A 95,572-nucleotide genomic window follows, 5' to 3' on the forward strand; every position below is an offset into this window, starting at 1 on the left:
GTCCACCTGCCGCCCGGCGCCTGGTACGACGTCGCCCGCCACCGCGCCGTGAAGGGCGGCGACCTGCACGGCTACAAGGCCGACCTCGGCACCCTGCCCCTGTTCATCCGCCTCGGCACCCCCGACACCCCGCGCCTCATGAAGGCGCTCAGGTAGAACGGACGGGCAGCCCGGTCCACGCGGACGCCGCCGAGGCGACCGCGTGGGCCGTGGTGTCGGTGTACCGGTCGGAGAACGAGACCGGCGTGCCGTACGCGCTCAGCGACCGTTGCGCCGCCTTCGCGTACGTCCCGCTCAGGCCGCTGACCAGCTGCTCCGGCGCGTCCACGGTGAGCGCGAGGATGTGCGGGCCGTCGGCGCCGCGCCGCGCGTCCGGCGTGACGACACGGATCCCGGTGACCCGCGCCCACGGCACCGACGTGCCCCAGCCCGCGATCGTCACCCCGTCCTCGGCCAGCCTCACCATCGGGTCGTGCCTCCGCGCACGCACCATGATCCACACCAGCAGCGCCAGGACGACCGCGGCGCCCGTCTCGCACACCACGATCGTGGACGTGCCGGCGCCGATCCCCGCCACCGCCGCGCCCACGAGCGCCAGCACGAGGGCGATCCCGCCGAACCGGACGATGACCCTGTTCAACACGATGCGCACGTCCAGCCGCTGACCGAGCCCCGGCGTCACCGGACCGGCCGCGGGCGCGGTCTCCGGCGCGGCCTCGTTCATCGTGATGATCCGGCTGAACGCGATCACCTGCCCGCGCGCCCAGGCGAACAGCGCCAGCACGACCGGGAGGCTGACCACGGTCGCGATCACCGCCGTCCCCACACCGCCGATCACCCCCGCCGAGCGCAGGAGCCCGAGCGCCACCCCGAGGACGACGACGAAGACGAGGATCACGAGCCACAGCCGCCGCCGGACCCGTCCCAGCTCCATCCGGGCGTAGTGCACCGCGATCCAGTTCGCCTCGGCCTCGCCGCAGCGTCCCGTCCTGATGATCTCTTCGCGGATGAACGGAGCGAGCGAGCGCCAGCGTGTGCGCAGCTCAGAAGCCTGATCGGACACGGGGAACTCCCAAGGGACGGCGGGGGCCGCCACCTGGCCGGACGCGCCGCGCGCCCGCCGCCGGACGGCTGAAACGCGCGGATTACATCACATCCGCCCATCCGAGGCGAGCCCGTCGTGACGCCCGTCACGGGACGTGCCGACCCCAAGTCCCTAAGTGGCCGCCCGACGCAGTAACCTTCCTGCCGTGCCCGACCTGACCATTCCCGAGCCCCAGTTCCCCGACGACGACGGCAGCGCCGACCCGCGCCTGCGGGACGCGCTCGCGTCGTACGCCGCCGGACGGGCCGGCGGGCACGTGGTCCTCGAGGCGCTCGCGGGCAAGCGCCTGCTCGTCCCCATCGTCGCCGTCCTCACCGAAGAAGAGGACGTCGCGCCCGGCGAGCTGCGCCGCGAGAAGAACAGCGAGATGGCCCTGCCCACCCTCATGGGCGAGGACGGCCGCCGCGGCGTCCTCGGGTTCACCTCCACCGAGTCCATGGCCGCGTGGCGCGCCGACGCCCGGCCCGTCGCCGTCAGCGCCCAGCAGGCCGCGTCCGCCGCGCTCGACGAGGGCGCGCACGCCCTGGTCGTGGACGTCGCGGGCCCCGTCCCGTTCGCCATCGACGGCCTCCGCCTGCACCTGCTCGCCGAGGGCCGTCCCGTCCCGCCCCCGCACGAGGACCCCGAGGTCCTCGCCGCGATCGACGCCGCGTTCGGCGCGGAGCCGGGCGTCCAGGGCGTCCGGGTGGGCCGGGGCGAGCAGGCCGAACTGGCCGTCCGGTTCGCGATCGCGCCGGGCCACGACGAGCGCGTCACCGTCCAGCGCGTGTCCGACCGCCTCGCCGAGGCCCTGCGCGGACGCGTCGTCGGCGGCGTCGAGCTGAGCCTCTTCCGCCGCTAGGCTGCGGCGCATGAGCGCCCCCGTGTGGTCGGTCCGAGCCGACTGGACCGAGCCCCTGCGCAACGCGTGGACGCTCCCGGGCTGCGCCGCGCTCGCCGCGCTCCTGGCGTTCCGCGCCTCCGGCGACGCGATCCCGGCGTTCGCTTTCCTGGGCGTCCTGTCCGTGCTGCTCGGCGTCGTGGACGTCGCGCTGAAACGCCTTCCCGACCCGCTGACCCTGCCGTCCATCCCCATCGCCGGGGTGCTGCTGGCCGTCGCCGACCCGTCCCGCTGGTTCGGCATGCTCGTGGGCGCGGGCCTGCTGTTCCTGCTGTTCGCCGTCCAGTGGTTCATCGTCCCGAACGCCATCGGCCTCGGCGACGTGAAACTCGCCCCGGTCCTCGGCCTCTACCTGGGGTGGCTGGGACGTCCCGCCTGGATCACCGGCCTCTTCGGCATGTTCCTCCTGGGCGGCCTCTTCGCCATCACCCTCCTGCTTCTGAGGCGCGCGAACCGCAAGGACCAGATGCCCTACGGCCCGTTCATGCTGGCCGGGACGATCCTGGCCGTCCTCCTCTACGCCTGAAGGGCGCGTCCGTTCACGCCTGAACCGCCGATCCGGCCTTGTGCAGTCCGAGGACGCGGCCGAGCAACCGGTCGCGCGTCCGCAGCGGCAGCGCGGCCAGCACGCCGAGCCCCCGCGTGTCCGCGCCGACCGAGTACCGGGGACGCGGCTTCGAAGCGGTGAGCGCGCGCACCACGGCGTCCGCCGCGAGGGACGGCGGAGCGGGCTTCCCCGACGCGAGCGCCGCGCCGACGGCGTCCAGCCGCGCCCGGTACAGCTCCCGCAACTCGGACGGCACCGCACCCGCCACCTCGGCCTCGGCGGCGTCCGCCTTCGTGAAGACCGGAGTGTCCATCAGCCCGGGTTCGACCACGATCACCGAGACGCCCCAGGGCGCGACCTCCAGGCGCAGCGCGTCCGACATCGACGCGAGCGCCGCCTTGCTCGCCGAGAGCGCGGCCAGGTAGGGCGCGGCGATCCGCGCGGTCGGAGCCGTGATGTTGACGATCCGTCCCCGACTGGCCCGCAGCAGCGGCAGCAACTCCCGGGTGAGAGCGGCCGGGCCGAAGACGTTGACGGCGAACTGCCGCCGCCACTCCTCGTCCGGGACGAGCTCGACCGGCCCCCGGACGATGATCCCCGCGTTGTTGACCACCGCGTACAGGTCGTCGCCCGCATGCTCGCGCACCAGGCCGACGGCGTCCCGGACGCTCGCGGGGTCGGTCACGTCCAGCCGGACGACCCGGACCCCGCGGACCTCGGCGACCCGTCCCGCCTCACCGCGCACACCCGCCAGGACCCGGAAACCCTTCTCGGCCAGCGCCCGCGCGGTGGCCAGCCCCACCCCGCCGTTCGCTCCCGTCAGCAGGACCGTTCGGGAGTCGTTCGCGTGCGCCATGGAATCCCCTCACATGTAAGGAAGAACATGTTCGTCTGTACATGTCATGAAAGGCGTGAGGTTCGCCGTGTGTCAAGATGATTCGGGAAAACCGACCGTGGAGGGGGAGTGGATGTCGCTGCGGCACGGCCTGCTCGGGCTGCTGGCCGAGGGCCCGGCGAGCGGGTACGACCTGGCGCGCCGTTTCACCGAGGCGCTGGGCCTGGTGTGGCCCGCCCGCCATCCGCAGATCTACATCGAGCTGTCCCGCCTGGAGGAGGCCGGCCTCATCGAGGTCGAGAGCCACGGCCCGCGCGGACGCAAGGCGTACCGCATCACCGACGAGGGGCTCGCCGAGGTCCGCCGCTGGCTGGCCGACGTCGACGTCGACCACACCTTCCGCATGGAGACCCTGTTCCGCGCGTACTTCTTCTGGCTGATGGACCCGGACGACCTGAAAGAACACCTCGCCAAGGAGGAGCGGTTCTACCAGGAGACCGCCGAGCGGCTCCGCGTCTACGCCGACGCCAAGGACAGGGGCGAATGGGGCACCGGCCCTCATGCGCGCGCGATGCGCATCGCCCTGGAAGCGGGCGTCCGGATCAACGAGGCCCTCACCGAGTGGGCACGCTGGGCGCAGGAGACCGACCTCATGGCGTCCGAGGAGTTCGGCACCGCCGACGAGCGAAAATAGCTGGACCGGGCGACGCCGCGGGCGGCACGCTGCTGCCGGTGGACATCGATATCGAAGGCTTCATTCAGTACGGTTTCGTCCGCGTGCCCGAGGCGTTCCCGCGCGAGGTCGCCGACGAAGGCCGCGCGCTCCTCTGGGAGGCATCCGGTTGCTCGCCGGACGACCCGTCCACCTGGACACAGCCCGTCGTCCGCCTGTACGACCAGGGCCAGACGCCGTTCCGCGAGGCCGCCCAGAGCGCACGCCTGCACGAGGCGTACGACGCGCTCGTCGGCGAAGGCCGCTGGGTGCCCAGGGCGACGGTCGGTGGCAGCTACGCCGTCCGGTTCCCCTCAGAGGACGACCCCGGAGACGACGGCTGGCACATCGAGTCGAGCTTCACGGACTCCGACCCGAACGACTACATGAGCTACCGCGTGAACCTGAACTCGCGCGGGCGTGCGCTGCTCGTCCTGTTCCTGTTCTCGGACGTGGGGGAGGACGACGCCCCGACGCGCGTGCGCGTGGGCTCGCACCTGGACGTCCCGCCCCTCCTGGAACCCGCAGGCGAAGACGGACTCGCCTTTATGGAAATTGCCAAACCGGCTGCAGCCGCGAGTGAGTACCGGGAAGTAGCTTTCGCCACCGGCCGCGCGGGCGACGTCTACCTGTGCCACCCGTTCCTGGTTCACGCGGCCCAGAAGCACCACGGCGGGAACGTCAAGTTCATGGCGCAGCCGGGCCTCGAACCAGCCGTCCCGCTTTCGCCGGACGGGCCGTCCCCGGTCGAACGCGCCATCCAACTCGGCCTTTCCGCACGCTAGAACGCAGTCGGCGGCGCGACCGGCGGAGGGGGATGTCCGCCGGTCGCGCCGCCTTTTCCAAGCGGGACGCGCCGTCACACGCCGGACGAGGTCACCGGGAGCCCTCCAACTTCCGGGGACCCCACCCGTCCGCGATCAGCGCGGCCCGCAGCTCATCGGCGGTATCGCAGTCGAACGCGTCCTTCTCCTGCAATCGATCCATGGGCAACGGCCCCCGCAACGCCCACCAGCGCTTCTTGCTACTGAGGATGAACCCCCATGCGGGGAAGTCCGCCTCCAGTGCGGCGAGCAGGGATTCTTCCGAGGGAGAGCACGCGTCCATGGCGAGAGGAACCTTCGTTTCGAGGAGCTGTCCGCTTTCGTGTGACCAGCTTCACAGGAGTGGGTTACTCTCAGCTACGGCCCCATCACACCCCAGGCGGCCCCCCACCTCCCCGAGGGGACACCCCGATGGCAGACGACCCGAGCTACACCCGCGACCCGCTGCTCCGCTCGTTCGGACGGGTCATGCGCTCCCACCGCGAGGCCGCGGGCCTGTCCAGGCCGCAGCTCGCCGGTGAACTCGGCTGCGGCACGACCTGGATCGAGAAGCTGGAGACGGGCCGCAAACCGCCCTCCGAAGCCACCGCCGACGACTGCGACTTCCGCTTCGGCACGTCCAGAACCCGCACGTTCTGGACCATGTGGGACGAGATCAAACGCGAGGGCAAACACGTCGCCGTCCCACCCGGCTTCGACAAGTACTTGGGCGTGGAGCGGGAGGCGCTGGTCGTGAGGGAGTTCGACACCATGGTGGTGCCGGGCATTCTCCAGACGCCCGCGTACGCGAGGGCGGTCCTGAGCCTCAGCGAGCAGTCGGACGTGCTGGAGGATCGTGTAGCCGCGCGCCTGGCGCGGCAGGAGATCTTCTCGCGCAAGCCAGCGCCCCACCTGTGGGTCGTTCTCGAAGAAGCCGTGTTCAGGCGACCCGTGGGCGAAGCGGCTGTGATGCGGGAACAGTTCGAATGGCTGGTCAAACTCTCCTCGACGAAGCAGAACATCAACGTCCGAGTCTTGCCGTTCTGCTCGATCAACGCGGGCGCGATCGAGGGCCCCTTCACCATCCTCACGATGCCGAACGGTGACGAGATCGGCTACCACGAGGGGCCGGAGATCAGCCAGGTGATCGAAGACCCTGCCGTCGTTTCGGACTACGCACTACGCTGGGATGAGGTCATGAGCGAGGCCATGTCCAGCAGTCAGTCCCACAAGTTCATCTTGGCAGCGGCGGAGGAGTACAAGTGAGCATTCTTGACCTGTCCACCGTCCAGTGGCGCAAGAGCAGTCGTAGCGGCAGCCAAGGTGGGCAGTGCATCGAGATCGCCGGTCTTTCTGCTGCTGTGTGGCACAAGAGCAGTCACAGCGGTGCCCAGGGCGGCGACTGCGTCGAAGTGGCTGGCCTCTCGCCGGTCGTGGCCGTCCGGGACTCGAAGGATCCCGAGGGGCCGAAGCTGATCCTCGGCGCAGCCGCCTGGCGTTCCCTCACACACCACGTTCGGACGACGTTGGGCTGAAGGTCAGGACGACCTTGCCCACGAGGCCGCCGGCCTCGAAGAGTTCGTGAGCCTCACGAACCTGCTCGACCGGGAAGTCGGCGGCCACCCGCATTTGCAGGACGCCACCGTCGACAAGCGCTGCAAGCTCCGCGAGCTGCTCGCCGCTCTGCTCGACGTACGACTTGGACGCCCCGGGGACGTCCGGAAGCGGAACGTCCGCGATCGACACGTACCGCCCACCAGTAGCGAGCACGTGCGTCACGTGGGGTCCAGCCGTGTGGAGGACGACCTCATAGGCCCCCTCCGCCAGGGTCGCCGGATCGACCGCGACCTCTATGGCCCCCAGCTCGCGCGCGGCGTCCACATGGCCCGGCCGTGACACCAGCCCGCCCACCTGAGCCGCCCCAAGGTGCCGAGCGAGCTGGACGGCCAGCCCACCAACCCCACCCACGGCCCCGACGACCAGAACCCGATCGCCCGCCCCCACCTTGGCCAGTTGCAGGGCCTGGAGCGCGGTAAGCCCGGCCAGCGGAAGCGTCGAGGCCTCCTCAAGACTCACTCCACGGGGTGCTGCCGCCAGCAGATCGCCGGGCAGCGACACCACATCAGCCCAGGTCCCGCGCCCGGTCGCGATCTGCGCCGACATCGCGATGACCTTCTCGCCGGGCTGGAACCGCTCGTCCTTGCTGGCCACGACGACCCCGGCCAGGTCCCAGCCCAGGTTCGCGGGCAGGTTCCCGACCTCCCACTCCCGGGTCTTGGCGTCCACGGGGTTCAGGCTGCTGGCGACCGTCCGCACCAGCACCTCGCCCGCCCCGATCTCCGGCTCGGGCACCCGCCGCACCTGAAGGACATCCGTCCCGCCGTGCTCATCAATCCCAACGGCTCGCATCGAGGTAGCGCTCATGCCGAGGACGATAGACACTCACACCAATGTGAGAGTCAACCTGGGCAAGCGAGGTCACAGAAGCGGAGGACCGCACGTGAGCACCTTCGGCCTGTCCACCGTCCACTGGCGCACGAGCACCCACAGCAGCAGCCAAGGCGGTCAATGCATCGAGATCGCCGACCTCTCTGCCGCGGAGTGGCGTAAGAGCACCCGCAGCACTTCGCAACGCGATGCTCACGCAGTTGCTCAGGCACGTGACGTTGACGCGTCCCAAGCCGGGCGGCCCCCGGGTATCGAAGTCACTCCGGTCTGGGAGGTCTGTCTTCGTCCTTGCTGCGCCGAACGCCGACCTGCGCTTTCTTTGCCTACAAAGATCGTTTGATATAGGCAGGACCCTATTGAGGGTCTTGCCTATATGAAAGATCATCGTGTCGACAAGGGGAACGCCCCGCCGGATCACCGGCGGGGCACTCGATCGTGTGGTGCACGCACTTCCGAAGCTAGCCGCCGAGGAACGACTCAGCCAGCGGATCCCATCGATACAAGCGGCCGACTCTCTCTTGACTGACCAGGCGCACCGACCGCACCGTGAACCGGCGCTCGGCGGGCGGTTCCGCCAGTGCGTCCAGAACCGGGGCCGCTGGCCGGATCGAGTTGCTGTAGGCGACCGAGACGTGCGGCGTCCATGCCGGCTCGTCGGCGAGTTGGTGGAGTGTGACGGTCTCGGCGACCGCCGTGCGTACGGCCTGCCGGACGGGGTCGAGGGCGCGGCCGGGCCGGGCACCGAGCATCACGGCCTCACCGTGGAACCACAACCTCCCGAGGTCGACGCTGATCGGGGCAAGACACTCCAGCCGGGCTCGGGCAGCCGCGGTCATGGCGGCCACCTCAGGGCCAGGGATCTCGTCCGCGAACCCCACGATCTGCGTCGTCATATGAAGCCATGCCTCGGGCACTAGATCGAGCCCGTCGAGGCCCGCCAGAAGGCGCTGGCATTGGGCAACCAGCGCGCGGGCGTCTGGTTGGTCATCGAGGAGGACGTGCCAGACCAGCAGACGGCGGCCGGGGCGCACACCCGGACGCCACCACCAGTGATCGGTCATCCGGTCGGGAAGCGGACTCAAGACTCCTCCGCAGCGCCGATGGCCTTGTGCTCCAGTGATCCGGTCTGGAAGAGGTGGATGCGTTCGCGGAGCGCTTCGGCGCGGCGGTCGCTCTTGTAGCGGCTGTGGGCCAGGCGCTGCCGGACCTCACCCATCCGGCCCACGATCGTCACCACCCGGAAGTGGTCTTCCAGGTCGAACACCGGCTCCAGCTCGGACTCCGCCCGGTCAGGGTCGCCGGTCATCACATAGGCGAGCGCTGCGCCGATGCGTACCTGCGCCCATGTCCCGTAGACCCACTCGTCTCCCTCAGCCCAAGCGTCATCGGCGGCCTCCGCGGAGGCGAGCATCGCGGTGGGCTCGCGGGCACCGAGGCCAACCTGGAGGGCGTAGGTGTGCTGCCGGGCCCGGGTGCAGCTCCAAGCGTCGGCAGTCTGGTCGGCAGCGTCACCGACCTCGCGTGCCCGCTCAGCGAGCACCAGGGCGTCGCGGGCGCCGGCGATATCGCCACGGGACTGAAGCGCGGTTGCCGCGGAGGCGGCCAGTAGGACGCGCCCGCGAGCCGACGTCGGGGCCAGCTCATAACCCCGCCGTGCCAGCTCCGCCGCCTCCCGGTAGCGGCCTTCCCAGCGGGCGGTCTTGGTCTGGGCGCAGAGCACGAGGGCCCGAGCAGCATCGGAGTCGGCCTCGTGGGCGCAGGTCCACGCGGCGTATCCGTAGGCGTCGGCCTCCCGGTAGCGGCCGACGTCCCCCGCGAGGAGGTTGATCAGCGCGAACAGCTCGGCTGAGGTCGCCAGGAGTTCGCGGCGTTGGGCCAGGCGAAGCCGGTGGTCTCGCAGGATGGTGGTGATTCTGTGTTGGAGGCCATGGGCCTCTCCGAGCACGGTCAGCGGCGGCTGGCGTGCGTAGTCGTAGGTGAGGCGGCGCGTAGCCACGTCGAGGTAGTGCAGCTCGCCATCTCCGATGTCTGAGCGCTCCAGTGACGCGGCCATCTCAAGCACTTCGACGATGGCTGAATCGACGACGTCGGGTGGCTGCGGGTGTTGGGCTTCGCCGAACAGGTCAGTGGGGGTGGAGCCGAAGGCGGCGGCGTAGTGCTCGGTCCAGTCCCGGGGGAAGTGCTCGCCCGACTCGTAGCCCCGGATCTGCCGGGCCAGTGAATCGACGTTCCCGTTGGGGATCTTGGCAGTAAGGAAGAGCCGCCTGGCCATCTCGCGCTTGTTCCAGCCGCGCTGCTCGCGCGCGGCCTGGAGGCGTGCAGCCCAAGCAGGGCGTACGTCGGTCATCCGCGTGCACCATTCGCCGGATCATCCGATGCGGACACTCGGGTGTCCGCCTGCCTATCCGCAGTATCCGCCTATCGCACTGCGTGTACATGGCGTTTCACTCGTTGATGCGGGCGCGCACCCACCGCTGAAGATTCCAAGCGTGTTCCGACACGCACCATCCAAGGCCGGGGTGCGCGCCCGCTCAACCCGACCAGGGGGTGATGGACGTGGGTGTGGTGCTCTCGCGCGGGGTCACCACGCCCACCTGGTCGACCGCGTGGACCGTCCACTCCATCCCGAAAAGGCAGGACGGCCCGCGGTCACCGGCACGGCACGACGCGGCTGGGAGACCACTTCGTGCTGAGCCGGCCCCGGGACGTGACTGAGAGTTCAGCTTCCCCACTCTCGGCGTCCCATCGAGTGCGTGTCGGCTGCGGTGACCCACCGTCCCGGGCCTTGTGTCCTGCGGCCGGCACGCCCTCACAACAAAAGAGCGGCCCCGGCCCGCTGCGTGAACAGCGGGGCTCCGGGGCCTTGATCGGACACAGGAGGTCCGACCCGTGGCAGATCTTAGGCGCAACTCCGGCACATCGGGACCGACTGATCAGGAACGCAGAGAACTGGCGCTCCTGGGTGAGGATTTCCCCTCCTGGTGGGTCCGTTTCTCCTCCGGACTTCCCCCGTTGCAGTGGGGCGCACAGCGCAAGACCGACACAGATTGGAACGCGAGCGCGGGAGGAGTCCGGACGCTCAACGCCTCCAGCGCCCGTGACCTTCGGTGGATGCTCACCCGAGCGGCCATCTGGGACGACGAGGTCGCCCAGGCGTGCGCGCCTGGCTGCACTCGCGGATGGCCGGGCGAGCTGACCGCCCGGCAGTACCTCTCAGCGCTGGCGGCGCACCTGCGCGGACTGAAGATGGCGGTCCAGGAGAACGACACCAATGTCCTGGTCGCCGACTCGGAGTGCTCCGGCGTCGAGGTCCGGGTCCTGTGCCGTCCGCGGCCCAGCGACTGGGACCGGCTCTGGTACTGGGACGCGGAGGGCGCGCCGCTGGCTGAGGCCGAACACGCACACGACGCGGTGACCGAGATCCGGCGGCGCCTCGCGCAGCCTCCGGCGAAGGCCGCGTCGTGAGCGACTACCTTCTCCGCCGGACCGAAGTGGGCATGTACGTCGTCCACGCGGGCGACGACCCGAAGGCGTGGCTGTGCCCCGCGGAGAACCCGAACTGGTGGTACGGCCGCCAGATCGACGCGCCCGCCACACGGCAGATCTGCATGCCCCACGACGGGTCGATCGAGGCCGAGGGCGAGGCGGCCAAGCGGGTTGCCGCGATCCTCCTCCGGCCCCTGTGGACACCGTGGCCCCGCGGGCTGACGGCGCACGCCCCGGGGCCACGGCTCCAACTCTGCAAGAGGGGATCCACATGACAGAAATCGCGGTATCCAGCAAGAACACATCCGCAGTCCTATCCCGCGCGCAGGACGCGGCCCCCTACTTTGAGCAGGTGCTGAGAGAACGCCGCATCCGCCTGGGCTCCCGCAAGTCGCCGATGGCCATGGCGCAGGCCCACCACGTCCAGGCGCTCCTCACCGGCCTGGTGGACGGGCTCGAGGTCGAGATCGTCGGAATCCAGACCTCCGGCGACGCCTGGCAGGGCGACCTCGCCGAGCTGGGCGGCAAGGGCGCGTTCCTGAAGGAGATCGACAAGGCCCTGGTGACCGGACAGGTCGACTTCGCGGTCAACTGCCTGAAAGACGTGCCCGGCGACGTCCCGCTGCCGCCCGGCACCACCATCGCCGCCTACCTCGAGCGCGACGACGTCCACGACGTGGTCGTCTTCCCCGCCGGGTCGAAGTACTCCTCCCTCGAGGAACTGCCGCCCGGCGCGCGGGTGGCGACCTCGGCGGTGCGCCGCAAGGCGCAGCTCCTGCGGATGCGCCCGGACCTGCACGTCGACCGGATCCGCGGCAACGTCAACAGCCGCCTCGCCCGCCTGGACTCCGACGGCCGGTTCGAGGCGATGATCCTGGCCTGCGCCGGCCTGGAACGCATCGGCATGTCCGACCGGGTCGGGGAGGTCCTCCCGCTCGAAGACGTGTGCCCGGCCGTCGGCGCAGGCATCCTGTGCCTGCACGCCCGCGAGGCCGACCGCGACCTGATCGAGCTGCTGCGGCTCCTGGACCACCCCGAGACCCACGTCCACGCGACCGCCGAGCGCACGATGCTCCACGGTCTTCAGGGCCACTGCAACAGCCCGATCGCCGGGCACTGCACCACCACCCCGGACGGGCAGCTTTCGCTGATCGGGATGGTGTTCACGCGCGAGGGCGGACAGTTCGCCTACGCCCACGAATGGGACACCCCAACCCGCGCGCCCGAACTCGGCGCGTACGTCGCCGCCGTCCTGGCACGCAAGGGCGCGCGGGGCATCATCTCCGGCATCCCGCACTGATTTGGAGGTGGCCATGTCGACCAAGGTCGCGGCTCCTCAGACCGCTGCGCACGCCGTCCTCCTCGACGTGCACGGCCGTGTCCTGCTCGTACGGCCGTCCTACAAGCGCCACCACCACCTGCCCGGCGGGTACGTCGAGCAGGGTGAGATGCCCTCGCAAGCCGTCGCGCGCGAGATCCTGGAGGAACTCTCCATCCAGCCCACGCTCAATAGCGGGCCCGCCGTCATCGCGTGGGCGCCGCGCGATGCTGAGCGGCTGATCTTCCTGTACGTCGGGCAACTGGAGCCCGAGGAGGCTGCCGCCGTTCGGGTCGACGGTGGCGAGATCATTGACCATCTCTGGGCGCCCGTCGCAGATCTGGACACGTGGTTGCACAGGCGCGTCGCCGACCGGGTCCGCCGGGCGCTGCTCGTCGCCGAATCGGGAGACGGTCCGTTGTTCCTTGAGCAGCCGGATCCCTGAGTGAAGAAAGCGGCGTCCCGCTCGCCGCAGTCGGCGGGCGGGGCGCCCTTTCGCGTCCCTTGAGCACGGTGAGTGGTCAATGTGTGTGGGGCCGACGGATTCTCACCAGGCGAAAGCCTGCTCTCGTCGGCTCACCCCTTTTGTCGAAGTGGAGGGTGGCGGGCCCGCGGTGGGCGATGCGTGGGCGCAGCCGATCCCGGCAGTTGGCTTCTCGTGGGGGCCGACGAGTGGGCGGCAACCGCAGGCTGCGGTCCGAGTGGAGCCCGCCGGGCAGATCCACGTGCAGGACGGCCGGGACGGAGGCCAGGCGGGTGCCACCGTAACCGGTATCCAGGACGCAGCCACGGGCCGACATCGACGCCCGTGACGGATCGCCTACCGCTCGCGTGAGGCAGCGGCAGACCACGCGCGCACCGAACTGGGACCGCGGTGGGACCTCGGCCCCGAAGGTGTTCAGCGGCCTCGGCACGGACTCGGCGCCGCGCCACCTGCACCGGCTCTCACTGAAGGCGGAGGACGCCGAGCGGACGGCGGATGCCGCGCACGCCGCCGAGCCCTCGGTCGACTCCTTCGACCTCGCCGTCATCCTCGGCGCGCTCGCCGACCCCGGCAAGGTCCTTCCGGGCAAGGGTTCTGACGACTCGTCGGTCTTGAAGGTGTTCGATGACTCACGTACACTCCGGGCGAGTGTTCGCGTTTGGTCGAACACTCTGAGCCCTCTTCGGGCGTCCCTACCGGAAAGCGGTAAGAATCCTTGTTCAGTCCTGCGAAACAAGTCGGCGGGTCGGGCGTCGCCGCGCCCGCCGCCGACGCCCCCTACGCCCGGCGCTGGGTGATGCTGCCCGTGCTGCTCGCGGCCATGTTCATGGTGCAGTTCGACCTGTTCGTCGTGAACGTCGCGGCCCCGTCGCTGGCGCAGGACCTCCACGCCGGCCAGGCCGCCCTTGAACTCATCGTCGCCGGGTACGGCTTCACGTACGCCGCCGGCCTCGTCACCGGCGGTCGGCTCGGCGACCTTCTCAGTCCGCGTGTGATGTTCCTCGGCGGAACCGTCGCCTTCACCGCCGCCTCTCTGCTGTGCGGCCTCGCCCAGAACTCCGGCGAACTCGTCGCGGCCCGGCTCCTGCAGGGCCTGACCGGTGCGGCGATGGTGCCGCAGGTGCTCGCGCTGATCACCGCGGTCTTCCCGCCGGCCGAGCGCGCCCGCGCGATGGGCTGGTTCGGGGTCGCCATGGGTCTCGGCGGCGTGGCCGGCCAGGTGCTCGGCGGCGCCCTGCTCGAGGGCAACGTGCTGGACCTGGGCTGGCGGATCATCTTCCTGGTGAACGTGCCGATCGGCCTCGTCGCGATGATCCTCGCCCTGAACCTGCTGCCGAGGACGGCCTCGGGCGCACGGCCCAAGCTGGATCCGATCGGCGCCATCGGCGTCTCCGGTTCGCTGGCGCTGGCACTGATCCCGCTGGTCCTCGGCCGCGCCGAGGGCTGGCCGCTGTGGGGCTGGATCATGCTGATCGCGTCGGTACCCGCGATGGTGCTCAGTCTGCGCTGGGAATCGGTGCTCTCCCGCCGCGGCGGTCAGCCGCTGCTGGACCTCGTCCTGTTCCGCAACGCCGTCTTCAACCGCGGCCTGATCGTGAGCCTCGGCGTCTTCGCCGCGTTCTACAGCTTCATGTTCGCCCTGACGCTGGTCCTGCAGTCCGGACTGGGCCTGACTCCCCTCGAGGCCGGCTACACCTTCGCTCCGCTGGCCATCGCCTTCGCGGGCGCTTCCCTCGTGGCGCCGCGCAAGGTGGCCACCTACGGCAGCCGACTCGTCACCACCGGCATCGTCATCGCCGCCGTCGGCATGCTGGCCGCCATCGTCGTCCTCCAGGCCTCCGGATCCGACACCAGCGCCCGGCTGCTGATCGGACCGATGATCCTGATCGGCTTCGGCAACGGTCTGGCCGTCCCGGTCCTGGCCGGTGTGGTGCTCGCTGGTGCCCGTCCTGCCAACGCGGGCGCTGCGGCGGGTGTGCTCACCACCATCCAGCAGTTCGCCAGCGCGGCGGGCGTGGCCTCGATCGGCGCCGTCTTCTTCACCGTTCTGGGCGACCACCGGGATGTCGCCAAGTTCGCCCAGTCGCTCGAGTGGGTCCTCGGCATCGGCCTCGTCCTCATCCTGGTCGCCGGCGTCACCAGCCTGAAGCTGCCCCGGCCGCCCAAACCCACCGGCTGATGCGCAAGCACCTTCCGGACGATCGATTACACTGTTCGAGAAACGACGAACAGGCGGGTAGCCGCCGACCGGGCTTCGCCGGGATGGGTCCTGGTGCCCGGCGAAATCGAGTCCGGGAGGGCCGCGTGACTCACCCAGGCCGTGTTGCGCCCAATCACACACACCCGCGAGACGTGCCGTTGATCGTGGCGCTGGCCGCTCTGGCGGACCCGATTCGCCTGGCGATGGTCCGCGAGCTGAGCGGCATGGAGGAGTGGCAGCTCACCTGTGGCGCCTTCGACGTGCCGGTCGGCAAGGCTGCGCGCAGCCACCATTTCGCGGTGCTCCGGGAGGCCGGGGTGATCGAGCAGCGTGACGAAGGCCCCTGCCGCGTCAACAGGCTGCGCCGCCCGGAGTTCGACGAGCGCTTCCCCGGCCTGCTCGATCTGGTGCTCCGCCCGGAGTTCGACCAGCCGGGGACTTCACGCGAAGCGTCCTAGACACGATCAGTCGAAGTCGACTGGACAACTGAACAGATAGAAGCGCCGAAGCGAGACAGCGGGCGGCTGAGTAAGGGGTCGCCGACCCTCGAGACACAGCGCCCGATGATCTGTACGCCACCCATGATCTGCCCTTCTTTGACGTGGAGAAAATGATGGCCGCTGACACAACGGGTCTGAAGGCCCGTGCCGAGACGCTCCGCAAGCTGCACGACGGAGAGATGCTCGTCCTGCCCAACGCGTGGGACGTGGCCAGCGCGAAGGTCGTGGTCGAAGCGGGATTTCCCGTAGTCGCCACGACCAGCGCCGCAATCGCGGCGATGCTCGGCCATCCCGACGGCGAGGGCGCTCCGTGGGAGGAGATGTTCGCCGCCGCCGGACGGATCGCCCGGGCCGTGCCGGTCCCGGTCACGGTGGATGCCGAGGCGGGATACGGCATGGAGCCGCGTGAACTGGTGGACCGCCTGCTGGAGATCGGAGCGGTCGGCTGCAACCTGGAGGACACCGATCACCGGGCGGGCGGCCTGCTCGAGGCCGGCGCGCACGCACAGTGGCTGGCGGACGTCCGCGCCGCGGCCGACGACGCCGGAGTCCCGATCGTCATCAACGCCCGCATCGACACCTTCCTCCCCGCGGGCAAGGTCCCGGAAGCTGATCGGATCGCGGAGACGATCCGACGGGGCCGTCTCTACCGGGACGCCGGCTCCGACTGCATCTACCCGATCGGCGTGCGCCAGAAGAGCGACATCGCCACCCTCGTGGCCGAAGTGCCCGGCCCGGTCAACGGCAACGTCGGTGAACAGCTGACCCTGGCCACGCTCAAGGAGCTGGGCGTGGCGCGAGTGTCCTTCGGGCCCCGCTTCCACCGCGCGGCCATGAGCGGCCTGCAGTCCACCGTCCAGGCGCTGTTGGCCTGATCTGCGAAGCCACCGCCACAACCGGGCATCTCGAACGCTTTCCACCGGATGCTGTTGGCGGAGTCAGCCCGGTTCCGGGACGAGTGTGAGCTCGCCCCGGAACCGGGCCGATGCGCTGTGGGGGGCGGCACGGCCCGGAGTGCGGCGATGCCGTCGGGCGCCGAGTCGATGTCCGTCCGCGCCGTGGTGTCGGCTATTCGGCGTGGGGTCGTCCGGGCGGATCCGGGTCGCGAGAGGGTTCGTGACCTGGCGAAAACGCCGCGGGTGAATATGATCACGTCATGCCTTTGATGCTGGATGACGTCGACCGGTTCGAGCTGTCGAGGCCCCGTCTGGAGGCCATCGCCTACCGTCTCCTCGGCTCCGCGGACGAGGCGCAGGACATCGTCCAGGAGACGTTCCTGCGCTGGCAGGCCGCCGACGTCGAACGCGTCGAGGTTCCCGAGGCATGGCTGACGAAGGTGCTCACCAATCTGTGCCTCAACCAGCTCACCTCCGCGCGGGCGCGCCGCGAGACCTATGTGGGCCGGTGGCTCCCCGAACCGTTGCTCGCGGGGGACCCGATGCTCGGTCCGGCCGACACCGCCGAGCAGCGCGATTCGGTCTCATATGCGGTCCTCACCCTGATGGAGCGGCTGCCTCCCAACGAACGGGCCGTGTACGTGCTGCGCGAGGCGTTCGACTACCCGCACCGGGAGATCGCCGAGATCCTCGACATCACCGAGTCGGCCAGCCAGCAGCTCTTCCACCGCGCCAAGAAGCATGTCGCGTACGGGAAGGCCCGCGCCGACATCGACAAGGCCGAGGCCCAGCGGATCGTCGAGGAGTTCCTCGCGGCCGCCACCAGCGGCCAGACCGATGAGCTCGTCCGCCTGCTCACCCAGGACGTCGTCGCCGTCGGGGACGGCGGAGGGAAGGCCCCCGCGCGCACCAAGGCGTTCGAGGGTGCGGCCGCGGTCGCCAAGTTCATGTGGGGCCTGTTCAAGCCCGGCGAGGCCAAGCGCACCGTCGTGGGCGGCACGCCCGAGATCTACGCCTGGGCCGCCAACGGCGAACCCGCCGTGCTGGCCGTCGTGGACGGCCGGGTCGTCGCCATCGTGTGCCTGGAGGTCACCGCCGAGGGCATCGCCGCCTGCCGCACCCAGGCCAACCCCGACAAGCTCGAACGCGCGACCGAGCAGTGGGCGGCGTCCGACCACGGAGAGCCCCTCCTCGTGATGTGACCCAGGTCACGATCGAATCCTGTCAGGGATCGGCGGGCCGTCCGGTTCAGGTAGCGAATCCGAACCGGACGGCAAGGGAGTCGATGATGAGGATCCTGGTGGCAGGAGCGACCGGAGCGATGGGCAACGAGCTGCTTCCGCGTCTGACCAAGGCGGGGCACGAGGTGTTCGCGATGGTCCGCAGTGAATCCAGCAAGGCGCGGGCGGCGGCGCTCGGCGCGGTGCCGGTGATCGCCGACGCGCTCGATCGCGCTCAGGTCGAGGCGGCCGTGCGGGAGGCGGCCCCGGAGGTGATCATCAACCAGCTGACCGCCATCGGGCACATCGACACCCGCAAGTTCGAGCAGAGCTTCGCCGCCACCGACAAGCTGCGGACCGAGGGCAACGACAACCTGCTCGCGGCCGCGCAGGCCGTGGGTGGCGTCCGGCGGTTCATCGCCCAGAGCAACGGCGCGTTCACCTACGCCCGGACGGGCGGACCGGTCAAGACCGAGAAGGACCCCCAGGACCCCTCGCCGATCGCCCCGATGGCCTCGATGATCGGTGCGGTCGGGTACCTGGAGAAGGCCGTCCTGGGGGCCAAGTGGACCGAAGGCATCGTGCTGCGTTACGGCGCGTTCTACGGACCGGGGACGTCCATGGCGCCGGGCTCTGACCAGCTCGAGATGATTCGCAAGCGCAAGTTCCCGGTCGTCGGTGACGGCGGTGGGGTGTGGTCGTTCATCCACGTCGCCGACGCCGCTGAGGCCACCGTCGCAGCGGTGGAGAACGGCGGCCGGGGCGCCTACAACATCGTCGACGACGAGCCCGCCACGGTCGCCGAATGGCTGCCCGCGCTGGCGGAGATGCTGGGTGCCAAGAAGCCGATGCGCGTCCCGCGGTTCGTCGGACGACTGGCCGCCGGAACTGCTGGCGTCGTCCTCATGACCGAACTGCGCGGCGCGTCCAACGCCAAGGCCAAGCGCGAACTGGGCTGGAAGCCGACCCACCCCACCTGGCGCAAGGGCCTCAAGGTTGAGGCGTGAGGCGCCGAGCATCGTCCTCTCCGCCTCGATAGGCGTTCGAGACCCCGCCCCCTCGTCGAAGGGCAGCCCCACAGCAGCGAAGGCTGCCCTTCGACCCACCCCCTACGAGGTTCGGCCCGTTGGGAATCCGCCCCTGCCACGGGGCCTCGTGGGCGAGGCGGGAGCATCCCGAGCGGTGCCATCGCGGCCGGGGAGGAAGCGCGGGTGCACGTGGACATCCCGCTCAAGCTCGCCATCGCCGACGGGGCGACCGCGATCCTGCCGTTCAGCAGCGACGAGCGGGAGATGGTGGACAGCGCGTTCGTCATCCACGCCGGTAACCTGCTGGACGCGCTGGTCCGCCTGTTCGAACTGCTCTGGCCCAGCTCGATTCCCCTCCCCGGCCAGGACGCCCCGGTCGAGACCGACCTCGATCGGCAGCTGCTCACCCTGCTGGCCGCGGGCCTGAAGGACGACGCGGCCGCGCGGCAGCTCGGCATCAGCGTCCGGACCCTCAACCGCCGGGTCAGCGACCTGATGCAGCGCCTCGGCGCCCGGACCCGCTTCCAGGCCGCCCGCGACCTCAACGAAGACTCCTGAACCAGCGCCGCCGACCTCAGCAACCCGAACGTCACCGATCGAGACCGTCTCCAGATATCGGACCATGACCGGCAGCATCGCGACCTGCCGCCGCTCAGGTGTTCGCTCCCGCTTGGGTCGGCCGGTCGCTGGTCGGCCCGATCGGGTGCGTGGCTTGCGGTTTCTGGCTTGGTGGCCGTTTCGCGGAGCATCTCGGCGTGAGCGCCCGCACGCTTGGAAGGAGCGTTCCCGTTCTCAGCCGGTGAGTGGGGTGTTTGCTTTGAACAGCTCGGTTCCGCGGCGGGCGATCTCTTCGGATGTCAGGTCCTCGGTGTGGGTGAGGAAGACCCAGAGGTGTCCGAACGGGTCCCGGAGCATGGCCTGCCGGGCTCCGTAGAACATGTCGGTGGGGGGCTGGAGTACCTCGGCGCCGGCATCGGCGGCCTGGGCGGTGAAGGTGTCCACGTCATCGACGTAGACATGGATCCCCACGGTCGAGCCACCCGAGGCGCTGGGTGCCCGGAACGGGCCATCGGCGTCGCCGACCATGATGACCGAGTCCTGGACGGCGACCTCGGCGTGAATGATCTGGCCTTCCGGGGTGGCGATGCGGAACAGCTCCTCGCCGCCGAACGCCTCGGCGTAGAACCGGATGGCCTCCGCGGCACCGTCCACCATGACATGCGGAACAGCGGCGTACCGGTAGCGATCGGGAACAGACGTCATCACAGTGCCTTTCTGAAAAGTTCTTGCTGTTGAGAACACTAGAAGCTCAACCAAACTTGAGGTCAACTTGCCGGGGTATCGAGGCCTGCTGCGAGGTCGCCCAGGTCGTCGCGAACGCGACCGGGCTTGAGCGGCAACCGAACGGTCGGTCACGATCAGGGGCCCGGCGGGTGGCTCCTACCATCGCCGGCTGTTCCGATGGGGATGGTCTGCGGGGTCTTGCTCAGGTGGTGAGGGGTTGGTCGGTGGGGTTGCCCTCGGGTGTCGTGAGGGTCTTGTGGACGACGCCGACCGAGACGCCCACTCCGGTGGCGATGGTGCGGATGGACCCGCCGCGCCTGCGGCGGTCGAGGATGGCGGCGCGTTTGTCGGCGTCGACCACGGGTCGGCGGCCGCCGAGCCGTTCGACCTCCTGGACGGTGATCGAACGGAATCCGGCGCTGACCACCCCGCCACACCCGGCCGAGTCCGGCTCGCTGGTTTCGGGACGGCCGGGGGACGAACTCAGGCTTGGGGTGAGGTGTTCCAGAGGTCGAGGGCGGCGTAGCTGGGGCGCCATTGGTCCTGGTATGCCTGACGAGCGGGTTCGGGGAGGGGCGCCAGCATCGCGGCGACGGTGGCGTCGCCGGCACCGTCCAGTAGCCAGGGCAACAGCCGGGGGCCGTTGGGGCCGATCCGCTGGGCGTGGGTCTGGCCGAAGGCCGCCCACTGCTGCGGGGTGGCGGTCGCCTGGATCAGCGGCAGGGCCTGGTCCTCTTCATGCTTGAGGTGGCCGGTGAGGCCGGTGACCAGGGAGTCGCTGAGGTCGCCGAGCCGCTCCAGCCCGACCTCGGGGTCGGTGAGAGCCGTGTCGATCGCCTCGATGATCTGGTCGATGGCGGCGTGTTCGGCCTCCATCGCCTCCAGCAGCGCCAGGTCATCGCTCCTGCCCGCCAAGGTCTGACGCAGCACCGGCCACAGCGCGTCGTCTTCTGCGGTGTGGTGGATGTGCAGCGACATCTTGAACAGCTCCCATCCTGCGGCGGTCCGCAGGATGGTGCGGGGGTCGCCGTCGAGGCGGGCGGTTGCTGTGGCCAGGTGCTCGGCCTCGCGCCGTAGCGCGTCGTGCATGGCGTACATCGCGGTCATGTCGAGCAGGTCGCTCATGGAATCCTCCAGATAGGTGTGCAGGACGGTCCGGGTCAGCCCCAGCTGGTGCCGGCGGGTTCCCTGATGGTGGCGTTGATCCGGTTGAACAGGTTGGTGACCGAGATCAGCAGGATCAGCGCCGCCAGCTGGTTCTCGTCGAAGTGGTCGGCGGCGGTGTCCCACAGCTGGTCGCTGACCGCGTCGCCGCAGCGGTCGGCCACTCGGGTGGCGGCCTCGGCCAGCTCCAGCGCGGCGCGTTCGGCGTCGCTGTAGAACGGGGCCTCCCGCCAGGCGGCGACCGAGGCGATCCGCTCGGCGCTCTGTCCGGCCTTGACCAGGTTGGCGCTGTGGGCGTGCACACACGCCGAGCAGCCGTTGATCTGGCTGACCCGCAACCCCACGATCTCCTGCAGTTCGTGGGACAGGCCGCCCTGGTTGACGGCCTTGAAGATGGCGCCGATGCCCTTCATGGCATCCGGCAGAACGAAAGCCGGATTCTTCATCCGAGCCTGCACGATCACACTCCTCTCCGGGGCGGCGAAACTCCCCGGACGGACGTCGGTCTCAGGAACGCCTCCACCTTGCCGAGGCCCGCTTCGTGCATCAACGCCCGATTCCGTATGATCTCGATAACCTGTGCCTTATGGATCGGAACGGAACGCGGTGGAACTGCGGGACATCGAAATCTTCCTGACCCTCGCCGAAGAGCTACATTTCGGCCGGGCCGCCGCCCGGCTCCACGTCTCCCAGGCGCGGGTCAGCCAGGCCATCGCAGCGCAGGAGCGCCGCCTCGGCGGAGCCTTGTTCGACCGTTCCAACCGCCGCCAGATCCGCCTCACCCACCTCGGCCGCCAACTCCGTGACGACCTGCGCCCCGTCTACAAGGGACTGCGGGACAGCCTGGAACGCGCCCACCTGGCCGCCCGCGGCATCACCGCCCAACTCCGCGTCGGCATGTTCCCCCAGAACGTCGCCGACCTGCACCGGTACTGGCAGGCCTTCCGCTCCCGCCACCCGCAGTGGGAACTACGGCTACGCCGGGCCCCCTTCGTCGGACCGTTCGACCGACTCCGCGACGGCGACATCGACGTCCTGGTGGCGTGGCTGCCCGTGGAGGAGCCAGGCCTGACGGTCGGCCCGACCCTGCTCACCGATCACAGGGTCCTCGCCGTCTCCACAGGACATGAACTGGCCGGGCGCTCCTCGGCGCCCGCCGAAGTGCTCGGCGACTTCCCCACCGCCACCGGGCCCAACCTGCCCGACTACTGGGAGGACAGCTACCTCCCCTTCTACACCCCCCAAGGCCGGGTCATCGAGCGGGTCGAGCCGGCCACCAATGTCGACGATCTGATCCACCTGGTCGGCACCGGCGAGATCATCCACAGCTTCCCCGCCCACGTCACCCGCCTCTGGTCGATGGCCCACATCGCCTGGCTCCCCATCCCCGACCTGCCGCGCCTGTCGTTCGCCCTGGTGTGGCGGACCGAATCCGAGAACGACCTCATCCGAGCCCTCGCCCAGACCGTCCGCGACCTCGGCCCCACCACCTGCTGAAGGGCCCACCGCCTACCCCCGAACCCCGGCGGGAGCTGACCGGGAACCTCCACCGCAGCGTCCGCAGGTACCCGTGAGTGAGCCGCGCCGCTGTCCGGCCGCTGTCCAACTTCGCCGCCCCGTCCGCCGACGACTCCATCACCCGCCCTGATCATCAACGTCATCACCGCCGTCGGCCGGTTCCAGCGACCTGCGAAACGAACTCACCACCGAAGGCATCGCCGCCGGCGGGGGCGAAGGTGAGCATGTCGTCGTCGATCACCTTCGGCCTGCCGCTGTGGTTGCCGCGCGGCCGCAGCAGCGCCCGGCACCCCGACGTCCTGGCCGGACAGCGCCGCGAACGGGCCCGTATCCGCAGCGAACGCCACCAGCGTTGGGGACGGCCCCGAACACGAGCCGCGTGACCAAACCCGGCGAACCTTTCGGGGCAGCGCACTAGGTCCGGTAGATCTGGGCAGGGCCAGGTTTCTCCGTCGTACCGGCAGTGGTTCCGGTTGCCCCGGGACAGCTTTGCGCTTGGGCTGAGTGAGTGGCGGTCCAGCGTGCGTCGCCTGGCCGCGACCTCGCGGAGCACCCGCTCAGGATCATGTCGTGCGACGTGCTCGGCGATGGTCGGGTGGAAACCGGAGATGTCGCTCTGGCAGAAATCCACTGTCCGGCCGTTCGCCATCCATTTTCCGCAATCTCTGCTCCGTTGGAGAGGGGACTGGTCGCCGGTGGGACGGCCCACGTTCTCGCGCTGACGTCGGACGGTCGCGCGCTGGTCTGGGGAGGCAACGGCCAAGGGCGTCTGGGAGACGGCACCACCACCAACCACTGCATCCAGATGTCCGGGGTGCCGCCCGAAATACACCGCAGCGACTGCGGTCTCCGGGGCAGCCACTCGCGGGTTCTCGTGATCGACGCTTCGCGTGGCCGTATGCGGTCGGACGTCGAACCGCCGGCGGACGCCGATCCGTGCACAACGGTGAAGGAAGCTCTCAGCAATAGCCCGGGCACATGTGGGAGTACCCGCCACGGTAGGCACGGAGATCCCGTGCGAGAACGGAGGCGTCACATGAGCATGAGAACGCGTGTCACGCGAACGCAGGGCGCGATGCTGCTCCTGGGGCTTGGCGGCGCTTTGCTGGCGGCGGCGCCCGCCGCCGGCGCCACAGATGACCCGGCCGTCCCGGGCCCGCCTCACCTGATCAGCGCAGTCGTCACGGGATGCCACGCGCCATGCCCGCTGGGGACGTCCGGGCAGGTCGCCGTGACCTTCAAGCAGCCGACGGTCCCGGACGGGCAGTGGGCCAGCACCACGGTCTCCTTCAACGGCGAACCCCAGCAGTGGATCGCCGAGACCCTCAGTTCCGTTCCCACCAAGACGTATTGGTTCACCATCTGCGCGGGCCCCCGTGACCCTTCCGTGGAATGTCTCTACCCGACTCGGATCAACGCGATTCGGGGGACCGAGACGATCACCGCGACGTCGGTGGCCGTCATCCCCGGGAAGGATCCGAACATCGACCCTCCGCTCGTCAGTGGTCCGTCGGTGCCCAGCGACCCGATCGTGCCGACGCAGGGCTGAACGAAGCCCGCATGCATGAAGGATGTCGGCGTTCCCGCGGACTGTCCGGCATGGCAACGGTCCGGCACCCGAACCTGGGACCGGACCGTTGCTTGCCTTCGGCGACCGACCGAGGGAGCCGCCGGGGAGTTGCCGAGTCGGAGCGGGAGCCGTGCTCAGCGCAGGTTCTCGTTGGCGCGGGCGCTCCAGACGGCGAGGGTGGCCGCGAGGGCGAAGGCGCCGCCGAGCCACAGGACGGCCTGGAGGGCGAGCGAGTCCACGATGACGCCGCCCGCGAGCGCGCCGAGACCGATCGACAGGTTGAACACCGCCACCCACAGCGAGGACGCCGCCTCCACGGCCTGCGGCGCGGACTTGATCATCCAGGTCTGCAGGCCGACCGACACGCCGCCGAAGGCCAGGCCCCAGACGATGAGCAGCGCGGCCCCGGCGACCGGACCCCGTCCCAGCAGGACGAAGAGGGGCATCGCGATCGCGAGGGTCAGGGAGATGACCAGGACGGACCGGTGCGCGTTGCGCGACAGCGCCGCACCGGCGGCGAAGTTGCCGACCATGCCCGCCAGGCCGAACCCGAACAGCAGCGGGCCGACGAGTCATTCGTCGATCCCCGACAGCTTCTGCAGTGCCGGGCTCACGAACGTGTAGGCCGCGAAGTGCCCGGTCACGATGAGGAACGTCGCGAGGATGCCGACGCGCACACCCGGGTTGCGAAGCTGCGCCGCCAGCAGGCGCAGACGGATGGGCTCAGACGCGGCCAGCGACGGCAGCACGGCCAGCAGTGCGAACAGCGCGACGAGTGCCAGGGCGCTCAGTGTCGCGAACGCGATGCGCCAGCCGGAGAACTCGCCGAGCAGCGTGCCGAGCGGCACACCGAACACGTTCGCGGCCCCGACGCCGCCGAAGATGATCGCGGTTGCCCGTGGCACGTTCGCCGGGGCCACGAGCCGGACGGCCAGGCCGCTGGCGACGGCCCAGAAGCCACCGACCGCCACCCCGACCAGCACCCGGGACGCCACCAGGACGGCGAAGTTCGGCGCCAGGGCCGAGGCCACGTTGGCGAGCGTCATCAGCGCCATCAGGCCGAGCAGCAGCAACCGCCGGTTCATCCCGCCGACGAGCACCGGCACCAGCGGCGCCGCGACCGCGGCGACCAGGCTGGGCACCGTCACCATCAGCCCGGCCGTCCCCTCGGAGACCGACAGCGCCGACCCCACCGAGGTCAACAGCCCGATCGGCAACTGCTCGGCCGTGACCAGCAGGAACGTCCCCAAGGCCACCGCGGAGACCGCCGCCCAGCGGCTCCTCGCCGAGCCCTTCTCCTCGGCCGCCTGAGCGACGCCGACGTGTTCGGTGGTCGTCACCGAAACCTCCTCCAACTTATTTGGGAACGATCGCTCCCGTATGTCTGGTGGACCCTAGTATGGGAACGATCGCTCCACAAGGCGGATAGTGTGACGGCATGGCACGCCCTCGGCAGTTCGACGAGCAGGACGCGGTGGTCACGGCGACCGATCTCTTCTGGCGTCGCGGCTACAACGCCACCTCGGTCCGGGACCTGGGCGCCGAACTCAAACTCACGCCCAGCAGCCTGTACCGGACGTTCACCGACAAGCACACGCTGTTCCTGCGCGCGCTCGACCACTACCGCGCCACCGACTCCGCCGAGGCCGAACGGCGCTTGGACGCCGCGGGCCGTCCGGTCCGCGAAGTGCTGCGGGACTGGATGCTGTGGCTGGTCTCCTGCCCGTCCGACGGCGAGCCCGGACGAGGCTGCTTCGTGGTGAACACCGCGACCGAACTCGGCACCGCTGACGCCGAGATCCGCGAGCGGACCGAGGCCGCCTTCGAGGTCACCCGTCAGGCCGTCCGCTCACTGCTGCTCGAAGGTCGAGGCTCCGGCGAACTGCCCGCCGACCTCGACGTCGACGCGTCCGTGGAACTCCTCTTCACCACGGTCCTCGGCCTCCGGGTCCGCGAACGCGCCGGCCACGCCCCCGAACGCCTGGCCACCACGATCGACGCCGCCATCAAAACCCTGGACCCCGCGTCCGTCCAACCGTCCTGACGGAGATCCAGATCTCGGCCACTTCGTGGCAGGGAGGGGAGCGGGCATGACCACACCGGAGACGGCGCGGTTCATCGTGGTGACCGGAGGGCCGGGCTCAGGGAAGAGCACCCTGATCGACGCCCTGCAACGCGAGGGTTTCGCGCGCTCACACGAGGCCGGACGGGGAGTCATCCAAGACCAGGTGGCCATCGGCGGCCGGGCACTGCCCTGGGACGACGTCGACCTGTTCGCCGAGCTGATGCTCGGCTGGGAACTGCGCTCCTACCGCGACATGTCGGCGCGGACGGAACCGGTGTTCTTCGACCGCGGCATCCCCGACATCGTCGGCTACCTCCGCCTCGAGGGACGACCCGTCCCCGCGCACGTCCACAAGGCAGCCGAAGCGTTCCGCTACCACCCGCGCGTGTTCATAGCCCCGCCCTGGCCCGAGATCTACGAACAGGACGCCGAGCGGAAACAGTCCCACGCCGAAGCCGAACGAACCTACGAGTCAATGGTCGCCACCTACACCAAATACGGCTACGACCTGCTGGAACTCCCACGCGCGCCCGTGGAGGCCCGCGTCCGCTTCGTCACCGCCCACCTCCCCTGAGCCGCCCTGCCGCACCGAAGCCCATCGGCCCGCTGAGCTCGTCATTCCGACGGCCCGAAGAGGGTGGCGCACAAGCTCGGGACGATGGAGACTCACGCCGACGCCAGAGCCGGGCCCGGCGGGCGTTGTCGCAGACACGGAGGATCGGACGTGCTGACGGTCGGTCGATTTCAGCGGATCGGGATGGTCATCTGCGCCTGCGTTCCCTGTCTGTTTCTGCAGGGCTGTGGCCCTGCGCAAGTGGGGTTCACTGGAATATCGAAGTCGAGCAATGGAGAACTGCTCGGAGTCGTCCAGGTTTGCCGGAGCGGCGTGGACAAGGCTGTCCTCAGAGCCGCCGATGCCGGCGTCAAGGTCCAGTGGCGTCGTTCGAGCCCGGTACGGGGGGTCAGCGTGTGGCCCCTCGAAGCCGGTGGCGACTGGTGGGAGCGAAGTGGAGACCCGGGCATTCTTCGCCAAAATCACACGTTCCGCCTCACCGCATATCGCGGGGATTCTTCGATCACGGTCCGCGTCGAGTCCGACCAAAACAAGCTGGCACTGCTCACTGCTGGTCAGGTGCTTTTCCGCTACAGCGCCCCCGGTGCGAGTGGATACGGCAAGGACCGCATCGCCTCTTTGGCGAAATTCCGTCGGCTGGCGTGCAGTAAATAGATGTACGAGTGGTCGATATGCCATCGAGTGCCGTACGGATCAGGTAAATGCGACAACCGTCTCCGGGGCCTTGGGGGGCTGTTGGCCGCTTCCTCAGTGCAGGTGAAGGATGCGGTATTGCGCGAAGTGCGATGCCGGAGTCAAAGGTGAGGCACTTGTTTCAAGTAGCGTTTGGTGTCGGTATCGCGGCGGCGCTTTTCCTGTTCGCGCGCTGGCGGAACCGTGGCGATCGTGTGGCCGGAGCCTTCCTTGTCGTTGCCGCGGCGTTCTGGGGGGTGAACCTGCTCCTTCTGATGGCCCCTCAGCGGTGGGGATACGGCATCGGGCAGCCTCCTTTCTATATGGCGATGGCCGCAATGGTATTTTGTGTTGCGGGAGCTGTTGTTTCGCTACTTCTCGCGTGGCTCGGACGGCGTTAATGGATGTGGCTCATGTGGTGAGGCGTGTGGTAGGGTCCGGTATGTATCGGCGTTGCCGGTATGTGATGTGGACCGAGGATGAAGGGAGGCGAGAGTTGATGACCGCGAAGGTGGCCGCTGTTGCATGCGGCGTTCGGACCAACCTCGTTTCCCGGGTCTCGGCTGCACTGAGCTGAGTCGATCCGCTCAGCGGGATCGTTCATCCTTCGGCGGGATTCTTCTCCTGTCTGCCGAGGCCCCTTATTCAAGGGTCTCCTTCGTTGTTTTCATCGATCTTCCTTTCGGATTCGTCCGACGACGTCCTGCGCGACTACGGGTGGGACGAGGCGTGTGAGCACGCCTTCTCCGCGCATCGCTCCGCAGATCTGACGCCTGGACGCGTCGCCCGTGTCGACCGCGGCCACGCCACCGTCGTCACGGCGGACGGGTGGGTGCGCGCGGCCTGGTCCGCGGCCACCGGAACACCCTGCACGGGAGACTGGGCCGCGGTGCGGCTCGGCGAACGGCCGGAGTTGGCGGCCTTGCTGCCCCGCCGGACCGCCATCGTGCGCTCCTCGGCGTCCCGTACCTCCCATGCCCAGGTCCTGGCCGCGAACGTCGACACCGTCGTGGTCGCCGAGTCGCTCGCCGGTTCCGCACCCGCGGGACGGATCGAGCGCATGGTCGCCCTGGCCTGGGAGAGCGGCGCCGTCCCGGTCATCGTCCTGACCAAGGCCGACCGGGCGGAGCGGCCCGTCCCCGAGGTGCGGGACGAGGTGGCCGCGCTCGCGCCCGGCGTCGAAACCCTGGCGGTCAGCTCCGTCACCGGCGAGGGCATGGACGTCCTGGCGGCCGTCCTCACGGGGACGATCGTGCTGCTGGGGCCGTCCGGCGCGGGCAAGTCCACCCTGGGCAACGCCCTGCTCGGCGACGATCTGCTCGCGACCGGAGAGGTCCGGGCGAACGACGGCAAGGGCCGCCACACGACCGTCCATCGCGAACTGATCCGGCTGCCGGGCGGGGGCGTCCTCATCGACACCCCGGGCCTGCGGGCCGTCGGCGTCCACGACAGTGAGAGCGGCATCCAGCAGGTCTTCGCCGAGATCGAGGAGCTCGCCGCCGACTGCCGGTTCTCCGACTGCGCCCACGAGAGCGAACCCGGCTGCGCGGTGCGCGCCGCGATCGCCGACGGGAGCCTGCAGCAGCGGCGACTGGACAGCTACCGCAAGCTGCTCCGCGAATCCGCCTGGGCCGCGTCCCGCGAGGACGCGCGCCTGCGGGCGGACCGCGACAACCAGCGCAAGAACATCACGCGCCACCTGCGCGCGACCTACAAGTTCCGGGACCAGCGGTCATGAACGCCCAGCGTTCCGACGCGTTCCCCGGATTTCCTGACATTGAGGAATCGAACACCGACATGACCACCACCTGGACCACCCGCCTCGAGACCGACGACGACCGCCGCGTGATCCGAGAGATCAACCTCGCGGCGTTCCCGACCGCGTTGGAGGCCGACCTCGTCGACGCGCTGCGCCAGGACCCGGACGCGTGGCTGCCCTGGGGCTCCTGGATCGCCGAGGGGCCGGACGGCGCCGCCACCGGCTTCGCGCTCCTGACCCGCTGCCACGTCGACGACGTCCCGGCCCTCGCGCTCGGGCCCTGCGCCGTGCCTCCGGAACACCAGGGGACGGGCGCGGGCTCGGCCGCCATCCACGCCGCGCTCGAAGCGGCCCGAAAGGCGGGCGAGAACCTGGTCCTCGTCCTCGGTCACGCCTCGTACTATCCGCGGTTCGGGTTCGTCCCGGCCTCCCGATACGGCATCCGTCCGCCCTTTGAGGTCCCGGACGAGAACATGATGGCGCTGAGCCTCGACCCGGCCCGTCCCGTGCCGTCCGGCACCATCCGCTACGCCGCCGCCTTCGGCGTCTAGCACCGGTTGATGCCTGTGGGCGAGAGATCACCCGCTCGCCCACAGGCGACCGTGCCGGACCCTGAGCCGTGAGGGCTCACCGAAAGTGCTATGCGGTAAGCCCGCAGCCGCACTCCAAGGGCTGAGGGCGCTGACTATCCTGCCCGGATGTCTATGACGAACCAGGGAACGGACGCGGAGTTGGCCGTCGCCGCGGCTTCGGCCGGAGCGGCCGTCGTGCGCGCCAGGTACGGGGCTCCGCTGGAGCGGCTGGAGAAGTCCGCGGGCGACTTCGCCACGGTCGCCGATCTGGAGGCGGAGCAGGCCATCCGGGACATCATCCGGGCGGCGCGGCCGGATGACGCCGTGTTGGGCGAGGAGAACGGACGCACCGGCGCGGACGACGCGTCCCGCACCTGGATGGTCGACCCCCTGTGCGGGACGCTGAACTACGCCGTCCGCAACATGCTGGTCGCGGTCAACGTGGCACTGCGGACAGGGGCGACGACCACCGCGGCGGCGTCGGCGGACCCGTTCAACGACGAGGTCTTCTGGACGGACGGCACCACCGCCCACGTCCGCCACGACGGGACGGACCGACCGCTCGCGCCCTCGGCCGAGTCGTCGCTGGTGGACCTGAACCTCGACCCGCCGTTCCCGAACGCGCCGGGCATCCGGGTCGCCCGCCTGCTGACCGATCCCGAGTTCACCGGCGCCTTCCGGCCGCGCGTCGTCTCCACCACCCTGGCGGTGGCCTGGGTCGCCGCAGGCCGGCGCGCCGCCTACGTCACCGACGGGCACCTGGACGACAGCGTGCACTTCGCCGCCGGGATCGCCCTGTGCCAGGCCGCCGGATGCGTCGTGACCGGCATCCTCGGGCAGCCGCTGCACACCGGCGCGGGCGGACTGATCGTCGCCGCCGACGAGCTGACGCACAAGGCACTGGTGAAGATGATCGCCGACCAGGCGGCCGCGGCCGCCTGACCCGACGGGCGGCCAAGGCGCGTCCGCGCGGTGTTCGGCCGTGGATGGGCTGCTCGGCTATTCATGCACGCATGGCCGACCGGCCGTGGATGAGCTGCCCGGCTATTCACGCACGCGTGGCCGACCGGCCGTGGATGAGCTACTCCGGCCATTCACGGACGCGTGGACGACCGGCCGTGGTCGTGCAGGCCGGTCAGCATCGTGTCCACGAAGTCCCGTCGGTCGGCTTCGTGGTCGCGGAACCACATGCCCAGCTGGTGCTGTGCGTCCGGAAGGTCGAACCGCGTATACCGGGAGCGTGCGGCCAGCGCGTCCTGGACGGATTCGGTCACCGCGGGCGGGATCACCGCGTCGGTGCCCGGCACGGCGAGCACCGCCCGGCCCTCGTACGTCCGCAACACCTGGAGCGCGGGCGCCTCCCGCCAGCTGTCCGGCCGCCGGATGATCCCGCTGAACCGGCCGTTCCCGTTCTCGAACGGCACGTCCCACGCCTCGGCGGCGTACACGGCGGGCGCGCACAGTCCCAGCGTTGCCACCCGATCCCCGTAGTGCCGGACGAGATCGGCCACCGTCTGGCCGCTCATGCTGAAACCCACCAGGGCCAGCGGCCCGTCCGTCCCCGCGTGAGCGTCGATCACCGCGACCGCCTGCTCGAACCGTCGCCGCAGGCTCAGCTCACCGAGCTCTCCGGAGCTCTCGCCGTGCCCGGAGAAGTCGAAGGCGATCCCTCGGCAGCCGCGCGCCACGAACTCCCGCACCAGCGGGAGCAGCCGCTGCCTGCTGCTGGCGCCCGCGCCGTGCAGCACCACGGCGGTGACCCCGGAAGGGTCACCGCCGCACACACCGCTGAGCCGTTCACCGTCATGGTCGTGCGTGAAGTCGATGAGCATGTCCCCATTCACTCACGCCCGCGGCCTTTGTCCTTCGGCTGGCGCCCGGCCCCGGCCGTCACCTGTTCGGGGATGGGACGGGCCGTGGCGACGCCGCTGGGACGGACGCGCTGCCCAGGAGGCGCAGAGCCGCCTCGGACGGGGAGCCGGGCTCGGCCGTGTAGGCGATCAGGTGCTGGCCCGAACTGCCGGGGATGACGAGGTTCTCGAAGCTGAGCTCCATCGCGCCGACCAGTGGGTGACGCAGGTGCTTCACCCCGGACGTGCAGGTGCGCACCGGATGCCGGGCCCAGAGCGACGCGAACTCGTCGCAGTTCATGGTGAGTTGGCCGACGAGCTCGGCCAGGGAGCGGTCGTCGGGGTGGCGGCCCGCGACCAGGCGCAGGGCGGCCACGGCGAGTTCCGCCTGGTCGTCCCAGTTCGCGTACAACGCCCGGTACCGCTCGTCCAGGAAGAGCATGCGGGTCATGTTGGGACGGGTTTCCGGTGTTCCGGGGCCCTCGGGCGACAGGTGCCCGGCGAGCAGCGCGTGGCCCAGCCGGTTCCATGCGAGGACGTCGTTGCGCCGGTCCAGGACGAGGGCCGGGACGTCCGCCATGGCCGCCAGCAGCTGCCGGGCCGAGGCGCTGACCTGCGCCAACGGGGGACGCGTGAGGCGGGACGACGCGGCCCCGGGCGGTCGCGGACGGGCGAGGTCCTTCATGTGGCCGGTCTCGTCGTCCGACAGGCGCAGGGTGCGCGCGATCGACTCGAGCAGGCCGTCGGAGGCGCCGGTCGTGCGGCCCTGCTCGAGCCGGGTGTAGTGCGTGATGCTGACGTTCGCGAGCGCCGCCAGCTCCTCGCGGCGCAGCCCGGCGACACGGCGCCGGGTCGGATGCGGGGTGATGCCGAACTCCTCGGGCCGCACCGCGGCGCGGCGCGACTTGAGGAACTCTCCCAGCTCGGACGACGCGTCCATCCATTCCTCCAGGTCGGCGCGGAAGTGCGGCAGGCACGGCCGCCGACGTCCCATGATGCCCGTCCGTCCCGAGGGCCGGCAGTGGTGAGGGGGGTGCTGCCATGACCACCCTCGCCCCGACCGCTCAAAGCAGGGTTCTGGCTGGGAATCCGGGCGCGGGCGAGCCTTCTCTCCGTGACCGCGGGTGACGCGACCGAGCGCACCGCGCGTCGGGAACCGAGAGGAAGGGACGTCATGTCCACCACTGAAACGGAGGCGGCGGTCGGTACCGCGCCGGGGCCCGGGAGCGCCGTCGGCGCGGCGGCGGCCGTGCTCACGCCCCGGCTCCGGCTGGTGCTGGTGCTGCTGCTCGCGACGCAGTTCATGCTGGCCGTGGACTTCGCCATCCTGAACGTGGCGCTGCCGGTGATCGGCAAGGGCCTGGGCTTCCCGATGGCGCACCTGCAGTGGATCGCCACCTCGTTCGCGCTGTGCGCGGCGGGCTTCACCCTGCTCTTCGGCCGGGTCGCGGACCTGTTCGGACGCCGCCGGATCTTCCTCGGCGGCCTGGTGGTCCTGGGCGCGGCCTCGCTCGTGGGCGGGCTGGCCCGGAACCCGGAGACGCTCATCGCGGCCCGCGTCCTCCAGGGGCTGGCCACCGCCGCCGTGACACCCGCCGGACTGTCGCTGATGACGACCTCGTTCCCGGAGGGCCCGCTGCGGGAGAAGGCGCTCGGCCTGAACGGGGCCTTGATGTCCACCGGCTTCACCACCGGAGCCGTCCTCGGCGGCCTGCTGACCGACCTGCTGTCGTGGCGATGGGCGTTCTTCGTCAACGTGCCCGTCGCCCTGGCCGTCCTGCTCATCGCCCCGAGGGTCATCAAGGAGTCCCGTCCGGACGAGCGCCCGAAGCTGGACGTGCCGGGCGCCGTCAGCGTCACGCTCGGCCTGCTCGCCATCGTCTTCGGGCTCACGCGGGCGGGGGAGAAGGGCTGGGGCTCGGCGGGCGCCCTGACGTCGCTGGCGGCGGGCGTGGTGCTGCTGCTGGTGTTCCACGCCGTCGAACGCAGGGTGCCCGCGCCGCTGGTGCCGCTCGCCGTGCTCGGCAAGCGGTCGGTGGCCTGGGGGAACGTCGCCGGCCTGATCGCGTTCCTCACCGAGACGTCCCTGGTCTTCCCTCTGACCCTCTACCTCCAGAACGTGCTCGGCTTCTCCCCGCTCACCGCCGGCCTGTCCTTCGGCGTCCTCGGCCTGGGGACGGTCCTGGGCGGCACCACGGCCCCGAAGGTCATCGGACGGATCGGCAGCAAGCGGACGCTCATCGTGGGCGGCATCGCGCAGACCGTCTTCACCGCGGCCCTGCTCGGCCTCGGCGACGACCGCTCGTGGATGTGGCTCATGCTGCCCGCCAGCTTCGCCGGCGGCGTCGGCAACATGCTCGTCATCGTCGCCTTCATGGTCACCGCCACCTCGGGACTCGCCGACCGCGAACAGGGCCTGGCCACCGGCCTCGCCACCATGACCCAGCAGGTCGGCATCACGATGGGCACCCCGATCATGAGCGCCGTCGCCACCGCCGCAGGGGCCTCCGCCATCCTCGGCGGCCTGAAGGCCGCGATAGCCGTGAACGCCGCGATCGTCCTCGTCGGCGTCCTGACCAGCGCCCTCTTCCTACGCGGTCCTCGACCGGGCGTCCGCTGACGACAGCGTTCCGCTCGTCCGGTCGGACGGTGGACGACGCCCTCGGAACCGGCGCGACCCGGATCGCGCACCGGCCTTCAAGGGCGTCGTCCGGCGGAAGGTCAGTGGTGGCCCTGGCGGCCGAGGGTCGTCTCGGGGGTCGCGCCCGGGCGGGTCCACTGGGGGACGGGGCGGCTGGTCGGGCCCCAGGTGGGGACCCCGTCGGAGCCCGAGCGCCAGTACCAGCACGGGTGGCTGCCCTTGGGCCAGCCCTCCGGCTTGTCCTCCCAGGCCTCGCCGCGTCCGTACGGCGTCCTGTCGAGCAGGGCGAAGGACCCGTCGACCGGCTCGATGCCGCGTCCCGTCGTCGAGTAGGTGAGGAACGTCCGGTCCCCGTCCCGCAGGTAGGCGGTGAGGTAACCCATGTCGCCGCCGATCGGCTCGTCCAGGTCACGCACCGAGTACCAGGGCTGCGTGTAGCCCATGAACTCGACGAAGGGGGCCACCTCGTCCCACCGGCCCGTGGTCACGATGGCGGTCGAGACCCCGCGGGCGTTGGGGTACGCGGCGTCCCTCATGTGCCACGCCGTGACGGTGCAGCCCTCGCACTGCCCCTGGTGAGGCGCGCCGTCGTGCCACATGTGCTTGTAGACGACGAGCTCGTCCCGGCCCTGGAACAGGTCGAGGAACGGGACCGGGCCGTCGGGCCCGACGACCTCGACCTTCCCGTCGAACTCCACCATCGGCAGCCGCCGCCGGGCCGCGGCGAGCGCGTCCCCCTCACGGGTGTGGGCCTTCTCCCGGACCAGCAGCTCGTCGCGGGCGGCCTGCCAGGCGGCCATGTCGACGACGGGCGGGCGTCCGGGCAGCGCGGTGTTCGTTTCGTCCGTCATGGTTCCTCCGTGGTGTCTCGTACCGAGCCCCGTCCTACGACGGTCACCACTGAGACCCGCCCCCCACCCAAAACTCATCGCGGCGGAGCAAGGACGAACCACGCCGACCGCGCCCCGCCTGATGGGCGTTGATCAGACGGCGTCTGAGTCTTCGTCGGCCAGCTCGTGGGCACGTTCCAGGATGACGACGGGGATTTCTCGGGCGGTCTGCTGCTGGTATCCGCCGTACTCCGGCCTCTGCGACACCATCAGCTCCCAGAGGTGTGGACACTCCTCCGCGGTGGTGGTCCGGGCCCGCGCCGTGAAGGTCTCGCGTCCGACCTGGACGGTGACGAGCGGCTCGGCGAGCAGGTTGAGGTACCAGGCCGGGTGGCGGTCCGCGCCCCGGTTGGACGCCGCCAGGACGTAGCGGTCACCGTCCGGCGCGTAGACGAGCGCGGTGCGCTGCAGCTCGCCGCTCCGGCGCCCGCGGGTCGTCAGGAGCAGGTCGTTCACCCCGGGCCGCGGCGTTCCACCGGTCTCCTCGAAACGCCGGATGTGCTCGGCGATCCACGCGTTGGGACTGTCGTGGACCTCAGCCCCCACGCTCCGACCGCCCGCCGGACACTACCGAGCCCTCCGGTATCCCCACGGATACCAACCACCCGGCACCGGCCTACGAGCAGAACAAGCGCCGTCAGCGCACGCTCCATTCCTCCCCGGACAGGCCATGCCAGGCATCCTCGGCAATCTGCGGAGTCGTCAGGACAGGACGAGTGAGCAGCACATCCTGTCTTTCCCCGGTGTCCGGTGGACGTTTCGGGGGTGTGTTTTCGTGAGGTCATCTTGCGATCACCGGGGGGACTGCTCTTTGTGTCTCTGCAGGTAAATCCGGTGACGGCGATCCGGGGTGCGCCAAGATGGCCGCCGGACGGACTCACGGGGGGATCGCTGATGGACGCACGGACGGCCGCTCTTGACGGAAAGCCGAGGCGCGACGCGGCCCGGAGGCGCCTCTGCGGTCTGACCGCCGTGCTGGTGGTCGCCGCGGGCATGGCCGTCCTTCGCCCGGCGGACGCGGCGGCTCCCAGCGAACTCGCCCTCGGCACGGGCGGCAACGACTCGGGCGTCCTCGGGGACGGCAGCACGACCGAACGCGACGCCCCGGTCAGGACCCGTCTGCCGCGCGGCGTCTCCCTCGTCCAGGAGTCCGGCGGCGACGCCCACACTCTCGGTCTGACCTCGGACGGACGTGTCCTGGCGTGGGGGCGCAACGACGTCGGCCAGCTTGGCGACGCCACGTCCACCCTGCGGACGACGCCCGTGTTCACGCGCATGCCCGAAGGCGTGAGGATCACCCAGGTCGCCGCCGGAGGCGACCACAGCCTCGCGTTGACGTCGGACGGACGCGTCCTGGCGTGGGGGCGCAACACGAGCGGGCAGCTCGGCGACGGATCGTCCACCTCGCGAATCACGCCCGTGTTCGTCCGCCTTCCTCGGGGAGTGACCGTCGCCCACGTCGCGGGCGGGAACTATCACAGCCTCGCGTTGACGTCGGACGGACGTGTCCTGGCCTGGGGCGACAACATGTTCGGGGAACTGGGGGACGGCAGCGGCGTCGGCCACGTGATACCGAGCTTCGTCCCGTTGCCCGCGGGGATCACCGCGTCCGCCATCGACGCGGGCCGGAACTCGCAGAGCTTCGCCGTGACCCCGGACGGTCGCCTTCTGGCGTGGGGACGCAACGACCTCGGCCAGCTCGGCGACGGCACCACCAAGAACCGGACCACCCCCGTGTGGGCGGGCGTGCCGACGGACGAGTCCGTCACCCAGATCGCCGCCGGGGACGACCACACCCTCGGCCTGACCACGGAGGGCCACGTCCTGGTGTGGGGGGCGAACAAGTCCGGCCAGCTGGGGCCGGGACCGGCCGACATCCAGAAGATCCCGATCGAGAACGACATGCCGACCGGCGTCACGTTCACACAGGTCGCCGCGGGCTCGTCCCACAGCCTCGCCCTGACGTCCGATGGGCGCGTCCTGGCCTGGGGAGCGAACCACACCGGACAGATCGGGGACGGCGCGGTCTCCATGCGCTCGTCCCTCACGTTCATGCCGCTGCCCAAGGCGGCGGGACCCGCCACCGGGGTCGCCGCGACCAGCGACTCGTCCCTCGTCCTGGCCAACACGCGAAGCGGCAGCACCACGTCCCTGGCCGCGATCGCCGGCAGGGGCGGACGAACCCGCCTGAAGGCGAAGGTGACCTGCGGCGCCGCCACCACCCTGACCGGACCCGTCACCTTCCTGGAGGGCGCCACGGTCGTCGGGGCCACCGACCTGAACGCCGCCGCCACCGCGACCCTCACCCCGTCCCACCTGGGCAAAGGCCCTCACCGCATCATCGCCCGCTACGAGGGCAACGCCGTTTGCTCGCGATCCGCCTCGCCCGCGCTCACGGTCATTTTGGCGCCTCGGAGGCGCGGCGGGACGAGCTGACGCGTCGACCCTCGCCCGAGCTCGATCGCACCCGCGACTAGCACCGGAAACTACGTTTGGTAGTCACGTGACTGCGAAAAGTAGTGAGGAGGTTGTCGGGCCTGCTTCGCCGGCCCGCCTCACAGATCACAAGGGAGCTCCGCAATGCGTCGACTCGCCGCACTGCTGACCACGACCGCGCTCGCCGGTGCGCTCGCCACCGGCATCGCCGGTCCCGCCGCGCACGCGGCGGCCCCGACGGCGCCGACCGCCCGGTCCGCGCCGTCCAACGGGCGCGTCTGCCCGAAGGCCGAGGCCGCCATGGCCCACCTGCCCGTCCACGCCCCGCGCCACCTCGCCGCGCACCGCGCCTACTTCGAGATGACCGACACCAACGGGCGCAACCGCTTCGTCATCGAGCTCAGGGACAGGGACAAGATCGAGCACGCCCGGCGGCTCGTCAGGGGCGAGACGAGGGAGAGGCCCCACGTCCTCGGCCGGATCATCAAGAGGACCGCCCTCTACAATCCCCGCTGGAACTTCCACCTGGACCCCGACAGCATCGAGTTCTTCGACTCGGCCATCGAGGTCTGCGACGCCAGCATCTCCTACACCGAAGAGCACCTCGACGAGGCCTGCGGCGCCTTCCTGCCCGGCTGCGTGTGGTGCCCCTGGAGCTCCAGGCTCGTCCGCGAGATCCCCTTCTACCGCTTCAATGCCCGCACCCGAACCCACGCCGTGTCCTGACCGTCCAGGGGTGAAGCCGGAACCGTCCCCGCCTTCGGCGCCCGTGCGCTCTCCGGCTGACGTTCATCACGCGAGGACGGTCACGACTGATCTCGGCCGGGCGGAGCGAAAACCCGCCCGGCCTCTCTGTTCCCTCCCGCACCAAGGCGCACTTCTCCGATGTCTCACACCAATCCACTAAACCCTCCGAGAGCGATGATTAGGACACGCTCCAACAGGTAAGGGACGGGTTCTCGGGGAAGCGTTCATATGCCTAAATGGAACGTATGACTCGACCGCCGGAACAACCGCCGCCTGAGGACGGACCGTCCGGAATCGATCCCTACGCAGGGCAGCCGCCGCCCCAGCAGCAGAGTTGGGGCGCCCCGCCGGGGCAAGGTCAAGGCGGGTGGGGGCAGCAGTACGGGGAGGTGTACGGCGGTCCGCCCGGCCAGCCACAGCCACAGCCACAGCCGTACACGTATGGCCAACAAAACCCGTATGGCCAGCAAGCCCCGTACGGTCAGCAGGTGCCGTTCGGCCCCTACGGAGTGCCGCCCGGCGCGGCTCCGGGCAACCCCAACGGGATGGCGATCACCGCATTCATCACCGGTGCCTTCGGACTCTTCTGCCTCCTCGCCTCGCTCGTCCTCGTTTTCGTCGGGCTGTTCGGCATCATCTCCTCGGTTCTGGCGATCGTGTTCGGCCATATCGCGCTCAGCCGCATCAAACGAACCGGCGAGACCGGACGTGGCATGGCCATCGCCGGGCTCGTCACGGGCTACATCGGGGTGAGCCTGTGGATCGTCGCGGTGGTCATCGCCGTGATCGCCTTCGTCGTCCTCAGCAACTGAACTCCACCGGATCCGCCAGGCACGCCCGACGCGACCGAGCGACCACCCTGAGGAGTTCCACTACGCGTCCGCGAGGGCAGATTCGGCCACCCCGACGGCGCCTACCACCAGCTTTGTCGGTGCCGCCGACACGGCGTCCCGGCTATTGGTTCTGCCGGTATGCCGCCCATTGGCCGGTGAGCTTGGCGTGGCGGCTGATCCACCCCTCAGGGCGGGCCTTCCCGGCGCGGCGCCAGTGTGCGGCGAACCCGACGGTGAAGAGGTCGAGGACGTCCGCCGGGGCCTGAGCCCAGGACGGGAACCGGGCGGCCCAGGCGTCGGCGCTCGCGGGTTCGTGTCCGGCTCCGATCAGCCAGGGCATCAGCATCATCAGCTCCAGCCAGGGTGCGCCGCGCGTGACGAACGCCCAGTCCACCACGTAGGCACCACCGTCCTCGGTGATGATCAGGTTGTCCTCGTTCAGGTCGGTGTGCAGCAGCGCGCCACCGCTGAACGCTGTGGGATCGCCGGCGTACTTCTGCCAGCGTCGTTCGGCCGTCGGCATCGGGGCCGCAGGACACGGTGTGTCCTGGACAGCGTGGATGGTCTCCGCCAGGACGTCCAGGTCGGGCGATCCCGGGGTGAAGTCGGCATGGCGGCCCTCCACATGGTCGAAGCCCAGTACGAGCCACCCCTCGGTCTCCGCCTGCCAACGCAACCGGGGGGCGAACTCGCGCACGGCCGGATTGACGGCGGCCTCACGGCGCAGCGACACGACCTCGGGGCCGTCCCGGTCTTCCAGTTTGCGTGCGGCCTTCACGAACACCCGCCCGTTCTCGGTGGTGAGGCTGGACGCGATATCCGCGTGATCGCCCTTGGAGGCCGGAACGATCTCCCGGACCGAGCCGGTCTCGACCTCGATCAGGGCACGCAGATCCTCGGGCAGTTCGGTCCGGTCACTTCGCACGTGAGGCCCTTCCTGGATCACTCGATCAGACGCGGATGGTGTTCGCGTCCGAGGGCAGGAACCCGCGCCAGTCCTCCCCGGACTCCCGGAACCCGCCTTGGTCGTTGCACTCGGGCGGGCAGCAGCTCGACCCGGCTTCTCCCTCCCAGAACTCCGGGTCCACGAAGTAGCCCGTGGCGTGCAGGTGGGGGATGGTCCGTGCCAGCGCCGCTCCCGAGCGGATGTCGTCGTCCATGACCGGATGGTGGTGGATGAACGACCCGGCGAGTGCCAGGCTCATCGGAACGTACACCTCGGTCCGCTGAAGGCTCAGGTGCCATGCCTGATCCACCGGTGGTGTCGGCACGCCCCGGATGTAGTTGCGAGGGTCCTGACGCTCGTCCCGGGCGTCTGGGCAACAAACAGTCAAACCGAAGTCGGCTCCTTAATCTGCGCAGCTGTCATATGCGATGCCAGGCCATGGTTCGGGTCTCGCTGCGGGAGCCCTCGCCGACCGGTTGTGCGGGCCTCTCGGCGTAGGCATCATCAGGCGATGAGTCGTCACTCGGTAAGGGCGCGCACGATCCCACCGCAGCCGCGTTCCGACGAAGGCACGGAGCACGACTTCGCCTGCTCCTACGAAGTCGCCATCGCGACCGGCGACCAGCGGACGTCGGAGCAATGGGCGCGGGAAATCTGGGAAGGCGCAGCGGCCCCGCTGCGATGGTTCATGATCATCGGCTGGCGGTTCGTCCTCGGACTGCGGCTGGGGCCGCTGACCTCGTCGCCGGAACACATCCTGGGATGGCGGATCGTCACGAACGGTGCCGATGAGGTCGTCTGCCGGCTCGGATCGGGATCCCTCGACGCGGACAACGTCTTCCAACGGCTCGACGACACCTTCGTCTGGTCGACGTTCGTCACCTACAAGCGCCGCAGAGCCCGGGTCGTCTGGCCGCCGGTCTCGCTGATCCACCGCCTCCTGGTCCGGATCTCACTCCAGCGCGCCGCTGAGGCCGCATCCCGCCGGTGACCAGGCACCCGGGAAGCCGGTGTCGTCACCGATGGCGACCAGGGGTGGATCCTCCCGACCGCGCCGGATTCGTGGCCACTCCAGGCGCGGCGCGCGATCGTTCGGAGAGGGTCAGCCGTGTTGGGGGGACGGTCGGCAGTTCTGGCCTCTGACCCAGAGGGAGCCGTCGGCTCGTCCTGTATGGCAGAGGAACCTTTGCTGGCGGTCGTCGCGGTAGGTGATGAGGAAGTCGCGGAGTCCGCCCCGTCGACGGGTGTCGCAGTGCTGTCCGAGGATGTTGGGCAGCTGTATGTCCATCTGGTCGCAGATGGTGGCCTCGCCTTTGGGGGCCTGCTCGGCCTGGGCGGGACCGGCGACGGAGACCGCCTGGGCGAGTGCGGCGGCCGCGAGAGCGCCGAACAGGACGGCTGATCGACGTGCCATGAACATCACTCCTTGAGTGTGATCGATGGCTTTAAGTTACTTGCCGAGGTGTGGCGCGGTGCTCTCCGGGGCCCTGGTTGCTGAGGCGGGCGCGGCGCTCCGCCGGGGGAGGGTGGGGAGGCGGGACCTGGGGCGGCGGGGGTTGTGGGGGAGCCGTTACGATCGGGGGCCATTGTTGACGGAGGGAAGGGGGAATTCTCATGTCCGAGAAGTTCGAGGCGGTGTTCGCGCAGTACGACACCGACGGGGACGGTCAGCTCACCGTGGACGAGGTGACCGCGGCGATCGCGGGGATGTTCCCGGCCGCCGAGGTGGCCGACCTGTCCGGGCTGGTCAAGGCGCTGTTCGCCGAGTTCGACACCGACGGGAACGGGTTCCTGTCGGCGGACGAGTTCGTGCCGCTGGCCGAGAACCTTCCGGAGCTCGGCGGCGACGCCTGAACCCGGGACCCGGCCCCGCGGGCCCCGGGCGGACGGTCAGCGGCGGCGGGCGGTCAGCCAGGAGAAGGACTGGGACGCGCCCGCGGGGGTGTGGTGGACCTGGGTGCGGGCGTCCAGGGTCGTGAAGTCGTCGCCGAGTTCGGCGGCGAGCTCGTCGGTGCTGCGGCGGGCCACGGGCAGGCCGGAGCAGTGGGTGGGGCCCTCGGGGCCGAAGCCGCCCAGGACGACCGTGCCGCCGGGGGCGAGCGCGGCGCGCAGGGTGGCCAGGTAGGCGGCGCGGTCGGACGGGTCGGTCAGGAAGTGGAAGACCGCCCGGTCGTGCCAGAGGTCGAAGGTCCGGTCCGGACGCCAGGCCAGCAGGTCGGCGTGGAGCCAGCGGATCGCGTCCGCGCCCGGGGCGTCCTTGACGGCTTCACGGGCGGTCTCGAGGGCCTCGGCGGAGAGGTCCAGCACCGTGACGTGGTCGAACCCGTCCCGGACGAGGTGGGCGGCCAGGGACGAGGCGCCGCCGCCGACGTCGATGGCCGAGCCCCGGACGGACGCCGCGCGGATCAGGTCCAGGGACGGCTGGGGCTCGGCCTGGAACCAGCTGACCTCGTCGGCGGAGCGCGTCTTGTAGACGTCCTGCCAGTGCGACGCGGCGGGGCCGGTGGGGTCCGTGTCGATGATCGCGGACGGGCGGGACTCGGGACGGTCGTTCATGGTGACCTTCTTACCCGGGGTGACGGGCGGACCGTCCACCGGCCTCCCCTCCCGCGGTGGCGCGGAAGGTGGAAAGCCCTGTGACATAAGGGCTTTCGGGGCGTCCGATACCGGCAGAATGGGCCCTTTGTCCCGCCGGTGGCGGCGGGGCCCGAGGCCCTCGTGGAGGAGTGCCGGATGGCGAGCATCACCCAGGTTCTGCGCGACCTGACGCCCGCGGAACGCCAGGAGCGGATCGTCGACGTCCTGGCGGAGGCGTACCGCGACCTGATGCGGAGGAGCCCGGCCGAGTTCCGCCGGCGGTTCCGCCGCATGGCCGCCGACCCGTTCGCCTTCTATCGCGGCAGCGCCCCGCTGTTCTACGCCGACGTCGCGTCCGACGACGACCCGTGGGCGGACGAGCGGACCTCCCGCGTCTGGATCCAGGGCGACCTGCACGCGCAGAACTTCGGCACCTACATGAGCGCCGACGGCCTGTTCGTCTTCGACGTGAACGACTTCGACGAGGCCTACCTCGGGCCGTTCACCTGGGACGTCAAGCGGTTCGTGGCGAGCCTGGCGCTGCTGGCGTGGGGGAAGGCGATCTCCGACGCGTCCATCCGGCGGCTGATCGAGACCTACGTCCGCGCGTACGTGGACCAGGTGCGGCACTTCGCCACGCACGACGGCGACGAGAAGTTCGCGATCACCCTCGACACCGCCACCGGGTACGTGAGGGACGTCCTGATCGACGCGCTCGGCTCGACGCGCGTCGCGCTGCTGGACTCGATGACGCTGGTCGAGCGGCACGAGCGCCGGTTCGCGGACGGTCCCGGCGTCCGGCGGCTGGACGGCGAGGAGCGCGCGAAGGTCGAGAAGGCCTACGCCGCCTACCTGGAGACCATCCCGAAGGACCGCCGCTTCGGCAGCCTCACCTACACCCTGAAGGATGTCGTCGGATCGTCCGGTTTCGGGATCGGCTCGGCCGGGCTGTCGGCGTACACGATCCTGGTCGAGGGGCACACGCAGGCGCTGGAGAACGACGTCATCCTGTCGATGAAGCAGGGCAACATCGCCGCGCCGTCCCGCGTCGTGGACGACCCGCGCATCCGCGACTACTTCCAGCACCACGGCCACCGGACGGCCGTGTCGCGCCGCGCCCTCCAGGCCGCCACCGACCCGTGGCTCGGCCACACCGAGATCGACGGCACCGGTTTCGTCGTCCAGGAGCTCTCCCCGTACGAGGCCGACCTCGACTGGGCCGCCCTCACCGAGCCGGACGAGATGCTGCCCGTCCTGGAGCACCTCGGCCGCGCCACCGCGAAGATCCATTGCGTGTCCGACAGCGACTCCGACCACACCCTGGTCGGCTTCCAGGTCGAGGACGCCGTGACCGCCGCGATCACCGACGAGGACGCCTTCGTCGAGGCCATGGTCGCCTTCGGCACCGGCTACGCCGCGATCGTCCGGGACGACCACCGCCTGTTCGTGGACGCCTTCCGCTCCCGCCAGGGCCCGCTCTCGGTGCTCTGGGAGTCCTGACTCAGCAGGTCACGGGGGCGGGGAGCCGTCCGGCGAAGAACGCCCCGGGCGGCACGCCCAGCAGGCTGCGGAACTCCGCGGACATGTGCGCCTGGTCGTAGTACCCGCTGACCGCCGCCAACTCCGCCAGCCCACCGGCCCCGCGTTCCCCACGCGCGCCGGTGGGCGCCGTGCGCCGCGCATCGTTGCTCGCGCGCCGCGCGCCGATGTCCGTACGCCGCGCGCCGATGTCCGTACGCCGCGCATCGGCGTTCGTGCATGGCCTGTCGGCACTTGTGCATGGCGCGTCGGCGTTCGTGCGTGGCGCACCGGCGGACGCAATGTGCCGCGCCTCGACGCGTGGCGTGCGGCGGTCGCCGCTGGTCACGGCGGTGTGGAGGCGGGCGATACGGGCGAACGCCTTGGGCGGCAGCCCGGCGCCGTCGGTGAACAGGCTGCGGAGGCGGCGCTCGCTCACGGCCAGCCGATGCGCGAGGGCGGGCAGCCGCGCCGGACGCGCGGACGCCAGTTCCCGGGCCGCCGCGTGGACGAGCCGCACGTTGTCGTCCGCGCGGAGCGTCCCGGTCTTCGACCGGAGCGCCGTCTCGAGCCGCACGGCGATCAGGTCCCGATCGCCGTCGAGGTCGGCGAGGCGCTGTTCGAGGCGCGACGCGTCCGCGCCCCAGAACTCGGTGAGCGGGACGACCCGGTCGACCAGCTCGGAGATCGGCACGCCCAGCGCCGACCGCGCCGCGCCCGGACGAAGCCGCGCGCGAACGCAGAGCGGCAGCTCCTTGCCGGTGAAGTACGCGGCGCGCGTGCGCGGCCCGACGACGAGCAGATCGGCGCGTCCGCCGGCCGCGCTCCGGAAGACCAGGGACGTGGCGGTGTCCGGCAGATGCGCGAGCCGGTTCGCGGCCGTGCCGCTCAGGTCCTGAACCGCCTCGATCAGCCTGTCCGCCGCCATGCCTTCACGCTACCGCCGCGCCCGCCCGCCACGACGTGCCGAATTTTCCAAGAGGACCCGGGCGCCCGCTCGCGATGCTGAGGTTCATGATCCTCGTAACGGGTGCGACCGGAACCGTCGGTCGAGAACTGGTCAGAATCCTCGCGGCGCGCGGCGAGCAGGTCCGCGCGATCACCCGCGACCCCGCGAAGGCGGAGAGTCTTTCGGACGGCGTGGAGGTCGTCCGCGCCGACTTCACCGACCCCGCGTCCCTCCTGGACGCGGCGAAGGGCGCCGACGCCGTCTTCATGCTCAGTGCGCCGGGCCCCTGGATCCCTCAACACGACGAGGCGATCCTCGCCGCCGCGCGGTCGGCGGGCGTGTCCAGGGCGGTGAAACTCTCCGCGATCGGCACGGGCGACAAGCAGCACGGCACGGACTGGCACCTGCCGGGGGAAAAGGCGCTGAAGTCCAGCGGCCTCGCCTGGACGGTCCTGCGGCCGTCGAGCTTCGCGTCCAACGCGCTGAGCTGGGCGAACGCGATCAGCGCGGGCCACCCCGTCCCGAATCCGACGGGCGACGGCGCCCAGGGCGTCATCGACCCGGCGGACATCGCCGAAGTTTCCGCGGCCGCCCTCACCACGTCCGACCACGACGCCGCGACGTACACGCTGACCGGCCCTGAGCTGCTCAGTACCCCGAGCATGGCGGAGATCCTGGGCCGCGTCATCGGCCGGAAAATCGAACTCGTCTCCCTCACCCCGGACGACTACCGCGAAGCTCTCACCGCCGCCGGGCTCGACGCCGACTTCGTCACGACGGCCGCCGAGGGCGCGCGCATGGTCGCGTCCGGCGGCAACGCCGTCGTGACCGGCGACGTCGAACGCGCCCTGGGCCGCCCCGCCCGCACCTTCGCCGACTGGGCCACCGCGAACCGCGCCGCCTTCACCGCCTGACCGCCGCCGCGGCCTCCTCTCCGACCGTCGCCGCGCGGGTCCGAAGACCTGCCGCCGCCCGCGCGCCACCCGGCGCGCGGTGGTCCGCGGCCCCGTGGGAGGGCCTGGGACGCACCCGCCGGCGTGCCCCGGCGCCGCGTGCCCGTGCCCGCCGTCCTCCTGCGTGGCCGCATGCCGGCAAGCGAGGGAAACTGCCATGAGGACGACCATCCTGGGATATCCGCGCATCGGCGCGAACCGGGAGCTGAAGTTCGCCACCGAGAAATACTGGGCCGGACGCGCCGACGCCGCCGACGCGCCGAGTTCGCCGCCCAGGCTGCCCACCAGAAGGAAGGGGCGCCCGAGCCGACCCCGGGCCGGAACGTCGTGAGCACTGGCCGATGGAAGTACGCGGGATCAGGCACTCCGCCCCCGAACGTGTCCCCAGCCGCCAAGTAGCTGATCATCGGTGTCGGGATGAGGAGGGGCGGCTGGGGATGTTCCACCCGCAGGTGAGGTGGTTGCGGCCTGCGGGTACCGGATTACATCTCGGCTGCGCCAGCGAACGCCTCGAGTTCGCTGGGGATGTCTGGGCCGGCCGGGACGTACACGATCTCGGTCACTCCGGCGGCGCCTGCCTCGTCGAACCGGGCGGCGATGGAGGCGGCGTCACCCGTCCAGCCGGACTCCAGGATCGCTGGGCCGGCGGCGGTCACGACGCCGTGGTCGCGTTCGGTCAGCTGGGAGAGATGCCCCTGGTGGGCAGCGAGGTGCCGTTGGTCCTCGGGGCGTTCGGCTTCGATCGCGCTACGCCATTCCTTGCCGCCGGGCAGCGCATCGACCGCGTCACCGGCGTTCTGCCACACGGCGTGAACGATGCTGGCGTAACCGGGGCCGGCTGCCTCGATGACCCGCGGGCTGGCGTGATCCTCACCCGCCCTGATGACGGTGCCGAACCTGAGCAGCGCGCACTGTGCCCATCCTCGATCACTTTCGGCCGGGATGCTGGTCATGACGACGCCGGGCGCGTCGAGCTCTCGCGCCGTTGTCAACCCTTTCGGTCCGGCGGCTGCCACCCATAGCGGCACGTTGATCGGACGCGAGGGCCCAAAGCCGGGCAGCTGCATCATCTGGCACGGCCGGCCGTCGATCTCAACGACTTCGCCATCGAGAAGCGCCCGCACCTGCCGGACATAGCGGGCGGTATCGGCCCATGGGATGGGCTTGTGCCCCAGAGCGTGCCGCGACGTGTAGCCGGTCCCGACGGCGACGGTGAGCCGATCGGGCGCCAGTTCATGGATGGAGCCGATGGCTGATGCGGTCACCATCGGGTGACGCAGGCTCGGGACGGCTACCCCGGTGGCGAGCCCGATCCGGTCGGTCCCGGACGCGATGCGAGCCAGCGCCACCCACATGTCGCCGTGAAGCGCTGGTGAGTCGAACAGCCAGACGCGCTGGTAACCGAGCCGCTCGGCGAGTTTGGCCTTGTCGAGCACATCGGCGGTCGGCGCAAGCGCGCAGGAGTAGCTGGGGCGAGCCGTCATGAGGTGCTCGCGGTGGCGGGCTCCCACAGGGCGATCGTTGCGCCTTTCGGGTCCTGGATGACGATCACGGAGCCGGCGGGGAAGTCCACGCGCGGCCGCACGATGGTGGCACCGAGTTCCGTCGCTCGCTTCGCCGCATCCTCCAGGCCGGTCACCGGCGCGTAAGGGATCCACTGCGGCTGGCGGGTGTCGCCTTCGGCGAGCTGCGTGAAGCCGCCCCACGGGCCGTCGCCGTCAACGAACATCGGGACGGTCGCGGGTCCGGCGGGCACGTCGGCGACGGTCCAGCCGAACAGCTCGGTGTAGAAGCGTCGTGAGAGCTCAAGGTCAGCGGTTCGAAGGTCCATGAAGACGAACGGTGGGGTCATGATTGCCTTCTCTTCGTCGAGGTGGTTGCCTGCGCACCCGAGATTAGGACGCGCGTCCCGAACATTAGGACGGATGTCCCGACAGTGCAACCGAACAGGTACGCTCCTCCCTATGGGGTCATCGTCGGAGAGCCGGGCAAGGCAGTGGTCGCCGAATCAGCGTGCCAAGCAGGAGCAGATCATCGAGGCGGCGAAGGAGATCCTCGCCCGTGAGGGCCTGGCCGCGTGCACGGCGCGCGCGGTGGCCGATGCCAGCCCGCTGACCAAGAGTGCGATCCACTACTACTTCGATGACATGGACGAGATCATCGACGGCGCGATGGCACGTCACATGAGCGGGTGTCTGGATCGCATCGCCGACGCGGCGAACCAGCACGAGTGTCCTCTCGATCGCTTCTGGGCCGCCGTCGAGACGTACCTGGAGATCTTCACAGAGCGGCCGAACGCAGCACTGCTGTGGTTCAGCTACTGGGTGGACGTAGGACAAAAGTCCCGTCTAGAGCCGATCGATCGGATGCACCAAGCGATGATCGGTGTCCTGCAGGACCTGCTGGCCGCGATCCCTGTCGACGACCCACCTGCACGAGCCCACGCGTTGTTCTCCTACCTGCTTGGCACCCTCATGCAGCAGGCCGTACGTCCATTGCCCTTCGCGAAGTTGAGGCTGGAGATCGCCACCGTGTGCCACCTGGACTCCACCCTCTCCTAGTACAGCGATACGCCTACCAGTTGAAGGACCTGTACGGAGTGCCAGATCCGGAGTAGCCGTACAGCAGACGAGTACAGCAACAACAGCTCACGGATCCCCACCGGAGCTTCTAGTGGCACATGCCAAGAGGGCGTGGTCCCATGATCGCCGATAGTTCGGGACGAAGGGGTTCATCCGGTCAGGGACTGGCCGCTGATGTGGACCGCACGGCGATCCGGGCCATTGTGATCAGCCCCTCCGCAGCGCGACGGCCGCAGCGGGCTTCGGAAGGCTGTGGACGGCCCCGCCCGTGCCGCACCGCGCAAGCTGAGCCAGGCCCCCGCGCAGAACATCCCGCACGTCGTCGCCGAGACCGTCAGGCCAGGTGATTCGGCTCAGGTGTAGGAGTCGCCGAAGTCGCCCATGGCCTTGCGGAACTCCGGTGAGCGGATCCGGTCGGCCACGTCCAGCAGATCTTGCACCGCGGATGCTTCGATCCAGATCCGGCGTCCGTCCAGGCGGCCCCCGAGTCCGAGTAGAGCGACCCACAGCGAGACGCCCATGTATCCCTCGACGCGGTGAGGGTGGGCGTTGAGGACCCAGCCCGCCGTCACGGGGGATTCGGTCATCGCGTCATGTGCGCGCCGCACGTGGGCTTCCCCGTCTTCGCAGGCGTCAGGTTCCAGCATCCAGCCCAGGTCCGGGCCCGAGGCGCTCCGCCGGGATGTCCTCTTGGTGTACGGCCACCTCATACCGGACCCCTGATCAGAGCTATCGCAGCACACATCGGCCTCACCTTCCGTCCTCCCTGATGCCGTGGGTCTCGTCCTCGGGTGTGGGAATCGGGCCCATGCGGTGGATGGCCTCTCTGACGATCTCCAGGTACTCGGTGTGCGCGAGTGCGGTGATGATCCGGATGCGCGCGGGGAAGTAGCCGAACGCCGCCAAGCGGCCGGTGAACGCCGTCTTGACTTCCTCCCACGCCGCGTCCAGCGCGAGCAGGACCGAGAGCGTTTCCGCGCCCTCCAGGACGTCTGCCGCGTCAGTGCTCGCGAGCACGGAGATCAGTTCGCGCATGCGGGGCGATGACCGTCCGTCCGCCCACGCGACATCCCACACGCGACCCCACGCACCGACGACCACGGGCACCAGGACGGCGGGGTCCGCGAAACGAGTCGTGCGGTTCTTGTACGAGCCCTTCGCGCTCACCGCACGCCGCCCGTGTTCAGCGTCCAGGCGATGAGGCGGAGCACGTCGTGCAGGTCGTCCACGGGACCGAGCCACTCCCGTCCGGTGTTTCGCGTCGTCCACGCGTAGCACCACGCGCCGTGCTCGTAGTCGACACAGACCTTGATGGGCAGGACGCCGACGACCGACAGCACGACGGCGTCAAGCTCGCGGGCCGCACGCATCCCATAGCGCGGGGCCGTGTTCTCCAGGGCATCGAGCGCCTGCGCCCGAGGATGAAGCGGACGCGGAACAGGTGACGTGACTGAGGTTGCGGCTTCGGGCTGGACGGTCCGCGCGATCCCTGCCGCGTGCCGTCCACCGCGCCGCCGTGCGAGGCGCATACGAGACCTCCGGTGACGGAATGTGTGATGCGAGCTACAGAGTGCGCCCCCGAGAGTTACTCTCGCTACGTTCCGCATCACACTTGGAACCCCCCGGAGGCGCGATGCCAGCGCGTGACAACCTGGACCCGATGGGCTCGTTGTGGGACGTCATCGCCCTTGAGGTGAGGGCATGGCGTATCGCCAAGCACATGTCCGAAGTTCAAGTTGCGGCCCTACTCAAGTGCGACCGTTCCACCGTTTCCAGGATCGAAAACGGGCTTCGGAAACTGAACGACGCATACGCCCACTCCCTGGATGAAGCATGGAAAACGGGCGGGCTGTTCGCTGCGCTCGTGTTCCACGCGAGCACGTTCGCCGAGCAGGACTGGCGGACCGGGCTGCGTCAGTACGAGCGCGAAGCATCGCGTATGCGGATGTGGGACGTCTCGCTCGTGCCGGGGTTGCTCCAGCACCCCGAGTACGCGCGAGCCGTGATCGCCAAGGCTTACGAAGCGGGGCTGATCAAGAGCATCGACCAGGCGCTGGAAGACCGGCTGGAGCGTCAGCGGGCCGTGTTCGAGCGCGACGATCCGCCCCAGATCTCAGCTGTGATCAACTGGCCGATTCTTCGCCACACGTACGGCGGCTCCGCCGTCATGCGTGCCCAGATCGAACTGCTCATGGAGCACGCGGGGCGGCCGAACGTCTCTCTTCGCTTCGTCGAATCCGACGCCATGGGCCATGTCGGCCTGGACGGCTCGTTCAAGCTCCTGACGGTCAAGAACCGCGAATACGCGTTCTGCGAGGCCCCACACGAGGGACGCATCTTGTACGTCCCTGCTGACGTTCACAAGATCTCGGTACGGTGGGAGCAGGTAAGCGACCACGCCTCGCCAGTACGGCGTACCGGCGCGGTACTACAGGAAGCGATGGAGTACTACCGATGACTGAGTGGCGCAAGTCGTCCCACAGCAGCTCAACGGGGGGCGACTGCGTAGAAGTCGCCCGCCTCGCCTCTGACGCCGTGGGTCTCCGCGACAGCAAGAACCCGACCGGCCCCGCGTTTGCGCTCCCCAAGTCGGCGGGGCGAGACATGTTGACCCGGATCAAGGCGGGCGAGCACGACTTGGCGTGACCCCCGACGAGCGGGCCCCCGAAGCCGTCTCTCCGGGGGCTCTTCGTGCGTCAAGCGGAGGCCGGATCAGTCTGTGCGCCAGACCGGTTCGAGGAGATCGGGGTTGAAGGCCGCCCGTCCCTTGCCCACCGGGCGCACGATCACTGCGTGGAACGCCCCGCGGACGTAGGTCCGCTTCGTGGACATGGGCAGTCCACCGTTTTCCTCGGGCAGGTACCAGCGAGACGGATGTCCGCGACATCGGTGGCCGCGCGCTCCGCGCCGTTCCGGCTGACCGGCTGTGGGTGAATCCGGACTGCGGCCTGAAGACTCGCGCCTACCCGGAGACCACGGCGGCGCTGGCCAACATGGTGAGCGCCGCGCGCCGTCCGGGCGACGCTCTGACCCTCCGCGGGACGGCCTCAACCGGCCACCTCACAACCCTCTGACCAGGCGATCCGCGACCCCGTGCCCACCGGTGCGGGGTCGCGGGGCCCTGCGCGCCGACCCTTCCGACGAGTAGGGCGTAGCCGCGCACGGCCTCCGGGGTACCTACTGGCTGCCGGAAATGCCGTGCTGGCGCGGCATGGTGAGGATGGAGGGCGATTGGAACGCCGGATGAGGATGTTCAGGCGGGGGTCGCGACGGCCGGACGGCGACGATCCGGGCAACGACAAGCCGGGCGAAGTGCCGGAAGTCGGCGAGGCGGAGCAGGAGCGAAGCGCCGAGAACGGCCGGCCCGAGCACGACGGCCACAGCGAGCAGCGCGGCACACGAACGAAGCGCGACGAGCGAGAAGAGCAAGACGAGCGAGACGGGCAGGACGGGCAGGACGGGCCGATGCTCGGGCCGAAGCTGTCCGAGCCCACGGGCTGGTACGGGCGCGCGGAGGAGATGGCGCGGACGGACATGCTCACCATGACCCGGCGGCTGCCGCGCCTGATCGGGCAGGTCGGACGGCTCGGCTGGCAGGCCAACCGGCGCGACCTGACGATCACGGTCGTGTTCAACGCGGTCGCCGGGGTGTTCACCGCGTTCGGGCTGCTCGCGACGACACGCGTGCTGACCGCGCTGTTCGCGGCCGGGCCGACGCCGGACCGGGTGCGCGCGGCGGTGCCGGCGCTCGTGCTGGTCGGGGCGGCGATCACCGTGCGCGCGTCGTGCACGCTGCTCGCGCAGTGGTCGCAGCAGCGGCTGCGGCCGCAGGTCGAGAGGATCGTGGAGCAGCGGCTCTACGACGCGACGACGGCGATCGACCTGGCCTGGTTCGACGACGCCGACCACCAGGACGCGCTGCACCGGGCGCGGCTGCGCGGGCTGGACTCCGCCTCGTCCATGGTGGACAACGCCGTGGACCTGGGGACGGCCGTGGTCGGGGTCGCGGCGGCGGCCGGGGCGCTCGGCGTCCTGCATCCGGTGCTGCTGCCGCTGCTGGTGCTGACCGCGCTGCCGGAGGCGTGGGCGGCCGTCCGGTCGGCGCGCCTGGGCTACCTGGCGCAGCTGTCGCTGGTCGAGGTGCGGCGGCGCAGCTGGATCATGACGGACCTGATGACCGGCCGCGACCACGCCGCCGAGGTCCGGTCGTTCACCGTCCGGCCGCACCTGCTGCGCCAGTACGGGGCGCTCGCCGACCAGGTCAGGCGGGTGCTCGTCGCGGTGGCGCGGCGGCGGACGGTCACCCAGATGTACGGGGACGTGCTGCGCGGCCTCGCGACGGCCGTCCTGTACGCGGTGCTCGGCGTGCTGCTCTGGCAGGGCATGATGCCGCTGGCCGTCGCAGGGACGGCCGTGCTGGCGATCCGCACCGGCCAGCAGTCGCTGCTCAACCTCGTCCACGCCCTGAACAGGACCTATGAGGACGGCCTGTACTTCGCGGACTACCTCTCCTACATCGAGCTGGCCGAGAAGTCGATCAAGCGGGAGCACCAGGCGGTCGCGCACTCCGTCGACGGCGCGCCGCTGCGCGAGTTCCGGGAGATCACGGTCGACGGCATCACCTTCACCTATCCCGGCGCGGACGAACCGGCCCTCCGGGACGTGTCGGTGCGGCTCGAACGGGGCGAGGTCATCGCGCTGGTGGGGGAGAACGGGTCGGGCAAGACCACGCTCGCGAAGATCCTCGCCGGGCTGTACTCGCCCGAGAACGGCCAGGTCCGCTGGGACGACGTCATCGTCACCCACCTCGACCCCGAGGTGCTGCGCCGCGACATCGCGGTCGTCGCGCAGGACCACACGCACTGGCCGATGACCGCCGCCGACAACATCGCGATGGGCGACGACATCCGCGTCCCGGCGGCGCGCGACGCCGTGCGCGTCGCCGCGTCCGACTCGGGCGCGGACGAGGTGATCGACGCGCTGCCGTTCGGCTACGACACCCTGCTCGACAAGCGCTTCGACCAGGGCCAGGAGCTGTCCGGCGGCCAGTGGCAGCGCCTCGCCGCCGCACGCGGCTTCTACCGGGACGCGCCCCTGCTGATCTGCGACGAGCCGACCGCCGCCCTCGACGCACGCGCGGAGCACCGGCTGTTCGAGCAGATCCGCGCCCACGCCGCCCAGCAGGGCCGGACGGTCCTGCTCATCACCCACCGCCTGGCCAGCGTCCGCCACGCCGACCGGATCTACGTCCTGGAGAACGGCCGCGTCACCGAACACGGCACCCACTCCGACCTGATGACGCTCAACGGCCTCTACGCCGACCTCTACGGCCTCCAGGCGTCCGCCTACAACCTCACCCCCGACCACCCGTCCCCGGAGGCCCGCCCCGCCACGACCTAGTCCGGAAGGGAAAGGGGCCGCGCCCAGAAGGCGCGGCCCCTTTCGGCGGATCAGCGGTCGGTGCCGGACCAGTTCTGGTCCGTGAAGGCGTTGCAGGTCTGGATCTGCGCGCGCAGTCCCCAGTCGAGGTTGAAGCTCTCGATCTGGACGCACTTGTGCGAGTTCGGGTTCACCAGCTTCACCCCGGGGGCCTGCACGAGGAGCGAGCTGACCGGACGTTCCACGTGCCAGAGCTGCCTCGGTGATCCGTCGCAGTCCCAGAGCTGGACCTTGGCGCCGTCGGCGGTTCCGCCGGAGCCGACGTCCAGGCACTTGCCCAGCGCGCGGACGGGCGCGGCCGGGGCGAAGACCTCCCACTTGGCGAACTGGGCGGCGCGGTCGGAGTCGTCCAGCGGCATCTTCTTCTGGACCATCAGGTCGTTGAACATGGCCGCGTAGGAGCCGTAGTCCTTCGCCGGGAGGGTCCAGGTCTGCGGCGGGCTCTGGTTGCAGCCCCACTGCTGGACGGCCGTGCCGTTCGCGGTCCCGCCGTGGTCCACGTCCAGGCAGAGCGGGTCGCCGCCGCCGACGGTGTTCCCCCGGACGAGCTGGGTCGGGGACGCGGCGGGCTGGGCCCGGTCGGTCGCCGGGATCGGCGCGCCGTTGGCGGTGTAGGTGACGTTGAAGGACGCGTTGCCGCCCTCGTCGCACAGCGTCTGCCCGGCGAACTGGTTCGTCGTCCAGAACGCGCCGTCCTTGTACGTCATGCATCCCGGATGGGTGCGGTCGAAGTACTTCGGCGGACGCTCGTCGGTCGGCGGGTCGATCCGCATGTACGACATCGTCGTCAGCGCGGTGAGGTCGACGAGCTGGGCGTCGGTGGTGACGTTGTCGCGCGGGACCCACACGTTCTCGTCCCGGCCCGTCATGATCGCCACATCGTGGTTCGGGCTGGTGTCGGACGTGATGAGGCCGAGGTCCTGCTCGAGGAAGCGGCCGGGGTTGGCCTCGGCCTCGAAGCTGTAGCCGTGCCGTCCGTTCGGGGCCGTGGCCGTCCGCACCAGCCAGCGGGTCGCGGTGCCGGATGTCGTCATGGCGCTGACCTTGTCACCGCCGTTGGCGTGGTCCTTGCCCAGGACGGGCGTGGAGGCGACCTTCTGCCCGGCGTTGCCGCCCCGGGTCACGGTCATCTCGACGCGTGGGACGGGCGGCGGCAGCGGGACGTCGACGGGGTTCCCGGTCGTGGCGTCGAGCACCTTGTAGGCGCGTGACCCGGTGTTGACGCCCTTCTCGTGGTAGTCGCATCCGCCCTGGAGGACGAGCCGCCCGAACTCCGCGCCGGTCTTCTGGGTGAGGCAGACGTCGCCGATCATCAGGTGGTCGCCGTTGTCGGGGCCGTCGAAGGTCCACAGCGTCTTGGTCTTCGTGACCGTCGGGCCGTCCTGGCCCTTGCCGAGGTAGTGGCCGGGCCGGACGACCGACTCCAGCGACACCGACAGCCCGCCCTCGCGGTGGACGAGCCACTGCGTGGCGAACCTGTTCACCGGCTTGAACGCGGTCCCGTTGCCGCTGTCGAGCGGCAGGTACCAGCCGGTGGCGTCGCTGCCGTCCTGTCCGTTTCCGCCGCCTCCGAGCCCGTACGCGGACGTGTCGCCGACATCGGCGATCGCGATCTTCTTGCCGGTGTAGGACGGGTAGATGCCCTGGGTGAAGAGCTGCACCGCGCCCGCCGGGGTCTGCGTGACCACGGGAAGCGGACCCGGGTCGGGAGCGGCCGGAAGCGGGTTGAACACCTGGTCGGGGCCCTGTGCGCACGGACGCGCCCTCAGGAGGCGGTCACCCGTCATGGCGTCGTCGACGGGGGCGAGGCAGGTGCCGGGCTCGGCGGCGAACTCCAGCCCGCCCCACGAGTTCTGGACGAACCAGATCGGCCCGCGTCCGGAGATCCCGCCCGCGGCCGTGCCGGAGTGGCCGAGGTAGGTGCCGGGCGTGAAGTCCGCCTCGAACGACACGTGCCCGCGTCCGTCCGAACGCTCGATCCAGGTCTGCGCGAGGCCGGCGTCCGCGCGGACGGTCAGGGGGAGGTTCCCGGCCCCGCCGAGGTATCCGCCCGCGACCAGGCTCAGCTTGGTCTGGACTCCTTCGTTGGTGCCGTCGGCGATCGGGCCCGGCAGGGGCCCGTCGTCCGACGCCGTCCGCACGAGCGTGCGGACCTTGCCGACCTTGAGGTCGCCGGTCTTCGGCGTGGTGAAGCGCTTGGCCTTCGGATGGGCCGTCGGCAGCGCGTCGTAGCGGCTCGGCGCACCCTTGGCAGAGGGCGTGCTCTTGGCAGAGGGCGAGGCGTCCGCCGCGACGGCGGGGCTCACGGTGAGCCCCGCCGTCAGGACGGCCGCGGCCGCCAGTTTTCTGGTTGATGTCACGGGCCGCATGCTCCGGCCCGCCGATCAACAGTGGATCATCGTGGCGGCAGCGCCGTCTTCAGGTAGGCCATGGCGTCGTCGATCGTCTTGCCGTTCATCGGGGTCAGGTCCACCTTGCCCACCTCCTGCTTCAGCCGTTCGGCGACGCCGGGCTGGTCAGCGGCGATGGCGGCGGTCTCGTAGTCCCGGGCCACCGAGTTGAGCCGGTCGGAGAAGTTCGCGGGCACCTGAACGGCTCCCCAGCCCGTTCGGTGGAAGAGCGTCAGCGTCCGCACCAGGTTGGAGAGTTCGGCCGTCTTCGACGCCAGTGCGGGATCGGCCTCGGTGAGGAAGGACATCGCGGGCGAGACCGCGTAGAAGGCGTCCTCGATCTGCGCGCCCTTGTAGGACGGCGCGAGGAGGTTGTCCCGCAGCCAGGTCATCTCGATCTGGAGGTCGTCGATGTCGTCCTTGTACTTGGGGTCCATCGACATGGCCACGTGGGCGAAGCAGCCGCCCTTCTTGCAGTCCGGGTCCGCCGGGGGCTCCCAGTCCGCGGAGACGTCCACATTCCACCACGCGTTCTGCACCGCGTCGGCACTGTTGTTCCCGTACAGGGTCCGGGCCATCTGGACGGTGGCCACCATGGCGTCCTTGATCTGCGAATTGGCCGTGAGGAGCTCGGTGAACGCGTGGTAGAACACCGCCGTGGCCGTCCAGTCGGACATTTTCTGGGTCGCGTAGTAGTAGGCGTGGTTGATGATGCCGCTGTTGTAGTGGACGCCGCCGTTGTCCATGCACGTCGATCCGTACTGGGCCGACCTCCCCGCGCTGCCCCACTTGGTGGGGTTCCGCATGTCTCGGAGGGGGGTCTCACTGATGGACGTGTGCGCGCCGATCTCCCAGTCGTCCGGGTCACCGCCGGTCAGGTGCCGTTCGGCGACCGCCATGATGTCGGAGAACGCCTCGTTGAGCGCTCCCGACTGGTTCAGGTACTTCAACTTGGACGTGCTGTCGGTGACGGCGTGGGTCCACTCGTGGACCACGATGTCGTCCTTCACCGTGCCGGGCGCGTAGACGGTCTTGACGCCGTCCCAGAAGGCGTTGGGCTTCTCCATACTGTATTTCGCGAGACGGGCCATCATCAGCGCCCCGTGGCCGTCGTAGCCGTCCCGGTCGAAGTAGTGCTGGTAGAAGTCGTAGGCATGGCCGGTGTAGTCGTAGAGGTCGTCCAGCTCCTTTTCCCCGGTCGGGGCCTGCCCCTCCTTGCGCCGCAGGTTGGTGTTGATCGAGTGATCCTCGGAATCCAGCTCCTCGTCCCAGATCTGCCGGTACAGCGCGTCCGAGCTCTTCTGCTCCCGCGTCACGACCGTGCCGGGCCGCCGCGCGTCGACCAGGTAGTCCCAGGCGCCGGCTCCTCCGAGGACGCGCACCGACCACACCAGGGTGCCCGGCACCGAGGCACGGCCCGCGACCGGGTCCGGAGCGTAGATCTGCAGTTCGGGACGTCCGACGGCCTTCCCGCCGCGCACCTGCTTGACCGCGGTCGCCGTCGCCGTGCCCGCCGGGACGGTCGGGGTCGTCGGCGGGACGGCGATGTCGGGACGCATCCCGTTGCCGACCGCGACGACCTTGCTCCTGTCGTTGCTCAGCGCGACGTTCACCTGCGCGTCACGGACCGAAACACCGCCGATGACCTGCTGGAAGTGCTGGAACCGGCCCTTGTCGTTGTCGTCGGTGCGGATCGGCTTCAACTGCGCCGCCGGGTCGGCGACGCCGAAGACGGCCGCGTTCGCCCGCATCCACTTCGGCACGTCGCCGCCGGCGGCCGGGCTGTTCACGGCCAGCATCGATGGCGTGCCGCGCTGCTTGTCCCGGACGACGGTGAACGACTTCCCGCTCTCCGACCGCAGCCGGTCGAGTGCGCCCGGCACCCCGGCCCGCTCGAACGTCCCCTTGCCGGACGGACTCGGCGGGGGCGTCGGCGCGGCGTCCGCGACACCGGCCGAGGCCACCATGACGCCGACGACCCCGGCCGCGCCCAACGCGAGCCCGCGCCGTCCGCCGAACCGCCGTCGCACAACACTCGCCACCCGCGTGGCGGGGGAGCGCAGCATCCGTCCGACCACGAGCGCCAGAGCACCCGCGACGATCGTCCACCCGAACCCCAGCAGGAAGGACGGCCCGACCTCCGGCCGGACCGCGAACATCCCCGAGGGCTCGACGACCGCCGCGGCCGCCGCGCACAGCGCGCCGTAGGTCAGCGCCGCCCACGCCAGCGCGATCGACGTCCGCCACCGTCCGCCCGCCTGACGCGCGGACACGCCCGCGGCGACCGCCGCGACCATCACGGGCAGCAGGCCCACGACCAGCGGCGCGAACCCGTGGGACGACAGCAATGCCAGCGGACGCACCGTCCCGCTGAACCCGATGGCCTCCGTCCGCCAGCGCAGCGGGACCCCCATCGCCCCGGCCTGCGACGCCACCGCCCCGGCCAGGCCCGGCGGCAGCTCCCGCACCGGCGCGCTCATCGCCTTGGGCAGCTCCCGCGCGACGGCCCCGCCGACCCACGAGAGCCCCAGCCCCACGGCGTAGGCGGTGACGCCCGCCCCGGCCCCCCGCGACAGGAGCCGTACCGAAGTCCTTCTCATCCGACCCGTTCCTCTCGTCCCGCCGGAGCCGGAAGAACCGCCCGGCAGGACCACCGGCCTCGCGGCACGCCGAACGCGCGCCGTCACAAGGCGGTGCGAGTCAAGGCCAGGCTGATCAACAACCCCTCATCGCCCGATCAGCACGCCGAGCGAACCGGCCGACACGCGGATGGGCAGGGTGGACGCGGAGCGGCATGCCCGAGCATGATCCGGTCCATGACCGACACGAGCGGGCGGGCGCTGCTGAGCGCGCCCGGCGAGGGCGAAGTGATCGAGGTCGCGGGGGTCGCGCACCTGTTCCGGCTGACCGGAGAGCAGACGGGCGGACGGTTCGCCTTCGAGGAGTTCCGGCTCGCGCCGGGCATCGTCGGAGCGCGCCCGCACGTCCACGAGCGGCACGACGAGTACTTCTACGTCCTGGACGGCGAACTCACCCTGCACGACGGTGACGGCGAGACGAGCGTCGGGCCCGGACACCTGCTCGCCGCGTTGCGCGGCACCCCGCACGGCTACCGGAACGCCGGAACCGCCCCCGTCCACGCCCTCTGCCTCTACACGCCCGCCGGCTACGAGGGCTACTTCCGCGAAGTCCACGCGGCGGTCGCGGCGGGCGCGACCGTCACCGACGAGCTGCTCGCCGAGTTCCGAGCCCGCCACCACACCCGCTCGTCCTGACAAGCAGCCGACCCACGCCGGCTGCTGCCACCACCTTCGGGTAGATGCCATCTACGTAGATGGCATCTACCCAGACCACTTCGGGGGACGGGGGCCGGTGAACGCCGAGCGCCAAGGGCGATCCCGGTCGGATGGGTTTAGCCGGGGTAGGGGCGGAGGCTCTGGAAGATCTTGGTGAGGGTCTCGGGCGGGGCGTCCCGGATGTTCGGGCCCCCGAAGACGACGAACCCGAGGGGGAGGCCGTTCTCGCCGGGCTTCTTCGGCGTGGCGGTGAGGACGCTGACCCGCGCGCCCGGACGGACCGCGTTGCACTTGTCGTGCGCCGTCGGGACCGACAGGATGGTGTAGGTGACGGCCTGGGCCTGGATCCCGCCGTGCAGGGTGATCGTCCACTTCTTGCCGGCGTCCAGGACCGGGGCCTTGGTCTCCGCGCCGAACACCCAGCGCGCCCACGTCCGGGCCTCCGTGTCGGCCTCCTTCGCCAGCGCCGCCGTCTTCGTCGGGTCGGTCGGCGCCAGCCCGCTGCCGCCACGGACGCCTGCGTACGACAGGTCGCAGCCGTTCCCAGTGCCGTTCTCCTGCTTGACGTGGGCGACTGAGAACGCGCCGATGACCGGGTCGCCGTTTTCGCGCGTGTAGGCGATCACCGTGCCGGGAGCCTCGAGCTGCCACCCGTACGGCACGTCGTACATCACCCCGTGCTCCTGCGAGACGACGACCTGCCAGTACGGATCGGCGATCGGCTTCGGTGGGCCGGGAGGGGCGGGGGCCGTGGTGGCGGAGGTCCGGGTGGTCGGTTTCGCGGCCGTCCGGTGGCCACCCTTGTTGGACGTCAGCGCCACCGTCCCGGCGACCGCCGCGGCCGCCACGGCGACCGTCGCGGCGATGGCCACGAGCGCGGGTTTCTTGCGCGAGCGCTTCGGACCTGTCAGACCTGTCGGACCGGTAGGACTGGTCGGGCCGGGCGGGAACGCCGGGGCCGTCATGGCCCGGTCGGTGATGGTCGGCTGGGAGAACGACGGGGTGCCCGGGGCGGTCATGACGCCCTGCTGCGGCCCCGCCGCGTACATGCCGAGCTGGGCGGCGACGTTCGCCGCCGAACCGGGACGCGCCGACGGGTCCTTCGCCAGCAGCTCGTGGACGATGCGTGCCAGCCCGTCCGGGACGTTCGGCGGAAGCGGCGGCGGAGGCTCGTGCAGGTGCTGGTACATGAGCTGCGCGCCCGTCCCGGTGAACGGCGGGTTCCCGGTCAGCAGCTCGTAGAGGACGCAGCCCAGCGCGTACAGGTCGGAGCGCGGCCCGATCTCGCCGCCCATGAACTGCTCCGGCGCCATGTAGCGGGGCGTGCCGATCGACCCGCCCTCGACGGTCAGCCGCGTCGCCGCCGCGTCCGCCAGGTGCGCGATGCCGAAGTCGCAGATCTTCACCCGGTCGCCGGGGAGCAGGAACAGGTTCGCGGGCTTGACGTCCCGGTGGACGACGCCGCGCGCGTGCGCCGCCGCCAGCGCTTCCGCGACCTGGGCGGTCAGGGACGCGGCGCGCGGCGCCGGCATCCCGCCCGGCGAGGCGTCCAGGACGACCCGCAGGTCCTGTCCCTCCAGCAGCTCCATCACCAGGTACAGGACGCGGCCGTCCGCCGCCCGGTGCTCGCCGACGTCGTGCACGACGGTGATGCCGGGATGCTGCAGCGTTCCCGCGGTCTCCGCCTCGCGCAGCAGCCGCGCGCTCGTCCGTTCGTCGTCCCCCGCCTCGGCGCGGATCAGCTTCACCGCGACGGGCCGGCGCAGGCGCTCGTCGGTCGCGCGCCACACCTCGCCCATCCCACCGCGCCCGAGCGGCACGTCCAGCCGGTAGCGGGCCCCCAGTAGCGTCCCCTGTTCCATGAATGGTCATCTCACCAGAAACCGCCCCCGAGATCCACGCGGGCGGATCCCGAGGGCGGCGCTTTCGGGGGACGGCGCGGTGTGCGCCCTGGCGTCCCGGACCACAGGCAGGCCCCCTGACCTGTGGTGTTCGCGTCCGAGGGCGCGAGCGGCCTAGCCCGCGGCGGCCGTCTCGGCCTTCGCGGATTCCGGCGCGTCGTCCTCGGCCCAGACGCGGCCCATGGCGTCCAGCAGCGTCGGACGGTTGCGGACGATCCAGGCGAGGTAGCCGAGACCGACGACCATCCACACCACGATCAGGACGAGCGCGACCCGGTTCGGCCCGGTCGGCAGCGGGACGAGCTGCCCGTACATCGGCAGCAGGAGCAGCAGCGCGGCCAGCACCGGCACCACGCCGTGCCGCACCGCGGAGAACTCCGCGCGGTGCTCGCGCAGGTAGTACCGGACGAGCGCGACGCTGATCGAGATGTAGACCAGCACCATCGCGACGCCGACGATCTGCCCGGCGAACCCGTACATGCCGAGCGGGCCGATCCACAGGCCGCCGACCAGCGACACCGCGAGCGACACGAGCATGTAGCAGGCGAGCGCCGCCTGCGGGACCTGGCCGTGGCCGACGGTGCCGAGCGCGCGGGGCAGCAGGCCCTCGCGGCCCATGGCGAAGATGACCCGGACCTGAGCGGTGACGCCGGAGATCAGGTTGGCGAACTGGCTGTTCAGCACGGTCAGCGCGAGCAGCCAGCCGAGGCCCCAGTAGCGGTGCATCAGGGTCGTCCACGGCTCGGTGTCGGTGCGCAGCGCGCCGTGCTCGCCGAACCCGGTCGAGGCCGCGAATCCGGAGAGGACGTAGAACGTGCCGATCGCGAGGACGGCGGTGAACAGCGCGATCGGGATCGCCCGCCTGGCCGACCGGGCCTCCTCGCCGAGCGTGCCCGCCGACTCGAACCCGATGAACATCAGGATGCCCCACAGCATCCCCTTGCCGAGCCCGCCGAGGCCGTCCGGCGAGGAGGACGGGCTGAACGGAGCGAGGCTCACGCCGTCCGCGCCGCCCTTGCCGAAGATCATGCCGAACAGGGCCAGCAGGACGCCGAGCTCCAGCACCAGGAAGATCAGCGCGGTCTTCGCCGACTGGGACACCCCGAGCGCGCTGATGCCCCACACCACCGCGCCGTACACCAGGGTGAGCAGCCACCACGGAACGTTCCAGCTCAGTTCGGTGCGCAGGAAGTCGTGGGTGTAGGAGCCGATCGCCGACAGCAGCATCGGCGCGACCATCCCGTACGCGAGCAGCAGCAGCCACCCGGACGCGAACCCGCCGCGCTTGCCGAAGCCGTGCGAGTTGAAGGTGTAGGCGAAGCCCGCCGTCGGCAGCTTGCGCGCGAACGAGGCGATGACGGACGCGACGAGCAGGCACACGACCATCGCCAGCAGGATCGCCAGCGGCAGCGCGTACCCCGCCGTCTCCGCGGCGAGGGGCGTGTTGAAGAAGACGCTGGTCGCGGGGCCCATGAAGGCCATCGAGATGACCGCCGCGCCGACCGCGCCGAGCGCGCCCCGGCGCAGGCCGCCGGGTGTTTGCTGGGACATGTTCTCTCCAGGGGGTGGAACGGCCGCCGAGGCGACCGGGTGGGACACGACGCCGGGGGAGACGTCAGGGGACGACGCCGGGGGAGGCGCCAAGGGGACGACGCCGGGGGAGGCGCCAAGGGGACGACGCCGGGGGAGGCGCCAAGGGGACGACGTCAGGGGCGACGTCCGGGGGACGGCGGCGCCAGGGGTCAGGCGACGCCGTCGGTCGGGCGGCCCTCGGCGTCGTGCACGGGACGGAGGTCGAGGACCCCGCCGCGGACGCCCGCGACGGCCTGCGTCCGACCCCGGGTGACGAAGACCTGCGGACGGAAGCAGAACACGACGGTGTCGCCCGCCTGGACGCCTCGTGCGCGCGCGCCGGGGATGCGGCAGTAGTAGTGGATCGCGCTCGGATCGGCCGTCTCGACGTCCAGCTCCTGCAGCCCGTCCTCGGACGAACCGACGAGCGCGGTCAGCCGGTAGTCGCCGAGCACCTTGTCCACGTAGTAGCCGGCCGCGAAGACGTACGCGTCCTCGCCGTCCAGGTGCGAGACCTCCGAGACGTAGACGATCGCGGGCACCTCGGGCTGGGACGCGTCGAACACGTGCAGCGGCGTCGTCCCGTGCAGGCCGTTGCCCGGCTCGACGTGCGTCGCGCCCAGCCGCGCCTGCTCGGCGAACGTCCCGGCGGACGTCGTGCCCGGCGCGTTGACCTGCGTGATCTCGAATCCGGCGGCGCGCAGCCGGGCGGCCGCCTCGAGCGCGGTCGCGAAGTTGCGGGTCGGGACGACCGTCCCGGTGTCCGCGTCGGCGAGCATGCACGGGAAGTTCGTGACGCCCGTGACGCGCAGCCCGCCGATCACGTCGACGCGCTTCGCGGCGGCCTCGACGCCGTCCAGCGGGAACCCTCCGGCGTGCCCGAAGTAGTAGACGTCCTCGGGGCCGCGCACCCGCAGCAGCACCGGCTGGACGCGTCCCGCGCGCACGGCCGCCGCGCCGATCCGCTCCGCGACGTCCAGGTCGAAGACCGTGACGACCTCGGGCTCCGCGGCGATCACCGCGTCCTCGGTGCCCCGGTGCGGCTGGACGAGATGACCGACATGCCCGATCCGGACGCCCGCCCTCCGCACGGCCTCCATGTCCTGGAGGTCGACGCAGACCGCGCTCTCGATGCCCTCGTCCGCGATGGTCCGCAGCGCGTCCGGGTTCCGGCCGAACTGCTTCGACATCACGTACAGGCTCAGGCCCGCCTCCCGCGCCGCGGCGACCTCCGCGGCGGTGTTGGCGCGGACGGCGTCCAGGTCGATGAGGTAGGTGTTGGCGCGCACCCGCCCCTCCCGGTGCAGCCGGACGGCGGTGGCGGCGAGACCCGGGTTGGTCTCACGCAGACGGCGCAGGAACATGGCTTCCCTCCTTGGTGATGTGCTCGAGAACCGACGCGGCGACGTCGCCGAGGTCGGGCTGGTCGACGTCCAGGTCGCGGTAGACGGCGTGCAGCGCGGTCACCCACGAGCCGACCGCGCCGCCCGGGTCGCCGAGCGCGGACGGCCGCAGCTCCGGCGGCGATTCCGTGAACGCCCCGAGTTCGGCGCGCAGGCCGTCCAGCCAGGGCGCGAACGACGGCGCGACGCCGCCGGACAGCACCACGACCTCGGGTTCGTACGCGACGGTCACGGCCGTGAGCAGGACGGCGAGGGCGTCGCGCGCCTCGTCCAGGACGGCCCGGGGCGCCCCGTCGGCGAAGATCCGCGAGGCGTCCGGCACCTGGTGTCCGAGCGCGCGGGCGCGCCGGACCATGCCGCCGCCGGAGATCGCGTCCTCCAGAGTGCCGGGCCCGTGCCGCAGCACCCCGAACTCGCCGACCGTCCCGGTGCGTCCGGTGAGCGGACGGCCGTCCAGCGCGACGGCCGCGCCGAGGCCGGTGCCCGCCGCGACCATCACGACCGCGTCGAAGCCGCGCGCCGCGCCCGCCGTCATCTCGCCGAGCAGCGCCGCGTTCACGTCGTTGCCCAGCAGCGTCGTGCCCGGCAGCGCGGCGGTCAGCTCCCGCCGGAACGCCGTGCCCTCCAGCTGCGGCAGGTTCGGCGCGGTCCGCACCGCTCCCGTCCCCGGGTGGACGGCCCCGGGCAGCCCCACGGCGGTCACGACCAGGTCGTCCCCGGCGAGCTCCCGGACCCGGGACGCCAGCCACTCCGCGATCCCGGACGTGGTGGTCTCGCGCGGCGTGGGCTCGCGCCGCCACACCCGGACGCGTCCGGCGGCGTCGGTGACCAGGAACCGGGTGGTGGTGCCGCCGAGGTCCACGCCGCAGACCGTCCGGTCCTCGCCCGCCAGCCGCAGCGCGAGCGCCTGGCGCCCGCGTCCGCCGCCGGGGAGCGGACCGGCCTCGCGGACGAGCCCGTCCCGCTCCAGCTCCTCCACCACCCGGGTGACCGTGGCCTTGCTCAGCCCGGTCGCCGCCGCGACCGCGGTCCGGGTGACCGCGCCGCCGGCCAGCAGGGCGCCCAGCACCGCCGCCCGGTTCGCCCGGCGCGCGTCGCTGCTCTCCACCCGGCGTCCTCCTTTGATTTCAGAGTGAAACGAATGATTCGGAGGTATATCCGGCGTTTCGCTTCCGCGTCAAGGGTGCGTTAAGGGCGACTTTGGCCGTGACTCGAAAAACAGCAGGTCAACATGGTGGCGCTTCGCTTCGGGATCGCCTGCGTGTGGGGGGATGGAGTACGTACAAGAGCTCTTGCACAAGAGCTCTTGTACATGTCATGATCTTCGGCATGACCGAAGACCGGATCAAGGACTCCGAGCGGCTGTCGGCGCTCGCCCATCCGCTGCGCCGGCGGCTGGCGGACATCCTGCGCGCCTACGGCCCGGCGACCGCCAGCACGCTCGCCGAGCGCACCGGGCAGGGGGTCGGCAACGTCAGCCACCACCTGCGCGTGCTCGGCGCGGCCGGGATCATCGAGGAGGCGCCGGAGCTCGCCCGGGACCGGCGGGAGCGCTGGTGGCGGCGGGCCTCGCCGAACCTGTCCTGGCAGCAGAGCGACCACGCCTCCGACCCGGCGAGCGCGCTGGTCGCCCAGACCGTCCAGTCGATGCTGCTGGACCGGCACACGGCCGCCGCCCGCGAGTGGCTGCGGGGCGAGCAGCCGCCCGAGTGGGTGGACGCGGCGTTCGTCGGCGACCGCTGGCTCCAGCTCACCCCCGAGGAGCTGGAGGAGATGGGGCAGGAGTTGCTGGCCGTCCTGCTGAAGTGGGGGACCCGGGAGGTCCCCGACGACGGTCGCGAGCGCCAGGCCGTCCTGGCGTTCACCTACGGAATGCCGGCCACGCCATGACCGACGTCCTCACCACCACCGGCACTGACACCACGACGCCGCGGCGTTCGGCGCGCGACTTCCGGCTGTTCTGGCTCGGCGAGACCACCAGCAAGATCGGCAGCGGCGTCAGCGGCGTCGCGATCCCGCTCGCCGCGGTCGGCGTGCTGCACGCGAGCACCTTCCAGGTCGGCCTGCTCACCGCCGCCACCTGGCTGCCCTGGCTGCTGGTCGGGCTGCCCGCCGGAGCGTGGGTGGACCGGATGCGCCGCCGCCCCCTGATGATCGTCTGCAACCTGGCGTCGATGGTGCTGCTGCTCAGCGTGCCGGTCTCCGCCTGGATGGGCGTCCTGACCTTCTGGCAGCTGGCGGCGACCGCGCTGCTCATGGGCGTCGCCGGGGTGTTCTTCCAGACCGCCTACCAGGTCTACCTGCCCTCGCTGCTCGACAAGCGGGACCTGGCCGCGGGCAACGCCAAGATGCAGGGCTCGGAGTCCTTCTCGCAGGTCGCGGGACCGGGTCTGGCGGGCGGGATCACCCAGGTGCTGGGCATTCTCGGCGGCCTGGTCGCCGACGCGGCCTCCTTCGGCGTCTCGACGCTGTGCCTGCTCGGGATCCGCGCCAAGGAGGAGCCGGTCGCGCCCCGGGAGCGGACGTCCCTCGGCCGGGACATCCGGACCGGGTTGCGGTTCGTCACCGGCGACCCCTACCTGCGGGTCTTCTCCCTGTTCGGCGCCGTGTTCAACCTCGCCTTCGTCGCCTACCAGGCGGTGCTGGTGGTGTTCCTGGTCCGCGAGCTGGACGTGGCCACCGGCGTGGTCGGCCTGCTGATGATGGGGATCAGCGTCGGCGGCGTGATCGGGGCCGTGTCCGCCACCCGCGTCACGAACCGGTTCGGCACCGCCCGCGGACTGCTCGTCGCGCTGTTCGGAACCGTCCCGTTCGCCCTGGCCATCCCCCTGACCGAGCCCGGCCCGGGGCTCGGCCTGCTCGTCCTCGGCGGCTTGATGATCGGTGTCGGGACGGTGATCAGCAACGTCGTCCGGGGCAGCTTCCGGCAGCTCTACACCCCGCGTGAGCTGCTCGGACGGGTCAGCGTCAGCATGATGTTCCTGAACTTCTGCACCGTCCCGCTGGGCGGCCTGCTCGGCGGCGCGCTGGGCGAGGCGGTCGGCATCCGCCCGACCCTGTGGGTCATGGCCATCGGCATGGCCACCTCGCCTCTGCTCCTGCTCATCGGCCCCCTCAAGCGCCGCCGCGACCTCCCCACCGCGACCGAACAGGCCACCGTCTGACCACACCGCACACCCCCGTCGCAGGCCACCGCGGCGGGGGACGGTCAGTCGGCGGCTTTCGTGAGGGCGCGTTCGGACGCAGGGTCCGCGACGTACCGCGGGCCCGCGTGCGCGCGCAGCGCGGCACGCAGCGGCTCCAGAATCCGCTCCCCGCCGTTCGCGCCCGAACCGAGAACCGGCTGGCACACGACGAACCCACCGGAGTCGTGGTACCCCTCGAGCTCAGGCCCCACCGCCGAGAGCTCGGCGGGCAGCAGCACGCCCTGGAACCACACGACGAGCCGCGACTCGTCGCCCTCCCTCGTCAGGCCGATCCGCGCGATGGCCGCCCACGGGATCGAGAACGACTGGGACGTCAGGTCGTCGCGGCGCCTGATGCCGACCGCCTCCCGGTCAAGGGCGACCGAATGCCAGGGGGAGAAGACCTGCAGTCCCACGCAGATCGCGAGCGCGACGCCCAGGACTAAGTAGTCCGGACCGGAGAAGCCCCACCCCTCCCGCGGATTGATCAGGTGCGCGAAGATCGCGAGTGCCGCGAGGAAGGCCGCCGCCCACAGCAGTTTCACCCCGAACCCGCGCAACCACCAGTCCACCGGCTTCCGCCGCGGAGACCGGAACACGGCCGCGGCCGTCGCCTCCACGCCCGCTCGCCCGCCGGCCGACGCCGGGACGGTGCGGACGGACGCGGGGACCGGTGTGGTCGCGGCCGATGCCCCGTCCACGGACGACGATCCGGCCGCGTCCGGATGGGAGCCAGGCGTGCTCGGACGACTCTCGGAGACGTCCCGCTCCGGAGCCGCCGCAGGCGGAACGGGAGCCACAGGAGCGGGCGCGGAGGGAACCGGAGCCACAGCGGCGGGCGTGGACGGAACCGGAGCGACCGCGGTGGGCGCGGGCCCCGCGACCCGGTCGAGGACGTGGGCGAGGTCCGGACGGTCACCGGGATCCTTGGCGAGGCAGGCGGTGACCAGCGGGACGAGGTGGGACGCCAGCCCGGACAGTTCCGGCTCGGCATGGACGATCCGGTACACCAGGGCGTCCGGATGGCCGGTGCCGAACGGGGCGCGGCCGGTTCCGGCGAACGCCAGGACCGCGCCGAGGGCGAAGACGTCCGACTCCGGGCCGACGCGCAGGCCGCGCGCCTGCTCGGGGGACATGTAGGCCGGGGTGCCGAGGACGGCGTGCGTGCGGGTCGCCGACGTGGCGTCCAGGGCGCGGGCGATGCCGAAGTCGATCAGCCGCGGCCCGTCCTCGGCGAGGATCACGTTGCCCGGCTTGAGGTCGCGGTGGACCAGGTCGCAGGCGTGGACGGCGAGCAGCCCCTCGGCGAGCCCGGCGGCGAGCTCGCCGAGCGCCGGGGCGGGCAGCGGGCCGCCGTCCCGGATCGCCTGGTGCAGGGACGGCCCGGGGATGTACGCGGTCGCCATCCACGGCGGGTCGGCGTCCGGCGCGGCGTCCACGACCTGGGCGGTGTGGAAGCCGCCGACCCGGCGCGCGGCGGTGATCTCGGCGGCGAAGCGGCGGCGGAACTCCGGGTCGTCGGCCAGGTCGGGACGGACCACCTTGACCGCGACCCGGCGTCCGCCGCGCGACCGGCCGAGGAACACCTGCCCCATCCCGCCGCCGCCGAGCCGCGCCTCCAGCGTGTAGGGCCCCACCTGGCGCGGGTCCGCCGCGCGCAGCGCCTCCATCCGCCCACCCCCCGATCAAAGGAACGCCGACGTTCGACTAGGCGTCGATCCTCCCAGCGAACCCTCGACCGGGGAAGCCCATCAGCCGGAAAGCCCCTTCGTCACCGCAGCCGGGTCAGGGGCCCGCGATGCCGCTGGCGATGTCCTCGGCGATGCCCAGGACGGCGGTCGTGTCGTTCGCGCTCATGCCGGGTGGCGTGTACTGGTCGGTCCCCCCGAGGTCGGACGTGCTCGACTTCTCCCAGTGGACGATCACGACCAGGTTGGACATGTGGAAGAACGCCTCGGTGCCCGCGGAGTTCGCGTAGATCCGCGTGCTCCCTTGGACGACGTTCGTGTGCCCGTCCCTCGTCTTGAGAGCGCCGGCCGCACGGGTCGAGGCGCCGACGAACAGGAGCCGCCGGTATCTGTGCTGCTCGACCCGGATCGTCCCCTTCCCTGCCTCGCCCGAGGCGTTCCAGGAGCAGTCCCCGGGCTTCGAGCCCCACACGGAATCCGTTGCGGACGACGGCTCGACAACGGAGCAGGGGAGCGTCCCGCTGAACCGCCCCTTGTCGATGTGGCCGCCCGGATTGACCGACGAGAGGACGAGGGCCCCGCCCAGCAGCCAGAGGACGACGTACCGCTTGCGCACGCGCGGCCGCGAGAGCTTCGGACGCGGGATCCTCGAACGCCGCAGCCTCGGACGGCGCTTCTGCGGCGGCGCCGGGGGAGCCGCCGCGCCCGCCGCCTCCGTCGGCTCGTCGGCGATGAGGGTCGGGCGGAGGACCACGGCGCCCGGCGCGTCCGCGACGAACCGCTTGAGATCGGACGCGACCGCCGACGCCGGGCCCGGACGCTTCCCCGGCGACTTGGCCATCAGTGCCTTGACCAGCGCGGACAGCTCCTCCGGGACGTTCGGCCGCCGCGACCGGACGGCCGGCGCCCCGGACATGACCACCGCCCGTTTCAGCGCGGCCGTGGACGACCCCGAGAACGGCAGCGCGCCCGTGAGCAGCGTGTACATCAGGCAGCCGAGCGCGTACAGGTCCGTCCGGGCGTCGGCCTCACCGTCCAGGTCGATCTGCTCGGGGGCCAGGTAGGCGAGCGTGTTGGTGCGGACGCCCGCGGACGCGATGGCGGACGCGACGCCCGCCGGGTCCGCGGACCGCGCGGCGCCGAAGCCGATCACCTTCACCTTCACCGCAAGGCCCGGCGGCCCGTCCGCCACGAACACCGTGGAGGGACGGAGGTCACCGTGGACGAGCTTCAGCCAGTGCGCCGCGTTCAGCGCCTCCGCGACCTGCGCTCCGATCTCGGCGGCGCGTCCGGGCCGGAGGCCGTCCGGGTGCTCGGCGATCAGCGTCGCCAGGTCCCGGCCGGGCGGCAGCTCCGTGACCAGGTACGGACGGCCCGCGTCGACCCCGCAGTCGTACGGCTCCGCGACGTTCGGATGTCGCAGCGCCGTGATCGCCCGGTAGGCATCGAGGAGCCTTCCGGCCTGCGCCTGCGCCTCCGCGTCGGCCTCGTCCGATCCGTCCGAGGCCGGAGGTATTCGCAGGACCACATGGCGGTCTCGGCGCATATCCAGCGCGCGCCACAGCCATCCCCGTGCACCTCGTCCGAGCGCTTCCTCCAGGCGGTACCGGCCCGCGAGTACATCCCCGTTGTCATCCATGAGCTTGATCATCGGGGAGAGCGATCTCGCGCCGGTCACAACGAATCCGGCACAACCCGGTCGCAGCCGGTCAGCGCCAGTGGATCGGGACGCCGTGGTGAGGAGTGTCCGCCAGGACGTGCCGCTCGCCCCCGCCCTGCGGCCAGAGCCGGAGCGTCAGCACCGGCAGGCTGTGGAAGTCCGCGTCGTCCGCCTGCTCCAGGTACAGGTGGGCGACCGGCGCGTCCGGCGTCGCCGCCGCGCCCGCGCGCTCCACGGCGGCCGTGAGCCGCGCCTGCTGCGCGGGGGAGAGGTACTGCCACATGACCGAGTGCCACACGACGGTGACCACGCCCGCCCGCGGCGCGAGATCGGCGAGGAACTCCGCGGCGTCCGCGCGGACGACCGTCGCCGGGACCCGCGCCGCGACCTCCAGCGCGCCCCGCAGTCGCGCGACGCGTTCGTGCTGGTCAGGCCACACGAACGAGAGCAACCGGACGCCGTCCGCGACCGGGTCCACGGGCGCGAGGTCGCAGCCCGTCCGCTCGACGATCGTGAGCCCTGCCGACAGAGGCGGCGGCGACCCGCCCCAGCAGCCGCGCAGCACCACCGGAGAATCGTCCGGCCCGAACGCCGGTCCAACGCCTGAGCTGCCGTCCGATTCGTACCGGTACTGGTCGGCGCGCAGGTTCAGCCCCGCGCTGGCCCCGACCTCCAGCAGCCGGACGGGGCGCTCCCCGATGGCAGCCATGATCGCCAGCAGGCCGCCGACGAGCGGCGCGGCCCGTCCGACCTCGTTGGTCTGCGGGTCTCCGGCCATCGCCGCGCGCACCTCGTCCGGACGGTCCGCCACCAGCGCCCGGAACGCGGGCCAGGCCGCCAGCGGATCGGCCGTCCCGCCCGCCGTCGGGTAGTGCGCGGCCAGGTCGGGCGCCCGCCCGGAGAGCACCATCCGGTGCGTCGCGCCGAGCAGCCGCAGGCACCGCCCGGTCTCCGGGCCGCCCGAAAGGACGGCCGCGACCGGTCCGTCAACATCGGCCGCGGCGCGCCGCATCAGTTCGGCGTACATGGGCGAGCCGCCCTTGTCGCAGGTCGCCGCCTGGGCGAGCAGTTCATCACGGAGGTTCACGTCCACGGACACGATTCTGCCCGTTGACCAAAGACGATCTTGATTGGGACGATCACGAACACTCACATCCGCGATCGGGGGGCTCCGCGAGGAGCGACCGAAGGAGGCGCGATGACGCGCACGGACCGACACGGAGAACGACATGCGCGACCCGGCGCGCAGAGGCGCGGCAGGGCCGCCACCGCGATGCTCGCGGTGGCGGCGCTCGTCGCCGGGATCGCCCCGGCCGCGCACGCCGAACCGGGATCGAACGGGAACAACAGGCTCGCCCGGCAGCTCGTCCGCGAGGTGACCACCGACAACGCCTGGCGGCACCTGACCGCCCTGCAGCGGATCGCCGACCGGAACAACGGCATCCGGGCGTCCGGGACGCGCGGCCACCTGGCGTCCGCCGAGTACGTCGAGGGCAGGCTGCACGCCGCCGGGTACAAGACGACCCGGCAGCCGTTCACCCACGACGACTACGACTTCCACGCCTCGGACGGCAGGGTGGTCGCGCCGTCCGCCCGCGCCCTCCACCCGCTGATCGCCCGGTTCTCGGCGAACACGCCGGTCGGCGGCCTCACCGCCCCGCTCGCGGTCGTCCCGTCCGGGACGGACGCGACGCCCGGCTGCGAGGCGTCCGACTACGCCGGGGCCGACTACCGCGGCAGGATCGTGCTGATCACGGCCGGCGGCTGCACCAACACCGTCAAGCAGAAGACGGCCTCCGAGGCGGGCGCCGCGGCCGCCCTGATCAACACCAACAACCCCAATCCGGACATGATCCTGCGGACCCGCCTCACCGCGGCGGACGTCAAGATCCCGCTCGCGTCCCTCGGCCGCGGCGAGTCCGAGGCGCTCGCGGCCGACGCGGCGCGCGGCCCGGTCACGCTCACCGTCGACCTGCGCGGCAAGGCCAAGACCGTGACCACGTTCAACGTGATCGCCGAGACCCCGACCGGACGCGCCGACAACGTCGTCATGCTCGGCGCGCACCTGGACGGCGTCACCGAGGGCCCGGGCATGAACGACAACGGCTCGTCCAGCACGATGGAGCTGGAGACCGCGCTCCAGCTCGCCAGGCACTTCAAGCAGATCAAGAACAAGGTCCGCTTCGCCTGGTGGGGAGCCGAGGAGCACGGCGACCTCGGCTCCGGCGCCTACGTCGCGCAGCTGTCGGAGCAGGGCAAGGCCGACCTGGCCCTCTACCTCAACTTCGACATGATCGGCTCGCCGAACTTCGCCCGGATGGTCTACGACGGCGACGACAGCGACCACGAGGGCGCCGGCGCCGGCCCCGAGGGCTCGGCGCAGATCGAGAAGGTCCTCACCGACTTCCACGCCTCGCGCGGCCTGCCGACCGTCGGCCGGGACTTCGACGGACGCTCCGACTACGGGCCGTTCATCGCCGCGGGGATCCCGGCGGGCGGCGAGACCAGCGGCTCCAACCTCATCAAGACCGAGGACTGGGCCCGCCTGTTCGGCGGCAAGGCCGGGCAGTCGCTCGACTGGTGCTACCACTCGGCCTGCGACACCCTGAAGAACGTCAACCGGACGATCTACGGGCAGCTCGGCGCGGGCATGGCCTGGGCCACCGGACGGTTCGCTCTGGACATCTCCGACATCGTCCCGTCCGACGCGTCCGCGCGGGCGAAGCAGCGCGCCGCCTCGCCGCGCCGGCTCGCCTCGGTGACGGCCGACGAGGAGTGATCACCCGGCCCCGCGTGTCCCTCCCGGGGCGCGCGGGGCCCCCTCGGAGAGCGATACGGGTCTCACAAGCTGGACGCCGGGCACGAGCCGCCCCGGCGAGTCAATAGGATCGTGGGCATGCTGCGCTGGTTGACCGCGGGCGAGTCCCATGGCCCGGCCCTCACCGCGATCGTGGAGGGCCTTCCGGCCGGCGTGCGTGTGACCTCGGACGACATCGCCGAGGAACTGCGCCGCCGGCGGCTCGGGCATGGGCGGGGCGCCCGGATGAAGTTCGAGCAGGACCAGGTGTCGATCCTCGGCGGTGTCCGGCACGGCTATACGCAGGGCGGCCCCGTCGCGGTCCAGGTGGGCAACACCGAGTGGCCCAAGTGGGAGACCGTGATGTCCCCCGACCCGGTGGACCCGGACGTCCTCGCCGCGCAGGCGCGGAACGCGCCGCTGACCCAGCCGCGTCCCGGCCACGCCGACCTCGCCGGCATCCAGAAGTACGGCTTCGACGACGCCCGGCCCGTCCTGGAGCGGGCGAGCGCCCGCGAGACCGCGGCCCGCGTCGCGCTCGGCACGGTCGCCAAGGCGTTCCTCAAGCAGGCCCTGGGCGTCGACATCGTGAGCCACGTCGTGTCCCTGGGCGAGATCGACGCTCCCGAGGACGTCGCGCCCGGCCCAGGCGACCTCGCCGCCGTGGACGAGTCGCCCGTGCGCTGCTTCGACGCGGACGCGTCCGCGAAGATGGTCGCGCACATCGACGAGCTGAAGCGGCAGGGTGACACGCTAGGCGGCGTCGTCGAGGTGCTCGCCTACGGCCTCCCGCCCGGCCTCGGCAGCCACGTCCACTGGGACCGGCGGCTCGACTCGCGCCTCGCCGGGATCCTCATGGGCATCCAGGCGATCAAGGGCGTCGCGGTCGGGGACGGCTTCGAGACCGCGCGGCGGCCCGGCTCCCGCGCCCACGACGAGATCGACAACACCGAGGACGGCGTCCGCCGCCGCACCAACCGCGCCGGCGGGATCGAGGGCGGCATGACCACCGGCGAGCCGCTGCGCGTGCGCGCCGCGATGAAGCCGATCTCGACCGTCCCGCGCCGCCTCGACACCATCGACGTCGCGACCGGCGAGCCCGCCAAGGCGATCAACCAGCGCTCCGACGTGACCGCCGTCCCGGCCGCCGGAGTGGTGGCCGAGGCCATGGTCGCGCTCGTCCTCGCGGACGCGGCGCTGGAGAAGTTCGGCGGCGACTCGGTCGAGGAGACCGCCCGCAACCTGTCCGGATACCTGTCCTCCCTCACCGTCAAGTAGAGGAAACGATGGCCCGCCCCAAAGCCGTGATCATCGGCCCGCCCGGCTCCGGCAAGACCACCGTCGGCGCCGCCCTCGCCGAACGCCTCGGCGTTCCGCTGCGCGACACCGACGCCGACGTGGAGGCCGCGGCGGGCAAGCCGATCGGCGAGATCTTCGTGGACGACGGCGAGGACCGCTTCCGCGAGCTCGAGCGGGCCGCCGTCGCCGCGGCGGTCGCCGAGCACGACGGCGTCGTGGCGGTCGGCGGCGGCGCGATCCTGGCCGCCGAGACGCAGGAGCTCCTCGAGGACGGCCAGACGGTCGTCTACCTCGAGGTCGGCCTCGCCGAGGCGGTCAAGCGGATCGGCCTGAACCAGGCCCGCCCGCTGCTCGTCCTCAACCCGCGCAGCCAGCTCCGCAAGCTGCTCGCCGACCGCCTCCCGATCTACGAGCGGCTCGGCACCGTCCGGGTCAAGACCGACGAGCGCGCCCCCGAGGAGATCGTCGACGAGATCGTCGCCGCCCTGGAGGCCGCCGGGTGACCCGCGCCGCTGACGAGACGACCCGCCGCGTCCACGTCGGCGGCGCCGAGCCGTACGACGTCGTCATCGGCGAGAACGTCCACGGCGCGCTGCCGGGGCTGCTCGGCGACAACGTCCGGGCCGTCGCCGTCGTCCATGACCAGGGGCTGCCGGAGCTCGTCCGCCCGGTGTCGGCCGCGCTGACCGCGGCCGGGTACGCCGTGCACGAGCTGCCCGTGCCGTCCGGCGAGGCGGCCAAGGAGATCGGCGTCCTCGCCGGGCTCTGGTCGAGGTTCGCGCAGCTCGGCATGACCCGCACCGACGCCGTCGTCGGCGTCGGCGGCGGGGCCACCACCGACCTGGCCGGGTTCGCGGCCGCGTCCTGGCTGCGCGGCGTGAAGGTCGTCCACGTGCCGACCACGCTGCTCGCCATGGTGGACGCGGCGGTCGGCGGCAAGACCGGCATCGACATCCCCGAGGGCAAGAACCTGGTCGGCGCGTTCCACCCGCCGGCCGGCGTCCTCTGCGAGGTGTCCACGCTCGCGTCCATGACCGAGCGCGACTACGTCAGCGGGCTCGCCGAGACCATCAAGGCGGGCTTCATCGCCGACCCGGTCATCCTCGACCTCGTCGAGGCCGACCCGGCCGCCGCCCGCCGTCCGGACGGCCCGCACACCGTCGAGCTGATCGAGCGCGCCGTCCGGGTGAAGGCCGAGGTGGTCTCGGCCGACCTCAAGGAGAGCGGCCTGCGCGAGATCCTGAACTACGGTCACACCCTCGCGCACGCCATCGAGAAGGCCGAGGCGTACCGCTTCCCGCACGGCCACGCCGTCGCCGTCGGCATGGTCTACGCCGCCGAGCTCGCCCGCCTCGCCGGACGCTCCGACCTGGTCGACCGCACCGAGCGCGTCCTCGCGTCGGTGCACCTGCCGACCTCCTACGACGCGGGCGCCTGGGACGAGCTGCGCGCCGCGATGACCATCGACAAGAAGTCGCGCGGCGCCACGCTGCGCTTCGTCGTCCTCGACGGCCTCGCCGAGCCGGGCCGCCTCGAGGGCCCGGACGAGGAGCTGCTCGCCGCCGCCTACCGGAGGGTCGCCCAGTGAACTCCGTCCTGGTCCTGAACGGCCCGAACCTGCGCCGCCTCGGCACCCGCGAGCCGGACGTCTACGGCGCCGACACCTTCGAGGACCTGGTGGCCCTCTGCCGCGAGACCGGCCGCCGCCTGGACCTGCACGTCGAGGTCCGGCAGACCGACGACGAGGCCGAGATGATCGGCTGGGTGCACCAGGCCGCCGACGAGAGGATCCCGGTCGTCCTCAACCCGGCCGCGTTCACGCACTACTCCTACGCCCTGCGCGACGCCCTCGCCCAGCGCACCGCGCCCCTGGTCGAGGTGCACATCTCCAACCCGGCCGCCCGCGAGGAGTTCCGCCACACCTCCGTCGTCGCGGGCGTCGCCACCGGCACCATCGCCGGGTTCGGCCTCATGTCCTACGTCCTGGCCCTCCAGGCCATCGCCGAACTCCTCGCCGAGCAGGCCGCGGCCGCCTCTTCCTGACCCACCCGGCCCTCGCCCGTCCGCACCCCGTCGCGGCCCTGATCACCCACGTGATCAGGGCCGCGACGCGTTTCCCCCGCCCGCCCCGCACGGCCGGGGGCGGGCAGCCGAGTTGATCGTTCGAGAATTGTCGCACTATCATCGTGCGAGAATTATCGAACGATTTGAGGAGGGGCGATGACACCGGCACGGGTGTACGAGCATCCCGAGACCGAGGAGATCGCGATCCCGCGGGTGCTGTTCGCGCTGAGCGAGCCGCTGCGGCTGTCGATGGTGCGGATGCTCGCGGAGCACGGCGAGGTGGACAGCGTCGAGCTGGGACCGGACCTGCCGCGGTCGACGCTCACCCACCACACGAGCCTCCTGCGCGAGTCCGGCGTGGTCTTCGTCCGCGCCGAGGGACGCAAGTGCCTGATCCGGCTGCGCCGCGACGACCTGGACGCGCGGTTCCCGGGCCTCATCGGCGCGGTCCTCGACGGGTACCAGGAAGCCGCCCCCGCGCGGGAGGACGCGTGATCCGCCGCGTCTGGCCCCTTGTCGCGGCCGCGGTCGCGCTGGGCATCGACGCCTACGTCCTCGCCGGTGTGCTGCCCTCGATCCCCGGTTCGCTCGGCACCACGCTGGCGGCGGTCGGCCTGTGCGTGACGGCCTTCACCGCGGCGTACGCCCTGGCGGGACCGCTGCTGTCGGGGGCGCTGGTCCGCGGAAGCACCGCGAGGGCGCTGCTGATCGCGCTGGGCGTCTTCAACCTCGGCAACGTCATCACGGTGGCCTCGCCGGGCATCGAGGTCTTCCTCGCCTCACGGGTGATCGCCGGTGCGGGCGCCGGGGTGCTCACCGCGGTGGCGACCGCGACGGCCGCCGCCATGGTCGCCGACCACGAGCGGGGACGCGCCATGGCGATGGTGACCTTCGGGCTTTCCACCGGGACGGTCGCCGGGGTGCCGGTCGGGATGGTCATCGGCGACCGGCTGAACTGGCGGTGGACCATGGGCCTGGTCGTCGCCATCGGACTGCTCAGCATGGTCGCCCTGGCCGTCAGGGCGCGCACGATCCCGTCGCTGCCCGCGTCGCGGGGCCCGGCCTTCGCGGTGCTGCGGTCACCGAAGACCCTCGTCGGGATCGCCGGAGCGTTCCTCCTCGGCGTGGCCAGCCTCGGGCTCTACACCTACCTGCTGCCCATGGCCGAGGCCCGAGGGCTCCAGCACTGGGACTTCGCGCTGGTGTGGGCGTGGGGCATCGGCGGGGTCGTCGGATCCGCCCTGGTCGGCAGGGTCCTGGACGCGTCCGGACCCCGCATGCTGCTCGTCGTCCTGCCCGTGACGCTCCTGGGGAGCTTCGCCGCCATGCGGGTCTCCGACGCCCCGGCGGTGTGGCTCGTCGCCGCGGCCCTGTGGGGTGCGGCGGGCTGGGCGAGCGTCCCCACCCTCCAGCAGGCCCTGACCGGTGACAAGCCCGAACAGGCGATGCCGATCGTCGCGTTCCAGATGGCCGCGATGTACCTCGGCTCCGCCGCGGGGGCGGCTGCGGGCAGTGCCCTGCTGGCCCGCGGCGCGGACCCGGGCGGCCTCTCCGCATGGGCTCTGGCGCCCGCGGCCCTGGGCCTGCTGCTCACGGGATGGATCGCGTTCGCCGCCCTCCGCGTCCGCGCCCGGCATCGCAGCACCCCTCGGGCCGAACAGCCCGAGTGCGCCTGACCGCCCGGCGCTAGCCGACGGCGGTGCGGGCGAGTTCCTTGAGTTCGGCGACGACGGCGTTCAGGGGGCGCAGGTCGCGTTCGGCGCGGCAGAGGATGGTGGCGCCCTCGACGGCGGAGACGATCAGGGTGGCCAGGCGGGCGGCGCGGTCGGGGGAGGCGCCGGCGTTCTCCAGGCCGGTGGCCAGGGTGTCCTGCCAGCGGGCGAACGCGTCGGCGGCGGCCTTGGCCAGCTGCGGGGCGTCGTCGTGGGACTCGACGGTCACCGCGACGACCGGGCATCCGGCGCGGAACTCGCTCTTCACCAGGACGCCGCGCCACCAGCCGACGAACGCGTCCACGGCCGAGGCGGCGTCGCCGCCCTCCACGGCGGCCTGGATGCCCGCGTTGAGGAACTCGCCCGCGTACTGGACGGCCTCCTCGGCGAGCTGCACCTTGCCGCCGGGGAAGTGGTGGTAGATCGACCCGCGCGGCGCGCCGCTGTGCGCGATGACGTCCCGGAAACCCGTCCCGGAGTAGCCGCGCTCGCGGAAGAGGTAGGCGGCGCTGCGCACCATGCGTTCCCGGCTGTCGGTTCCCATACCAGCGATTATGACATTCATCATAAGCTTCTCGGGTTGACCATGACGATCGTCATAGCGACCCTGGGGCATGACGGTCGTCATGGCCGTCGGGCGGCCGTCACGGCCGTCGAACTCACGCGCTGGAGGGTGGACGGTGACCGCGGGTCTGGAGCAGCTCAAGCAGGCGATCAACATGGGGGCGGAGGCCGGGATCGGCGTCGGCGCGCTGCTCGGCATGACCGCCGAGACGCTCGAGCCGGGACGCGTGGTGTTCGCGCTGACGCCCGACCCCAAGTTCAGCAACCCGCTCGGGACGGTCCACGGCGGCATCCTGTCCACGCTGCTGGACTCGGCGATGGGCTGCGCCGTCCACACCACGCTGCCGGAGGGCGCGGGCTACACGACGCTGGAGCTCAAGGTCAACTTCGTCCGCGCGGTGCCGATCGAGGGCGGGCGGCTGACCTGCGAGGGGACGACCATCCACGTCGGCCGCCGGGTCGCGACCGCCGAGGGCCGCATCGTCGACGAGAACGGCAAGCTCATCGCGCACGGCACGACCACCTGCATGGTCTTCCCGCCCGTTACCGAGCAGTAGGGTTCGGTCGACCACCCTTCCGGACGGGAGAACTCCGTGATTGAACTCAAGCGCGAGGGCGATGTCTTCGTCCTGCGGATGGACGCGGGCGAGAACCGCTTCCACCCCGACTTCCTCGCCGCCGCCAACGAGGCGCTGGCCGAGGTCGAGCGGGCCGAGGGCCCGAAGGCGCTCGTCACCACCGGGGCCGGGAAGTTCTACTCCAACGGCCTGGACCTGGAGTGGCTCGGCACGCACCAGGAGGAGTTCGTCCCCTACCTGGAGTCGGTGAACGCGCTGTACGCGCGGTTCCTGGAGCTCCCCGCGCCGACCGTGGCCGCGGTCAACGGGCACGCCTTCGCGGGCGGCGCGATGCTCGCGCTGGCGCAGGACTTCGCGGTCATGCGCACCGACCGCGGCTACTTCTGCCTGCCCGAGGTCGACCTCGGGATGAGCTTCACCCCGGGCATGAGCGCCCTGATCCAGAGCCGCCTGGCCGCTCCCGTCGCGCACGAGGCGATGCTCACCGGACGCCGGTACGCCGCCGAGCAGGCCCGCGAGGCCGGGATCGTCCAGCGTACGGCCGAGGAGGACCAGGTGCTGCCCGCCGCCATCGAGCTGGCCGCGTCCCTCGCCGCCAAGAACGGCAAGACCGTGAAGGCGATCCGCGTGGAGCTCTACAAGCAGGTGATCGCGGCCCTGCGCGGCCCGGCTCTGCCGGAGTAGGTCTCCAGACGCTACGTTTACGTCCATCAGAACCTGATTCGGTTCGTCTGTGGGAAGGATGCCGGGCATGCGCATCGGGATGGCCCTGAACTATTCGGGCGGCTTCAAGGAGACGGTCGCCGAGCTGGCCGACTACGAGAAGGCCGGCCTCGACATCGTCTACGTCGCCGAGGCGTACAGCTTCGACGCGGTGAGCCAGCTCGGCTACATCGCGGCGAAGACCGAGCGGCTGGAGATCGCGTCCGGCATCCTCCAGATCTACTCGCGCACGCCGACCCTGATGGCGATGACCGCCGCCGGGCTGGACTACGTGTCCGAGGGGCGCTTCACGCTCGGCATCGGCGCGTCCGGGCCGCAGGTCATCGAGGGCTTCCACGGCGTCCCGTACACCGCGCCCCTCGGCCGGACGCGCGAGATCGTCGACATCTGCCGCAAGGTCTGGCGGCGCGAGCGCCTCGAGTTCGAGGGCAAGCACTACAACATCCCGCTCCCCGAGGGGCAGGGCACCGGCCTCGGCAAGCCGCTGAAGATCATCAACCACCCGGTGCGGGCGGACATCCCGATCCTCGTCGCCGCGATCGGCCCGAAGAACGTCGAGATGACGGCCGAGATCGCCAACGGCTGGGAGCCGATCTTCTACCTCCCGGAGAAGGCCAAGGACGTCTGGGGCGAGGCCCTCGCCGCGGGCAGGGCCAAGCGCGACCCGTCCCTGGGCGAGCTGGACGTCGTCGGCCAGGCGCACCTCGCCATCGGCGACGACGTCCAGGACTTCCTGGAGTTCGGCCGTCCGATGGCCGCCCTGTACATCGGCGGCATGGGCGCCAAGGGCAAGAACTTCTACAACAACCTCTGCCGCCGCTACGGCTGGGAGAAGGAGGCCGAGGAGATCCAGGACCTCTACCTCGCGGGCAAGAAGGACGAGGCCGCCGCGAAGGTCCCCTACGAGCTCCTCGAGAAGATGTCCCTCATCGGTTCCGAGGGCCACGTCCGCGAGCGCCTGGCCGCGATGAAGGAGTCCGGCGTCACCACGCTGAACGTCGCCCCCATCGCCGGCGACCACAAGGGCCGCCTCGCCCTGATCGAGAAGATCAAGAAGATGGCCGAAGAGGTCTGATCCGACCCCGGCGAGCGCCCGCCCCCGTCAGGGGTGGGCGCTCGCGCGCGTCCCACAGGACGGCGTCGACCTCCCGCGCCCCCACTCGTTCTCGGCGATGAACTACAGTTCGATCATGCGGGAGAGACAACGCGAGCGCCGTGCGGCGCTGGCCGCGGCCGTCGAGGCGGCCGGCGCGGACGCGCTGCTGGTCACGCGCCCGGTCAACGTCCGGTACCTGACCGGGCTCCAGAGCTCGAACGCCGCCGCGCTCATCCGCGTGGAGGGGCCGGACCTGCTCTGCACCGACGAACGCTATGCCGGGACGGCCGAGAAGGTCGCGTCCGACATGGAGATCGTGATCGACCGGAGCACCGGCGGCGCGCTGGTCTCGCTCGCCGCCGACGCCGGCGCGGACACGCTCGGCTTCGAGGCGCACGACCTCACCGTCGAGCGCCACGCCGAGCTGGCCGCGCTCGACAACGGCATCGCGTTCAAGCCGCTCGGCCACCTCGTCGAGGAGCTGCGCGTCGTCAAGGACGAGGCCGAGATCGACCTGCTGCGCCGGGCCTGCGGGATCACCGACGAGGCGTTCGAGGCGCTGCTGCCGTCGATCCGCCCGGGCATCACCGAGCGCGCCCTGGCGGTCGAGCTCGACCGCCACATGATCGATTTCGGTGCGGACGGCCTGGCGTTCGACACGATCGTCGCGTCCGGGCCGAACGGCGCGATCCCGCACCACTCCCCGGGGGCGCGCGAGCTGGCATCCGGAGACCTGGTCACCCTCGACTTCGGCGCGCTGGTCGGCGGCTACCACGCCGACATGACCCGCACCGTCGCCGTCGGCGAGCCCGCCGCCTGGCAGCGCGACCTGTACGAGCTGGTCCGGCAGGCCCAGCGGGCCGCCGTCGACGCGGCCGTCCCGGACGCCGAGTACCGTCTCGTGGACGCCGCCGCGCGCGACATGATCACCGAGGCGGGGTTCGGGGACGACTTCACCCACGGCCTCGGGCACGGCGTGGGACTGGAGATCCACGAGGCTCCGCTCATGAGCACCCGCGCGACCGGTAAGCTGGTGGATCGAGTTCCGATCACCGCCGAGCCGGGGGTCTACCTCGCCGGCCGGGGCGGTGTCCGCATCGAGGACACGCTCGTGGCGCGAACGGGTGGGCCGGAGCTCCTCACCAAGACGACCAAGGACCTGCTCGTCCTCTAGCCGACCCGGCGGACGAGGCGCGGTCCGCCCGACCGGGAGAACACCTGTGGCGACGACGAACGACCTGAAGAACGGCATGACGCTGAAGATGGACAACGGCCTCTGGACCGTTCAGGAGTTCCAGCACGTCAAGCCCGGCAAGGGCCCCGCGTTCGTCCGCACGAAGATCAAGAACGTGCTCACGGGCAAGATCATCGACAAGACCTTCAACGCGGGCAGCAAGGTCGAGGTCGCCTCGGTCGACAAGCGCGACATGCAGTACCTGTACCAGGACGGCGACGCCTACGTCTTCATGGACACCGAGACCTACGACCAGCCGCACATCCCGGCCGCCGTCGTGGGCGACGCCGCCGACTACATGCTGCCCGACCAGAAGGCCATGATCGCCTTCAACGAGGGCAACCCGCTCTACGTCGAGCTGCCCGCCGCCGTGGTGCTCCAGATCTCCGAGACCGAGCCCGGCCTGCAGGGCGACCGCTCCACCGGCGGCTCCAAGCCCGCCAAGCTGGAGACCGGCGCCGAGGTCCAGGTCCCGCTGTTCATCACCACGGGCGAGAAGATCAAGGTCGACACCCGCTCCGGCGAGTACCTCGGTCGGGCCTGATGGCCGCCAGGACCAAGGCGCGCAAGCTCGCCCTGGACGTCCTGTTCGCGGCCGAGCTGCGCGAGGAGAGGCCCACCGAGGTCCTCGAGCAGCGCGGCCGTCCCAACCAGGGCGAGCTCGCCGAGTACCCGCACGCCGTGCGGATCGTCGAGGGCGTGCAGGCGCACGCCGAGCGGATCGACGAGCTGATCTCGACCTACGCGACCGGCTGGACCCTCGACCGCATGCCCGTCGTGGACCGCAACATCCTGCGCATGGGCCTGTTCGAGCTGCTCTGGGTGGACGACGTCCCGGACGGCGTCGCGGTCAGCGAGGCGGTGTCGCTCGCGACCGAGCTGTCCACCGACGAGTCCCCGCGCTTCGTCAACGGCCTGCTCGCCCGCATCCAGCAGCTGAAGCCGTCCCTGTCCGTCTGAACGGACCGGCCTGACGCCGTCCACGCGGTCACCCGACCGGACCGGATCCGCGCCCGTCGGACGCGGACGGTCCGTACGGGGTGACGGGGTCGTGGAGAAGTGAGGGCCGGGACCTAGGGTGAGGGGACATGACCGGTGAGAGGGGGGCGGCCGTGCCCGCCCAGCAGACCTGGCGGAGCCGCGGTGGCGGCCGGGTGCGCGGCGCCGTCCTGTGGGACGTCCTGCGCGAGGTGCTCGCCCGCGTGGCCGGGCAGGGCCCGTGCGACGTGGTGGACGTCGGCGGCGGCACCGGCGGGTTCGCCGTGCCGCTCGCCGAGCTCGGCCACCGGGTGACCGTGGTGGACGCCAGCCCCGACGCGCTCGCCGCGCTCGAGCGGCGCGCCGCCGAGGCGGGCGTGTCGGTCCGCGCGCTCCAGGGCGACGCGGGCGACCTGCCGGAGGTGCTCGGCGAGTCCTCCGCCGACCTGGTGCTGTGCCACAGCGTCCTGGAGTTCGTGGACGACCCGGCCGCCGTGATGCACGCGCTGACCCGGGTCGTCCGGCCCGGCGGGGCGGTCAGCGTGCTGGTCGCGGGGCAGATCGCCGCCGCGCTGCACCGGGCCGCCGCCGGCCGGTTCGACGACGCACGGCAGGTCCTGTCCGACCCGGACGGCCGCTGGGGCGAGCACGACCGGATGCCGCGCCGCTTCACCCGCGAGTCGCTCGCCGAGCTGGCCGTCGGCGCGGGCCTCACCGCCCGCGAGACGCACGGCGTCCGGATCTTCGCCGACCTCGTCCCGAGCGCGCTGCTGGACGACACGGGCGCCGCCGAGGGCCTGGTCGCCCTCGAACGCGCCGCGTCCGTCCACCCCGTCCTGCGCGAGCTGGCGACCCAGCTGCACCTGGTGGCCGAACGCCCCGCCTGAACGAGCGCCCGGCCGTCTCGACGGCCGGGCGCTCGGGACGGCTCGGCGGCCCGCGTTGACGGCCGAATGCGCACACCCGCGTCGAGCGGGCGAAATGTCCGAAAGGGCGTCTAGGTTGGGGGCATGAGCCGCAAGCAGCAGCTGCACCGGCCGGGGCCGCAGCCCGGCCCGCCGGGGGACGACACGGGCTGCTCGATCCTGCACGTCGACATGGACGCGTTCTTCGTGAGCGTCGAACTGCTCGACCGGCCGGAGTTGCGCGGGCGTCCCGTGGTCGTCGGCGGGGTCGGCGGCCGGGGCGTGGTGTCGGCGTCGTCCTACGAGGCGCGCAAGTACGGCGTCCACTCGGCGATGCCGATGACGCGGGCGCGGCGGCTGTGCCCGCAGGCGGTGGTGCTGCCGCCGCGGCACGAGCGGTACACGGCGGTGTCCCGGGCCGTGTTCGAGATCTTCCGGTCGATGACCCCGCTGGTCGAGCCGCTCTCGGTGGACGAGGCGTTCCTCGACGTCGCGGGCGCGCGCAAGCTGTACGGACGGCCCGCCGAGATCGCCCGGCTCATCCGCGCGAAGGTGTTCGAGCAGCAGGGCGTGACCTGCTCGGTCGGCATCGCGCCCACCAAGTTCGTGGCGAAGCTGGCGTCCACCCGCTGCAAGCCCGACGGCCTCCTGGTCGTCCCGGCGGACGGGGTGGAGGAATTCCTGCACGCGCTGCCCGTCGCCGCGCTGTGGGGCGTCGGGGAGCGCACGGAGCAGCAGCTGACCCGCCTGGGCCTGCGCACCGTCGGCCAGCTCGCCAAGGTCCCGCTCGCGACCCTCCAGCGCGAGCTGGGCAACGCGCTCGGCGCCCACCTGCACGAGCTCTCCTGGGGCCGCGACCCGCGCCCGGTCGTCCCCGAGAGCGTCGACAAGAGCATCGGCGCCGAGGAGACCTTCGACACCGACATCGAGGACCCGGACGTGATCCGCCGCGAGCTGCTCCGGCTGGCCGAGAAGGTCGGCGCGCGGCTGCGCGCGGGCGGCTACGCCGGGCGCACGGTCAGCGTCAAGCTCCGGGACGGCGACTTCAAGACGATCACACGCGCGCGTACTCTCCGTGAGGCCACCGATCTCGCGAGAGTGATCTATGTCACAGCCTGCGAGCTGTATGAGGCGTCCGGCTGGGATCGGGTACGACTCCGGCTGGTGGGCGTGCGCGTGGAGAACCTCACGTCCGCGGACGACGCTCCGCGCCAGCTGGCCCTGGACGAACCGGAGACCGGCTGGCGTGAGGCGGAGCGGGTGATCGACCAGGTCGCGAGCCGTTTCGGCCACGGTGCGGTCCGTCCCGCCGCGCTCGTCAAGCGCGGTGCCGGGCGTCCTCCCGGCCGGGACGGACGGGAGAACGGTGACGGGAGGGGATGAGGCGGATGCGGAGATGAACGGGAGAGGGTCCGTGGTCGGCCGTTCGCTTTCGTTGGCCAGTCCTGGCTCGTATTCTGGGCATATCACCGTTGAGGTTCCTGTCCTGCATCGGAAACCCCGTCGCGGGGCTGTCGTTGGGAGGCGCCGTGCCGCTCTCTGATCACGAGCAGCGCATGCTCGACCAGATCGAGCAGGCGTTGTACGCCGAGGATCCGAAGTTCGCGCACGCCGTGCGCTCGACGAGTCCTCAGGTGCACTACAAGCGCCAGATGATCAAGGCCGCGGTGGGCTTCACCGTCGGCGTCGCCGCCCTGATGGCCGGCCTGGTGGCCAACGCCGGCGCGATAACCATCGCGGTCAGCGTGGCCGGTTTCCTGCTCATGGTCGCCTGCTGCGTGTGGGCGCTCACCAGCTGGAAGCGCATGACCGGCATCGCCGAGCCCGCCGCCAAGGGCCGCCGCGCACGCCGCGGCCAGTCCGGAGGCCCGGCCCGCGGGGGCTTCATGGAGCGCATGGAAGAGCGCTGGCGCCGCCGCGAAGAAGAACGCTGACCCGCCCAGCCCGCCCGCGCACCCCGGCGCGCGGCGGGCCGAACACTGCCCCACCCCTCCACCACGCGCCTCACCACCTGAGGCGCGTTCGTGTTTTCCGGCCCCCTGTGAGGGCGCGCCGGCCTACTCGGGCTTGGTGGGGAGGAGGGCTCGGAGGCGCGTGACCACGCGGGCCAGGGCGTGTTCGGCGCGGCCGGTGACCAGGGCGGTGCGCTCGCCCGCGGCGCGCGCGGCCTCACGGGCCTCGGCGACGGTGGACGCCGGGAGCAGCCGGGCCCGCCAGCGCGCGGTCGCCGTCGCGGACGAGGCGAACGCCGACCGCATCGTCCGGACGTCGGCGCGGAGCAGGTCGGCGGACGGCGGGGTGCGGTCCGCCGGGGCGTAGCGCGCGAGCTCCTCGGCCCCGGCGATGCGGCGCAGCGCGGACGTGGCCGTGTCGTCCAGGTCGAGCAGGTCGCCCAGGCGGCGGACCGTCGCGCGCGGGGTCTCGCTGGACGGCCAGGGGACGCCGTGGTCGACGGCGTCCGCCCGCAGTTCCCGCCAGGCGGCGTGCGCCGCGTCCGAGGCGCCGCGCGGACGCGGCCCGCGCGGATCACGCTGCCCCGGACGGGACGTCTCGGGCCCCGGCGGCGGCTCCAGGGCCGTCGACCAGCGGCGCCGCCGGGTCAGGGCCCGGACGGCGGGCGCGGCGGCCATCAGCAGGACGATCAGCGTCCCCGCCGCGACCCACGGCGCGTAGCCCGGGCCGCTCTTGTGCTTCTTGGGCAGCGGGAACGCCGTCCCGCCGGTGCCGGGCAGGTCGTTGCGGAAGTGCGCGCCGCGGGTCGGCCGCCCGCCGGGGCCCGCCGAGGAGGACGGCTGCGGCCCGGGGGCGGACGAGTCGCCCCCGCCGTTCCCGGTGCCGTCCGCCGCGAGGGAGTAGGACGGCTCGGACGCGGTGCCCTGCCCCGCCGCGCCGCTCGGGGTCGGCTCGAACCGCAGCCAGCCCGCGCCGTTGAAGTACAGCTCGGGCCAGGCGTGCGCGTCGCGTCCGCGCACCTCCCACCGGCCCGGGGAGAGCTCCTTGCCGGCGGTGTACCCGACCGCCACGCGCGCCGGGATGCCCAGCTCGCGCGCCATGACGGCCATCGCCGCGGCGAACTGCTCGCAGTAGCCGCGCCTGTCGACGGTCAGGAAGTCGATCAGGTCCGAGCCGTGCTCGGGGGTGCCGACGCTCAGGTCGTAGCGGAAGCCGCCGGTCTGGGTGAACCAGGACTGGAGCTTCACCGCCGACTCGTACGGGCTGCGGGCGCCCCTGGTCCTCTGGACGGCCAGCTGCCGCACCTTGTCCGGCACGGACTTCGGCAGGTAGGTGAACTCGGCCAGCATGTCGCTGGTGTAGGTCCCCCCGGCCTCGAGGTCGCCGGGGGAGGGCAGCACGCGGCGGCTGGTCACGGTGAAGGGCTTCCCGCCGATGCCCTCGTGCAGCGAGTAGACCATCAGGGACGGCGCGTGCACCCGCCAGTCGCCCTTGATCCGCACGTGCGTGGGCGCGTACGGCATCGGCAGGAACTGCAGGTCCCGCAGGTCCTTGTTCACCTTGACCCTGGTGGTGACCGCGCGGGACGGCGCGTCGGTGAGGCCGGGCGGCGCCGGAAGGGGCGCGTCGGTCAGCTTGTCCTGGGCCCTGGACGCGACGTTGTAGGTCCAGCGGTCGCCGTCGAACCGGTCGAGCGCGTAGAGCCGCAGGTAGTCGGGCTCCTCGGTGTCGTCGGTCTCGTAGGTCAGCACGACCCCGTCGGTGAGGTTGGTGAGCTGCCGGGACAGGCTGACCATCGGATCGGGGGTCGTGACCGTCCGGGCGCCGTCGCCGCCGGGGCCCGCCCCCCTGCCGCCGAGCACGCCGCGAGGGTGGACGCCGGGCACCGCCATCGGCACCACGACGGCGACGGCGACGGCGGCCAGGCCGATCCGGCGGCCCGTGGTCGCCAGTGCCGAGACGTCCGGGACGTCCCGCTCGCCCGGGGACTCCTCATGCCAGCGCTGCGAGAACACCATGCGGCCCCAGCCGCCGACGCTCTCCCGCGCGTCCGCCATCAGCAGCGCGAGGAACCCGACCGCGCCGAGCCCGAACGCGAGCCAGTTCACGCCGTGCTCGCGGATCGCGGCGGGCACGCTGTACATCGCCAGCAGCGGCAGGCCCGCGGGCGCGGCCCGGCGCATCCGCACCGCGAGCAGGTCGACGACGGTCGCGATGGCGCCGACCCCGATCGCGACCAGCAGGTGGACGCTCCGCGTGTCCGGGACGGGCGCGGCGTACCGGTTCGCCGTGGACATGCCGTCCGACACCAGGTCGCGCAGCCCGCCCAGCGACGACGACGTCGGGATGATCCCGAGCAGCGCCCGTCCGGGGGTGAACACCAGGGTGCAGTAGAGCAGCAGCGCCAGCAGCGGGCCGAGCGGGTCGAACACCGCCGGGATCCGCAGCCGCCGCACCGCGACGGCCCCGGCGGACGCCGCGACGATCGCGCCGAGCGCGTGCCAGAACCACTGCCCGCCCATGAACAGCGGGTACAGCCCGACCGACCCGGCCAGCGTCGCCAGCCCGGCCATGACCGTCATCCGGATCCTCATGCCGCGCCTCCGCCCCCGTCCCCGCGCAGGTGACCCATGTCCGTGCCGTCCGGCTCCGCGACGACCCCCCAGGCTGCCGCGAGCTCCACGGCCGTCCGCACCGTCACGACCCGCCACCCGGCGGCCCGCAACACCCGGGCCGCCCCAACGCCTGCCACCTCGCCCGGCCCGTGCGAAGCCCGCACGGCCGTTTCGGAGGAGCCGTTGCCGGAGCGCCGCGGGGACGGGACGCGCGGATCGGCGGCCGCGGCCGCCGCCTCCGGGTCCACCAGGACCGCCACGCACGCCGCCGTGCCCCGCCGGACGGACGCGACCGCGCGCGCCTCCTCCGGTGTGAGCCGTCCGAACACCGCGACCACCAGCCCGTCGCCGTCCCGTCCGGAGCCGCCGAGCAGGGCCGCGAGACCCGCGTCCAGCGACGCGCCGTCGCCGGGGCGCGCGACGGCCAGGGTGTCCAGCAGCAGGCCCTCGAACTCGCCCTCGTAGTCGGCGGTCGGCGCGAGCCGCTCCCCGGCGTCGGTGACCAGGCGCAGCGCCATGCCCATCCGGCCGAGGTGCACCCCGACGGACGCCGTCGACGACACCGCCTGCTCGAACGTCGCGCCGGGCCCCTCGCCGCGGTGCGCCAGGCTCCGGGTGTCCAGGAAGAGCGTGCCCCGGCTCTGCCAGTGCTGCTCCTCGCGCCGCACCATCAGCTCGCCGCGCCGCGCCGTCGACCGCCAGTGGACGCGTCGCAGGTCGTCGCCGTGCCGGTACTCGCGCGGCGCGATGTCGTCCTCGCCCGCGGTGGAGACCGTCCGGGCCAGGCTGTCGCCGCCGCCCGCCCACGCCCCCGCGAGCCGCCCGGACGGCAGCGGCACGATCGCCGGGGTCACCGTCAGGGTGTCGGTGAGGCTGAACGAGCGGACCAGCTCGACCATCCCGAACGGGTCGGCGAGGCGGACCGTCAGCGGCCCGACCCGGAACCGCCCCCGCACGTCCGACCGGATCCGGTAGCTCAGCTCGCGGGACCCGCGCGGCTCGATCCGGTCGATCACGAACCGGGGCCGCCCGCCGAGTGCGAACGGCACCCGGTCCTCGACCATCAGCAGCCCGCTCGGCAGCCGGGACACGTTCTCCAGCCGCAGCTCCGCGCGCGACTCGTGCCCGACGGGCAGCCGCGGCGGGTCGAGCTGCCGCGCACAGGCCAGCCGGTACCGGGTCCGCGACACGACCCACGTGCAGATCAGAGGCAGCGCCAGCACGAGCACGCCCGCGCGCAGCAGGTCGCGCTCGCCGAGCACGAACGAGCACACGATCGCGGTGGCCCCGGCCGCCATGAACGACCGGCCCCGTGTGGTCAGACCCGCCAAGGCCCGTCGCACCGTGTCACCCCCGAGGGGACGGGACGGGCAGCCGGTGCACCAGCTCGGTCAGCATGTGCTCCGGCCTGCGCCGCTCGAGCTGCGCCTCGGCGCTCGGCAGCAGCCGGTGCGCCAGCACCGGGAGGGCCAGCTCCTGGATGTCGTCCGGCAGCACGTAGTCGCGGTCGTCGAGCGCCGCGTACGCGCGCGCCGCCCGCACCAGGTGCAGGGTCGCCCGCGGGGACGCGCCGAGCCGCAGGTCCGGGTGGTTGCGCGTCGCGGTGACCAGGTCGATCGCGTACTGCCGGACGGACGAGGCGACGTGCTGGTGCCGGACCACCTCGATGAGCCCGCGCACGTCGGACGCGTGCGCCACCGGCTCCAGGTCGTCCAGCGGGTTCGCCTCGCCGTGCGTGTCCAGCATCTCCAGCTCGGCGGCCGGGTCGGGGTACCCCATCGAGATCCGCGCGGTGAACCGGTCCCGCTGCGCCTCGGGGAGAGGGTAGGTGCCCTCCATCTCCACCGGGTTCTGGGTGGCGATCACCATGAACGGCCGCTCCAGCGGATACGTCGTCCCGTCCACCGTGACCTGGCGCTCCTCCATGCACTCCAGCAGCGCCGACTGGGTCTTGGGGGAGGCGCGGTTGATCTCGTCGCCGACCACGATGTTGGCGAACACCGGGCCCGGCTTGAACTCGAACTCGCGCAGCTCCTGGTTGTAGGCGCTGACGCCGGTGATGTCGCTCGGCAGCAGGTCGGGCGTGAACTGGACGCGCCGCACCGAGCAGTCCACCGAGCGGGCCAGGGCCTTGGCGAGCATCGTCTTGCCGACGCCGGGCACGTCCTCGATCAGCAGGTGCCCCTCGGCGAGCAGGACGGTCAGCGCGAGCCGGACCGCCCGGGGCTTGCCCTCGACCACCGTCTCCACGGCGTCCCGGATGCGCCCGCTCACCCGGGCGAGGTCGTCCAGGCCGCCGGGGAAACCCGTCCGCGAACCGTCCGCGGGGGCCTCCCCGGAGCGGGGCGCGGGCGCCGAACGTCCGGTCCCGGTCGACGGGTCCCCGTGCATCCCTACTGCCACCAACCAACCCTCCTCAGCTGTCCGGCCGCCCCGACGGCGCCGCGCTGCGCAACCCTTGCACGGACACCCGCGCGACTCCACCGTTTCGGACGAGCCGCGCCGCCGGTCCGCTCCACCCGCGGCTCCCGCCGCGGTGTTCCACCGACAGTACGTCTCCCGCCCGCGGTACGTCTTCTTCCGCCCGGCGGCCGGGATGGTCCTGGGGATCGGCTGCCCATTGTGCTCCACCCGGGCGTCCTCCACGGCCCGTGCGGCGCCCCACTTTCCCCCTCGGGGGCCCGCGGCGGCGCCCCCCAGAACGCTCCGGGCTGCGTCAGGACGCGTTGTCAAGTGGTCCCGCCGGACCGCCGCGCCTGGCCGCCCCACCGCCCACCCCCCGGAGGCCCACCCCGTCTGACCTGCGGAATCGTTCGCGAAATCCGCGCGCGGCAGGTGTTTTCGTAGTTGACGGTGGGGAAGAGTGGAGTAGAGTGGGGCGCCGTGGGGAGCGGTAGCGCCTCATGCGGCGCGGGAGGTGGGGCCGGTGTTCCTCGGCACCCACACGCCGCGCCTCGACGACAAGGGACGACTGTTCCTGCCGGCGAAGTACCGCGAGGAGCTGTCGGGGGGATTGGTGATCACGAAGGGCCAGGAACGCTGCCTGTACGTCTTCCCTATGGCAGAGTTCCAGCGCATCACCGAGGCGCTTCGTGCCGCGCCCGTCACCGAGCGCACCGTGCGTGCCTACGGCCGGGTCTTCTTCGCCAGCGCGTCCGACGAGCTCCCCGACAAGCAGGGCCGGATCACGATCCCGCCCCCGCTGCGGAAGTACGCCGGGCTCACCCGCGACTGCACCGTCATCGGCGCGAACACGCGCCTGGAGATCTGGGACAGCGGCGCCTGGGAGTCCTACCTCGAGCAGGAGGAGCAGGCGTTCGCCGACATCTCCGAGGAGGTGTTGCCCGGGATCCTCTGACGATCTGCCGAACGTCGGTCCCGAAGACCGGCACCGGCCAGCGTTCGGCCAGGTCTCCAGCCGCTCTCCAGACCCTCTGGCGCAGCTTCCCCGGCGCCAGAAGTCGACCCCCCGCGGTGACGCGGTGATCTTCCTCAAGGGCAGCGGATGGGGACCTGGCCGGACGAGGCCGCCGGCGGCGCCCACGGGGGTTCACAGGGCGCCGGCACCGACGGGAGACGGCTCGGCGGCACGCGCCGCCGGCCGCCGATGCCACAATTCCGCGAGCAAGGTGGCACCAACATGGGGGTGGAGCATGGACGTGGGCGACCACGCGGCGCAGGCCGGTCACATTCCGGTACTGCTCGACCGCGTTCTTGAGATCCTGGCGCCCGCCGTCCAGTCGGCCGCGGACGCCGGCCGGACGCCCGTCTACCTGGACGGGACGCTCGGCATGGGCGGCCACGCCGAGGCCATGCTCACCGCCCATCCGACGCTCCGCCTGATCGGCCTGGACCGGGACACCTACGCGCTGGAGCGCTCCGCCAAGCGGCTGGAGCGCTTCGGCGACCGGGTCTCGCTCGTGCACGCCGTCTACGACGACATCGCCGCCGTGCTCGACCGGCTGGACGTGCCGAACGTGGACGCCTTCCTGTTCGACCTCGGAGTCTCCTCGCCCCAGCTGGACGAGGCCGACCGCGGCTTCGCCTACTCCTACGACGCCCCCCTCGACATGCGGATGGACCGGACGCAGGCCCTCACCGCCGCCGAGGTCGTCAACACCTACCCGCCCGGCGAGCTCGCCCGCATCCTGCGCGAGTACGGCGAGGAGCGGTTCGCCCAGCGCATCGCGTCCGCCATCGTGCGCGAGCGCGCCAAGGAGCCGCTCGACTCGACCGCGCGGCTCACCGACCTCGTCCGCACCGCGATCCCGGCCGCGACCCGCCGCACCGGCGGGAACCCGGCCAAACGCACCTTCCAGGCGCTCCGGATCGAGGTCAACGGCGAGCTCGAGATCTGGCGGCGGGCCCTGCCCGCCGCGCTCGACGCCCTCCCGGTCGGCGGCCGGGTCGCGGTGCTCAGCTACCACTCGCTCGAGGACCGCATCACCAAGCAGGTCCTCGCCGATGTCACCGCCGACAAGACCCCGCCGGACCTGCCCGTCCCGCTGCCCGAGCACCAGCCGCGCTTCCGGCTGCTGACCCGGGGGGCCGAGGTGGCGTCCGAGTCCGAGACCGAGACCAATCCACGGGCCGGGTCGGTGCGGCTGCGCGCCGCCGAGCGGGTCCGGGAGGCCCCATGAGCACACGGACACGCAAGCCGGGGACCGCGACCCCGCCCGTGCCCAAGCAGCGCCGCGAGCGCCGCACGAGGCCCGAGCGTCCGGCCCCGCCCCGCCCGGACGCCAAGCGCGCCCGCCCCGCGGACGCGCCCGAGGACGCCCGCGAGGACGCGCGCCGCACCAGGACGTCCACGAGCACCGGGGAGACCGCCGCGCGGGGTTCCGCACGGGGGGCGAAGACGTCCGCGCGCGGGTCGGACACGGACGCGCGCGGTGCCAGGACGTCCGGTCGCGCCGCGAGCGGTGACGCACGTGGCTCGAAGACGTCGGCCCGCGGCACGGACACCGACGCGCGCAGCACGAAGACCGATGCGCGCGGCACCAAGACCGATGCGCGCGGCACGAAAAGCGATGCGCGCGGCACGAAGACCTCCGGGCGCGGGAAGGACGCGGCCGGGCGCGGCTCGGCGGCCTCCGGACGCGCCCGGACGGCGGAGCCGCGGGACGCCTCGTCCGCGCGGAGCGGCACGTCCGTGAAGACGAAGACCCGGACGCGCGCCGAGACCTCCACCAAGACCTCCACCAAGACCAGGGGCAAGGCCAGGACCGGCGCGGCCAAGGCGGGCCCGGCGCGGCGGACGGCCCGGGCGGTCCGGCAGTCGGCTCCGCCGCGGACGCCGTTCGTCCTGCTGATCGTGGGGCTGCTGGGCGGCGCGCTGGCGAGCCTGCTGCTGCTGAACACCGTCCTCGCCGAGGACGCGTTCACGCTGTCGCGGCTCCAGCAGAACAACAAGCTGCTCGACCAGCAGCGCCAGCAGATGCAGAGCGACATCGCGCGCGAGGAGGCGCCGGCCCGGCTGGACAGCAAGGCCCGCGAGTTCAACATGAGGCCGCCGACGCAGCCCGCGTGGATCTCGCCGGACGGCACGGTCACCGGAAGCCGCGGACTGCGCCCGGTGCCGAACGGGGCCGCCTCGACCGCGGGCGCGGTGGGCGTGCTCGGCGTCCCCGGCGCGATCATCCCGGGTGAGGGCGTGCCGAGCGCCCCCGCCGCGGACGGCGGCGGGCGGGTGACGCCGTGAGGACGGCTCGGGGGGCGCGGTGAGCCGGCGTCCGGCCGGTCCGCCGTCCGGACGCGGACGGGGACCCCAGGGGAGGGGACCGCGCGGCTCGGCCGGGCGGGACGAGAAGAACGGTCCGGGCGCGGCGCGCGCGTCCGGACGCAATACGGGTAACACCCCACCCCGGTCTCCATCTGCTGCTGGACGGTCTCGGGCGAGTCCTGCCCCATCGTGATCTGGACGCCGTCGGGGTTCTGCTCCCGGATCGGGTCCGAGTC

General features: G+C 71.5%; 101 protein-coding genes and 2 pseudogenes (1 of these 103 cut by a window edge). 63 read left to right on the forward strand and 40 right to left on the reverse strand.

The window, feature by feature from the left end; genetic code table 11:
• Window positions 1-156, forward strand: partial view of a glycoside hydrolase family 31 protein gene (locus AB0L06_RS32375; RefSeq protein ID WP_500234938.1) — the end only. The gene continues 1,959 nt to the left of window position 1, outside the view; the window shows 156 of its 2,115 coding nt (coding positions 1,960-2,115); its start codon lies beyond the left edge, outside the window; it ends in the stop codon at window positions 154-156.
• Here AB0L06_RS32375 and AB0L06_RS32380 read toward each other — a convergent pair.
• The gene (locus AB0L06_RS32380; RefSeq protein WP_500234939.1) at window positions 149-1,063 is read right to left on the reverse strand and encodes a hypothetical protein; all 915 of its coding nucleotides are present in this window, start codon (window positions 1,061-1,063) and stop codon (window positions 149-151) included. The two genes, AB0L06_RS32375 and AB0L06_RS32380, sit on opposite strands and share 8 nt — an antisense overlap.
• A gap of 187 nt (window positions 1,064-1,250) precedes the next feature.
• On the opposite strand from AB0L06_RS32380, the gene AB0L06_RS32385 reads away from it, so the two are divergent.
• Both AB0L06_RS32385 and AB0L06_RS32390 read left to right on the forward strand, forming a co-directional pair.
• A complete protein-coding gene (locus AB0L06_RS32385) occupies window positions 1,251-1,946 on the forward strand; it encodes an SseB family protein (RefSeq protein WP_500234940.1) in 696 nt (231 codons plus the stop codon).
• A gap of 10 nt (window positions 1,947-1,956) precedes the next feature.
• On the forward strand, window positions 1,957-2,511 hold the full coding sequence (locus tag AB0L06_RS32390) for a prepilin peptidase (RefSeq protein WP_500234941.1): 555 nt from the start codon (window positions 1,957-1,959) through the stop codon (window positions 2,509-2,511).
• A gap of 13 nt (window positions 2,512-2,524) precedes the next feature.
• Here the strand turns inward: AB0L06_RS32390 and AB0L06_RS32395 are convergent, their stop codons facing one another.
• Entirely contained in the window at window positions 2,525-3,388 is an 864-nt protein-coding gene (locus tag AB0L06_RS32395; RefSeq protein WP_500234942.1) for an SDR family NAD(P)-dependent oxidoreductase, read from the reverse strand.
• A gap of 112 nt (window positions 3,389-3,500) precedes the next feature.
• On the opposite strand from AB0L06_RS32395, the gene AB0L06_RS32400 reads away from it, so the two are divergent.
• Both AB0L06_RS32400 and AB0L06_RS32405 read left to right on the forward strand, forming a co-directional pair.
• Window positions 3,501-4,061: a PadR family transcriptional regulator gene (locus AB0L06_RS32400; RefSeq protein ID WP_500234943.1), complete on the forward strand. Its 561-nt coding sequence runs from the start codon at window positions 3,501-3,503 to the stop codon at window positions 4,059-4,061.
• A 38-nt stretch (window positions 4,062-4,099) separates the two neighbouring features.
• Window positions 4,100-4,864 carry a phytanoyl-CoA dioxygenase family protein gene (locus tag AB0L06_RS32405; RefSeq protein ID WP_500234944.1) on the forward strand — a complete coding sequence of 255 codons (765 nt, stop codon included), beginning with the start codon at window positions 4,100-4,102 and terminating at the stop codon, window positions 4,862-4,864.
• A gap of 91 nt (window positions 4,865-4,955) precedes the next feature.
• On the opposite strand, the gene AB0L06_RS32410 is transcribed toward AB0L06_RS32405, so the two are convergent.
• A complete protein-coding gene (locus AB0L06_RS32410; protein ID WP_500234945.1) occupies window positions 4,956-5,186 on the reverse strand; it encodes a hypothetical protein in 231 nt (76 codons plus the stop codon).
• 185 nt (window positions 5,187-5,371) lie between these two features.
• Between AB0L06_RS32410 and AB0L06_RS32415 the strand changes: the two genes are divergently transcribed.
• Both AB0L06_RS32415 and AB0L06_RS32420 read left to right on the forward strand, forming a co-directional pair.
• The gene (locus tag AB0L06_RS32415) at window positions 5,372-6,148 is read left to right on the forward strand and encodes a helix-turn-helix domain-containing protein (RefSeq protein ID WP_500234946.1); all 777 of its coding nucleotides are present in this window, start codon (window positions 5,372-5,374) and stop codon (window positions 6,146-6,148) included.
• Window positions 6,145-6,417, forward strand: coding sequence for a DUF397 domain-containing protein (locus AB0L06_RS32420; protein ID WP_500234947.1), 273 nt, complete (start codon window positions 6,145-6,147; stop codon window positions 6,415-6,417). Before AB0L06_RS32415 ends, AB0L06_RS32420 begins: the two co-directional genes overlap by 4 nt.
• Here AB0L06_RS32420 and AB0L06_RS32425 read toward each other — a convergent pair.
• The 3 genes from AB0L06_RS32425 to AB0L06_RS32435 form a co-directional block, all read right to left on the reverse strand.
• Window positions 6,386-7,306, reverse strand: coding sequence for an NADP-dependent oxidoreductase (locus AB0L06_RS32425; protein ID WP_500234948.1), 921 nt, complete (start codon window positions 7,304-7,306; stop codon window positions 6,386-6,388). The genes AB0L06_RS32420 and AB0L06_RS32425 overlap by 32 nt on opposite strands.
• Before the next feature lie 482 nt (window positions 7,307-7,788).
• A complete protein-coding gene (locus tag AB0L06_RS32430) occupies window positions 7,789-8,412 on the reverse strand; it encodes a 2'-5' RNA ligase family protein (protein ID WP_500234949.1) in 624 nt (207 codons plus the stop codon).
• Complete coding sequence (locus tag AB0L06_RS32435; RefSeq protein WP_500234950.1) at window positions 8,409-9,677, reverse strand: helix-turn-helix domain-containing protein; 1,269 nt, start codon at window positions 9,675-9,677, stop codon at window positions 8,409-8,411. The genes AB0L06_RS32430 and AB0L06_RS32435 overlap by 4 nt, the downstream gene beginning before the upstream one ends.
• 764 nt (window positions 9,678-10,441) lie before the next feature.
• Here AB0L06_RS32435 and AB0L06_RS32440 point away from each other — a divergent pair.
• From AB0L06_RS32440 to AB0L06_RS32485, 10 genes are all read left to right on the forward strand, one after another.
• Window positions 10,442-10,795, forward strand: a complete 354-nt coding sequence (locus tag AB0L06_RS32440; RefSeq protein WP_500234951.1) for a hypothetical protein — start codon at window positions 10,442-10,444, stop codon at window positions 10,793-10,795.
• A complete protein-coding gene (locus tag AB0L06_RS32445) occupies window positions 10,792-11,091 on the forward strand; it encodes a hypothetical protein (RefSeq protein ID WP_500234952.1) in 300 nt (99 codons plus the stop codon). Before AB0L06_RS32440 ends, AB0L06_RS32445 begins: the two co-directional genes overlap by 4 nt.
• Window positions 11,092-11,168: 77 nt before the next feature.
• The gene (hemC, locus tag AB0L06_RS32450) at window positions 11,169-12,116 is read left to right on the forward strand and encodes a hydroxymethylbilane synthase (protein ID WP_500234953.1); all 948 of its coding nucleotides are present in this window, start codon (window positions 11,169-11,171) and stop codon (window positions 12,114-12,116) included.
• Between the two features lie 13 nt (window positions 12,117-12,129).
• On the forward strand, window positions 12,130-12,579 hold the full coding sequence (locus AB0L06_RS32455; RefSeq protein WP_500234954.1) for an NUDIX domain-containing protein: 450 nt from the start codon (window positions 12,130-12,132) through the stop codon (window positions 12,577-12,579).
• 754 nt (window positions 12,580-13,333) lie between these two features.
• Window positions 13,334-14,797, forward strand: coding sequence for an MFS transporter (locus AB0L06_RS32460; RefSeq protein ID WP_500234955.1), 1,464 nt, complete (start codon window positions 13,334-13,336; stop codon window positions 14,795-14,797).
• A gap of 173 nt (window positions 14,798-14,970) precedes the next feature.
• The gene (locus AB0L06_RS32465) at window positions 14,971-15,276 is read left to right on the forward strand and encodes an ArsR/SmtB family transcription factor (RefSeq protein ID WP_500234956.1); all 306 of its coding nucleotides are present in this window, start codon (window positions 14,971-14,973) and stop codon (window positions 15,274-15,276) included.
• Window positions 15,277-15,431: 155 nt separating this feature from the next.
• Complete coding sequence (locus tag AB0L06_RS32470; RefSeq protein WP_500234957.1) at window positions 15,432-16,193, forward strand: isocitrate lyase/PEP mutase family protein; 762 nt, start codon at window positions 15,432-15,434, stop codon at window positions 16,191-16,193.
• Window positions 16,194-16,474: 281 nt separating this feature from the next.
• Window positions 16,475-17,416 carry an RNA polymerase sigma factor SigJ gene (gene sigJ, locus AB0L06_RS32475; protein WP_500234958.1) on the forward strand — a complete coding sequence of 314 codons (942 nt, stop codon included), beginning with the start codon at window positions 16,475-16,477 and terminating at the stop codon, window positions 17,414-17,416.
• Between the two features lie 86 nt (window positions 17,417-17,502).
• The gene (locus tag AB0L06_RS32480; RefSeq protein WP_500234959.1) at window positions 17,503-18,441 is read left to right on the forward strand and encodes an NAD-dependent epimerase/dehydratase family protein; all 939 of its coding nucleotides are present in this window, start codon (window positions 17,503-17,505) and stop codon (window positions 18,439-18,441) included.
• Between the two features lie 204 nt (window positions 18,442-18,645).
• The gene (locus AB0L06_RS32485; RefSeq protein ID WP_500234960.1) at window positions 18,646-19,020 is read left to right on the forward strand and encodes a helix-turn-helix transcriptional regulator; all 375 of its coding nucleotides are present in this window, start codon (window positions 18,646-18,648) and stop codon (window positions 19,018-19,020) included.
• A 234-nt stretch (window positions 19,021-19,254) separates the two neighbouring features.
• On the opposite strand, the gene AB0L06_RS32490 is transcribed toward AB0L06_RS32485, so the two are convergent.
• The 4 genes from AB0L06_RS32490 to AB0L06_RS32505 all read right to left on the reverse strand — a co-directional run bounded on the left by AB0L06_RS32490 (window position 19,255) and on the right by AB0L06_RS32505 (window position 21,368).
• Window positions 19,255-19,725, reverse strand: a complete 471-nt coding sequence (locus tag AB0L06_RS32490; RefSeq protein ID WP_500234961.1) for a VOC family protein — start codon at window positions 19,723-19,725, stop codon at window positions 19,255-19,257.
• Window positions 19,726-19,948: 223 nt separating this feature from the next.
• Window positions 19,949-20,173 carry a hypothetical protein gene (locus AB0L06_RS32495; RefSeq protein WP_500234962.1) on the reverse strand — a complete coding sequence of 75 codons (225 nt, stop codon included), beginning with the start codon at window positions 20,171-20,173 and terminating at the stop codon, window positions 19,949-19,951.
• A gap of 56 nt (window positions 20,174-20,229) precedes the next feature.
• Window positions 20,230-20,871 carry a hemerythrin domain-containing protein gene (locus AB0L06_RS32500; protein ID WP_500234963.1) on the reverse strand — a complete coding sequence of 214 codons (642 nt, stop codon included), beginning with the start codon at window positions 20,869-20,871 and terminating at the stop codon, window positions 20,230-20,232.
• A 35-nt stretch (window positions 20,872-20,906) separates the two neighbouring features.
• Entirely contained in the window at window positions 20,907-21,368 is a 462-nt protein-coding gene (locus AB0L06_RS32505; protein ID WP_500234964.1) for a carboxymuconolactone decarboxylase family protein, read from the reverse strand.
• 148 nt (window positions 21,369-21,516) lie between these two features.
• Between AB0L06_RS32505 and AB0L06_RS32510 the strand changes: the two genes are divergently transcribed.
• Window positions 21,517-22,407 (forward strand): LysR family transcriptional regulator, encoded by an 891-nt coding sequence (locus AB0L06_RS32510; RefSeq protein ID WP_500234965.1) that lies wholly within the window; start codon window positions 21,517-21,519, stop codon window positions 22,405-22,407.
• 245 nt (window positions 22,408-22,652) lie between these two features.
• A complete protein-coding gene (locus tag AB0L06_RS32515; RefSeq protein WP_500234966.1) occupies window positions 22,653-22,811 on the forward strand; it encodes a hypothetical protein in 159 nt (52 codons plus the stop codon).
• An 80-nt stretch (window positions 22,812-22,891) separates the two neighbouring features.
• Here AB0L06_RS32515 and AB0L06_RS32520 read toward each other — a convergent pair.
• Window positions 22,892-23,137: pseudogene (locus AB0L06_RS32520) on the reverse strand (DUF6221 family protein); the annotation flags it as partial.
• On the opposite strand from AB0L06_RS32520, the pseudogene AB0L06_RS32525 reads away from it, so the two are divergent.
• Both AB0L06_RS32525 and AB0L06_RS32530 read left to right on the forward strand, forming a co-directional pair.
• Window positions 23,102-23,182: pseudogene (locus AB0L06_RS32525) on the forward strand (hypothetical protein); the annotation flags it as partial. The pseudogenes AB0L06_RS32520 and AB0L06_RS32525 sit on opposite strands and share 36 nt — an antisense overlap.
• Window positions 23,183-23,464: 282 nt before the next feature.
• Window positions 23,465-23,977, forward strand: coding sequence for a hypothetical protein (locus AB0L06_RS32530; protein WP_500235041.1), 513 nt, complete (start codon window positions 23,465-23,467; stop codon window positions 23,975-23,977).
• A 155-nt stretch (window positions 23,978-24,132) separates the two neighbouring features.
• Here the strand turns inward: AB0L06_RS32530 and AB0L06_RS32535 are convergent, their stop codons facing one another.
• Both AB0L06_RS32535 and AB0L06_RS32540 read right to left on the reverse strand, forming a co-directional pair.
• A complete protein-coding gene (locus AB0L06_RS32535; protein WP_500235037.1) occupies window positions 24,133-24,558 on the reverse strand; it encodes an MFS transporter in 426 nt (141 codons plus the stop codon).
• 12 nt (window positions 24,559-24,570) lie between these two features.
• Entirely contained in the window at window positions 24,571-25,338 is a 768-nt protein-coding gene (locus AB0L06_RS32540; RefSeq protein ID WP_500234967.1) for an MFS transporter, read from the reverse strand.
• Between the two features lie 98 nt (window positions 25,339-25,436).
• On the opposite strand from AB0L06_RS32540, the gene AB0L06_RS32545 reads away from it, so the two are divergent.
• The 6 genes from AB0L06_RS32545 (at window position 25,437) to AB0L06_RS32570 (ending at window position 30,582) form a co-directional block, all read left to right on the forward strand.
• Complete coding sequence (locus tag AB0L06_RS32545; RefSeq protein ID WP_500234968.1) at window positions 25,437-26,042, forward strand: TetR/AcrR family transcriptional regulator; 606 nt, start codon at window positions 25,437-25,439, stop codon at window positions 26,040-26,042.
• 46 nt (window positions 26,043-26,088) lie between these two features.
• Window positions 26,089-26,637 carry an AAA family ATPase gene (locus AB0L06_RS32550; RefSeq protein ID WP_500234969.1) on the forward strand — a complete coding sequence of 183 codons (549 nt, stop codon included), beginning with the start codon at window positions 26,089-26,091 and terminating at the stop codon, window positions 26,635-26,637.
• 150 nt (window positions 26,638-26,787) lie between these two features.
• A complete protein-coding gene (locus AB0L06_RS32555; RefSeq protein ID WP_500234970.1) occupies window positions 26,788-27,291 on the forward strand; it encodes a hypothetical protein in 504 nt (167 codons plus the stop codon).
• A 679-nt stretch (window positions 27,292-27,970) separates the two neighbouring features.
• Window positions 27,971-29,047 (forward strand): ribosome small subunit-dependent GTPase A, encoded by a 1,077-nt coding sequence (gene rsgA / locus AB0L06_RS32560; RefSeq protein WP_500234971.1) that lies wholly within the window; start codon window positions 27,971-27,973, stop codon window positions 29,045-29,047.
• Window positions 29,048-29,106: 59 nt separating this feature from the next.
• The gene (locus AB0L06_RS32565; RefSeq protein WP_500234972.1) at window positions 29,107-29,619 is read left to right on the forward strand and encodes a GNAT family N-acetyltransferase; all 513 of its coding nucleotides are present in this window, start codon (window positions 29,107-29,109) and stop codon (window positions 29,617-29,619) included.
• A 147-nt stretch (window positions 29,620-29,766) separates the two neighbouring features.
• Window positions 29,767-30,582, forward strand: a complete 816-nt coding sequence (locus AB0L06_RS32570; RefSeq protein ID WP_500234973.1) for an inositol monophosphatase family protein — start codon at window positions 29,767-29,769, stop codon at window positions 30,580-30,582.
• Between the two features lie 152 nt (window positions 30,583-30,734).
• On the opposite strand, the gene AB0L06_RS32575 is transcribed toward AB0L06_RS32570, so the two are convergent.
• The gene (locus AB0L06_RS32575; RefSeq protein ID WP_500234974.1) at window positions 30,735-31,472 is read right to left on the reverse strand and encodes an alpha/beta hydrolase; all 738 of its coding nucleotides are present in this window, start codon (window positions 31,470-31,472) and stop codon (window positions 30,735-30,737) included.
• Between the two features lie 58 nt (window positions 31,473-31,530).
• The gene (locus AB0L06_RS32580) at window positions 31,531-32,484 is read right to left on the reverse strand and encodes a helix-turn-helix transcriptional regulator (RefSeq protein ID WP_500234975.1); all 954 of its coding nucleotides are present in this window, start codon (window positions 32,482-32,484) and stop codon (window positions 31,531-31,533) included.
• A gap of 180 nt (window positions 32,485-32,664) precedes the next feature.
• Here AB0L06_RS32580 and AB0L06_RS32585 point away from each other — a divergent pair, with 180 nt between their 5' ends.
• Window positions 32,665-34,110: an MFS transporter gene (locus AB0L06_RS32585; RefSeq protein WP_500234976.1), complete on the forward strand. Its 1,446-nt coding sequence runs from the start codon at window positions 32,665-32,667 to the stop codon at window positions 34,108-34,110.
• Window positions 34,111-34,211: 101 nt separating this feature from the next.
• Here the strand turns inward: AB0L06_RS32585 and AB0L06_RS32590 are convergent, their stop codons facing one another.
• Both AB0L06_RS32590 and AB0L06_RS32595 read right to left on the reverse strand, forming a co-directional pair.
• On the reverse strand, window positions 34,212-34,982 hold the full coding sequence (locus AB0L06_RS32590; protein ID WP_500234977.1) for a DUF899 family protein: 771 nt from the start codon (window positions 34,980-34,982) through the stop codon (window positions 34,212-34,214).
• Window positions 34,983-35,114: 132 nt separating this feature from the next.
• A complete protein-coding gene (locus tag AB0L06_RS32595) occupies window positions 35,115-35,567 on the reverse strand; it encodes a nitroreductase family deazaflavin-dependent oxidoreductase (RefSeq protein WP_500234978.1) in 453 nt (150 codons plus the stop codon).
• Window positions 35,568-35,915: 348 nt separating this feature from the next.
• Here AB0L06_RS32595 and AB0L06_RS32600 point away from each other — a divergent pair, with 348 nt between their 5' ends.
• The 3 genes from AB0L06_RS32600 (at window position 35,916) to AB0L06_RS32610 (ending at window position 39,016) form a co-directional block, all read left to right on the forward strand.
• A complete protein-coding gene (locus AB0L06_RS32600; RefSeq protein ID WP_500234979.1) occupies window positions 35,916-37,457 on the forward strand; it encodes an RCC1 domain-containing protein in 1,542 nt (513 codons plus the stop codon).
• A gap of 144 nt (window positions 37,458-37,601) precedes the next feature.
• On the forward strand, window positions 37,602-38,183 hold the full coding sequence (locus AB0L06_RS32605) for a BP74-related protein (RefSeq protein ID WP_500234980.1): 582 nt from the start codon (window positions 37,602-37,604) through the stop codon (window positions 38,181-38,183).
• A 410-nt stretch (window positions 38,184-38,593) separates the two neighbouring features.
• Window positions 38,594-39,016 (forward strand): DUF4190 domain-containing protein, encoded by a 423-nt coding sequence (locus AB0L06_RS32610; protein ID WP_500234981.1) that lies wholly within the window; start codon window positions 38,594-38,596, stop codon window positions 39,014-39,016.
• Window positions 39,017-39,158: 142 nt separating this feature from the next.
• On the opposite strand, the gene AB0L06_RS32615 is transcribed toward AB0L06_RS32610, so the two are convergent.
• Window positions 39,159-39,962 (reverse strand): phosphotransferase, encoded by an 804-nt coding sequence (locus tag AB0L06_RS32615; protein WP_500234982.1) that lies wholly within the window; start codon window positions 39,960-39,962, stop codon window positions 39,159-39,161.
• Between the two features lie 25 nt (window positions 39,963-39,987).
• Window positions 39,988-40,242: a hypothetical protein gene (locus tag AB0L06_RS32620; RefSeq protein WP_500234983.1), complete on the reverse strand. Its 255-nt coding sequence runs from the start codon at window positions 40,240-40,242 to the stop codon at window positions 39,988-39,990.
• Between the two features lie 252 nt (window positions 40,243-40,494).
• On the opposite strand from AB0L06_RS32620, the gene AB0L06_RS32625 reads away from it, so the two are divergent.
• Window positions 40,495-40,974 carry a hypothetical protein gene (locus AB0L06_RS32625; protein WP_500234984.1) on the forward strand — a complete coding sequence of 160 codons (480 nt, stop codon included), beginning with the start codon at window positions 40,495-40,497 and terminating at the stop codon, window positions 40,972-40,974.
• Window positions 40,975-41,085: 111 nt separating this feature from the next.
• Here AB0L06_RS32625 and AB0L06_RS32630 read toward each other — a convergent pair whose 3' ends face one another.
• A complete protein-coding gene (locus AB0L06_RS32630) occupies window positions 41,086-41,397 on the reverse strand; it encodes a hypothetical protein (RefSeq protein WP_500234985.1) in 312 nt (103 codons plus the stop codon).
• 200 nt (window positions 41,398-41,597) lie between these two features.
• Here AB0L06_RS32630 and AB0L06_RS32635 point away from each other — a divergent pair, with 200 nt between their 5' ends.
• Entirely contained in the window at window positions 41,598-41,837 is a 240-nt protein-coding gene (locus AB0L06_RS32635; protein WP_500234986.1) for an EF-hand domain-containing protein, read from the forward strand.
• A gap of 36 nt (window positions 41,838-41,873) precedes the next feature.
• On the opposite strand, the gene AB0L06_RS32640 is transcribed toward AB0L06_RS32635, so the two are convergent.
• Window positions 41,874-42,578, reverse strand: coding sequence for a class I SAM-dependent methyltransferase (locus tag AB0L06_RS32640; protein WP_500234987.1), 705 nt, complete (start codon window positions 42,576-42,578; stop codon window positions 41,874-41,876).
• Window positions 42,579-42,716: 138 nt separating this feature from the next.
• Between AB0L06_RS32640 and AB0L06_RS32645 the strand changes: the two genes are divergently transcribed.
• The gene (locus tag AB0L06_RS32645; protein ID WP_500234988.1) at window positions 42,717-44,060 is read left to right on the forward strand and encodes a DUF2252 domain-containing protein; all 1,344 of its coding nucleotides are present in this window, start codon (window positions 42,717-42,719) and stop codon (window positions 44,058-44,060) included.
• Window position 44,061: 1 nt separating this feature from the next.
• Here AB0L06_RS32645 and AB0L06_RS32650 read toward each other — a convergent pair whose 3' ends face one another.
• On the reverse strand, window positions 44,062-45,006 hold the full coding sequence (locus tag AB0L06_RS32650) for a hypothetical protein (protein WP_500234989.1): 945 nt from the start codon (window positions 45,004-45,006) through the stop codon (window positions 44,062-44,064).
• A gap of 86 nt (window positions 45,007-45,092) precedes the next feature.
• Here AB0L06_RS32650 and AB0L06_RS32655 point away from each other — a divergent pair, with 86 nt between their 5' ends.
• A complete protein-coding gene (locus AB0L06_RS32655; RefSeq protein ID WP_500234990.1) occupies window positions 45,093-45,941 on the forward strand; it encodes an SDR family oxidoreductase in 849 nt (282 codons plus the stop codon).
• Window positions 45,942-46,137: 196 nt separating this feature from the next.
• A complete protein-coding gene (locus tag AB0L06_RS32660; RefSeq protein WP_500234991.1) occupies window positions 46,138-46,311 on the forward strand; it encodes a hypothetical protein in 174 nt (57 codons plus the stop codon).
• Between the two features lie 151 nt (window positions 46,312-46,462).
• Here the strand turns inward: AB0L06_RS32660 and AB0L06_RS32665 are convergent, their stop codons facing one another.
• A complete protein-coding gene (locus AB0L06_RS32665) occupies window positions 46,463-47,464 on the reverse strand; it encodes an LLM class flavin-dependent oxidoreductase (protein ID WP_500234992.1) in 1,002 nt (333 codons plus the stop codon).
• Window positions 47,461-47,832, reverse strand: a complete 372-nt coding sequence (locus AB0L06_RS32670; protein ID WP_500234993.1) for a VOC family protein — start codon at window positions 47,830-47,832, stop codon at window positions 47,461-47,463. Before AB0L06_RS32670 ends, AB0L06_RS32665 begins: the two co-directional genes overlap by 4 nt.
• 112 nt (window positions 47,833-47,944) lie before the next feature.
• Here AB0L06_RS32670 and AB0L06_RS32675 point away from each other — a divergent pair, with 112 nt between their 5' ends.
• Window positions 47,945-48,541, forward strand: a complete 597-nt coding sequence (locus tag AB0L06_RS32675; RefSeq protein WP_500234994.1) for a TetR/AcrR family transcriptional regulator — start codon at window positions 47,945-47,947, stop codon at window positions 48,539-48,541.
• A 374-nt stretch (window positions 48,542-48,915) separates the two neighbouring features.
• Here AB0L06_RS32675 and AB0L06_RS32680 read toward each other — a convergent pair whose 3' ends face one another.
• From AB0L06_RS32680 to AB0L06_RS32690, 3 genes are all read right to left on the reverse strand, one after another.
• Window positions 48,916-49,149 (reverse strand): hypothetical protein, encoded by a 234-nt coding sequence (locus tag AB0L06_RS32680; RefSeq protein WP_500234995.1) that lies wholly within the window; start codon window positions 49,147-49,149, stop codon window positions 48,916-48,918.
• A gap of 163 nt (window positions 49,150-49,312) precedes the next feature.
• The gene (locus tag AB0L06_RS32685) at window positions 49,313-49,597 is read right to left on the reverse strand and encodes a hypothetical protein (protein WP_500234996.1); all 285 of its coding nucleotides are present in this window, start codon (window positions 49,595-49,597) and stop codon (window positions 49,313-49,315) included.
• Between the two features lie 128 nt (window positions 49,598-49,725).
• On the reverse strand, window positions 49,726-49,932 hold the full coding sequence (locus AB0L06_RS32690) for a hypothetical protein (RefSeq protein ID WP_500234997.1): 207 nt from the start codon (window positions 49,930-49,932) through the stop codon (window positions 49,726-49,728).
• Window positions 49,933-50,195: 263 nt separating this feature from the next.
• On the opposite strand from AB0L06_RS32690, the gene AB0L06_RS32695 reads away from it, so the two are divergent.
• From AB0L06_RS32695 to AB0L06_RS32710, 4 genes are all read left to right on the forward strand, one after another.
• A complete protein-coding gene (locus AB0L06_RS32695) occupies window positions 50,196-51,020 on the forward strand; it encodes a helix-turn-helix domain-containing protein (protein ID WP_500234998.1) in 825 nt (274 codons plus the stop codon).
• Window positions 51,017-51,208, forward strand: a complete 192-nt coding sequence (locus tag AB0L06_RS32700; RefSeq protein ID WP_500234999.1) for a DUF397 domain-containing protein — start codon at window positions 51,017-51,019, stop codon at window positions 51,206-51,208. The genes AB0L06_RS32695 and AB0L06_RS32700 overlap by 4 nt, the downstream gene beginning before the upstream one ends.
• 143 nt (window positions 51,209-51,351) lie before the next feature.
• Window positions 51,352-51,636 carry a hypothetical protein gene (locus AB0L06_RS32705; RefSeq protein WP_500235038.1) on the forward strand — a complete coding sequence of 95 codons (285 nt, stop codon included), beginning with the start codon at window positions 51,352-51,354 and terminating at the stop codon, window positions 51,634-51,636.
• Between the two features lie 169 nt (window positions 51,637-51,805).
• Window positions 51,806-53,962, forward strand: coding sequence for an ABC transporter ATP-binding protein (locus AB0L06_RS32710; RefSeq protein WP_500235000.1), 2,157 nt, complete (start codon window positions 51,806-51,808; stop codon window positions 53,960-53,962).
• Window positions 53,963-54,012: 50 nt separating this feature from the next.
• On the opposite strand, the gene AB0L06_RS32715 is transcribed toward AB0L06_RS32710, so the two are convergent.
• Together AB0L06_RS32715 and AB0L06_RS32720 are read right to left on the reverse strand one after the other, a co-directional pair.
• Window positions 54,013-56,361: an RICIN domain-containing protein gene (locus AB0L06_RS32715; protein WP_500235001.1), complete on the reverse strand. Its 2,349-nt coding sequence runs from the start codon at window positions 56,359-56,361 to the stop codon at window positions 54,013-54,015.
• A 35-nt stretch (window positions 56,362-56,396) separates the two neighbouring features.
• The gene (locus AB0L06_RS32720) at window positions 56,397-58,991 is read right to left on the reverse strand and encodes a M4 family metallopeptidase (RefSeq protein ID WP_500235002.1); all 2,595 of its coding nucleotides are present in this window, start codon (window positions 58,989-58,991) and stop codon (window positions 56,397-56,399) included.
• Window positions 58,992-59,207: 216 nt separating this feature from the next.
• On the opposite strand from AB0L06_RS32720, the gene AB0L06_RS32725 reads away from it, so the two are divergent.
• Window positions 59,208-59,666, forward strand: coding sequence for a cupin domain-containing protein (locus AB0L06_RS32725; RefSeq protein ID WP_500235003.1), 459 nt, complete (start codon window positions 59,208-59,210; stop codon window positions 59,664-59,666).
• A 137-nt stretch (window positions 59,667-59,803) separates the two neighbouring features.
• Here the strand turns inward: AB0L06_RS32725 and AB0L06_RS32730 are convergent, their stop codons facing one another.
• The 4 genes from AB0L06_RS32730 to AB0L06_RS32745 form a co-directional block, all read right to left on the reverse strand.
• Complete coding sequence (locus AB0L06_RS32730) at window positions 59,804-61,549, reverse strand: serine/threonine-protein kinase (protein WP_500235004.1); 1,746 nt, start codon at window positions 61,547-61,549, stop codon at window positions 59,804-59,806.
• 153 nt (window positions 61,550-61,702) lie between these two features.
• On the reverse strand, window positions 61,703-63,139 hold the full coding sequence (locus tag AB0L06_RS32735; protein ID WP_500235005.1) for an APC family permease: 1,437 nt from the start codon (window positions 63,137-63,139) through the stop codon (window positions 61,703-61,705).
• Window positions 63,140-63,330: 191 nt separating this feature from the next.
• Window positions 63,331-64,524, reverse strand: coding sequence for an alanine racemase (locus AB0L06_RS32740; protein ID WP_500235006.1), 1,194 nt, complete (start codon window positions 64,522-64,524; stop codon window positions 63,331-63,333).
• Window positions 64,502-65,671 carry an ROK family protein gene (locus AB0L06_RS32745; RefSeq protein WP_500235007.1) on the reverse strand — a complete coding sequence of 390 codons (1,170 nt, stop codon included), beginning with the start codon at window positions 65,669-65,671 and terminating at the stop codon, window positions 64,502-64,504. Before AB0L06_RS32745 ends, AB0L06_RS32740 begins: the two co-directional genes overlap by 23 nt.
• A gap of 221 nt (window positions 65,672-65,892) precedes the next feature.
• On the opposite strand from AB0L06_RS32745, the gene AB0L06_RS32750 reads away from it, so the two are divergent.
• Both AB0L06_RS32750 and AB0L06_RS32755 read left to right on the forward strand, forming a co-directional pair.
• The gene (locus AB0L06_RS32750; RefSeq protein WP_500235008.1) at window positions 65,893-66,453 is read left to right on the forward strand and encodes an ArsR/SmtB family transcription factor; all 561 of its coding nucleotides are present in this window, start codon (window positions 65,893-65,895) and stop codon (window positions 66,451-66,453) included.
• Window positions 66,450-67,727, forward strand: coding sequence for an MFS transporter (locus AB0L06_RS32755; RefSeq protein WP_500235009.1), 1,278 nt, complete (start codon window positions 66,450-66,452; stop codon window positions 67,725-67,727). The genes AB0L06_RS32750 and AB0L06_RS32755 overlap by 4 nt, the downstream gene beginning before the upstream one ends.
• 44 nt (window positions 67,728-67,771) lie before the next feature.
• Here AB0L06_RS32755 and AB0L06_RS32760 read toward each other — a convergent pair whose 3' ends face one another.
• From AB0L06_RS32760 to AB0L06_RS32770, 3 genes are all read right to left on the reverse strand, one after another.
• On the reverse strand, window positions 67,772-69,418 hold the full coding sequence (locus AB0L06_RS32760; RefSeq protein WP_500235010.1) for a serine/threonine-protein kinase: 1,647 nt from the start codon (window positions 69,416-69,418) through the stop codon (window positions 67,772-67,774).
• Between the two features lie 115 nt (window positions 69,419-69,533).
• Window positions 69,534-71,075 carry a serine/threonine-protein kinase gene (locus AB0L06_RS32765; RefSeq protein ID WP_500235011.1) on the reverse strand — a complete coding sequence of 514 codons (1,542 nt, stop codon included), beginning with the start codon at window positions 71,073-71,075 and terminating at the stop codon, window positions 69,534-69,536.
• Window positions 71,076-71,145: 70 nt separating this feature from the next.
• Window positions 71,146-72,189 carry a DUF2332 domain-containing protein gene (locus AB0L06_RS32770; RefSeq protein WP_500235012.1) on the reverse strand — a complete coding sequence of 348 codons (1,044 nt, stop codon included), beginning with the start codon at window positions 72,187-72,189 and terminating at the stop codon, window positions 71,146-71,148.
• 105 nt (window positions 72,190-72,294) lie between these two features.
• On the opposite strand from AB0L06_RS32770, the gene AB0L06_RS32775 reads away from it, so the two are divergent.
• From AB0L06_RS32775 to AB0L06_RS32805, 7 genes are all read left to right on the forward strand, one after another.
• Complete coding sequence (locus AB0L06_RS32775) at window positions 72,295-73,875, forward strand: M28 family peptidase (RefSeq protein ID WP_500235013.1); 1,581 nt, start codon at window positions 72,295-72,297, stop codon at window positions 73,873-73,875.
• A gap of 117 nt (window positions 73,876-73,992) precedes the next feature.
• Window positions 73,993-75,171: a chorismate synthase gene (gene aroC, locus AB0L06_RS32780; protein ID WP_500235014.1), complete on the forward strand. Its 1,179-nt coding sequence runs from the start codon at window positions 73,993-73,995 to the stop codon at window positions 75,169-75,171.
• 8 nt (window positions 75,172-75,179) lie between these two features.
• The gene (locus AB0L06_RS32785; RefSeq protein ID WP_500235015.1) at window positions 75,180-75,695 is read left to right on the forward strand and encodes a shikimate kinase; all 516 of its coding nucleotides are present in this window, start codon (window positions 75,180-75,182) and stop codon (window positions 75,693-75,695) included.
• The gene (gene aroB, locus AB0L06_RS32790) at window positions 75,692-76,780 is read left to right on the forward strand and encodes a 3-dehydroquinate synthase (protein ID WP_500235016.1); all 1,089 of its coding nucleotides are present in this window, start codon (window positions 75,692-75,694) and stop codon (window positions 76,778-76,780) included. The genes AB0L06_RS32785 and aroB overlap by 4 nt, the downstream gene beginning before the upstream one ends.
• Window positions 76,777-77,235 carry a type II 3-dehydroquinate dehydratase gene (gene aroQ / locus AB0L06_RS32795; RefSeq protein WP_500235017.1) on the forward strand — a complete coding sequence of 153 codons (459 nt, stop codon included), beginning with the start codon at window positions 76,777-76,779 and terminating at the stop codon, window positions 77,233-77,235. Before aroB ends, aroQ begins: the two co-directional genes overlap by 4 nt.
• Before the next feature lie 177 nt (window positions 77,236-77,412).
• Window positions 77,413-77,751 (forward strand): ArsR/SmtB family transcription factor, encoded by a 339-nt coding sequence (locus AB0L06_RS32800; RefSeq protein ID WP_500235018.1) that lies wholly within the window; start codon window positions 77,413-77,415, stop codon window positions 77,749-77,751.
• Window positions 77,748-78,932 (forward strand): MFS transporter, encoded by a 1,185-nt coding sequence (locus tag AB0L06_RS32805; protein ID WP_500235019.1) that lies wholly within the window; start codon window positions 77,748-77,750, stop codon window positions 78,930-78,932. The genes AB0L06_RS32800 and AB0L06_RS32805 overlap by 4 nt, the downstream gene beginning before the upstream one ends.
• A gap of 10 nt (window positions 78,933-78,942) precedes the next feature.
• On the opposite strand, the gene AB0L06_RS32810 is transcribed toward AB0L06_RS32805, so the two are convergent.
• The gene (locus tag AB0L06_RS32810) at window positions 78,943-79,512 is read right to left on the reverse strand and encodes a TetR/AcrR family transcriptional regulator (RefSeq protein ID WP_500235020.1); all 570 of its coding nucleotides are present in this window, start codon (window positions 79,510-79,512) and stop codon (window positions 78,943-78,945) included.
• Between the two features lie 136 nt (window positions 79,513-79,648).
• On the opposite strand from AB0L06_RS32810, the gene AB0L06_RS32815 reads away from it, so the two are divergent.
• The 9 genes from AB0L06_RS32815 to AB0L06_RS32855 all read left to right on the forward strand — a co-directional run bounded on the left by AB0L06_RS32815 (window position 79,649) and on the right by AB0L06_RS32855 (window position 86,980).
• Window positions 79,649-80,089, forward strand: coding sequence for a PaaI family thioesterase (locus AB0L06_RS32815; RefSeq protein WP_500235021.1), 441 nt, complete (start codon window positions 79,649-79,651; stop codon window positions 80,087-80,089).
• Window positions 80,090-80,125: 36 nt separating this feature from the next.
• On the forward strand, window positions 80,126-80,794 hold the full coding sequence (locus AB0L06_RS32820) for an enoyl-CoA hydratase-related protein (RefSeq protein WP_500235022.1): 669 nt from the start codon (window positions 80,126-80,128) through the stop codon (window positions 80,792-80,794).
• Window positions 80,795-80,861: 67 nt separating this feature from the next.
• Window positions 80,862-81,908, forward strand: a complete 1,047-nt coding sequence (locus AB0L06_RS32825) for an LLM class F420-dependent oxidoreductase (protein WP_500235023.1) — start codon at window positions 80,862-80,864, stop codon at window positions 81,906-81,908.
• 115 nt (window positions 81,909-82,023) lie between these two features.
• Window positions 82,024-83,103, forward strand: coding sequence for a M24 family metallopeptidase (locus tag AB0L06_RS32830; protein ID WP_500235024.1), 1,080 nt, complete (start codon window positions 82,024-82,026; stop codon window positions 83,101-83,103).
• 46 nt (window positions 83,104-83,149) lie between these two features.
• A complete protein-coding gene (gene efp / locus AB0L06_RS32835; RefSeq protein ID WP_500235025.1) occupies window positions 83,150-83,707 on the forward strand; it encodes an elongation factor P in 558 nt (185 codons plus the stop codon).
• Window positions 83,707-84,123: a transcription antitermination factor NusB gene (gene nusB, locus AB0L06_RS32840; protein WP_500235026.1), complete on the forward strand. Its 417-nt coding sequence runs from the start codon at window positions 83,707-83,709 to the stop codon at window positions 84,121-84,123. The genes efp and nusB overlap by 1 nt, the downstream gene beginning before the upstream one ends.
• A 128-nt stretch (window positions 84,124-84,251) precedes the next feature.
• The gene (locus tag AB0L06_RS32845) at window positions 84,252-85,028 is read left to right on the forward strand and encodes a methyltransferase domain-containing protein (protein ID WP_500235027.1); all 777 of its coding nucleotides are present in this window, start codon (window positions 84,252-84,254) and stop codon (window positions 85,026-85,028) included.
• 123 nt (window positions 85,029-85,151) lie between these two features.
• The gene (locus AB0L06_RS32850) at window positions 85,152-86,429 is read left to right on the forward strand and encodes a DNA polymerase IV (protein WP_500235028.1); all 1,278 of its coding nucleotides are present in this window, start codon (window positions 85,152-85,154) and stop codon (window positions 86,427-86,429) included.
• A gap of 146 nt (window positions 86,430-86,575) precedes the next feature.
• Entirely contained in the window at window positions 86,576-86,980 is a 405-nt protein-coding gene (locus tag AB0L06_RS32855) for an SCO2097 family morphological protein (RefSeq protein WP_500235029.1), read from the forward strand.
• A 123-nt stretch (window positions 86,981-87,103) separates the two neighbouring features.
• On the opposite strand, the gene AB0L06_RS32860 is transcribed toward AB0L06_RS32855, so the two are convergent.
• The 3 genes from AB0L06_RS32860 to AB0L06_RS32870 are packed head-to-tail and all read right to left on the reverse strand — an operon-like array spanning window position 87,104 to window position 92,017.
• The gene (locus AB0L06_RS32860) at window positions 87,104-89,593 is read right to left on the reverse strand and encodes a transglutaminaseTgpA domain-containing protein (RefSeq protein ID WP_500235030.1); all 2,490 of its coding nucleotides are present in this window, start codon (window positions 89,591-89,593) and stop codon (window positions 87,104-87,106) included.
• Entirely contained in the window at window positions 89,590-90,957 is a 1,368-nt protein-coding gene (locus AB0L06_RS32865) for a DUF58 domain-containing protein (RefSeq protein ID WP_500235031.1), read from the reverse strand. Before AB0L06_RS32865 ends, AB0L06_RS32860 begins: the two co-directional genes overlap by 4 nt.
• 4 nt (window positions 90,958-90,961) lie before the next feature.
• The gene (locus AB0L06_RS32870) at window positions 90,962-92,017 is read right to left on the reverse strand and encodes an AAA family ATPase (RefSeq protein WP_500235039.1); all 1,056 of its coding nucleotides are present in this window, start codon (window positions 92,015-92,017) and stop codon (window positions 90,962-90,964) included.
• Between the two features lie 523 nt (window positions 92,018-92,540).
• Between AB0L06_RS32870 and mraZ the strand changes: the two genes are divergently transcribed.
• From mraZ to ftsL, 3 genes are all read left to right on the forward strand, one after another.
• Window positions 92,541-92,972 (forward strand): division/cell wall cluster transcriptional repressor MraZ, encoded by a 432-nt coding sequence (mraZ, locus tag AB0L06_RS32875; RefSeq protein WP_026411510.1) that lies wholly within the window; start codon window positions 92,541-92,543, stop codon window positions 92,970-92,972.
• 295 nt (window positions 92,973-93,267) lie between these two features.
• Entirely contained in the window at window positions 93,268-94,254 is a 987-nt protein-coding gene (rsmH, locus tag AB0L06_RS32880; protein ID WP_500235032.1) for a 16S rRNA (cytosine(1402)-N(4))-methyltransferase RsmH, read from the forward strand.
• Window positions 94,251-95,315, forward strand: coding sequence for a cell division protein FtsL (gene ftsL, locus AB0L06_RS32885; protein WP_500235033.1), 1,065 nt, complete (start codon window positions 94,251-94,253; stop codon window positions 95,313-95,315). Before rsmH ends, ftsL begins: the two co-directional genes overlap by 4 nt.
• Window positions 95,316-95,572: the final 257 nt, after the last annotated feature.

This window comes from Spirillospora sp. NPDC052269, from assembly GCF_040679435.1.
Lineage (GTDB): Bacteria > Actinomycetota > Actinomycetes > Streptosporangiales > Streptosporangiaceae > Spirillospora.

Coding starts and splice junctions, on each gene's coding strand:
- AB0L06_RS32390 (WP_500234941.1), top strand. CDS start 1,957: ATGAGCGCCCCCGTGTGGTCGGTCCGAGCCGACTGGACCGAGCCCCTG.
- AB0L06_RS32395 (WP_500234942.1), bottom strand. CDS start 3,388: ATGGCGCACGCGAACGACTCCCGAACGGTCCTGCTGACGGGAGCGAAC.
- AB0L06_RS32400 (WP_500234943.1), top strand. CDS start 3,501: ATGTCGCTGCGGCACGGCCTGCTCGGGCTGCTGGCCGAGGGCCCGGCG.
- AB0L06_RS32410 (WP_500234945.1), bottom strand. CDS start 5,186: ATGGACGCGTGCTCTCCCTCGGAAGAATCCCTGCTCGCCGCACTGGAG.
- AB0L06_RS32415 (WP_500234946.1), top strand. CDS start 5,372: ATGCGCTCCCACCGCGAGGCCGCGGGCCTGTCCAGGCCGCAGCTCGCC.
- AB0L06_RS32425 (WP_500234948.1), bottom strand. CDS start 7,306: ATGAGCGCTACCTCGATGCGAGCCGTTGGGATTGATGAGCACGGCGGG.
- AB0L06_RS32435 (WP_500234950.1), bottom strand. CDS start 9,677: ATGACCGACGTACGCCCTGCTTGGGCTGCACGCCTCCAGGCCGCGCGC.
- AB0L06_RS32440 (WP_500234951.1), top strand. CDS start 10,442: ATGCTCACCCGAGCGGCCATCTGGGACGACGAGGTCGCCCAGGCGTGC.
- AB0L06_RS32455 (WP_500234954.1), top strand. CDS start 12,130: ATGTCGACCAAGGTCGCGGCTCCTCAGACCGCTGCGCACGCCGTCCTC.
- AB0L06_RS32470 (WP_500234957.1), top strand. CDS start 15,432: ATGGCCGCTGACACAACGGGTCTGAAGGCCCGTGCCGAGACGCTCCGC.
- sigJ (WP_500234958.1), top strand. CDS start 16,475: ATGCCTTTGATGCTGGATGACGTCGACCGGTTCGAGCTGTCGAGGCCC.
- AB0L06_RS32480 (WP_500234959.1), top strand. CDS start 17,503: ATGAGGATCCTGGTGGCAGGAGCGACCGGAGCGATGGGCAACGAGCTG.
- AB0L06_RS32490 (WP_500234961.1), bottom strand. CDS start 19,725: ATGACGTCTGTTCCCGATCGCTACCGGTACGCCGCTGTTCCGCATGTC.
- AB0L06_RS32500 (WP_500234963.1), bottom strand. CDS start 20,871: ATGAGCGACCTGCTCGACATGACCGCGATGTACGCCATGCACGACGCG.
- AB0L06_RS32515 (WP_500234966.1), top strand. CDS start 22,653: ATGTCGTCGTCGATCACCTTCGGCCTGCCGCTGTGGTTGCCGCGCGGC.
- AB0L06_RS32530 (WP_500235041.1), top strand. CDS start 23,465: ATGAGCATGAGAACGCGTGTCACGCGAACGCAGGGCGCGATGCTGCTC.
- AB0L06_RS32545 (WP_500234968.1), top strand. CDS start 25,437: ATGGCACGCCCTCGGCAGTTCGACGAGCAGGACGCGGTGGTCACGGCG.
- AB0L06_RS32550 (WP_500234969.1), top strand. CDS start 26,089: ATGACCACACCGGAGACGGCGCGGTTCATCGTGGTGACCGGAGGGCCG.
- AB0L06_RS32565 (WP_500234972.1), top strand. CDS start 29,107: ATGACCACCACCTGGACCACCCGCCTCGAGACCGACGACGACCGCCGC.
- AB0L06_RS32570 (WP_500234973.1), top strand. CDS start 29,767: ATGTCTATGACGAACCAGGGAACGGACGCGGAGTTGGCCGTCGCCGCG.
- AB0L06_RS32575 (WP_500234974.1), bottom strand. CDS start 31,472: ATGCTCATCGACTTCACGCACGACCATGACGGTGAACGGCTCAGCGGT.
- AB0L06_RS32580 (WP_500234975.1), bottom strand. CDS start 32,484: ATGGGACGTCGGCGGCCGTGCCTGCCGCACTTCCGCGCCGACCTGGAG.
- AB0L06_RS32585 (WP_500234976.1), top strand. CDS start 32,665: ATGTCCACCACTGAAACGGAGGCGGCGGTCGGTACCGCGCCGGGGCCC.
- AB0L06_RS32590 (WP_500234977.1), bottom strand. CDS start 34,982: ATGACGGACGAAACGAACACCGCGCTGCCCGGACGCCCGCCCGTCGTC.
- AB0L06_RS32600 (WP_500234979.1), top strand. CDS start 35,916: ATGGACGCACGGACGGCCGCTCTTGACGGAAAGCCGAGGCGCGACGCG.
- AB0L06_RS32605 (WP_500234980.1), top strand. CDS start 37,602: ATGCGTCGACTCGCCGCACTGCTGACCACGACCGCGCTCGCCGGTGCG.
- AB0L06_RS32620 (WP_500234983.1), bottom strand. CDS start 40,242: ATGAGCCTGGCACTCGCCGGGTCGTTCATCCACCACCATCCGGTCATG.
- AB0L06_RS32625 (WP_500234984.1), top strand. CDS start 40,495: ATGAGTCGTCACTCGGTAAGGGCGCGCACGATCCCACCGCAGCCGCGT.
- AB0L06_RS32630 (WP_500234985.1), bottom strand. CDS start 41,397: ATGGCACGTCGATCAGCCGTCCTGTTCGGCGCTCTCGCGGCCGCCGCA.
- AB0L06_RS32635 (WP_500234986.1), top strand. CDS start 41,598: ATGTCCGAGAAGTTCGAGGCGGTGTTCGCGCAGTACGACACCGACGGG.
- AB0L06_RS32645 (WP_500234988.1), top strand. CDS start 42,717: ATGGCGAGCATCACCCAGGTTCTGCGCGACCTGACGCCCGCGGAACGC.
- AB0L06_RS32650 (WP_500234989.1), bottom strand. CDS start 45,006: ATGGCGGCGGACAGGCTGATCGAGGCGGTTCAGGACCTGAGCGGCACG.
- AB0L06_RS32655 (WP_500234990.1), top strand. CDS start 45,093: ATGATCCTCGTAACGGGTGCGACCGGAACCGTCGGTCGAGAACTGGTC.
- AB0L06_RS32660 (WP_500234991.1), top strand. CDS start 46,138: ATGAGGACGACCATCCTGGGATATCCGCGCATCGGCGCGAACCGGGAG.
- AB0L06_RS32665 (WP_500234992.1), bottom strand. CDS start 47,464: ATGACGGCTCGCCCCAGCTACTCCTGCGCGCTTGCGCCGACCGCCGAT.
- AB0L06_RS32670 (WP_500234993.1), bottom strand. CDS start 47,832: ATGACCCCACCGTTCGTCTTCATGGACCTTCGAACCGCTGACCTTGAG.
- AB0L06_RS32675 (WP_500234994.1), top strand. CDS start 47,945: ATGGGGTCATCGTCGGAGAGCCGGGCAAGGCAGTGGTCGCCGAATCAG.
- AB0L06_RS32680 (WP_500234995.1), bottom strand. CDS start 49,149: ATGACCGAATCCCCCGTGACGGCGGGCTGGGTCCTCAACGCCCACCCT.
- AB0L06_RS32685 (WP_500234996.1), bottom strand. CDS start 49,597: ATGCGCGAACTGATCTCCGTGCTCGCGAGCACTGACGCGGCAGACGTC.
- AB0L06_RS32690 (WP_500234997.1), bottom strand. CDS start 49,932: ATGCGTGCGGCCCGCGAGCTTGACGCCGTCGTGCTGTCGGTCGTCGGC.
- AB0L06_RS32695 (WP_500234998.1), top strand. CDS start 50,196: ATGCCAGCGCGTGACAACCTGGACCCGATGGGCTCGTTGTGGGACGTC.
- AB0L06_RS32700 (WP_500234999.1), top strand. CDS start 51,017: ATGACTGAGTGGCGCAAGTCGTCCCACAGCAGCTCAACGGGGGGCGAC.
- AB0L06_RS32710 (WP_500235000.1), top strand. CDS start 51,806: ATGAGGATGTTCAGGCGGGGGTCGCGACGGCCGGACGGCGACGATCCG.
- AB0L06_RS32720 (WP_500235002.1), bottom strand. CDS start 58,991: ATGAGAAGGACTTCGGTACGGCTCCTGTCGCGGGGGGCCGGGGCGGGC.
- AB0L06_RS32725 (WP_500235003.1), top strand. CDS start 59,208: ATGACCGACACGAGCGGGCGGGCGCTGCTGAGCGCGCCCGGCGAGGGC.
- AB0L06_RS32730 (WP_500235004.1), bottom strand. CDS start 61,549: ATGGAACAGGGGACGCTACTGGGGGCCCGCTACCGGCTGGACGTGCCG.
- AB0L06_RS32735 (WP_500235005.1), bottom strand. CDS start 63,139: ATGTCCCAGCAAACACCCGGCGGCCTGCGCCGGGGCGCGCTCGGCGCG.
- AB0L06_RS32740 (WP_500235006.1), bottom strand. CDS start 64,524: ATGTTCCTGCGCCGTCTGCGTGAGACCAACCCGGGTCTCGCCGCCACC.
- AB0L06_RS32750 (WP_500235008.1), top strand. CDS start 65,893: ATGACCGAAGACCGGATCAAGGACTCCGAGCGGCTGTCGGCGCTCGCC.
- AB0L06_RS32755 (WP_500235009.1), top strand. CDS start 66,450: ATGACCGACGTCCTCACCACCACCGGCACTGACACCACGACGCCGCGG.
- AB0L06_RS32760 (WP_500235010.1), bottom strand. CDS start 69,418: ATGGAGGCGCTGCGCGCGGCGGACCCGCGCCAGGTGGGGCCCTACACG.
- AB0L06_RS32765 (WP_500235011.1), bottom strand. CDS start 71,075: ATGGATGACAACGGGGATGTACTCGCGGGCCGGTACCGCCTGGAGGAA.
- AB0L06_RS32775 (WP_500235013.1), top strand. CDS start 72,295: ATGACGCGCACGGACCGACACGGAGAACGACATGCGCGACCCGGCGCG.
- aroC (WP_500235014.1), top strand. CDS start 73,993: ATGCTGCGCTGGTTGACCGCGGGCGAGTCCCATGGCCCGGCCCTCACC.
- AB0L06_RS32785 (WP_500235015.1), top strand. CDS start 75,180: ATGGCCCGCCCCAAAGCCGTGATCATCGGCCCGCCCGGCTCCGGCAAG.
- AB0L06_RS32800 (WP_500235018.1), top strand. CDS start 77,413: ATGACACCGGCACGGGTGTACGAGCATCCCGAGACCGAGGAGATCGCG.
- AB0L06_RS32810 (WP_500235020.1), bottom strand. CDS start 79,512: ATGGGAACCGACAGCCGGGAACGCATGGTGCGCAGCGCCGCCTACCTC.
- AB0L06_RS32825 (WP_500235023.1), top strand. CDS start 80,862: ATGCGCATCGGGATGGCCCTGAACTATTCGGGCGGCTTCAAGGAGACG.
- AB0L06_RS32830 (WP_500235024.1), top strand. CDS start 82,024: ATGCGGGAGAGACAACGCGAGCGCCGTGCGGCGCTGGCCGCGGCCGTC.
- nusB (WP_500235026.1), top strand. CDS start 83,707: ATGGCCGCCAGGACCAAGGCGCGCAAGCTCGCCCTGGACGTCCTGTTC.
- AB0L06_RS32845 (WP_500235027.1), top strand. CDS start 84,252: ATGACCGGTGAGAGGGGGGCGGCCGTGCCCGCCCAGCAGACCTGGCGG.
- AB0L06_RS32850 (WP_500235028.1), top strand. CDS start 85,152: ATGAGCCGCAAGCAGCAGCTGCACCGGCCGGGGCCGCAGCCCGGCCCG.
- AB0L06_RS32860 (WP_500235030.1), bottom strand. CDS start 89,593: ATGAGGATCCGGATGACGGTCATGGCCGGGCTGGCGACGCTGGCCGGG.
- rsmH (WP_500235032.1), top strand. CDS start 93,268: ATGGACGTGGGCGACCACGCGGCGCAGGCCGGTCACATTCCGGTACTG.
- ftsL (WP_500235033.1), top strand. CDS start 94,251: ATGAGCACACGGACACGCAAGCCGGGGACCGCGACCCCGCCCGTGCCC.